This window comes from Pandoraea commovens, from assembly GCF_024704525.1.
In the GTDB taxonomy this organism is placed as follows: Bacteria; Pseudomonadota; Gammaproteobacteria; order Burkholderiales; family Burkholderiaceae; genus Pandoraea; species Pandoraea commovens.
This window is the reverse complement of the sequence record NZ_CP102780.1, coordinates 5,743,039-5,857,619: the sequence shown is the minus strand read 5'-3', so window position 1 is coordinate 5,857,619 and position 114,581 is coordinate 5,743,039. Positions and strand designations below refer to the sequence as shown.

Below are 114,581 nucleotides of genomic sequence, written 5' to 3'. Positions count from 1 at the left end.
TCATCGGCGGGCTGATCGTCGGCGTGGTCCAGCACAATCTGGATCTCGCGACCGCCGCCAAGAACTACACGCTGCTGACCATTGGTGACGGTCTCGTCGCGCAGATCCCGGCGCTGGTGATCTCGACGGCCGCCGGTGTGGTGGTGTCGCGTGTGGCCACCGACGAAGACGTCGGCCAGCAGGTCGTCTCGCAACTCTTCAACAACCCGCAGGTGCTGGGCATCACGGCCGCGATTCTGGGCTTGATGGGCCTGATCCCGGGCATGCCGCACTTCGCCTTCCTGCTGCTCGCGCTGGGTCTCGGCGCACTGGCCCGCTGGCAGTTCCGCAAGGCAGCTGCCGCCAAGGTGCAGGCAACGCGTCCGACGCCGGTCGCGGCGACCGCAGCGCCCGAAGTGGCGGAAGCGTCCTGGGACGACGTGGCGCTGGTCGATCCGCTGGGGCTGGAAGTCGGCTATCGCCTGATCCCGCTCGTCGACCGCAATCAGGACGGCGAACTGCTCAAGCGTATTAAGGGCATCCGCAAGAAGTTCGCGCAGGAGATCGGTTTCCTGGCGCCGGTGGTGCACATCCGCGACAACCTGGAACTGCGTCCGAATCAGTACCGCATCACGCTTAAGGGCGTGATCATCGGCGAAGGCGAAGCGTACCCGGGCCAACTGCTGGCCATCGATCCGGGGCAGGTCAGTGCACCGCTGCAAGGCACGCCGACGCGCGATCCGGCCTTCGGTCTGCCCGCCACGTGGATCGACGTCGGCCAGCGCGATCAGGCACAGGCGTACGGCTACACCGTGGTCGATGCCGGTACGGTCGTGGCGACCCACCTGAATCACCTGATTAACGCGCACGCCCACGAATTGCTGGGACGTCAGGAAGTGCAGCAGCTTATCGAGCGCATCGGCAAGGACGCGCCGAAGCTCATCGAAGACCTGGTGCCGAAGACCATCGCGCTCACCACGTTGCAGAAGGTGTTGCAGAACCTGCTCGAAGAGCAGGTGCCGATTCGCGACATGCGTACCATCATCGATACCATCGCCGAGCATGGCGCACGCGTGCAGGATCCGTACGACCTCACGGCGCTGGTGCGCCTGTCGCTGGGTCGCGCGATCACGCAGAGCGTGTTCCCGGGCAGTGGCGATCTGGAAGTCGTGGGGCTCGACGCCAATCTCGAACGAATTCTCACGCAGGCGTTGTCGGCCGGCGGCGGCACCGGTCTGGAGCCGGGCCTCGCCGATACGCTGTTGCGTGAAACCCAGGCAGCCGTGACGCGTCAGGAGCGTCAGGGTCTGCCGTCGGTATTGTTGGTTCAACATCCGCTGCGTTCGCTGCTCTCGCGCTTCCTGCGCCGCAGCCTGCCGCAGCTCAAGGTTTTGTCGTATGCGGAAGTGCCAGACACCCGTAACGTGAAAATGACGGCACTCATCGGAGGTCAAGCGTGAAGATTCGGAAATTCTTTGCGGGCACGTGCCGCGACGCACTGCGCCAGATTCGCGAGGAAATCGGACCCGACGCGGTCGTATTGTCCAATCGCTCGGTCGCCAACGGCGTCGAGATCGTGGCGTTGGCGGAAGAGGATCTGGACGCGCTCGCGGGTGGCGACATGCCGACGCATCGGCCGCGTCCCCGTCCTGCCGCACCGGCCCCGGCACCCGTGGCGAGTCCTGCCACCGCCGCGAACGACATCGCCGCGACCAGCGCCTTCGCGCAGTCGATGATGGGCGAGTTGCAAAGCATGCGCGGGTTGCTCGAAGAGCAGGTCGCAGGTCTTGTGTGGAACGACAAGCAACGTCGTTCCCCGGCACAGGGCGAGATTCTGCGCACGTTGCTCGCGGCGGGTTTCTCGGCGCAGCTCGGCCGGGCGTTGCTGGAGCATCTACCGGAAGGCAGCGACCGCGAGAACGGTCTGGACTGGGTGAAGAACGCGCTCAGGCGCAATCTGCCCATCATGCCGAACGAAGACGAATTGATGGATCGCGGCGGCGTGTATGCGCTCATGGGGCCGACTGGCGTGGGCAAGACCACGACCACGGCCAAGCTCGCGGCGCGTTGCGTGATGCGTCACGGCGCGGAGAAGCTCGCACTGCTTACGACCGACAGTTATCGTATCGGCGGCCATGAGCAGCTGCGCATCTACGGCAAGATTCTGGGCGTGACGGTGCATGCGGTGAAGGACGCGACGGATCTGCGTCTGGCGCTGACCGAACTGCGCAACAAGCACATGGTGCTGATCGACACGGTCGGCATGAGCCAGCGTGACCGCACGGTGCCGGAGCAGGTGGCGATGCTGTGCGGGGCGGAGACGCCGGTGCAGCGTCTGCTGTTGCTCAATGCCACGAGCCACGGCGACACGCTCAACGAAGTGGTGCACGCCTATCGCAGCGCGAGCGCCGAGGGCGGTGGCGACCTCGCCGGGTGTATTCTGACGAAACTCGACGAGACGACCAACCTGGGTTCGGTGCTCGACACGGTGATTCGTCACCGTCTGCCGGTGCATTACGTCTCGACGGGGCAGCGCGTACCGGAGAACCTGCACGTGGCGGACCGACAGTTCCTTATCGATACGGCGCTGTCTGCGCCGGTGACGGGTTCGCCGTTCGTGCCGTCCGAGGAAGATTTGCCGGCAGTGGTGCGCGGGGTCGATCCCAACTACAGCGGGCTGTTTGCGCCCGCACAACCTTCAGGCGAGGCCTGCTTTGGTTAAACTCGTACTCGATCAAGCTGAGGGGCTGCGCCGACTGGTGGCGCGCCATACCACGCGCATCGTCGCGGTGGTAGGAAGTGCGCCTGAAGCCGGTCAGACGAGTGTTGCGTTGAATCTGGCCAGCGCGCTGGCTCATCACGGTCAGGATGTCGTGCTGGCCGACGAGAGCGGCCATGCAGCGCCGGCGCTCGGTCTGCCGTTGCGAGGCGACATCCACGATGTGCTGGCGGGGCGCGTTTCGCCCGACGCGGTGCGTGTGCAAACGCGCGACAACGTGGTGCTGGTGCCGGTGGCGCATCGGCATCCCGAGCGCATCGATCCGCAGCGTGCGCTGCCGGTGCTGACCCTTGGCGAGCCGGACGTCGTGATCGTCGACTGCACGCACGCCGGTGGTGTGCTGAGTCCGTTGGCAGCGCATGCGCACGACGTGCTGGTGGTGCTCGGGTGTGAACCGGCGTCGATTACGGGCGCGTACTCGTGGATTAAGCAGGCGCATTACGAATATGCGCTGGCGCAGTTCCGGGTGTTGGTGAACCGGACGGAGGATATGGAGGCACGCGTCGTGTGCCGCAATCTGGCCACGACGGCGAGTCGTTATCTGGCGGTGTCGCTGGAGTTGGCCGGGCATGTGCCGTCGGACCGTCAGGTCATGCGGGCGCGGCAATTGACGCGCACTGTGGTCGATGCGTTTCCGATGGCGCCGGCGGCGGTGGCTTACCGTCAGTTGGCCGCGCAGGTGATGCATTGGCCGTTGGCCATTCGGGACACGGGACCGGCGGCGTTGGGTGCCGGGATCGGTCAGGTGGGCGATTGCGGCGGCGATCGCGGTGCCGAGATGACGCATGGCGTGGGCGCGGTGAGCGCGCACACGGCCTGAGCGTCACGGCACGCGTCGAGAGGAAGCGGAGGGAAACATGTATACCGCGCGCGGGAAGGTCGACACGAACGACACGCTGACCCAATACGCGCCGTTGGTGCGCCGCCTGGCGCTGCAATTGATGGCGAAGCTGCCGGCGAGCGTTGAATTGGAAGATCTGATTCAGGCTGGCATGCTGGGGCTGCTCGATGCGGCGAACCGGTATCAGGAGACGCAGGGCGCGCAGTTCGAAACGTACGCGAGCCAGCGCATTCGCGGGGCGATGCTTGACGAGTTGCGCGAGCTGGACTGGGCATCGCGTGGCATTCGCAAGACGGCGCGCGAGATCGAGAAAGCGGTGCAGCGACTGGAGCAGCGGCTGGGACGGGGTCCGTCCGAGAGCGAGATTGCGGGCGAGATGTCGATCGGGCTGACCGAGTATCAGCAGATGCTGCAGGACGTGCACGGCTGCCAGCTGATCTATTACGAAGATTTCGAATCGGCGGACGAAGAGCCGTTCATCGACCGCATTTGCGCGGACCCGGGTGCGGATCCGTTGACGATGCTGCTTGATGAAGGTTTGCGCGGCGGCGTGGTGGACGCCATCGATCGTCTGCCGGAGCGCGAGAAGTTGCTGATGAGTCTTTACTACGAGCAGGGTCTGAACCTGCGCGAAATCGGCGCCGTGCTCGAAGTCAGCGAGTCACGTGTGTGTCAGTTGCACAGCCAGGCGATCTCGCGCTTGCGCGCGACGCTGCGTGAGAAGGCTTGGACTTCGGCGAATTAAGGCGCTTTGTGTATTGAAAGGGTGCTCTCGACAGATTCGACGATCTGCTCGGGAGTCGCCATAGCGGCGGGGCCAAAATCCCCGCCCGCTAACCACTTCTCTCTCGGCGGTATCACGCCAACATCCCAAGACTTAAGCAGCTCAAGTTGCTTTTCCGTTAGCGGGTGCTCCCACATATATTTGTTCATCGAGGGAGCCACCAGTAATGGTTTTGACTTCACTTGCCACGCCCGGTACGTGGTTGTCAGCAGATTGTCGCAAATGCCGGATACCAGCTTCCCCAGGGTGTTGGCCGTCAACGGGGCGATGACGAAGAGATCCGCCCAGTTTCTCAGCGTGATGTGCAGGATCTGATCGCCGCGCTGGCGCCATGTATACCAATCGTCGTCATCGGTGTGAACGTCAGTCATTCGTCTTGCCGTGGCGAGATCGAAAAATGCTAGCGACGGCGTGGAGGCCACGACTTGGACGTCATACGTCAACGCTAGCAACTCGACGAGTTGGATCGTATCTTTCGCACCGATGCTGCCAGTCGTGCCCAGAAGGATTCGCCTTTGCATCACCTCGCCCTCCTGTTCTTATGAGCTTTGTACAAACCATACAGGCTGATCGACGCCCAGAAGCCTTCGATCAGCATCGAGGCTGGATTCGGGTGGTAGATCAGCGAGTAAACAATCATTAGCGATCCAGCCAGATTGAATGCCGAATATTTGTACGATGTCGTGCTGAGCGTCCCGTGCAGATTTAGAAAGTAGGCAATGACTACGGTCAGCGCACCCGCAATGCCAATGACGTCGGAGGCATTTATTGATGTCATGTCAGATGGGGGCCGCGATTTTCTTTTCGAACGGAGAAACTGACCCGGCCGTCAGTTGGATCGCATCGGTCCATCCACGCGAAGCGTGAATCGTGACGTTTGCGCTGTCCGATAGTTCGTTTTGAATGATCAGGTCACATCGAATGGGTTCTAACGACTCGAAAAAGTCGTCGACAATCGACCAACAGGCCTGTTCGAGTGTCATCGCGAGTCCTGCGTATCTGGAGAGGTATTCCTGAAACGAAAAGAACTCGACGAGTTGTCTGCGCGGGTGATATCTGAATTTCAGCCGAGCGACATTCTGTTCAGATGGATGAAGATGTTCATTCGTGCGAAATGCGGGTACATCGAAGGTGACTTCGTAGGCGCGCATACGGGCCTGTTGCCTAATGACGTTCGGAATGACGACGAATTCGTGATCAATGTTCATAGTGCCTCCGATCAAGTCCAATAGCGTTGAGGGATTGGCGAGTTTGCCCTCAACCGAGAGGTGTTGAACGGACGATATGGTGTGGATCGATTCGTGTTTGCCGTGGCACGCTTCGCCGGAGGGGGGCCTCGTGAGTCGTCGGGTCCGACCGCCGAAGCATGTTTTCGGACGGTGCCTAAGCTGGGGAACGAAGTTGGAGAGTGCCGCGTGTGCGGGTGCACAGCCAGGCGATCTTCGCGCTTGCGCGCAACGCTGCGTGAGAAGGCTTGGACTTCGGCGCGTTGAACGGTAGCAAGGCTCGAAAGAATCCCTCGAATGCATTTGGCTTCGAGGGATTTTCTATTGCCCGAGGATCCGTCGGCAGATTTTTCGGACAATGGCTGCTTGAATGAATGGTGCTGATTTTGCCACCATTCCGGAATGGACACGAATCACTACACTTACTACCTGGCTTGGTCGTCGGAAGATGGCGAGCATGTCGGTCGATGCGCAGAATTCCCCGCCTTATCCTGGCTGAGTGCAACCCCGGACGAGGCGCTGGAGGGTATTCGGAAGACGGTCTGCGAAGTCGTCGACGATATGCGGACGAACGGTGAAGCGGTCCCGGAAGCGCGCCAGAGTTAAGCCGTAACACTCCCCCCGCTAGAACGCGGGGTGGTGCGGCCGTCGGGGCCGTAGAGGGGAGTGTTGTTGCCCGGGCCGTAGAGGACGTTCAGGGCTTGCTGAGTGTACGTCAGGCGGGTGTTGATGAGCAGGCCGTTCGTGTCGTTCGCGCGCTTGGCCTCGGCGGCAGCCGCAAGCAGTGCCTTCCACGCCGTGTCGACCTTGGGATCGGCTGCTGCTGCTGCCGTCGCGCCTGCTTCGTCAGGCGAGTAGCCCAACGCTTTCAACTGCGCATCGCGCTCACGACCGAGAGCGGACAGTTCCGCCACGGCGCGCGTCTTGCGTTCGGTCAGATCCGGCAACGCGTCGAGCGTGCCGTTGACCAATGCCTGCTGTTCTTCCCCGAGCAATGTCGAAAACGTGCCGATAGCGGCCGTTTCAGCAGTCAGGGCGTTCAGCAGGGCATCGGTGGTCATGACTTCGATTGCGCAGAGAGCAAATCGCGTGCGGTCGAGATCAGACCGTCCGCAATCTTGGAGGTATCAATAGCCAACTGGCCGTTAGCGATCGCCGCCTTGATCTGCTCGACCTTCGCGACGTCGATGTCGGCCGTGCCGCTGGCTGCCAGTTTTTCCTGCAAGGCACGCATCTCCGACGACAAGGCGCTCGTGCTCACGCTGGCACCGCCAGTGCTTGCAGCAGGTGCCGCCGCAGCGTCGCTATTCACAGCGCCGGCCGTCGTCCGATCCGTCGTCGCCTTGCTCGCGCCGACACCAGTCAGCGGATTGGCGGGTGGTTCGATTTTCATGTGCTTTCCCCAGAAACCTGCCTGTGTAACGGCATTATCCGCCATAACTTTAGGCAAGTAACATCCTGTTACCAGTTCAAGTGCCCGGGTGATTTCAGCGAATACTTAACGTAAGTAAGCGGTTACTTCTGTCGCTTTCTTCCTATTTCTTACAGCGCAACTTCGACTTCGACGTTGCCATTTTTCCCTGACTTCACGGTGCCGCTGACGACTTGTCCGGCACGCGTGCGCACCTGCACGGGATCGCCTGCGCTGGCGCGTGAGAGCACCTGACCTTCCGTGCTCACTTCAAAACCCGAACCCCGCGAGACCACGCGCACGGTTTGTCCCTGCTGGACGGCAATCGCACTGCGCAGCAGGTCGGAGCGGATCGGCAGCCCCGAGGTAATCCGGTTCACGGCCACCGTGCCGACGATCTGACCGGCATCGGTCGCGACCGTGCGCGGCAACAGCGTGAGATCGCCCTGACGCGGCGACAGATCCGTCGGCCCGATGGTCTCGCCCGGATTGATCTGGCGTGCGGCGACGAAATACGTGGCGTTGATGCTCACGCGCGCTTGCAGATACAGCGTCCACGGACGCTCCCCCGCACACCGCACGCCCACACTGGTCGTGCCCCAAAGGCGCGCACCCGGCGGCAGGAACGGCTCAAGTGCCGCGCACGCAGGCATGCGGTCCGAGACCGATTCGCCCACGGTGATGTTGACCTGACCGGGCAAGCCGGTGGTCTGCTCACGCAGGAAGCGCTCGGCGGTTTGCCGGATCACCTGCGTGTTCTGGAATTGGGATGCCTGAGGTTGCGGCTGGGGTTGCACAGGCGCAGCCGTCGCAACCGGGGCCTGCTGCGTATAAACGGGCGCGTTCGCCGTGGCAGTCGCGGGACGCACCATGTTCGGCACGTTCGACGCGACACCGCCCGCAGCGGCGTTGTTGCCGGGGATGACGATGGCGCTCGGGCCGAGCGTATTGCCGAGGTTCTGGGCGGCAGGGTCGGTGGCGACGCCGGGGTTCGCACCCGTGGCAGCCTGCACGGACGTCACGAGTCCAGCCATGCTTACGGTCGCGAGCATCGCGGCCATCAAGCCACGTCGCACACTCGTAAGTATTTGAAAGTCCGGGGACATTTTTGCGGACGAGCGCTGGCCGGGCCGCTGCACGCCAAACGTGCGCGGGGCATTGGCGAATGGGTCGCCGAATTTGCCTGCCATGCTCACTCTCCTTGCTTGAACGGCTTTCGCGTTGCGAAGCCGACGACACCGGGCAGTGTCCCTGTGCCTGGGGGGCGAACCCCGCCCGATGCCGTCAGGAAGCCATTCTAGAGATGTCGCGTCACGGGGCATGGCTCGAAATGGCGGTCAATCTCCTTCCTATTCCTCCGATTGAATCCCGGGGGGTACGCATACGATGCGAAGCATGCCAAAAGGTCCCTATTTTTCCGGACCGGGCAGGGCACCCCGTCTGCGCACCGCGCGATGGCCGCCAGTCAGCGCAGCAAACGACTGAGCAGGCCCAGCAGCCAGAACGTGCAGCACGGGCAAGTTTCTTGAGCATTACCCAAGTACCCAGCATCAAGGCAAGCATCGGGCGAGACGAGATCATGGACAAACTGGACGCGGCATTGCGATTCTCCCAGCAGGCGCTGGCTATGCGCGCCTACCGTCAGGAGGTGATCTCGTCGAATATCGCCAACGCGGATACGCCGGGGTACAAGTCGCGCGACGTCGATTTCAATAACGCGTTGAATCAGGCCGTCGAGCGTGGCGCGCAGCAGCAGCTCGCTACCGAGTCGAGCGTATCGCTCTCGCGCACGTCCTCGCGCCACATCGCCGGTCGCGGTGTGACGACGGCACCGCCGATGGGCGGCCCGGAGCTGCTCTACCGCGTGCCGTATCAGCAAAGCGTCGACGGTAACACCGTCGAACTCGATGCCGAGCGTGTGAACTTCGCCGACAACGCCGTGCATTATCAGACGGGCCTCACGGTCCTGAGCAGCCAGATCAAGACGATGCTGGCCGCCATCACCAGTCAAGGGTAAGCGCCATGCCACTCATGAGCATCTTCGACGTTGCCGGTTCGGCCATGACTGCGCAGTCGCAGCGCATGAACGTGACGGCCAGCAACCTGGCCAACGCCGAATCGGTGACCGGCCCGGACGGTCAGCCGTACCGCGCCAAGCAGGTCGTGTTTCAGGTCAATCCGGTCACGGGCACCGATGTCGGCGGCGTGAAGGTCGCCGGTGTGGTGGAAGACCCATCGCCGCTCAAGACGGTGTACGACCCGAAGAACCCGGCTGCGAACGCACAGGGCTACGTCACCATGCCCAACGTGAATCCGGTGGAAGAGATGGTCAACATGATCTCCGCCTCCCGCTCGTACCAAGCCAACGTCGAAGCGCTCAACACCGCCAAGACACTCATGCTCAAAACCCTCACGGTCGGCCAGTAAGGGGCCGCGCGGAGACCAGAAGAAATGGCCAGCATCAATACGTCGAACGCCGCGAACTTTTCGCAGAACTTCCTCGACTCGATCAACGGCACTGCCAACAGCAGCAGCTCGAAGTCGTCGGCGGGCAGCGCAGACGATCTGCAAAACAGCTTCCTGAAGTTGCTCGTCGCTCAGATGAACAATCAGGACCCGCTCAATCCGATGGACAACTCGCAGGTCACGTCGCAGCTCGCGCAGATCAGCACGGTCTCGGGCATCACGCAGCTCAACACCACGCTGTCGTCGGTGACCTCGCAACTGAATTCGACCCAGAGCCTGCAAGCCGCGGCACTGGTCGGCAAGGGCGTGCTGATCCCGGGCACCAACATCGGTGTGGGCAGCACCAAGGCCGACGACGGCACCGTCACCAAGACGGCCACGCCGTTCGGCTTCGAACTGCCGAGCGACGCCGACACCGTCAAGATCGAGATCAAGGACAGCACCGGCAAGACGATCCGCACCGTCAACGCGGGCGCGCTCGACGCGGGCGTGCAAGCCCTGACGTGGGACGCCAAGGATGATTCGGGCACGGACGTGGCAGACGGCAAGTACACCCTGAGCGTGACGGCGACCGCCAACGGCAAGGCCGTGACGCCGACGCTGCTCTCGTACGCGCAGGTGCAAAGCGTTGTCGCCAGCACGACCGGTTCGCCGCTGCTCAACGTGGGTACGGGCTCGAACATCAAGCTCTCCGACGTTCGCGAAATTCTCTGATCCGTAGCTCTGATTCGTAAGCGCTTAACTCTTTTCGAACCGTATTCGTCGCGATACCCGTCGTCGACAACCGAATTTCAGGAGTAACACCATGGCCTTTTCGACCGGATTGAGCGGCCTGAACGCCGCCTCCAAGGACCTGGACGTCATCGGCAACAACGTTGCCAACGCGGCCACCGTCGGCTTCAAGCAGGGTCAGGCACAGTTCGCCGACATCTACGCCAACTCGCTGTTCGGCGCAGGCAACAACACCGTCGGTATCGGTACGCGTGTGGCCGCCATCGCGCAGCAGTTCACGCAGGGCGACATCACGGTCACGAACCGTCAGCTCGATCTGGCGATCTCCGGCAACGGCTTCTTCCGCGTGTCGAACAACGGCACCATCGCCTACACGCGTAACGGCCAGTTCTCGCTCGACAAGAACGGTTACATCGTCGACTCGAACGGCGATCACCTGACCGGCTATCTGGCAGGCCCGAACGGCATCATCAACAGCGTCTCGCCGGTCGATCTGCAGATCCCGACGGGCGATCTGGCCCCGACGGCCTCCAAGAAGATCACGGGTCAGTTCAACCTCGACTCGCGCAGCGCCGTGAACACCACGCCGTTCTCGATCACCGACCCGAACTCGTACACCAACGCCACGTCGCTCAAGGTCTACGACTCGCTGGGCAATTCGCACGACGTCAACCTGTACTTCAAGAAGACGAGCGTCGATGCCACGACCAACAATGCCACGTGGACCGTATACGCTTCGGTCGACGGCACGACGCAAGTCGGCGCTGGCCCGATCGGCACGCTGACGTTCAACTCGTCGGGCAGCCTCGTCTCGCAAACGGATTCGACCGGCGCGGCCGTGACCGGTCCGATCACGCTGCCGACGATCACCTACGGCAACGGCGCGGCGCAGGGCAACCTCACGCTGAACCTGACCGGCACCACGCAGTTTGGTAACAGCTACACGCCGAACACGCTGACGCAAGACGGTTATTCGTCGGGTCGTCTGACCGGCTTCACGTTCAACGCGGACGGCACCATCGTCGGTACGTACTCGAACACGCAATCGATGGTGCTCGGCCAGGTCGCACTCGCGAACTTCAACAACGTGAACGGCCTGATCCCGCTGGGTAACAACCTCTGGTCGGAATCGGCAGCTTCGGGCATCCCCATCGTCGGCGTGCCGGGCGGTACGAACCTCGGCAAGCTGCAAGCCGGTGCCGTCGAAGCGTCGAACGTCGACCTGACGGCCGAACTGGTCCACATGATCACCGCGCAACGCAACTATCAGGCGAACGCGCAGACGATCAAGACGGAAGACCAGTTGATGCAAACGATGGTCAACCTGTAAGACACGGAGCGGCGCGTATGCGTAACTTGCAGGAGGGGCGTCGATGGATCGTCTGATCTATATCGCCATGACCGGCGCAAAGCAGGCGATGGAGCAGCAGTCGACCACCGCCAACAATCTGGCGAACGTCTCGACGCCGGGCTTTCGTGCCCAGCTCTCGGCGTTTCGTCAGGCGCCGGTGCGCGGGGCCGACGGTTCGACCGGCACGCGCACGTTCGTGACGACGTCCACGCCGGGCACCGACTTCACGCCCGGCGCCATGCAGCAGACGGGCCGTGCGCTCGACGTGGCCATTCAGGGGCAGGGCTGGCTGGCGGTGCGCGACGCGCAGGGCCGCGAAGCCTACACCCGTGGCGGCAACCTCGAAATGACGGCCGACGGCCAGATCACGTTGCATGGCCTGCCGGTCATGACCGACGCCGGTCCGGCCGCCGTGCCGCCGGGCGCTGCCGTGACCGTGGGCACCGACGGCACGATCTCGGCATTGGGGCAGGGCGATCCGCCTAACTCCATCGCCGTGATGGGCCAGTTGAAGCTGGTCAACCCGCCCGAGGGCAACCTCGTGCGTGGTGACGACGGACTGTTCCGCATGGGCAATAACGCACCGGCGCAGGTCGATCCGAATGTCGTGGTGGTCGCAGGCTCGATCGAGACCAGCAACGTCAATCCGGTCAGCGGTCTGGTGAACATGATTTCGCAGTCGCGGGCCTTCGAGATGCAGATGAAGATGCTGCAGACGGCCGACACCAACGAACAATCCGCCAACCAGTTGCTGAACTTCAGCTAACGGACGGCCAGTCGCCAGACGACGCCAGCCACCGTACACGGGGAGAAACATCAAATGATCCGTTCGCTCTACATCGCTGCCACCGGCATGAACGCCCAGCAGACGAACATGGACGTGATTTCGAACAACCTCGCCAACACCAGCACGAACGGCTTCAAGAAAGGCCGCGCGGTGTTCGAGGATCTGCTGTATCAGACGATCCGCCAGCCGGGTGCTCAGTCGTCGCAGCAGACGCTGCTGCCCTCGGGCCTGCAACTGGGCACGGGTGTGCGTCCGGCCGCGACCGAGCGCATCTTCACGCAGGGCAACCTGACGTCGACGGCGAACGCGAAGGACGTGGCCATCAACGGCGACGGCTTCTTCCAGGTGCTCATGCCGGACGGCACGACCGCCTACACGCGCGACGGCTCGTTCCAGGTCGATAACAACGGCCAGCTCGTGACGGCTTCGGGCTACCCGATCCAACCGGCGATCACGATCCCGGCCAACGCGCTGTCGCTGACCATCGCGCGCGACGGTACGGTCTCGGTCACGCAGCCGGGCAACACGGCCAACGTGCAGATCGGTACGTTCCAGCTCGCCACGTTCATCAACAACGCTGGCCTGCAAAGCATGGGTGAGAACCTGTACGCCGAGACGGCCGCCTCGGGCGCACCGAACGTCGCACAGCCGGGCACCAACGGCGCGGGCGTGCTCAACCAGAACTACGTCGAAACGTCGAACGTGAACGTGGTGGAAGAGCTCGTGAACATGATTTCGGCGCAGCGCGCCTATGAAATCAACTCGAAGGCCGTGACGGCATCGGATCAGATGCTGCAACGTCTGACGCAGATGTAATCGGGGCGACAGCCGCCGAACGTACTCAGCACTTAGGAAATGAACGTCGATATGTCCGCAAGCACGACCGCATCTCAACGCAAGCCACGCAGCGCGGGCCTCGCTCGGTTCCTCGCGCTCGCGGCTGCCGTGGCGTTGACCGGTCTGGCGGGCTGCGCCTACGTGCCGCAGGAGCCGGTCGTCACCGGACCGACGACCACGCGTCCGCCGCCTCCGCCCGTGTCTGCCGACCCGGAAGGTTCGATCTACCGTCCGCTGTACTCGAACCGGCCGCTCTTCGAAGATCGTCGTCCGCGCAACGTTGGTGACATTCTCACGATCGTCATCAACGAAAACACGGCGGCGAGCAAGAACTCCGCCGCGAACACCACGCGCGCGGGCAGTGGCAATCTGACGCTGAACCAGACGCCGGGCGTGATCGGCGGCGTGCTCAATAATCAGGCACTGGACGCAAGCGGCGCGAACAAGTTCGACGCCAAGGGCGCGGCCAACGCCAACAACGTGTTCTCGGGGCAGATCACCGTCACCGTGATGGACGTGCTCTCCAACGGCAACCTCGCGGTCGCTGGTGAGAAGCAGATCGCGATCAACCAGGGCACGGAGTACATCAAGTTTTCGGGCATCGTCAGCCCGCAGACCATTTCGGGCGCGAACACCGTGCCTTCGACGCAGGTGGCCGATGCGCGCATCGAATACCGTGGCAAGGGCTACATCAACGAAGCCGAAACCATGGGCTGGCTGCAGCGCTTCTTCCTTAACGTTTCGCCCTTCTGATGTCGATCATGTCGTTCCTGTCGCGCCGCGCGCCTAACACCGGCTCAACCGGCTCCTTCGGCCCCATCCGCCAACTTCGTCGCACCGCCTCCACGCTGGCTGTGGCTGTGGCTGCGGCGATGAGCGTCGCGGGCGGCGCTGTGCTGCTTGCGCCGGGCGTGGCCCACGCCGAGCGTCTCAAGGAACTGGCGTCGATTCAGGGTGTGCGCGACAACCAACTGATCGGCTACGGTCTCGTGGCCGGTCTCGACAACTCGGGCGACCAGACGACCCAGACGCCGTTCACCGTGCAGAGTATGACCAACATGCTCTCGCAGCTGGGCATCACGGTCGCACCGGGCACCAACATGCAGTTGAAGAACGTGGCCGCGGTGATGGTGACGGCCACGCTGCCGGCGTTCACGCGTCCCGGTCAGGCCATCGACGTGGTGGTCTCGTCGATGGGTAACGCCAAGAGTCTGCGCGGCGGCACGCTGCTGATGACCCCGCTCAAGGGGCCGGACGGTCAGGTCTACGCGCTGGCGCAGGGCAACCTGCTGATCGGCGGCGCGGGCGCGGCTGCCAACGGATCGAGCGTGACCATCAACCAACTGGCCTCGGGCCGGATTCCGAGCGGCGCCATCGTCGAGCGCGCCGTGCCGACCGCCATGGGCGGTCAGCCGGGCACCGTGCAGATGGAGTTGAACGCCACCGACTTCTCGACCGCGCAGCGCGTGGTCGACGCCGTGAACCGGCGCTTTGGCTACGGCACCGCCCAGGCGCTCGACGGTCGCGTGATTCTGCTGCGCACGCCGACCGACCCGTCCTCGCGCGTGCAATTCCTCGCGCAGCTCGAAAGCCTGGAAGTGCGCCCGGACAACACGGCCGCACGCGTCATCATCAACGCCCGTACGGGGTCGGTGGTGATGAACCAGAACGTGACGATCCAGCAATGCGCGGTCGCGCACGGCAACCTGTCGGTCGTCATCGACACGCAAAACAATGTGAGCCAACCGGCGCCGTTCTCGGGCGGTCAGACGGTCGTGGCCCCGAATTCGCAAATCTCCGTTCAACAGGAGAACAACGCGCTCAAGATGGTGAAAGCGGGCGCCAACCTCGCCGACGTCGTCAAGGCGCTGAACTCGCTGGGTGCGAGTCCGGCAGACCTGATGTCGATTCTGCAGGCCATGAAGGCCTCGGGCGCCCTGCGCGCCGACCTGGAGATCATCTGATATGGCCGACAGCAATCGTCTCACGGGGGCTGCGAGCGCCCCTCTGCCCGACCTGACGCAGCGCGCGTCCTACGAAATGCAGGGCCTCTCGGCATTGCGCGCCGCCGCCCATCAGCAAACGCCGCAGGCCACGCAGCAGGCGGCCAAGCAGTTCGAAGCCGTCTTCACGCAGATGATGGTCAAGAGCATGCGCGACGCCACCATGTCCGGCGGCCTGCTCGGCAGCGATCAGGAAAAGATGTTCAACGGCATGCTGGACGACCAGCTCGCCCAGCAACTGGCGTCCAACAAAGGCATCGGGCTGGCCGATCTTATGCTCAAGCAACTGGCCAAGACCGGCACCACGCTGCCGCCGGCGGCCATGGGCCGTCAGCAGCCGCTGGCCGGACGTGCGTATAACTCGGCAGACGCCATCGGTGTGGCCGACAACGCCCCGGCCGTCGCAGGCGAATTCGTCGACCGGATGGCCACGGCCGCCCAGAACGCCAGCGCCAACAGCGGCATTCCGGCGCGCTTCATGCTGAGTCAGGCGGCGCTCGAGTCGGGCTGGGGCAAGCGCGAGATCCGCCGGGCGGACGGCAGCACGAGCCACAACGTATTCGGCATCAAGGCGGGCAAGAACTGGAACGGCCCGACCGTGGAAGTGGCGACGACCGAGTACGTGAACGGCCAGCCGCGCAAGGTGATGGCTAAATTCCGTGCCTACGGCTCGTACGACGAGGCTTTCGCCGATTACGCCAAGCTGATTTCGAACAATCCGCGCTATTCGTCGGTGGTGGCGAGCGCCAACGACGCCGCGAGCTTTGCCAACAATCTGCAACGCGCCGGTTACGCGACCGACCCGCAGTACGCCAGCAAGCTCATGAAAGTGATGAAACACTTCACCTGACGTCACGGGATTCCTGAGATTCAAGCGAGTCCGGGCCTCAATTTTGTCGCCGGACTGCCGTAAACACATCGGTAACGGTGCGCGAGCGGGCTTTTCACCGCGGGGCGTGCCTCTAACTCAAGCCGCGAGATCATGAGCCTAATCAATACTGGCATGAGCGGGCTGAACGCCGCCCAGTTCGCCCTCAGCACCACCGGCAATAACGTCGCCAATGCGGGCACGGCCGGTTATAACCGTCAGATCGTCGACTATTCGCAGGCCGCCAGCCAGTATTCCGGCGCGGGCTACATCGGCACAGGCGTGCTGGTGAACGACGTCTCGCGCGTGTACAGCCAGTTCCTGTCGAACCAGACGAACCAGGCACAGACCCAGTACAGCCAGCTCAACACGTACTACCAGCAGATCTCGCAGATCAACAACGCGCTGGGCAGCTCGACGACCGGCCTGTCGGCCACCATGTCGCAGTTCTTCACGAACCTGCAGAACATCGTGTCCGCCCCGGCCAACTCGGCCACGCGCGCGACCGTCGTGTCGTCGGCGCAAACGCTGGCGAGCATGTTCCAGTCGCTCTCCGGCACGCTGTCGACGCTGCGTTCCAGCACGAATGCCAGCATTTCCCAGTCGACCGACCAGATCAACGTCTACGCCAAGCAGATCGCTCAACTGAACGACGCTATCGTGCAGGCGCAAGCCAATGGCGGCGGCGCTTCGCCGAACGACCTGCTCGACCAGCGCGATCAGGCAGTGGCCAACCTGAACGCCATCATCCAGACCAATGTGGTCAAGGCGCAGGACGGCACGTACAACGTCTACGTCGGTAACGGCCAGTCGCTCGTGACGGGCAACTCGGCTTACCAGCTCACGACCATGGCGTCGACCAACGACCCGTCGGAACTGACGATTGCCTACGTAACGCCCAACGGCACCAAGGTGCCGGTGCCGGAATCGTCGATCACGGGTGGCTCGCTCGCCGGTCTGCTGTCGTTCCGTAGCGGCGCGCTGACGCAAGCCCAGAATTCGCTCGGTCAGATCGCCCTGTCGCTCGCGGGCACGATGAACGCGCAGAACCAGCTCGGTCTGGACCTGTACGGCCAGCTCGGCGGCAATCTGTTCACGGTGCCGAACCCGACCATCGTCGCCAACACGAAGAACTCGAACGGCGCGGTGCTCAATTCGACGATTACCGACGCTTCGAAGATCACGGCCAGCGACTACAACGTCACGTTCGACGGCACGAACTACACGATGACCCGCTCGTCGGACGGCGCGAAGTGGACGGCCCCGGTGCCGGGCACCCCTGGCGCACCGCTGGCGTTCACGGACAGCAGCGGCAACGCGTTCAACGACGGTTTCAACGTCACCGTCGGCAACAACGTCGCGGGCGACAGCTTCACGATTCAGCCGACGCGCAATGCCGCTGGCAACATCGGCGTGGCGATCACCGACCCGGGCAAAATCGCCCTGGCCGCGCCGATCCTCGCGTCCACGCCGACGACCAACACCGGCTCGCTCAAGACCGATCAGGGGTCCGTCGACGCCAACTACCTGTCGAACGTGCTGACCGCGCCGGTCTCGTTCACGTTCAGCAAGAACGCCACGACTGGCGCGATCACGCTGGTCGCGCCGTCGCCGATGACCGTGACGGTCAACGGCACGACGACCACGTACGCGGCTGGCGACACCGTTCCGTACGACGCTACCAACGGCGCGAAGATCACGATGAACGGCATGACCGTGAACGTGAGCGGTACCCCGGCCGACGGCGACAAGCTGACGATCTCCCCGAATGCTGCGGGCGCGACGACGGACAACCGTAACGGCCTCGCACTCTCGGCGCTGCAGAACGACAAGACCAAGGTCGGCGGCAAGGACAGCTATGCGTCCGCTTACGCCAATCTGGTCTCGTACGTCGGTTCGACCACGAACACCTACAAGGCGACGAGCGCCGCGCAGCAAACGCTGCTCACGCAGGCGAAGAGCGCCCAGCAGTCCAATTCCGGCGTCAGCCTCGACGAAGAGGCCGCCAACCTGATCAAGTTCCAGCAGCTCTATCAGGCCAACTCAAAGGTCATCCAGACCGCGTCGCAGCTGTTCGACACGATTCTGCAGATGGTCAACTAAGGCTGAGGAGACGGAAAAATGCGCATCAGTACCAGCATGATTTTCGATCAGGGGTCGTCGGCCATGAGCCGTAACGTCTCCGATCTGCTCAACACGCAGGCGCAGCTCTCGTCGGGCAAGCGCGTGACCACGCCGAGCGACGATCCGCTCGCGTCGGCACAGGCCGTGGCCGTGTCGCAAGCCCAGGACATGAACAAGCAGTACGCGACGAACCGCGGTTCGGCGACGACGGCGCTTCAGCTCGAAGACCAGACGTTCGGCAGCATCGTCAACACGCTGCAGCACGTGATGTCGCAAGTGATCGCCGCGGGCAGCCCGTCGCTCAACGACAACGATCGCACGGCCATTGCCACCGATCTGCAATCGAGCTACCAGCAACTGCTCTCGCTGGCTAACACGACCGACGCGAACGGCCAGTACCTGTTCTCTGGCTTCATGGGCAGCTCGGCCGCTTACGTCGCCACGCCGACGGGTGCCAGCTACGCAGGCGACACCGGTCTTCGTTACGTGCAAGTGAGCAGCGGACGTCAGATTCCGATCAACGACATCGGCTCGAACATCTTCCAGGCGATTCAACCGGCCACGGCCAGCACGGTGATCAGCGGCAGCCTGACGAACACCGGCACGGCCACGTTCACGCCGGTCTCGACGACCGACGCGAGCAACGCGGCGGCCGATCACCAGTTCTCGATCAGCTTCGCCATCGACAACACGACCACGCCGCCGACGACGAACTACACGGTCAAGGATCTGACGGACACGACCGCGGCGGATGTGACGGGCGCGTACACGTCGGGCCAGCCGATCACGTTCGCAGGCAAGTCGGTGACGTTCACGGGCGCTCCGGCCACGGGCGATACCTACAACGTAAATCCTGCGGGCAAGTCCAGCACGAACGTGTTCGACAACCTGCAAGCGTTGATCAACACGCTCAAGACGCCGATCTCGGCACAAGGTCAGGCCGGTTCGGCTAACCTGAGCAACGCGCTGACCACGTTCAACCAGATGTTCAGCAACACCTACGACAACGTGACGACCGTGCGCACGACCGTGGGCTCGCGCATGAACGAGATCTCGACGCTCAACGACATCGGCAGCGCCAACGATCTCGCTTACACGTCGCAGATGCAGGATCTGCTGGACGTGGACATCATCTCGGCGACGAGCCAGTTCGCGCAGCAACAGGCCGCGCTGCAAGCCTCGCAGCAGACCTTCATCCAGACGCAGAAGCTCTCGCTGTTCAGCCTGCTCTGATCGCAGGACTGTTTGGCACCAAAGCAAATCAGGCCACCTTCGGGTGGCCTGATTTGCTTTGGGCGGCGGAGATTGTCGAGTGTCGACGCAGCCGAGGCGCTATGCCTTCGGCACGAACGCGGCCGTGGCGCGCATCATCATGTCGATGCCGATGGACACGAAGTGGTCCATCACCGGCGCGAGACGCGGCATCATCAGTTCGAGCACCACCAGACCGACACCGAGCGTGAGCGGAAAGCCCACGGCGAAGATGTTCAGTTGCGGCGCGGCACGGTTCAGAATACCGAGCGCAAGGTTACAGATCAGCAGCGCGGCGACGAGCGGCAGCGACAACATCAGTGCCAGCGTGAACAACTGCCCGCCGAGCATGGCGAGGTAATGCCAGCCCATGACCGAGATCGGCGTGCCGGAGATCGGTAGCACCGTGAAGCTTTGCACCAGCGTGGCGTACATCACCAGATGCCCGTTCGTCGCGAGAAAGACCAGCATGATCACGACGTTGAGCAGCATGCCGAGCACAGCGGTACTGCCGTCCGCATTGGGATTGAGCAGCGTGGCAAACGACAGGCCCATTTGCAGGCCGACGAAGTCGCCCGCCATGCTGACAGCGGAAAACACGAGCTGCATGCACCAGCCGAGCGCAGCACCGATCATCATTTGCTGCGCGAGAATCCAGAGACCTTCCCACGAGAACGGCGAGACCGACGGCGCAGGACCAATGACCGGTGCGAGCGTGAGCGCGACGATACCCGCCAGGCCGATCTTCACGGTGCCGGGCACGCGCGAGTCGCCGAAGATCGGCGCCGTCATGGACAGCGAGAGCAGGCGGACGAACGGGAACAGGAACGTCGCAATGACGCCCGAGAGCTGGTCGTAAGTGAAGCTGATCAAGGCTGGCCGATGCCCGATGCCCCGGCTTACCCGACGAGGCCGGGAATGCCGGTGAGCAACTGGCGCATGTAGTCGACCATCAGGTTGAGCATCCACGGACCTGCGACCACGAGCGTGATGAACACGGCGAGCAGCTTGGGGATGAACGACAGCGTCATTTCGTTGATCTGCGTGGCCGCCTGAAAAAGGCTCACGAGCAGACCGGAGACGAGGGCGACGATCAGCAGCGGTGCGGCGAGCAGCAGACAGACCTGCATGGCCTGATGGGCCAGCGCCATCACGGTTTCCGGAGTCATCTCGGTGGCCTCCCCGCTACGTCGTGAAGCTCTGGGCCAGCGAGCCCAGCAGCAGTTGCCAGCCGTCGACCACCACGAACAGCATCAGCTTGAACGGCAGTGAGACGGTGGACGGCGAGACCATCATCATCCCCATGGCCATCAGCACGCTGGCCACCACGAGGTCGATGATCAGGAACGGGATGAAGATCGTGAAGCCGATCTGGAAGGCCGTCTTCAGTTCGCTGGTGGCGAAGGCGGGCACGAGAATGCGCATCGGCACATCTTCCGGACCGTTCATCGGCGGCGTCTTGGCGAGTTTGGCGAACAGGGCGAGGTCCGCTTCACGCGTCTGCTTGAGCATGAACGAGTGAAACGGCTTCGCACCGGTGTCGATGGCCTGCTCGAAGCTGATCTTGTTCGCTGCGAACGGCTGGTAGGCGTTCGTGTAGACCTGATCGAACACGGGCGACATGACGAAGAAGGTCAGGAACAGCGCGAGGCCGATCAGGATCTGGTTCGGCGGCGAGGTCGTCACACCGATGGCATGACGCAGTAGCGAGAGCACGATGATGATGCGCGTGAAGGCCGTCATCATCAGCAACATCGCGGGCAGAAAGCCCAGCGACGTGAGCAGCAGCATCGTCTGCACGGACAGAGAGTACGTCTGTCCGCCGCCCGGTGCCGGTGTCGTGGTGAAGGCGGGCAGGGTGGCCTGCGCGAAAGCGGAGACGGGCAGGGTCAGCCCGATCAGGCAAAGCAGGCACGCGAGCAAGGCGAGTGCGAGACCCGGCTTCAGACCGGCCATCGGACGGGAAATACGCGCCGGGCCCGGTGCTTGTCCGGCCAGCAACACGCCGCGTGACATCAGGTGTCCTTTTTCATCGTTTCGCGCAGCTTTTGCGCAAAAGCTTGCGCGGCGCGGTTGGCTTGCGCACCCGGATGGGTGACGGCAGGGGCCGGTGATTCGGCGACATGGTCGGCAACGCGATCGGCGTCGATCACATGAAGGCTGCGGACCTGACCCGGTGCCACGCCGAGCACGACCCAGTCGCCAGCCACTTCCACGACGACCACGCGTTCGCGTTGTCCGACGGCCGCACTACCCACGATGCGCACGTTGCCGCCGCCAAGCGGGCGTTGCAGTCCGAAGCGCTTTGCGAGCCACGCCAGCCCGAAGAGCAGCGCCAGCACGAGCACGAGGCCGAAACCCGTTTGTACGATGCCCGCACCGCCGAGGCTCGGCACGGCCGCTGCTTGCGAAGCGGTGCCTTGTGCGTGAGCCATCGAGATGGGGAGGAGAGCCATGCCAGCGGTGGCTGTCATGGCAGCCGTTGCGGCCGGACCGGTCAGAAGGGAGCGCGGGCGTGCAAGCCGTTGCATGGCACTGGCGGCGCTTGCCGCAGCGCGCCCCACGGGCGTGCCGCGGACTTTCAAAGCAATCATCGGTTGAGCTTACGGATGCGTTCGGATGGCGTGATGATATCAGTCAGGCGGATGCCGAACTTGTCGTTCACGACCACCACTTCGCCCTGGGCGATTAGGCAACCGTTGACCAGCACGTCCATCGGCTCGCCGGCCATGCCGTCGAGTTCCACCACGGAACCCTGTGCGAGTTGCAGCAGGTTCTTGATGGCGATTTTGGTGCGGCCCAGCTCCACGGTCATCTGGACCGGGATGTCGAGGATCAGATCGATGTCGTTGTGCGCGGCACCGGCCGGATTGCCGGCGGTCGCGGCGAGCGGCTGGAACACGGGGGCTGCCGCAGGTTGCGGTGCAGCGGCCGCGGCAGGTGCCGGCTCCGAAGCGGTCTGCTCGGCCATGGCACTGGCCCACTCGTCCGCCATGGCCTGGGCGTCTTCACCGGGCGTTTGAGGGGTATCGCTCATCACTCGTTGTCCTTGCTGTAATCGCTGTGCGAATGGTTGATCATCTGGTTCACGCGCAGCGCGTATTGACCATTGAAGACGCCGTAATTGCAGTGCATCACGGGCACGCCGTCGACCTTGGCTTCGAGCACCTCAGGCACGTCGAGCGGGATCACGTCGCCCACGCGCATGTTGAGCAACTGCGAGAGCGTCATGTCGAATTGGGCGAGGTTCGTTACGATTTCCACATCGGCGGCCTGCACCTGCTGCGAGAGCAGACGCACCCAGCGCTTGTCGACTTCGAGCGTCTCGCCTTGCAGCGGGCTCGAGAGCTGGTCGCGCATCGGCTCGATCATCGAGTACGGCATGCAGATGTGGAATTCGCCGCCCACCGAGCCGAACTCGATGTCGAACGTGGTCGTGACGACGACTTCGTTAGGCGTGGCGACGTTGGCGAACTGCGTGTGCATTTCGGCGCGCACGTATTCGAACTCGACCGGGTACACCGGCTTCCACGACGCGCCGTAGTTCTCGAAGACGAGATCGAGCAGACGGGCGATGATGCGTTGCTCGGTCTGTGTGAAGTCGCGCCCTTCGACGCGCGTATGGAACCGGCCGTCGCCGCCGAACAGGTTGTCCACCACGAGGAACACGAGGTTCGGATCGAACACGAACAGCGCCGTGCCGCGCAGCGGCTTGATGTGGACCAGGTTGAGGTTGGTCGGGACAGGCAGGTTGCGAATGAACTCGCTGTACTTCTGCACGCGCACCGGGCTGACCGAAATTTCGGCGCTGCGGCGCATGAAGTTGAACAGCGCAATGCGGAACAGTCGCGAGAAGCGGTCGTTGATGATTTCGAGCGTGGGCATGCGCCCGCGCACGATGCGCTCTTGCGTCGCGATGTTGTATGGCCGAATGCCGGAATGATCTTCCGACTCCGACCGTTCATCCTGTTCGCCGGTGACACCCTTCAGAAGGGCATCGACTTCTTCCTGCGACAGGAACTCCTCATGCGCCATGAATCACTCACTGAATTACAAACGCGGTGAACAGGACGTCGCCCACGGCTTGCTGCGGCATGTTGGCTGCGAACGGCTGTGCGACCAACGCACGGATTTCGCTCGCCAGACGGCGTTTGCCGTCAATCGTTGCGAGATCCTGCGGCTGCTTCGACGACAGCAACAACAACACTCGGCTACGTACTTCGGGCATATGTTGCGTGATGCGGGCCTGCGTTTCGGCATCTGCCACCTTGAGCGAGAGGCCGATGTGCAGGTAACGCTCGCCGTCTTCGCCCGAGAGGTTCACCGTGAACGGATCCATGCCGACAAACACGGGCGGCGGCGGGGGCGGCGGTGCTTTGGCCGCTTCGCTGCGTCCTGTCAGCAAATACACGGCCGTTGCCGCGCCGGCCGCTGCCATGAGCGCTACCGCCACGATCAACAGAATCCATTTGCGCATGCCCCCTCCGGAGGGAGCCGCGGCTTGCGTCGGTGCGGGATTTGCCATGTATTCGCCTGCTATTGGGTAGTGATTGTCGGCCAACCCGCCTGGGGGTGATCGGCCGAAAAGAAGGGACAATCGCGTCTAACTCGCGTCTTTGTCTTAACGGCAGAAAAACCCGCTTGCTTTAGGGTACTTTGCCGCCACACTGCGGCGCCGCGTCACCCTGTCGCACCTATGGCGACGGCTGGCAGCCCGCGTGGCATGGCGTTTTGCGCCGACTTTCGCGCCGGTCATGCACCTATCGTGTGACCGGCGCCAGTCTCAGGAAAACTTACGCGAAGGTGTCCACAAAGCCGTTGCTGGCACGCACCGGGGCGTTCACGGTCGTGGCGATCGGGGCGTCGTCCGCCGTCTGGCCGAAGCCCGGCGTGCCGCGTCCGTTGCCATTGCCGCTACCGTTGCCGCCACCATTGCCGTTCGCACCCTGCTGCGCGAAGGCCTGTTGCTGCGAGCTGTCGCTGCTCACCGTCGCATTGCCGAGCGCGATGCCATTGTTGGCAAGGCTGTCGCGCAACTGCGGGAGCGCAGCCTGAACGGCGTCGCGCACGGCGGCGTGTTGCGAGACGAACATGGCCTGCGCCGAGTCGTTCGCTACGTTGAGCACCACGTGCAGCGGACCGAGATCGGGCGGGTTCAGGCTCAGTTGGGCCGTTTGTGCATGAGCACTCGAGAGCCACACGACTTGCTGCGAGAGCTGGTTGTTCCAGTCCTGCGTGCCAACGCGTGCGTTCAGCGCAAGGGCGGCAGGCAGGTTGGCCTGCGCTTGGAGCTGCGGCTGGGCGTCGACGGCCGGAGTGGCGCTTTGGGCCGCCTGCACGGCGGCTTGCGTCGCGGCGGTGGCGGCTTGCGAGGCGGCGTCGCGATTGCCCTGAGCCTGTGCCAGCGCGTCGGCCACCCGTTGTTGTGCCTGCGCATCGGTACCGGCGACCGACGTTGCGGCCTTTGCGTCCGTTGCCGCCGGTTGGGCGGTCGTTGCGGCGTGTGCGGTGGTGGCGTTCTTCGCCAGCGTGTCGAGCGAGATGCCGCCCGTCGGGCTGGTCGTCGATGCGGCGGGCGTGACGGTGCCCTTGACCGGCGCTGTGGTGGTGGCGGCCGTGCTCACTGGCTTGGCGTCGGCATCGGTGCCTGCCGGGGGCTGGCCTGTCAGTTGGGCGGCCCCTGCCGCTTGAATCGCGCCAGCGACGGCGGCCGTGATGGCAGCGCCGGTGCCCGGCTTGCCGTCGGTCGCCGTGGCGACTGCGTCGCCCGTCGGCGTTGCCGGGGCAGGTGCGGCCGTTTGCAGCGGTGCGTTGTTCATCGCAGCGAGGGCGACGGCCAGTGCCGCGGCCGGATCGCCCGGAGCGGCAGCCGTTTGCGTGTCGTCTTCCTCGTCCTTGCCATCATCGGCATTCGAGGATTTCGAAGGTTTGTTCGAAGCGTTCGCTTGACCGGTTTGGCCGGTCTGTCCCGACTGCGCCGTCTGGCCGGTTTGCCCGGACGACGCGTTGTCGGTCGACTTGGTGCTGTTCGACGAGTCGCTGGACGCATTCGTCTGCTTGGTCTGACCTGCCTGCGCGGCGTTGTTATTCGCGCTGCTGGCCGAGGGCTGGACGGTCTGACGCGTTTGCTGCGAGAGTACCGTGGAGAACGGCAACACGCTGGCATCGTCGCTGTTCGACGAACCGGCGCGGTTCACCGCTTGCCGGGCAGCGCCGGCGGCATCGGTCAGGAAGCTCAGAATCGACATAGTGGGCCCCTCAATTCCTTCAAATCGGTGATTCGGCACGACGGCGCAGGCTGCGCGCGGCGTACTCGTCGTTTTCTTTCTGCTCGCGACGCGCCACGCGCACAGCGGTGCGGGCTTCTTCGCGCGAGGCGAGCGTGCCGAAGGAGTTCAGGCGGCGTTGCTGTGCCTGCCATTCCCGGCGCGCGACGGTGAGACGCTCTTCCGCTTGCTGGAGCAGCATGGCCTGCTGCCCGATGGCGGTGTCGAGCGTATCGATGAATTGCTGGAAGTTGCGCCAGTCGCATCCCGCCATGCCCTGAATCGTTGCCGTCTGCATGCGCGTGCGGTACTCGTGACGATACTGACGCAGCGCTTCGAGCTGACGCTCGACTTCGGCGCGTTGCGTCTGACGCTCGCCAAGCAGGCGCGCAGCTTCGTCCACGTCCTTCTGGGCGAGTTCGATCAGCAACTTGAGGGGCAGGGTGGAATTCATGGCCGCCTCCAATTAGTGGAACAGTCCGCGCAACTGCTGCACGGCGTCCGGATAACTGGCCCGCTCGCGCATTCCCTGTTGCAGGAAGCCTTCGAGACGGGGATACAGCTCGATCGCCTGATCGAGCATCGGGTCGCTGCCCGGCGCGTACGCGCCCACGTTGATGAGGTCGCGGTTGCGCTGGTAGCGCGAAAGCATCTGCTTGAAGCGACGCACCGTATCGAACTGCGCATCGTCGATGAGTGCGGCCATCGCCCGGCTGATCGACTGTTCGATGTCGATGGCGGGGTAGTGACCCGATTCCGCGAGCTGACGCGAGAGCACGATGTGCCCGTCGAGAATGGCGCGGGCCGAGTCGGCGATGGGGTCCTGCTGATCGTCGCCTTCGGTCAGCACGGTGTAGAACGCGGTGATGGAGCCGCCGCCGTCCGGACCGTTACCGGCACGTTCGACCAGCGCGGGCAGCTTGGCGAACACCGAAGGCGGGTAGCCCTTCGTCGCAGGCGGCTCGCCGATGGCCAGTGCGATCTCGCGTTGCGCCATCGCGTAACGGGTCAGCGAATCCATGATCAGCAGCACGTCTTTGCCCTGATCGCGGAAGTACTCGGCCAGCGTCGTGGCATAGGCCGCGCCTTGCAGGCGCAGCAGCGGCGAGACGTCGGCGGGTGCGGCTACGACGACCGAGCGCGCCAGACCGTCCGGTCCGAGAATGTTCTCGATAAAGTCCTTCACTTCGCGTCCGCGCTCGCCGATCAGGCCGACGACGATCACTTCGGCCTGCGTGAAGCGGGCCATCATGCCGAGCAGCACGCTCTTGCCCACGCCTGAACCTGCGAAGAGACCCATGCGCTGGCCGCGTCCCACGGTGAGCAGCGAGTTGATGGCACGTACGCCGACATCCAGCACCGACTCGATGGGCGCACGGCCCAGCGGATTGATCGGCACCGACGCGAGCGAGGCGCTGTCGGTCATGCCGAGCGGGCCGAAGTCGTCCAGCGGGCGACCTGCGGCGTCGACCACACGGCCGAGCAGGGCTTCGCCCACCGGCAGGCGCTTGCCGTTGTGACGTTGCGAAGGGAGTGGGCCGTCGGCGGCGGGTTCCATCGGGAACACGCGCGCACCGGGCAGCAGCCCGGCGACTTCCGTTTGCGGCATGAGGAACAGGCGGTCGCCACCAAACCCGACGACTTCGGCTTCGGCCGTGGCGGGTTCGCGCGAGGCGTCGTGCACGGGCAACTCGATCAGGCAGCCCGCACCGACCGGCAACCGCAGACCGACGGCTTCGAGCACCAGACCGGCGGCGCGCGTGAGGCGACCGCAGCGGCGCGTCGGCTCGACGGCGTGTACGTGCGCGATGCGCTCACGCAACGTGTTCTGCCAGCGGCGCAGGTGTGCGTCGCGCGCGAGTTCGCGGGCGTTCAGCGCGTTGTGCGGTTGCTGTGTTGCGGCGGCCGACGTGTCGACGTCGGTCGCGGAAATTGCGTCGATAGAAGCGTCGTCGCTGGCTTGCGCGGCAGATTCGGCGTGGTCGTCAGCGTCGTGATCGTGATCGTCGGGCTGCAACGCACCGGCTTGCACCGTATGCGTGTCGATCTCATCCCACAAACGCACGGTCGGCGTGGTGCCATCGTTCGCCGGGGCGGGCGTGGACGGCGTCGCCTCGTCACGCAGATTCTCGGTGCTGGGCAGCACCGGCGCATGCGCGGAGAGTGGGGTGAGTTCGGCGTTCACCACGGCAGATCCTTGCCCAGTGCGGCCATGACGCGCTGCCAGCGGGTCGCGATGGTGGCGTCGACTTCGCCGCTCGCGGCTTCGGCCTTGCAGCCACCGCGTTCGATGGTGGGGTCGGGGCGCACGGTCCAGCCGGCGGCGCGGAGTTCTGCGCCGACGTGCGACTCGACGAGTTCGACGTCTTCCGGATTGAGCAGCAGACGCGGCGAGCCCGTCAGCGGATCGTTGGCCAGCAGGTCGCGCACGATCGGCAGCAGCGTTTCCGGACGAATCGTCAGCGTCTGGTGCAATGCCTGACGCGCGATGTCGAGCGCCAGTCCAAGCAACGGTTCGGCGACTTCGCGGTCAATGGCGTTCACGGCGTTGCCGAAGCCATGCGCGATATCTGCGAGTTGTGCGGCGCGCGTGTCGACTTCGTGCTTTCCGTCTGCCTGACCTGCGGCATAACCTTGCGCGTGACCGGCGGCATAGCCTTCGGCGTGTCCGGCGGCGCGCGCTTCTTCGCGCCACGCGGCGATCTGCTCGACGAGCGCTGGATCGTCCAGCGGGCTGGGCGGTTGCGGCGGCGGCGGGGCCGGGGGCGGCGGCGGGTCGAACGACGCCATCTCCCAGCGCTGCCAGGCAGAAAGGCGTTCCTTCGGGATGATGGTCGACATGCGCGCGGGCCCCGTTTCGTTACACGTACGCGTCGTCGCCGCGGCCGCCGATCATGATGGCGCCCTGATCGGCCAGGCGCCGCACGACTTGCAGCACCTTCTTCTGTTCAGCTTCGACTTCCGAGACACGGACCGGTCCGCGCGATTCCAGGTCTTCGCGCAACAGTTCGGCCGCGCGGGCCGACATGTTCTTGAAGAACTTCTCGCGCAGCTCCGCCGGCGCGCCCTTGAGCGCGATGATGAGCGACTCGGACTCGATTTCCTTGAGCAGCACCTGAATGCTGCGGTCTTCCACGTCGAGCAGGTTTTCGAACACGAACATCTCTTCGACGATCTTCGCCGCGAGGTCCGAGTCGTAGTTGCGCACGGCCTCGATGACCGATTCTTCGTGCACGCCGCCCAGATAGTTGAGGATTTCCGCAGCGGTACGCACGCCGCCCATCGGGCTGCGCTTGATGTTTTCGCTGCCCGAGAGCAGTTTGGTCAGCACGTCGTTCAGTTCGCGCAGCGCGGCGGGCTGAATGCCGTCGAGCGTGGCGATACGCAACACCACGTCGTTACGCAGACGTTCCGTGAAGAGCGCGAGGACTTCCGACGCCTGATCGCGGTCGAGGTGCACCAGAATCGTCGCAATGATCTGCGGGTGTTCGTGGCGGATCAGTTCGGCCACGGCCGTGGAGTCCATCCACTTCAGACCCTCGATGCCGCTCGTGTCGCCGCCCTGCAGAATGCGTTCGATCAGGCCCGCGGCCTTGTCGTTACCCAGCGCCTTGTTGAGCACCGAGCGAATGTATTCGGACGAATCGAGCGACAGCGCCGAGTGCTGTTCCGCTTCGAGCACGAAGTCCTGCAGCACGTCGGCGATCTGATCGCGCGTGACCTGTCGAAGCTGAGCCATCGCTGCGCCGAGCTTCTGCACTTCACGCGGCGCGAGGTACTTGAAGACCTCCGCCGCTTCATCTTCGCCCAGCGACATCAGGAGGATGGCGCTGCGTTGGAGTCCCTCAGCCGCGCTCATCGCCACCACCCACCCATGCTTTGACTACCGTTGCCACGATCTTCGGATCCTGTCGCGCCACCTGACGCGCGTACTGCAAGTTACGTTCGTAAGCGCTGAGTTCACCGCGCTTGCCGCCTTCGCCGTCTGCGCCTTCGCCTTCACCGCCGTCGGCGCCTGCTGCGCCGCCCGCACCGCCTGCGCCTGCCATCGTCGGTTCGGCCGGCGGCGGCGGGGTCAGGTGCTTGCGGATGGCCGGGCGAATCACGCCGAACCACAGATAGAGACCGATCAGACCGATCAGCACCCACTTGCCGACTTGCTTGGCCAGTTCGATGTTCTGACGCTGACGCCACCACGGCAGGTTCGCTTCCGGATCTTCTTCGACCGTGAACGCGCTGTTGACGATGTTGATCGTGTCGCCGCGCTGGCCGGAGAAGCCGATGGCTTCCTTCGACAGATTCTGGATCTGGTCGAGCTGCGCTTGCGTGAGCGCCACCATCGCGGGCTTGCCCTTGGCATCCGTGCCCGGACGGTAGTTCACGACAATCGCCGCCGACAGACGCTTGAGGCCGCCGGTCGCCTGCTGCACGTGACGAATCGTGCGGTCGACTTCGTAATTGGTCGTGGCGTCCTTGCGGTCGCTGCGCGGGCCTTGCGGAGCGCTGGCGGCGCTTGCCGGGTTGGCGCCTTGCTGGGCGAACTGCTGTTGTTGCTGCTGCTGCGTGATCGGCGCAGTGGCCTGACCCGGCGGCTGGTTCGACAGCGCGCCCGGCACACCACCGGCGGCGTTCGCGCCAATCTGCGAGGCTTCGCTGCTTTGCTGGCTGCGAACGGCTTGTTCGCCCGAGTTCGGCTTGTAGTTCTCCGACGTCTGCTCGACCTGATTGAAGTCGACGTCTGCCGTGACTTGCGCATGCACGTTGCCCGGCCCGACGATGGGGTTCAGGATCGCTTCGATGCGGCGTGCGTAGGACTGTTCGAGTTCGCGGACGTACTTGAGCTGGCTGGCGTCCAGACCCAGCGCGTTACCGCTTTGGGCGGAGAGCAGATTGCCGTTCTGGTCGAGCACCGTCACGTTCTTGACGGGCAGTTCCGGCACGCTCGACGCCACCATGTGCACGATGGCGCTCACTTGCGCGTCATCGAGTACGCGGCCCGGATAGAGCGTGACCAGCACCGAGGCGCTCGGCTTTTGCTGTTCGCGCACGAACACCGACGGCTTCGGGATTGCGAGGTGTACGCGAGCTGCAGAGACGGCGGAGAGCGATTCGACCGAGCGCGCGAGTTCGCCTTCGAGGGCGCGCTGGTAATTGACCTGTTCGGCGAACTGGCTGATACCGAACTTTTGGTTGTCCATTAGTTCGAAGCCGACCAGACCGCCCTTGGGCAAGCCTTGGGAGGCCAGACGCAGACGGACGTCGTGCACCTGTTCGGACGGCACCAGAATGGCCCCGCCGCCCTCGGCGAACTTGTACGGCACGTTCATCTGCTGGAGCGACGTGATGATGGCACCGCCGTCACGATCGCTCAGGTTGCTGTACAGCACCTTGTAATCGGGGGCACGGCTCCACAGGAAGACGGCGATCAGCAATGCGACGATGGCCGCGCCGCCGATGAGCAACGGCAGGCGCTCACGCGAGCGTAGCTGCGCGAGCAGGGGCGGCTTGGCGGCGACGTCAGCCGTCTGGGTGGCGGCGTTCATGCGCGGCTCCACGCCAGGGGCATTGTGATGACGGTCATCGCGGTGGAAGTGCTCACTAACATGCGACAGAATTCTCCGGGTACGCGTGGCATCGGGGCGCACATCCTCAAGTGGCTAAGGATTGGAAAGAAACCTGGTACAGGTGCGCACGATGCCGATGGTCCTGATTATTCGTTGGTGAATGTGGAATCGTTCTGAGGATTAGGCGGGTCTTTTCCCGTTAATTAAGCTATTGAGGGCTTGCCAAGGGGTGGTAAGCTCCGACGTGACTGATAAAAGGCAATCCGGTGTGGGCTGCGGATGTTTCGCGGGGTACCGGGGTTGTTGTATCGACGCATCGACATAAGCAAGGACAAGCAAAATGGCCATTCCGGGGATCGAATCGGTACTGCAGAAGCTGGGCGGCGTAGCGTCGCAGGCGGCGGGCTCGATCATGGGCACGTCCAGTGCTGGCGTGGGTTCTGCGTCGAAGTCGGGCGGTTTCGCGTCCGAGCTTGAGGCATCGCTCAAGCGCGTGTCGGCATCGCAGAACGGTGCCGAAGCGCAGGCCAAGGCTTTCGAAATGGGCGACCCGGGCGTAGCGCTGAACGACGTGATGGTCGACATGCAAAAAGCCAACATCGGCTTCCAGATGAGCCTGCAAGTGCGCAACAAGCTCGTTTCGGCCTACACAACTGTGATGAATATGCAGGTTTGATGGCTGGCTGAATGACTGCTGAAGGAGCCCCGTCTTTGACGGGGCTTTTTTGTTTCACGTTAGGGCCCGAAAGCCGATTTCATACCGGCTCGGCCTCGACCGTGTTTGGCATGATTCGCATCAGAAACTCGTGGAAGCGAGGTACGGTGAACGCGGCGTCCCCAAGTGGGGCGGTGTATAGCATGCCCTTGGTGACGAGATCGTTGCGAACGGGTTCGAGAAGCGCTGAAGGTAGCCCCATCGCCTTAGCGACGCGGCGTGAGTCGTGAGGCCCCTCACCGAGTTCTGCCATCGCACGCAAGTAGCTTCTCTCCGGCTGAGTCAGGCGTTCAAAACGAAATCCATAGAAGCCGTCGTCTAGCGCGGCGATGGCGGCATCCGAGACGTTATCGACATGATCGGGTGTAATCGGGCTCACGCTTGCCGCTCGCCACGTGAGCTTTCCCCACTGTTGCAGGAAGTATGGGTAAGCCCCCGACTGCTCGACGATGGCGTCAAGTGCGGCTGGCTGAATCGCGACACCCGCCTGAGCGGCAGGCTCGGTGATCGCATCTCGAGCGGCTTCCAGCGTAAGCGGTCCAAGGCGATGGACATCGAACATCCGCTCGGCGTAGGGCTTGGCGTCGCCAATGTGCTTGATCATTGGTGGAAGCCCTGCGCCGATAAGAATGACCGGCAACTGAAGCTGGGTGCATCGATGAAGGGCGTACAACAGCGAAGACAACTCGCGCTGCGGCATCCCTTGAAACTCGTCGATGAAGATTGCAAGCACCGTTTGCGCGGCGCGGGCTGCACGCCCCGCTTCAACCATCAATGCGCAAAGATCCAACTCCAGATCGCCACAGTCGGCCAGTCCGGGCTCCGGAGGGTAATCCATTCCGACTTCAATATCGCCGAACGATACTTTCAGTCCCGTCACGAAGCCCGCGAGTGCTCGCAGCCCTCGGGTGACGGCGTCTTCTGCGCTCCGCATTCTGTTCATGCGAAGCAAAGCGACGCGTAGCGCCGGAGCGAGTGAAGCGGGCAACGATTTGAATTCCGGCGCTTCGAGCCGAAGCGTAATCGAGTCACGTTGCTCGGCCTCGTATAGCAATCGTTCAAGCAAAACGGTCTTGCCAACGCCGCGAAGTCCGACTAGCAATTGACCATTGGCATGCCGCCCGATACGAAGGCGTTCGATACAAATTCGAACCTCCTCGCGGATGTCATCGCGACCGGTCAGGGCGGGTGGGGCTGCGCCAGCGCCGGGATTAAAGGGGCTTAAGATGCCGTCCATTGCGATGGGGTTCTAAAAAGAGGTAAGCAAAGCGTTGTGTTTGGCTGTAGCGCCATGGCACTCCAGACGATCGGGATCGCTCGTGATTGCCCTCGATCAGGTTTTGGTCGCTTCCTCAACCTCGTCGTTAGCAACCCACTTCGTATCGGGGGCATCCGCTTCGCGAACGGCTTCCTGAATCGCCTGCAAGACCCAGTTGTCATAGTCCGCGGCGCGTAACGCCGAAGGATTCGGGACCACGGAGAATTCGTTGATGCCCAGGGCGAGCAGGAAATCGGAGACGTCGCTCAACGTCGCAAAGGCTCTTGCGGCAGTCGATGTCGTATCCGCCAGCAGTCGAATCTCATCGTCGACGATGACTTCGATTCGCCAGAATTCCGCCTCTGATATCGCGAACACGCCGGATTTCTCTGCGGCAATCCAATCGAGAAATGCGTCGTGCGAAAGCGTCGGCATAGGCGGGGACATGAAATGTGAGGCGCAAGGCATTGCGCCGGACCGACGAGCGTCGGGAAAAGAGATGAGTTGCATAGTCTTCGGTCAAGAAAGCTGTCTGGAGAGACGGGCGTTCCGCGTGAACGTCCGAAGACTCATGCTATTGACCTGTGCAAACGACGAGACGGGCGTGTCGAATCCCGACGCGTCAGCAACGTCAAATACCTCGGAAAATCAAGCGAGTAGCACGCACTCGCATGGAGTGCAATTCGGAAGCTTCACGCCACACACGCATCAAGCGTGTATGGCGCGACCTAGCGCTTGCGGTGTCAGGCGGACGGGGGTGAGGCGGGGAGTCGTGGCGGGTTTTCGGCGGATGCGTCGGCCGGGACTTCCGGGGGCAGGATGCCCGGGGGGAGCGGGGGCGGTTTGCCGCCGCGTCCGGCTTCCAGCTTGTAGAGCCATGCCAGCAGCTCGGCGACTGCCTGATACAGCTGTGCGGGAATACGCTGATCGAGGTCGACCTGCATCAGCAGACTCACCAGCTCCGGCGACTCGTGCACGTACAGGCCATGCTCGCGTGCCGTGCGCACGATGGTCTCGGCCAGCAGGCCGTAACCCTTCGCGACGACACGCGGGGCGGAATCCTTTGCGCCGTAGGCGAGGGCGACCGCAGTGCGGCGTTCCGGTGGCAACGTCATGCCTCACCTCCGGTTTGCGGCGGGGTATCTGTCACGGATACGGGCAACGCTGCGACTTCAACATCGGCGGGTGACACGCTGGGCACCGTGGTATCCCCCTGCGCCGCGACCTCACCGGCTTCGTCCAACGCGCCGAACGACAACTGACTCGCGATCAGGCCGACGGCCGCCAGCCGGTGGCGCAGGTCTTCGCCTTCGTTCGACAGTACATCTGTCGACGCCGTCGAGTCGGTGAGCAGGCGTGCCTGCAACTGCTGACCCGATAAGCCCAGCGTGACGTCGATGGTGCCCAGTGACGGCAGCGTCAGACGCAAATGCGTATGCCACGTCGACGGCGCAGCGGCCTCGCCCGGCGCTTGCTGTCCGGGACGCTCTTCGACGCGCCACTCCATCGGCGCGCCGGGCCATGCCATACCGTTCCACTGAAACTGCGGATTGACCAGCATGTCGAGTTGCTGACGGACCAGCGTCACGCTCTCCGCTGGCGTATTCGCGACGGCCGCAATCGCACCCGCCGCACCGTGCTGTTGTGCGTTCGCCGACGTGCCACTTGCCGCCAGCGAGGCATCGCCGCCGTCATGTCCCGTCGGCAGCACGCTGCTTGTCGTATGCGCCACGCTTGCGGCGTGCGCAAGCGCAGTCGCCGTGTTCGGAAGATTCGCACTGGCGCGCAGTCCACCGTCGCTGGTATCGCCCTGAGCGGGGGGCGTGCCGTGCTGGCCGGGTGTGGGATTCGGCGTGGCCGACGGCAGGGACGGTGCCAGGGCGGACGGACTCAACGTCGGCCAGCCAGTGGCCAGCGCAGCCTCGCCGCCTGCCGGGCCGAGCAGGCGCGTCAGCGGCCCGGGCCCGGGCAACGTGGCATCCGCACCGGCCGCACGCAACTGCGCGGCAAGATTGGCGGACGCTGGCCAGCGCAACTGCGGCTCGGCCTGCAACTGCTCGAACGAGCGGCTGCCCGAGGCCCATTGCGACAGATGCGATTCATAGAAGAGGCCACTCGCCGACAACGCTTCCTTCAGCGCGGCAGCAACGAGCGGTGCCAGCGCCGGAGCGCCTGTGCCGGGTGCCGCAGGCCACACCGGCGCGCTCGCCTGTACGGGGCCGGGCGAGTCGGGGGCAAGACGCAGAATGGTATCGATGGTGCGCGCAGCGGCGGACAGCGTCGCCTGCTGAACCGGCGTGGGGACACGCGCGGCCGTTTGCGACGTTGCATTGCCCAGCGCGACGGCTGTGGGTGAGGTCTTGGTGGCGAGATCGCCGAGTGCGGAAGTGGCGTCGCCCGTCGGCTGTGAACCGGCGACGGCGTTGGGCGCGGTCGTCGAAGACACCCCCACGCCGAGTAATGTGTCGAGCCGCCGTGCGAGTGTCGTGGCCAGAACCGAGTCGAGACCGGCCATGCCTTACTCCGAAATGCGGGCGATGTGACGCGCGGCGCGCGTCAGGCGCCCAGGTTCAGGCCGTAGACTTCGTGCAGGGCACGTTGACGGCGCGTGCTGTTGATCATGGCGTCCAGGTGCGCCAGATGGGGCACCGCGAGATCGCGAATGGCAGCATCGTCGGCCAGAATGCGGCGGATGATGGCGTGCTTGCGCGTACGCTCGTCGTCGGACAACGGCAGATCGGCGTCGAGTTGCTTGATCGAGTCGACCTGTGCGCGATACTGCGTCTCGAGATCGATGAGGGCATCCCAGTCGCCATCGCGCGCCACACCGAGCATGCGCTCCGTGAGACCGGCAATACTTTCGTAGCAGTTCAGCAAAGTCGTGGCTTCATTCATAGCGCACTCCGGTGCCCGCCTGCGCGGCGGGGGCACCCGTGCCGGCAGCCGGGGCGATCGCTCGCCAGGCCGATGCAATTGTCTCGAGCAGGGTGTCGACTTCTTGAATCTTGGCTACGTTGTTCTCGAGGTTAGCTTCGAGAAGACGTCGCCCCATGTAGTCGTAGAGATCACGCAAATTGCGCGACAGTTCCCCGCCGACTTCCATATTCAAACCATCGCGCAGACCGCCGATGATCTCGATGGCTTTCGAGATGGCTTGCCCGCGCTCGACGATATGGCCAGCTTCGAAGTGAATGCGGGCTTTGGTGAGCGCAGCCTTGGCACCGTCGAACAGCATCACGATGAGCTGGTGCGGGCTCGCGGCGACGACGCCGGTTTCGAGCCCGACTTTGCGATACGCATTGGCGGCGTTCTGACCGTACATGACTCTTTGCCCCGCTTACTTCGAAGACGAGGAAGAAGAACCGCCGAGCACCTGCTTGAGGTAGTCGCTGGTGTTCTGGAGCTTAGCCATCGTCGCGTCGAGCGCCGTGAACTGCGCCAGATAACGGTTCTGCATCTGCGTCATCTGGTCTTGCCAGTCGGTTTCCTGCTGCTTGATCTGCTTGATCGACGTGTTCAGGTTGTTCGTCGCGCTTGTCACCGCGCCCTTGGCGCTCAGGAAGTCGCCGACCTGCGTGTTCAGCAGCGATGCGAAGCCCTGTGAGAAGCCGATGTTGCCGCGATTGCCCGTGGCCGTGCCCGACACCGTGACCTTGAGGCCGTCGATCGGGGTGCCTGCGGCGCCGGTAAGGGTCTGACCGCTACCGACTGCGGTGAAACCGCCGATGGTGCCGACGACGTCCAGCCCGGTCGTGGTGTTGTTGCCGTTGAACAGTTGGTTGTAGGCCGAGCCACCTGTGACGATCACTTTCGACGCCGAGCCGTAACGGTTCGACGTGATCGTCAGAATGCCGTTGTTCGACGCCACCGACACGCCCGACTGGGCAGTGGTGAACTTGCTGTTGCCGTTGATCGCGGACTGAATGGCCGAGGCCAGCTTGTCCTGCGTATAAGTGCCCGGCGGGATCAGCACGCTGGCGATGTTGCCATCGAGCGAGATCTGAAGTTCGTTGCTGCCAGCGGCAATCGTGGTCGTCGCACCCAGCGTGATCGCGCCGGTGGTGGTGCCTTGCGTGGCGGCCTGCGAAATGTTGATGCCGTACTGGCCCGGCTGCGTCGCGTTCGTCGAGCTGGTGAAGCTCACCAGACTGTCGGTCGTCTGACCGTTGGTCGCGAACAGCGAGGCGAGCGCGTTGAAGCCGTTCGTCGAGTTCATCGCCTTGTTCAAGGCGGTGGTGTCGACGGACAGCGTGCCGTCCTTGTTAAAGCCCACGCCAACCTGCGCGAGCGATGCGAGGCCCGTCGAGCCGACGCCCGGCAGCTTGCCGTTCAGAATCTGGGTCAGACGGTTCTGCACGAGCTGAACCGTCGAGTCGCCGATCAGCGGACCGTTGTTCGCGCCGTTACCGGCCGAGTCGAACGCGGTGAGTTTGCCGATCGTCGATTGCAGCGTGTTGTAAGCCGAGGCGAACGACTGCACGGCTTGCGTGACGGCCGCAGAGTTGCGGCTGGTCGTCACCGTGGTCGAGCCGACCTTCGTCAGATTGAGCGTGACGCCGGTGACCGATTTGGTCACAGTGTTCGTGGCGCTGGTAACCGCCAGACCGTTGATGGTCAGGTTAGCGTTTTGCGCGGCGCTCGTTTGCGTCAGGTTTTGCGTGCCGGTCGGATCGTTGGCGAGCAGGTTGGTGACCGTAGGGTCGCCGCCAGCGGCCACATCGACCTTCATGCTCATGTTCTGGCCCGTCGTCTTCGAGGTGAGCACGAGACGATAAGGCGTGCCGCTGCCGTCGTTGACGATCGTCGCTACGGCGTCGCCGTTCTGCGCGTTGATCGCGTCGCGAATGCCGGTCAGCGAGTTGTTGGTGCTGTCGATCGTGAGGTTGATCGGCGAGGAGCTGGCGTTGGCGGCGAAGCTCGCGCCGGAATATTTACCGTCGGTCAGCGTGCCGCCCGTGATCGTGCCAAGGGTGATCGTCACCTTGGTCGACGTGCCCGTGCCGATCGTACTCGTCTGGCTCGAAAAGCCCGATGTGGTCAGACTTTGCGCCTGAGCGAGCTGCGAGACGGCGATGGACCACTGGCTGACGTTGGCCGTCGAGTCGGCGGTGGCCGACAGGATCGTGTTGTCGCCGACTGCCGCTGCGACTTGCAGGAACTGCGAAGCGCTGGAGAGCGTGTTGAGTGAGGTCTGGAACGCAGACAACGCCGATTGCAGCTGGCCGATGGCGGAAAGCTTCGTGTTGTACGCCGCTTCCTGGTTTTGCAGCAGAGTGAGCTTGTTCGTGGCAGGCGTCATCAGACTCTTGACGAGTGCATTGACGTCCAGGCCTGACCCGATCCCTGGGGAGGAAATTGTGCCCGGTCCGTTAGAAGTTGCCATGATGTGCTCTCACTCCGTTGAATTGATCGTTGCTACCCGGACCGCCCAAAAATGCGATGGCCCGTAAAACACGCGGCGGCGGCACCGTTTCGCAGTGACGCCGCCGTCGACCCGGCGGACTCGCGCCCACCGGGTGTGTCAAGCACTACTCCGGTATTACTGGAGGAGCTTGAGCACTTGCTGCGGCAGCTGGTTAGCTTGCGACAGCATCGAGATACCCGCTTGTTGCAGGATCTGCGAGCGGGTCATGTTAGCCGTTTCCGCTGCGTAGTCCGTGTCCTGAACGCCCGAACGTGCCGAGGTCAGGTTTTGCGTCGTTGCCGACAGGTTGCTCACAGCCGACTGGAAGCGGTTTTGAATTGCGCCCAGCGTTGCGTTGAACGAGTCAGCCGTGCCGATGGCGGCGTCGATCTGAGCGACCAGCTTGGTAGCCGAGTCAACCGTCAGTGCGTTAGCCGTCGAGAGGCTGCCGCTCACTGCCGAGCTGCCTGCTGCCACGCCGATTTGCGTCAGCTTGGCGGCGGTGCCACCGACCGTGAAGTTCTGGCTCGAAACCAGGTTCAGCTTGCCGGTCGAGTCGACGAATGCCGTCACGCCGCTGCCGCTGGCGCTGATGGCGTCAGCCAGTTCGCCCACGGTCTTGAACGTGCCGGTGATCGACGTAGCCGTGGCCGAGCCAGCGGCTTGCAGCGTCAGGTCGGTGCCCGTCAGGGTCAGCGGCGACAGAGCCGTCTTCACGCCGGTCGACGAACCCGTACCCGTCGTAGCAGCCAGGGTGGCCGGGACGGTGACGCCGGTCAGGCCGGTCGTCGTCATGTTGATCGCAGCAGCGGTCGTGTTGGTGAAGTCGATTTCACCCGTCGTCGCGTTAGCGGCGGCGATGTTCGTGCCAGCGGCCGTGTTGATCGCGGCGGCCAGGTCGGCTGCCGTGTTGTACGTGCCGTTTGCGACTGCCGTGCCACCGACCGAGATCGAGTTGGCGGCGTCGAGCGTGATCGAACCGAACTTGGCAGCCGTCGTTGCCGTTGCCAGAGCAACGCCACCGATCGAGCCGGCGCCCATGTTCTGGCTCAGCGAGACCGAGATCGACTGGCCGGCGTTAGCGCCAACCTGGAAGTTCGCCGTGCCCATCGTGCCGTTGAGCACCGACAGACCGTTGAACTGCGTTTGTTGTGCCGTGCGGGTGATTTCCGACAGACGTTGCTGAACTTCCTGGTCGATAGCGGCGCGGTCCGAAGCCGAGTTCGTGGCGTTCGTTGCTTGCACTGCCAGCGTACGGATACGTTGCAGGTTGTCCGAGATCGACGACAGGCCGCCAGCAGCGGTCTGCACCAGCGAGATGCCGTCGTTGGCATTGCGCTGAGCTTGCGTCAGACCGTTGATCTGCGACGTCATACGGTCGGTAATGGCCAGACCGGCGGCATCGTCAGCGGCGCTGTTGATGCGCAGGCCCGACGACAGACGCGTGATCGACGTTTGCAGGCTGGATTGCGACGTGCTCAGGTTACGCTGGGCGATCGTCGAGAAGATGTTGGTATTGATGACAGATGACATTTAGCCACTCCTTTCCCAAAATTTTTTGGCTCCGGCTTAAGCGCCGTAACTTTGGCTCACCAGCCAATCGCCGAAAGCCGCCGTTGTAGGGGATATCGGACGGCCATTGGGAAAATTTAGGGTGGATTTGCAAAATGCTTTGCCAGCCCCCATCGACTTGCCAGGCCGATGTCGGAAAAACGCTAGTAAGCCAGTCTACAAAATTCCTCCACGATTGATCCGTCAAGGAAAGGGGCAATGTGCCGCCTATTCATGCCCTGTAAGGCTCGGAGAGGTGACGAGGCGCTGACCGCCGTCGGCGATTCCCGATGGCGCGGTCGGTAATTCTCAAGCGGCGGAAACCCCGCCCGGTGGATGAAAAAAATTTTCGCGTCGCCGTGAAAATTCCTCTAAGGGCCGCGCATCGACCGTCGAATGTGTCCCCGGAAATGCGCGTGGCCCGCGATTGCGGGCCACGAAGTGAGTACTTAGTTCTTAGGATTCCCGGCGGAATCTGGCAGGAAATGTGGTGACGCTGTTGCGCCCCTCGCCGTGATCAGGCGCAGACCGGCCCCATCTCCGCGCTGACCAGACCGTGTTGCATCACGTAATAGGTCAGCTCGGCGTTGTTATTCAGACGCATCTTCTCTAGCAGACGCGTGCGGTACACGCTCACGGTCTTGACCGAGAGCGACAGCGCGTTGGCGATGTCGGTGAGGCGCTTGCCCGAGCCGATCATGCACAGCGTCTGGTATTCACGGTCCGACAGACGTTCGTGCGGCGGCTGGTCGGCGTCCGGTCCGAGATAGTCGGCGAGCGTTTCGGCGACCATCGGACTCACGTATTTGCGGCCCGCGGCGACTTGTCGCACAGCCGAGACCAGTTGTTGGGCATTCGAGCGTTTGCTCAGGTAACCGGCGGCACCCGCCTTGAGCGCGCGTAGCGCGAACTGACCTTCGCCGTACATGCTGAAGATCATGATCGGCAGACGCGGGTGTTTGCGTCGCAGGGTCTTGAGAATCTCGAGACCGTTGGTGTCCGGCAGCGAGATATCTAGCAGGACGATGTCCCACTGGGCCGCGTCGGTCATCTCCAGCGCTTCTGCGCCGCAGTCGGCTTCGCCAATGACGGCGATACTCCCGCTATCGGAGAGCAATTGCCGGACGCCCTGGCGCACGATGGCGTGGTCGTCGACGATGAGCACTCTAAGCGTCATGATGCGTATCCGTGAAGAGCAAGCGATTCCGGGCCGTGCTGGCCGGTCGAGGCAGGCAGGATCTGATGCCAGGGAAGCCGTGCGCTGACGAGCGTCCCCGATCCTTGAACACTGCCGATACGTAGCGTGCCGCCGAGCGCCGTACAGCGCTCGCGCATGCCAACCAATCCGAAATGTCCCTGCTTGCGACGCGAGCCGCGGGCCAGCCCGCAACCGTCGTCGGAAATCGTGAGTTTGAGTGAACGGTGGCTGCCATCGAGCGCCACGACCACGCGCGTGGCGCGGGCATGACGGGCAACGTTGGTCAGCGCTTCCTGAGCGATGCGATACAACGCCAGCACCGCGTCGGGAGTGAGGTTCGCAACGCGCTCGCGCGTCACGTCGTCGCAGCGCCAGATGCACGTGAGACCGCTTTGCTCGCCAAAGCCGCGCAGCCATACGCGCAGCGAAGTGACGAGGCCCGCATCGAGCACGGGTGGGCGGTTGCGTCCGACGAGTTCGTCGGCCGCGTCTTGTGCAGCGTTCGCTACGTTCTGAATCTGGGTGCAGAAGGATTGCCACTCGGCGGCGTCTGCGGGCGCGCGCGTCGCGAGACGTGCGACGACCAGTTGCAATGCCGTGAGGTGAGCGCCGAGCCCGTCGTGCATCTCCTGCGCGAGTCGCGTGCGCTCGGCTTCGCGTGCCGCGTCGATCTTGCGTGCGACCGTCTGCGGCGACGTGGCGCGCGTGTGCAACGCGTCGTCAATCGACACGCGACGTCTCGCAGCCTGTGCGGCAGGATCGACGAGAAACGGCATGGAGGCAAATCCCTGAGAGAAAAAGTCCCGTGCCGCAACCCACGCGGCGAGACCCACATTCAATTTAACAAACTTTACATTTCGTCACAATTACACGCGGCGGGCACCCGCATGGTTGACAGCGATGCGTAACTATTTGATTTGGATCAAGAAGTTTTCGCTTGCTTGAGGGGATTTCTGCGAAGACCCTGAATATATCAGGGTTTGTCCTAGCGTATCCAGTCGAGCGTATGTTTCAAACGACATTCTCGGTCCAAAACAGTCGTAACGCCTGAATTTACGATGTTATTTCATACGATTGTTATTTTCTTTCAGCTGAGGGCGCGGGTATACCACGCGCCCCATCGGTGAACCGCCTCGGGTGGCGTTCCCTATGAGACGTTGCTTTCGGTCTCCGAATCTAAGGGGAGCGTCACGCTGACGATCAGTCCGATACCCTGCGCGCCCGGCGACAGCGTCACCGTGCCATGGCTGGCCGCCACGATTTCCTTCACGATGGCCAGCCCCAGACCCGTGCCGGGCTGACCCGGCGGCGCGTTACGGTAGAAACGTTCGAATACGCGCTGACGTGCCTCGGCCTGGATGCCGGGTCCATCGTCGATGACGCGCAGGCGGGCGGTGCTGTCCGGACAGTCGATCGCGACGGTCACACGTCCACCCTCGTGGATATAGCGGATCGCATTGTCGACAAGATTCATGACCATCGCATGAAACAGCTCGCCATTACCCGATACCCACACGTGCGCATCCAACGTCTCCAGCCCGAGATCGATGTTGCGTCGCTGCGCCAGCCCGACCAGTTCTTCCAGCACCCCGGCGGCCACCGTCACCAGATCCACCCGCGAACGTGAGAACGCCGGCGTGTCCGCCGCCTCGGCCTGCGAGAGCAGTAACAGCTTGTTCGTCAGATCGGCGAGGCCGCGACTGCTCGTCTGCATGGCGGCCAGCACATCGGCCAACGCGGCGCGGTCGTCGAGCTGCGCGGCGAACTGCAACTGCGTGTCGAGCAGCGTGAGCGGCGTACGCAACTGGTGGGCAGCATCGGCGACAAAGCGACGCTGTTGTTGCGCCTGTGCCGAGAGCCGCTGAATACACAGGTTGATGGCGTCGACGATGGGTCTCAGTTCTGTTTGCAGTTGTCCGGCGCGAATCGGCACCAGTTCCTGCGGTGAGCGTCCGGCCACTTCGTCCTTGAGCCGGATGAGCGGATGCAACTCGACCGTCAATCCGATGAGTACCAGCACGGCGGCTAAAGCGGCCATGGCGATCTGTCGGTGCAGCGAAGGCTTCCACAACTGCGCGAGCATCTCGTCACGTGCATGCATCGTCTCAGCGACCACGATGGCCACGCGATGCGGCTGGCCGGAGTCGTACATCGTACGCACGAAGTTGATCGCGCGCAGCGGCTCGCCGTTCACTGTGACGTTCGAATAAGTGGGCACTGTCTGCGGAAACAGCGGTGGATGCGGAAAGTCGGGCGGTCCGGCGAGCAGCTTTCCGTCTTCGGTGATCACCTGATAGAACACCCGGTCGCGCGCGGGCGACGCGAATAACTCCAGTGCTGAAGGCGGGACCGTTGCACGCAGCGCCCCGTCCACCCAAGTCAGCTCGCCCGCAATGACCTGCGCCGAGGTGAGCAATGCCCGGTCCTGCACGAGTTCGGCGGTGTCGTGTGCGCTGCGATAAGCCTGCCAGCCAGTCGCCACGATGTAGAGCGAGAGCGGCAGCATCAGCCACATCAGCAGCCGGACGCGCAGACTAAGCATCTTTCTCGCGCAGCAGATAGCCGAGACCGCGCAGGGTCATGATGGCCGCCCGGCTCGTTTCGAGCTTCTTGCGAAGCCGGTGGATGTAGATCTCGATGGCGTCGGCGCTGGGTTCGTCGTCCAGTCCGAACACGCCGTCGACCAGCGCGCTCTTCGCCACGGTCTTGCCCTGCTTGCGCATAAGGATTTCGAGCACGGCGTGCTCGCGCGACGGCAACGCAAGCGGTGCACCGGCAATCGTGAATTGCCGCGTGCCTGCGTGATAGCTCAGATCGGCGCACACGAGATCGGCGCTTTGCTCGGGGGCGTGGCGACGCGCCAGCGCCTTCACGCGAGCGATCAGTTCGCGCACTTCGAACGGCTTGACGAGATAGTCGTCGGCCCCGGCTCCGAGGCAATCGACCTTTTCGTCGACCGAGCCGCTGGCCGTCAGGATGATGACGGGTACGTTGTTGCGCCGCTCGCGCAGCCGCCGCAAGACGTGCTTGCCGCCGAGCTTGGGCAGCATCAGATCGAGCAGCACCACGTCGTACGTTTCCGTTTGCAGCAGACGGTCGGCGGCGTCGCCATCGCGTGCGGCGTCGACAGTGAAGTTGTCGTCGCGCAGCATGCGGGCGAGCCAGTGGGCCAGAGTCTCGTTATCTTCGATCAGCAGCAGTTTCATGACGGCGAATGCAGAATGCGACGGCGAGTGTGCCCGTGGAACGTGGGCGCGCCAACAGCGGGTAAACACCCATGAGCATTGGGCGAAAACCTGCAGGGGGCGAAAGCTTGATGAAAGCTTCGGTTTTCTACAATTTGCTCCAAGGCAGAGGATACGCATCAGAGGACCGCTGCCCGGGCCCAGTGACAGAGATATCACGACGGGCCGGCCGGCACCGCAATCGGTTCGGGCCATTATCCCTAAAAACGATGGAGACACCACAATGCGAGCAAGCCTTGGCGTGCGTGCGCCGAAAGCCTTCGTGAAACCCGTTCTGGCCGCCGTTTTCGGCGTGTCGCTGGCGCTGAGCGCCGCACCGGGTTTCGCTGCCGATAGCGGCAAGATCACGATCATGGTCGGCGGCATCACGAAGATGATCTACCTCCCGGCCAAGCTTGCCGAGCAGCTTGGTTATTTCAAGGACGAAGGGCTGAACGTCGAGCTGCTGTCGCAGCCGGCCGGTGTCGACGCCGAAAACGAATTGCTTGCCGGCGCCGTGCAGGCCGTGGTCGGCTTCTACGATCACTCGATCGATTTGCAGAGCAAGGGCAAGGAGATCCAGTCGATTGTCGTGTTCGGGCAGGTGCCGGGCGAAGTGGAACTGGTCAACGCCAAGAGCAAAGACACCATCAAGAGCATGGCCGACGTGAAGGGTAAAACCCTCGGCGTGACCGGCCTGGGTTCGTCGACGAACTTCCTTACGCAGTATCTGGCCGCCAAGCACGGTCTGACGTCGGCGCAGTACTCGGTGCTGCCGGTGGGCGCGGACAACACGTTCATCGCGGCCATCAAGCAAAACCGCATCGACGCCGGCATGACCACCGAGCCGACCGCGTCGCAACTGATCAAGACCGGCGACGCGGCCGTGCTCGTCGACATGCGCACGATGGAAGGCACCGTCGCTGCGCTGGGCGGCGCTTACCCGGCATCGAGCCTGTACGTGCAGCGCGCGTGGCTCGACAAGCACAAGCCGGAAGCTCAGAAGCTCGCCCGCGCCTTCGTGAAGACGCTCAAGTTCATCAACACGCACTCGGCGGCCGAGATCACCGAGAAGATGCCGAAGGACTACTACGGCAACAACAAGGCGCTGTACGTGCAGGCCTTGCAGAATTCGCTGCCGATGTACTCGCCGGACGGCCGCATGCCGAAGGACGGTCCGGAGACCGTGCTGAAGGTGCTCTCCGCGTTCAACCCGAACGTCAAGGGCAAGCACATCGATCTGTCGAAGACGTACACCAACGAGTTCGTCGATCAGGCCAAGTAAGCCGGTTTGAAACGACTCGCTGCACCGACTTGCATCGGTTGACCCTGTAGTACCGGCGCGCGGTCCCCACGACGCGCAGCCCTTACCCGTAAAACGCCAGGCCGCCCGCACCCGACCCATGTCCGGTGTGCGGACCGGTTCAGCCCTAGCAAACGCAATATCAGTGCTTAACACCGTTCCGACGTCATTCAGGAGCCGGGCATGACCCAGACCATTACCCCCACGGCACCGGCGCGCGCGGCAAGCGCCGTGTCACGCGACACGCCCGCCATCGAGTTCGACAATGTGTCGTGCCGCTTCATCTCGCCGGACGGCAAAGCCACCATCGCGCTGCGCAACTTCAGCATGTCGGTGGCGCGTGGCGAATTCGTCGCCATCGTCGGCCCGACCGGCTGCGGCAAGTCGACCACGCTGTCGATGATTACCGGCCTGCTGCGTCCGACCGCTGGCAGCGTGCGCGTGATGGGTCAGCCGGTCAACGGCATCGATCCGCGCATCGGCTTCGTCTTCCAGAACGACGCGGTTTTCCCGTGGCGCAGCGTGCGCGATAACGTTGCCGCCGGGCCGCTGTTTCGCGGTCAGTCGAAGGAAGCTGCTTATGCGCTGGCTGACGAATGGATCAAGCGCGTCGGGCTCGACAAGTTTGGTGGTCACTATCCGCACCAGCTCTCGGGCGGGATGCGCAAGCGTGTGGCGCTCGCGCAGACGTTCATCAACAACCCCGAAATCCTGTTGATGGACGAACCGTTCTCCGCGCTCGACATGCAAACGCGCACGCTCATGCAGGACGAGCTACTGCAACTGTGGTCGTCGACGTCGGGCTCGGTGGTGTTCGTCACGCACGATCTCGAAGAAGCGATTGCGCTGGCCGACCGGGTGTTCGTGCTCACGGCGCGCCCGGCGACGTTGAAGAACACGTACACGATCGATCTGCCGCGTCCGCGCGTGATGTCCGAGATCCGCTACGAACAGCGCTTCATCGACATCTCGCGCGAGATCTGGGCGGATCTGCGTGAAGAAGTGAAGATCGGTTAAGTGGCACGGACCGCACGGAGGATATGAACATGAGTGAACAAGTTATGCAGGCGGCGATGCCCGCCGGACTCGGCGACGCCGATCTGGCACGCGAAGAAGCTATCGCGCAACGCCGTATCAAACAACGTCGCGCGCTGGTGGTGTTTCTGCGCGTGGCGATTCTGGTGGTCGGGCTGGGCGGCTGGGAAGTGGCGGCGCGCATCGGCTGGATCGATCCGTTCTTCTTCTCGCAGCCGACGCTGATCGTTCAGCAGATTTACGACTGGTGCGTGGAAGGTACGTCGCAAGGGCCGCTGTGGACGCAGGTACTCGTCACGCTCGAAGAGACCGTGCTGGGCTTTCTGATCGGCGGTGTGGCGGGTGTGATCTGCGGCATCGTGCTCGGTCGCAACAAGCTGCTCTCGGATGTGTTCAGTCTCTACATCCAGATCGCCAACTCGATTCCGCGTGTGGTGCTCGGCTCGATCTTCGTGATCGCGTTCGGTCTGGGGATGGCGTCGAAGGTGGCGCTCGCCGTGGTGATGGTGTTCTTCGTCGTGTTCGCGAACGCGTTCCAAGGCGTACGTGAGGCCGACCGCTACATGATTGCGAATGCACAGATTCTCGGTGCGTCGCGCCGTCAGGTAACGATGTCGGTGGTGATTCCGTCGGCGCTGTCGTGGATTCTCGCGAGCTTGCACGTGAGCTTCGGCTTCGCCCTCGTGGGTGCGGTCGTCGGCGAATTCCTCGGGTCGAAGCAAGGCATCGGTCTGCTGATCTCGACTGCACAGGGTGCATTTAACGCCAGCGGTGTGTTCGCCGCGATGATCGTGCTGGCCGTGGTTGCGCTGGGCGCGGACTGGTTGCTGACGTCGCTGGAGAAACGGCTGTTGAAGTGGCGTCCGGCGGCGTTCTCTAACGAGTAATCTTCTCGTCCGACTCAAAAACAAAGCGGCGTCACTTTTGCAAGTGACGCCGCTTTTCCTTTGGAGACGCTGACGACAGCCGGGCGTCAGATCTTCAGCTTGGTGACCTTCGTGCCTTCGATGTTCAGGTTGGCCATAAGACCGGCGTTGGTCATCACGATCACTTCCACCGGCGAGGTCGCGGTGTTCAGGTCGACTGCACCGTTCGCGCCGATCTTCACGACGGCGACCGAGGCGTCGGCACCGGCCGTCCAGCCGTCCGTGCGCTGGAATTTGTCGAGGGCGTCCTGCGTCATGAACAGGAAGATGACGGCCTTCGATTGCGCACCGATCTGAAGACCGAACGACGCCGTCACCGTGTTGTAGTAACCCTGCGTCTTGCCGCCTACGCGCAGCGCGCCTTCGCCGTATTCTCCACCGACCACGAAGCCCGCTTGCAGCACCGACGGGAAGACGAGCACACCGCGCGCCTTGTTCACCAGTTCGCGCGAGCCCTTCACCGAGGCGTACATCTTGTCGAGCGCGCCATTCACCGAGGCGTCGATCGTCTGACGCTTGCTGGCGTTCGCAGCGGGCGAACTGTCGCTCTTATCGGATTGCGATGGCGTGGTTGTCGTGCAGCCTGCAAGCGCAAAGGCGGCAGCGGCGACAGCGACGGAAGTTTTCATCAGGAATTCGCGTTTTTGCATTTTTCTCCCTCCGGAAAGCGTGTGCCGTGCGCAAAGCGTAGCGGCGTGGATGTGGATTAAACGTCAGGCCGATGGGGACGCACCTTTCGGCACGGGGCCCCGCAGCATTGAAGCGGGTGATGAGGACGATCGTTTGGCATCCGACGGATGCCGATGGTGACAATTGACCGGCCAGAGAGCGTAGCGTGATGTCCGTTTCGCGGCGTGTTTTGCGGTGTCGCGAGGGCGGAAATCAATGCATCGGCGTGACGTCGATTATGCGGTCTCTGTCGGTATTGTCAAGAAAATCACGCGATAAGTTCCGCTAACGTGTTGCCATCTTTCGCTAACTTGTAGGCGTCCGCCTACGTACACTCGCGCATGTATTGCTCTTTGAGCGCTTTGCGCGGGTTTGTGCGTGTAGGAATGTCGACGCGATTGCCTGCGGGCGAATCGACGCGTTGATCGCGGGTGTACACCGGCTTGTCCGGTGTATTGGCGATCTTGTCGGCGAGCGACTTGCAGTAGTCGCGTTTGGTCGGCGCGGCAGCGGCGGAAGATGCCTCCTGTGCCGCGGCCTGATTGCGGGCGGCTTGCGAGCACTGCTCCGGCGGTAGCGCGCGGCCGACGCTATCGAAGCATACCGGCGTTTGCGCAAAGGCAAAGCCGCTCGCGCCGAGCAACAGGGATGCGGCAGTGATCTTCAGCAGGCGGTGGAACGATTGGGCGGACGACGGTGCGCCGTCAAACTCGGCAGTGCCAACGATTGTCGACGCACGGTGTGTGGCAGGGGAAGCGGCGCTCAGGAACATCGGGGACAGCGTGGCGGTGCGGCGTGGCATCGACATTCTCCTCAATGAATCCCGCTTGGGCAGCGGGTGCGCCTATTCTGGCACCGCCCCGGCCGGGTTGTCGATAGCCGCGACGCCCGGTCGCACTGTCGGCACCGACGGAGTGCTTGGCACTGCGGGCACGTCCGTGCGCAACTCCAGCCGATAACCCACGCCGTAGATCGAGCGCACGATCTCTTCGTCCGGCCGGATCGCCTGCAACTTGCGACGCAGATTCTTGATATGGCTGTCCACCGTGCGGTCGGCGACCACGCGGTGATCGTCGTACATCCGGTCGAGCAGATGCGCGCGCGGGAACGTCTTGTCGGGATGGCTCGCGAGTGTGGCGAGCAGTCGCAGCTCGACCGGCGTGAGCGGCAGTTCGTGCCCGTCGAGCTTCGCGTGATGACGCACCGCGTCAATCACGAGCGCGGGCATCGGCGGGGCGGCGGGCGTGGGCATTGCGGTGCCGGTGCTGGCCATCGCGCCGCCACGCACGCGTCGCAGGATCGCCTTGACGCGCGCGACCACTTCACGCGGACTGAAGGGCTTGCAGATGTAGTCGTCGGCACCGAGTTCGAGTCCGAGCAGGCGGTCGGTTTCCGCCGCGCGTGCGGTCAGCATCACGATAGGTACTTCGGAAATCTCGCGCACGGCGCGGCAGACTTCGAGGCCATCCATGCCCGGCAGCATCAGATCGAGAAGCACCAGACGCGGCTGCGTCACGCGTACAGCTGGCAGCACGTCGCGTCCGTCCGTCAGGATGCGACACGGCATGCCCGCCACGCGCAGATACTCGGCGAGCAGCGCGGCGAGTTTCGGTTCGTCTTCGACGATCAGAATCGGCGCGGCGTCCGAGAGCGCCATGCCGACGGGCGTCGAGACGACTGCCGAATGCGCTGGCGGCGTGGACGTGAGGGAGGAAAGGCTTGATGCGCTTTGCAGGGATGTCGACGAGTGCGTGTGCATAAAGGGCAGGCTCAACTCAGGGTCGTCAGGGCTTGGGTGCCAAAACAGCTGGCGGCCGCGCTCAACGCGCAGGCCGTCGATGTCGAAGCGCCGGTGGCGGCCGGGTTCTGACGCGGCAGGGTGATCGCCAGCGCCAGACCGCCCAGCGGCGAGTGTCGCGCGGCGATCTGACCGCCGTGCGCTTCGACAATATGTTTGCAAAGCGCGAGTCCGAGGCCCGCACCGCCGCTGCGCCGACTGCGCGACGCTTCCACCCGGAACAGACGCTCGAACAGGCGGGGCAGGGCGTCGTCCGGCACGCCGGGCGCGGAGTCTTCGATCTCCAGACGCAATTGTGTCTCGGTCGCCGACAGATAGACGCGCACTGCGCCGCCGCCGTCGGTATAGCGCAACGAATTCTCAAACAGGTTGCCGATGAGTTGCGTCAGACGGTGCAGGTCGCCGTCGACCGTGAGCGTGTCGTCCGGGAGGTGGACGTTCAGCGCAATGCCCTTGGCTTCGAACCAGTCGCCGAAGGCGGCGACCGATGTCGCGACGCGCTCGGTCATGTCCACCTGCGCGAACTCGTAGGTCAGCGCGCCCACATCGGAGAGCGACAGTTCGTACAGGTCGTCGATCAGCTTGGAGAGCAGGGAGATCTCGACACGCAGCGAGGCGAGCGCGTCCTGCGTGAGCGGGCGCACCCCGTCTTCCATCGCTTCGATTTCGCCGCGCAGGATCGACAGCGGCGTGCGCAGTTCATGGGAGATGTCGGCGAGCAGGTTGCGGCGCAGGCGGTCGTTCTGGGCCAGCGTGTCGGCCAGACGGTTCAGATCGACGGCGAGCCGCGCGAGTTCATCCGCCCCGGCGGTGGGCGCACGCACGCTGTAGTCGCCCATCGCCATGCGGTGCGTGGCTTCGAGCAGCGGTGTGACGGGCACGAGCAGACGTTGGGCGAGCCGCAGCGCGACAGCGCCGAGCAGGGCGACGCCGAGGATCGCCAGATACATCAGGTTGTCGCCGCGCAACCAGCTGTGCCCGCCCATAGCGGCACGCACGACGGCCGTCGTGGCCGCCATGGTGACCAGACCCGTCGCGAAGATCGCGAGGAACAGCTTGCGGGTGATGCCTGAGTTCATGCGCTTGGGTGTTCTGACGAAGTTAGCGGCTGAAGCTGACTGCTGCCTTATTGGCGACCGTGTCGACCGCGTGACGACCGGGCAAGCGAGTGCGGCCCTCCCGTGGTCGGCGCGCCATTCTCTCAGCTTCGGGACGCCGCGCGTCGTGCCTCCACAAATTTTCCTCTATTTGTGCGCAGTGGCTGCACGCGCGGTTCTTACTATCCATCACGAAGCTGGCCGCCGTGCTGCCTTCGTCTGGCGGGGGCCGTGCCGCTGCCCAACCGTTCACCACTTTCGAAAGACATCCGGATACGGCATCCGGGACCGGCGCGGGGGCGCCTCACCATGTCGAAACTGTCGATGCTACCGAGCGCGGCAACGCGCGTTCTGACCCGTACGCTGGCCTGGCTGGCGATGATCGCGAGCGCAAGTGTCGCGCTCAGCGGTTGTGTGGGGCCGCAGGTCACGGCAACGCCGATGGCGGTCATGCCGATGCCGCGCGTCGCGAACGTCCAGACCGGCGGTTCCATCTACCAGTCCACCACCGCGACGAACTGGTTCGAAACGCCGGTGGCGCACCGCATTGGCGACCTGCTGACGATTGCCGTCTCGGAGAACTCTACGGGCACCAGCAAATCGCAGAGCGACACGTCGCGCAACGCCAGCATGACGGCCAAGAGCGCCAAGGCGGACGGCGCCGATTCGGTGCTGGAGCGCTGGTTCAACATCGGCCAGCAGGCGAGCAGCTTCAAGGGCAACGGCACGAATACGTCGAGTTCCGCGATGACCGGCACGATCGCGGTGGCGATCGTGGAGGTGCTGCCCAATGGCGCATACGTGGTCGGCGGAGAAAAGCAGGTCATGCAGGGACGCAATATGGAAACGTTCCGCTTCACCGGCGTGGTCAACAAGTTCGATATCTCGCCCGCCAATGTGGTGGCGTCGAGCAAGGTCGGGCAGGCCAAGGTGGCGCGCGTGGACGACGGCCAGGTCGCCGATGGCAGCAACGGCGGCTGGTTGCAGACGATTCTCCTTGGCGTTTCACCGTTCTGATGAAGCGCCTCGCGAGGGTGCTGGCGCTGGCGGCGACGGCCAGCGCGACGCTTAACGGTTGTCTTTTCACCACGCCCGCGCCGATCCTCGCGGCGCAGGTCGCGGCGAGCGTCGTATCGACGGGGGTGGTGCTCTCGGACCAGTTGCCGTCCGTCTCGCCGCCCACGCAACCGGCGGCCCCCGAGCTGCTTTCGCGCAACATGTGCATCGAACTGGCCCCGGACGGCATTTCCGATTTGCTGCCTGCGATTCAGGGGCGTTTGCGGGCCTACGGGATCATCAGCACGATCTACAGTCCGGGCACCTGGCCGACGGGCTGCGTCGTGCTCAACTACACCGTGCGCCGTGCATGGCGTAATTCCTTGTGGGGCAACTCACCGAGCGAGTACCTCGCCTACGCGACGCTGACGCTGAGTCAGGACGGCTCAGTGATCAATACGGTGTATTTCGACGGACGGTCGTCGACGGTGGAATCGTGGTCGGCGTCGAATTCACGGATGGCGCAACTGGTGGACCGGCTGGTGGTGTTTTGAGTCGAGAGGGAGGGCGGGTAGAGCGGGGGGGCGTCCAACGGGGGAGGCAAACGGCAGATTGGTGCGCCCGACTGGAATCGAACCAGTGACCCTCGGCTTCGGAGGCCGAACAAGTGGGTGTTTATCGGCGTTGATCGACTCTTATGAAAATCACGCAAGCTACTGAAATAAAAGGTTTTGTTGTGGATTTTAAGATGGCTGTGAGTTGACTTGAGTTGATCGATTCGCTCAGAATCGGGTTACAAATGGGTTACAAGTGCTTTGTAACCCGGTTTCCGACTGGGGCGGATGGTGGCCAAAATCAACTTTACGGCGGCGCGCGTGGAACGGCATGATTGCCCCTCCGACAAGGTGCAGTCATTTCTCTGGGACTCCCGGGCACCAGGCTTGGGCCTGCGGGCTACGGCGGGCGGCGCTAAGACCTATGTCTTTCAGGGAAAGCTCCACGGCCGCACCCTAAGGCTCACCTTGGGGGATCATCGAAGCGTCACCATCGAGCAGGCGCAGGACGAGGCGCGGCGATTGCAGAGGCTGGTAACGGCGGGCGTCGATCCGCGCGTGGACAAGGCTGAGACCCTGGAGGCGAGAAAGCGGGAGCTTGAGCAGCGCCGCCAGATCGAGGAGCGCGGCACACTCATAGCCCGCGATGCTTGGAATACCTATATGGCCGAGCCTCACGAGCAATGGAGCGATCGCCATAGGCTCGATCATGAAAATGCTGCCGCACTTGGCGGGCAGGCGAAGAAGCGAGGAAAGGGACTCACGACGGCGGGGCCATTGACGCCGCTACTGGCCTTGCCGCTGGCTTCGATTGACGCCGCAGTGGTCCGGGAGTGGGTCCGCAAGGAGCGCGCCGCCCGTGAGACGGTCGCGGTGAACGCCTTCCGAAAATTCCGTACTTTCATCAATTGGTGCGCTAAATCGTCGCGGTACGCTGGTATTGCGAACCCCGACTGCTGCCGCGATGACTCGGTGATGAGCGCCGTCCCGAAGCAGCGCGCCAAGGAGCATGATTGCTTGCAGCGTGAGCAGTTGGTGCAGTGGTTCAACGCCGTCAGATCCATATCCAATCGGGTCATCTCCGCCTACCTTCAGGGATTGCTTATCACCGGCGCGCGCCGCGAGGAGCTGGCGGCGCTTCGCTGGGCTGACGTTGATTTTCAGTGGCGCAGCCTGCAATTGTCGGACAAGGTCGAGGAGGCTGGCCGGACGATCCCGCTCACTCCTTATCTGTCGAGCCTGCTGGCGGCGCTGCCACGTCGGAACGAATGGGTGTTCTCCAGCCCGTTGGCAGCCGACGGGAAGCTGACAGAGCCGAGAATTGCCCATACGAAGGCTTTGGCGGTAGCTGGCCTGCCCCACGTTTCCCTGCATGGTCTGCGTCGCTCCTTCGGGACGTTATCGGAATGGTGCGAGGTGCCGGTGGGCGTGGTTGCTCAGATCCAAGGGCACAAGCCCAGCGCACTGGCCGAAAAGCACTACCGCCGGCGTCCGCTCGACTTGCTCCGCATGTGGCATGACAAGGTGGAGGCGTGGATGCTGGAACAGGCAGACATTGAGTTCGACGCGGGCGTCGCCGACAAGCGGCCGCTACAAGCGGTGAAGTGAATGCAGGTGTCTCGTGTGAGCGCCGCCGCCCACCGCCTCGGCTTTGGTGGTGGTTTATGTCGCGTAGCGCGGCGAGCGTGCATGAAACGATGTAATACGCAAAAGGAACGTGATGAGCGATAGTGATTTCGACGCAGAGTGGACTTGGGCATTGATCGATTTCCGGAGCGAAGGGTATCCGGAAGACCTAGCGGGATTGCTGGAGTCGGATCGAGAGATTCCCGTGATGGTCCGCCGGTTTCTTGCGGACTATTTGACCGGCCGCACTGCCGTCGCGCTGCGGCGTGGAAAACGCAACGCGCAACTCCTCCCGAGGCACGCTCGAGAAATTGAGACGGCGCTTTTAGGACTCTATCGGGCTACGGAGTGGATTCTCATTAACATCGCGGGATTCGCCGACGAGCGGCAGCAGGAGGAAGGCGAGATTCGTAGTGTCGTCCAACGGGTACGAGCGGCAGGACTGCAGCGAATCGCATCCAAATACGACGTCTCGGTGAGTACTGTGAGGCAGCTACACAAGGCGAAGGAGGCTGTGGCTTGGGAGAGAGTGGACGCCGGGGAGCTAGAGCTAGCTATGATCGGGTCAAGGTGGGGTAACGCAGAGATTGAGGCAGCCGTGCGGAAGGTCATGCTTGCCAAGGCACGAGCAGTGCTCGATGACCCTGACTCGTTCGACCCTTTTTCGGAATAACGCGTTTATTCCGTCAAACCGTTTTTACTAAAACTCTCACGAGCACGAAACTGGCACCCAAGCGGATCAACGGTGATTCGCAAAATTTGGGAGTCAGTGACTATGACGGTTCACCAGGCGGCGGCAACTTCAGTGAGTTGCCCGTTCCTCACGACGGAGCAACTCGCCAGCGCGCTGCACCTGCGCCCGCAGAGCATTCGCAAGCGCTACATGGAAACCGGCAGTTATCACGGCGTGCGCCCGGTGAAACTGCCGAATCGCTTCCTCGCATGGCCGACGAATGCCGTTGAGCAACTGCTGAACGGGGGCCAGTGATGACACAAAAGAAAATGGGCGCCGGCCAGGGCGCCCACCTCAACTGCATCAATTCCGCTGCCGATCTTATCGTAACCGCTGCACGCGCGTCGAGCGAAATCGTTGTGCGTCGCCCTGACGGTGCGCTGGTCGTAGATAGCCGCACTATTGCCGACGAGTTCGGCCGTCGCCATGACAACGTGATGGCCACACTTCGCGACTTGATTCGGGATGGCACGATCAACGCCCTTGATTTCAAGGACGTTGAATATCGTGACGCGAAGGGGGAGCGCCGCCAGATGATCGAACTGAACGAGCGCGCCGCTCTGGTGGCGACGCCGTTCGTTGGCGGGCGGCGCTCGCGTGAGGGGCAGAAACGGATTGTCGCCGCATTCCTGCACTACCGCTCCATCGCGACGGGCACGAGCGCGCCGGATCTCACTAACCCCGGCGTGCTGCTGGGGCTGTTGGAGACCCACGCCCGCCTGTCGCTGCAACTCCAGCACCAGGTGATCGTGCTGGAACCCAAGGCACAGGCGCTCGATCGCTTGGAATGCGCTGACGGTGCGCTGTGCATCACGGACGCGGCCAAGAATCTGAAGGTGCCGCCACGAAAGTTGTTCGGATGGCTCTCCTGCAATCAGTGGATCTACCGCCGAGGGGCATCGTGGGTCGGCTATCAAGCCGCGATCGTGCGTGGGCTGCTGGAGCACCGGGTATCGGTGGTGCCGCGCAATGACGGCTCCGAAGTAGTTTCCACGCAGGTGAGGGTGACGCCCAAGGGGCTGGCCAAGCTCGCCGTCGAACTGGCGGCGCTCTCGTAATGAAAGCCCTCTTGACGCTCGTAAACCGCCGGCTGTATGCTCGGGCCGTCGCCGAAACAACGGCGAACGAGATTGGCGTCTCGAATAACACAGGCGGACAAGCCGCCGCAGTCGCGGCTATTTTTTCGTCCGTAGAGCCTTCGCGCGCCCAGTTCAATGGGCGGGCCTTGGCGGGGAGGGTTTCGGCCCTGCCGGTCCCTGTGTTCCGGTACGCCAACCCTGTCATGTGCCCGCCCACCCCGATTGGCGTCGGACGGCGGGCCTCCAACGCAAACACAGGAGGTCGCGTCATGCGCCTGCATCCGATCGCCCACACCGGGCAATCGCAATCCCCCATCGAAATCATCCGCGCAGCATTGCGCGCCGCTGCACTGGCTCATTCCGACCGGGATGCTCTCGACATCCTCGGCGACGCCATGCTTTCGCTGGCCGGTGCTCCCCCAATGGGGGAACACGCTTTTCCTGCAATTGCGGAAAAGTCCGTGGAGGTGCGTCATGGATAAGCTCCGTTGCCGCCCCGGTGATATGGCATTCATCAAGCGCTCGTGGAATCCGCTGCTCATCGGCAGCCTCGTGTTCGTGAAGTCGATGCGGCCCGATGGTCATTGGGCGGTGGTGTTGCTCGGCCAGCCCGCGCTCCTTCCCAGTGAAGACCACTCTGGCCATGTCATCACGACCCAAGTAATCGCGAAAGACAAGGATCTCGAACCGCTCCGCGGCGAAGTCGACATGTCGGACATTGCTTTCCAAAACTGTAAAACGGAGTTGTGCGATGCGTAACCCGACCGAAGCACTGGAGCGGGCCGAGCGTGAACTGCGCGCCGCAGCTCGCGCACTCCGCCAGGCTGAAGCAATGTTCACTGCTATTGGCACTGCGATCGACGCAGGCACGCCGGTCGCTGCCGGCAGCCTTGCTGATATCGGATTCGAGATCACCTGCACGTATAGCGAGCGCGCGGAATCCGAAGTCGAGTGGATCACGGAGGCTCGGCATGGCGCATAAACCTGACGCAATGGCGCGAGCCGAATCCGAACTCCGCGCGGCGGCCTCAGCGTTGCTTCACGTCGTCGCCTTGTTCGATGCAATTGCCGTGGGCGCAGGCATGGGCAAGCCCGTGATTGATGCTCAGTCGCTCGCAGAGATCGGGCGCGAACTGGCAATGACGTACTCAGAGCGCTTCACGAGCGAGGCTGAGTGGTTCGAGGAGGCCCGCCATGCGTGAGTGCGCCGGTCGCAACGCCCTCGACCCGCGCGGTTTCATCGTCGTCGCACCGGGCGGGATGGCGTACTTCCCGCCGGTGTCGATAGATGAGGCGCGGAGGGCCGTAGAGCGGCTCTCTCGCCCCAGCGAGACCGAGTGGGCGATCGTGCCCTTCACATTCTGGCTGCGGGAGTACTGGCCCTGTGGCTCGTTTGTGAAGGCTTACAACGCCGACGGCATTAGGCGTCGAAGGTTGAGCAACTCTGGCCGGGTGGGGAAGTCGGGCAGCGCGCCCCCTAAGGGAGGCGAATGAAGCGGCAACGCTCGCTTAGCGATCCGAACGGGAGACACATTCGCGTGTATCTCACTCTGATCAATAGCCCCGCGTGGCGGGTGCTGGGGCCGTCCGCTGTCAAGCTGTACCTCGACATGCGGGCGGCGCTCACCGGGACCAACAACGGCAATCTGAGCGCCGCCCTGTCCGACCTCAAGCACCGTGGCTGGGCATCGTCCGCAACGTTGGCAAAAGCTCTATTTGAGCTTCGCACGCTGGGATTCATCGCTGTCACCCGAGAGGGCGGGTTAAAGATGGGAACGCGCGTGTGCACGCTCTACCGATTCGTGGATCAGCCGGTGTTTGAGCAGCCGGCAGTCGGCGTGCTGGCCGCGCCTGCGACTCACGACTACCGGCTATTTGGTTCTGTGAAGGAGGCCGAGCAAGCACTCGCGACAGCCGTTGAGAGGCTGCGCGAGGAGGGCGGGAATAAGGTGACGTCAAAAATAAAATCCCCTGTTCAGAAATTGAAGCGTAACGCTTCAGAATCTGAAGCGAAAAGGCGATTTATCGCTTCAGTTTCTGAACACTGAGGCCCTCTATCGCTTCAGAAACTGAACAGGGGCGGAATTCGGTGGAAAGCCGCATGGATAAAGGGTTTGAGGGCGTTTTTTGGGTGATTTTTGGGCTGTTGTCTCCCTGTTCAGAAACTGAACACCTTTATATAACTGCCATACCTATGCGCAGAAAAGCACTGCTTTCAGGTGTGTTGGAGCACTGCAAAAGAGGGGGCAAACATGGTCGCGGTCAAATTTGCGCGAACCGGTACCGATCCGAATTCGGGCCTGTTCCGAAAACCGGAACCGTTCCGGAAATCGGAACTCGCGAGTGAGCGTTTGGATGCGGCTACGTGTCACACGTGACTTTCGCGGGACCGATGAACGTGTGCGCCGTTGGTGGAAACCTCGACCCCAGGTTGGATTCGAGACTTCCGCCAATGGCGGGAAACTCGTAACGGACGCTGACCGTTTCAGTAACGTTTCACTGCGCGGGAAAGTGCGATGGTGTGCGGAGGAGGGGAATCACCCCCTCTCATAAGGGTGAATCACCCCCGCACGAAATGCACCCCCGCAGCATATGCACTGGCCCATTCCATGCACGAGACTCTTTCGCGCGATGTGGGCGCTAGGCAAAGGATAGGAGCGATGGCAAAGCAGCGAGCACTGCCACAGGCGGGCGGCAGACACCCGATAGAAGACGGCCCATTTACGGCCTACATGCCACCGGCATCGGATTCCTTGATCCGTGCATGGCGGGCGGAGTTGATCGTGCTGATCGATCGATGTGCGCACGACATGGAGACAGACGAGGAGCGGATTGAGCAATTCATAGCGGCGGCGCTTCGTCAGCCCGACTACACGGTCTGGCTCGACTTGGTGCATTACCGCGAGTGGGCGGCGCTGATCGAGGCTCGCGAGGCAAGCGGAGGAAATCGATGAGGGCAATGGCGGACGTGTTCGTCCAAACGAAGATCGACGTGGCCGAATTCCTGGCCATGTGGGTGCAGGGGCTGCCAGATGACGGCAGGGCGGCGCTTGACGATAAGTTGAGGGCTGGGCATCACCTCGGTTTTCACGTCGTCACCACGGGCCCCGTAAGCGCGCATATCACGCTCACCGATCCGGCGGGCATCACACATATCGCGAATACGATCGTGGCGGACACAGCCCGGCGTTGAAGTGGTTGGCCAGCACCGTCGAGGAGACGGTAGGTTTTTCAGCGGACAACCTTGGAGCAAAGTAATCATGACAGAGAAAATCAGAACGGTGCGGCTGTATGGCACCTTGGGAGCGAAATACGGGCGCGTGCACCGGTTCGCGATCAGCAGTCCCAGCGAGGCATTCCGAGCGCTCGCAAGCCAGTGCAAGGGGTTTTATGAGGATCTTGCCGGCAGCCGTGCACGAGGCATCGGATATGCGGTGCTGGTGGGCAAGCGTCACCTGAGCTGCGACGAACTCGATATGCCGCCTGGCGCTGATGACATTCGCATTGCACCGGTGGTGCTGGGGGCGAAGCGCGGCGGCTTGTTCCAAGTCCTTTTGGGCGCGGCCATTGTCTCGGCGGCTTGGTTCCTCGGCCCATCTGGCGGGCTGGTCGGGACGTTCACCGCCGGTGGAGCAACGCAAGCGGCGGCCATGTTTGGTGCCGCCATGTTCCTCGGAGGCATAACGCAATTGCTTTCGCCGCAGCAGGCCGGTTTGTCTGTGAAGGACGGCCCCGACAACGGTGCGAACTACAACTTCAACGGCCCGGTGAACACTCAGGCTCAGGGCAACCCTGTGCCGATTGGATATGGCCGAATGCTCGTTGGTGGTGCGGTGATCTCTGCCGGCATTTACGCGGAAGACCAAGCCTGATCAGGGTGGGGGGGTAACAAAATCTTCAGGTCGTTTCCCTCCCGGCACGGGCGCGTAGTCATTTTTTCGCGCGCCCGCTTCAGAAATTCGGCTTTTTGATCCCTTCACTCAACCTGCCGACCATCTAGGTCGAACGCCATTAATACACTATGCCAAACCCAGGAAAACCCCGTGCTCTAAAACTGCTCAGTGGCAGCAGACGAGCGAACGACAGCGGTCCCGGTGTGGATCTGCCGCTTGTACAAGAATATCCAGCGCCGCCGGACTGGCTACCGAACGCGTTCGCAGCAAAGGAGTGGCATCGAGTGGTGCCGCTGCTCATGAACGTGGGGTTGCTTACCGAAGCCTCGCTTACGTCCCTCGGTCACATGTGCGCTGTGCATGGGCGGATCTTGCAGGAGTACGCCGCCGGAATGACGCCCACGGGTAGCCTACTCAGCATCTTGCGCAACTACCAGAACGATTTCGGCCTGACCGCCATGGGGCAACAGAAGATCGGGCCGCCTGGTGAAGCTAACGGCGGGAACAAATTTGCCAATAATGGGTGTAAACCCAAGCGGAAGTAACCGGCGGATCTCTGTGATTTGTTCGGGGAATCCCGAAAAAAAGCGGTGGGCTGACCATCTGCCTATCTGCGAGGATGGTTATGAAGGCGTTTGGGAGTGGCGCCGCACGTTATTCGGCTGGGTGCGCCGAACACCGCGTGAGCGCCGCCCTCCGATAGCTTCTGCGGTGGGCAGTTATGCGTTGCGCTGAGCACGGGGGAAGCAGTCGCGCGCGTGAAACTGCGGAGGGGTGCCTCGTATTGCAGGTAACGCTATTGCTCTCGATGGCGTGCCGGCGTGTGCATGAGTTCGTGGCCTCACCGTAGCGTATGGTGTGGTGTTTTACCACCCCGCGCCACGGGGTCCAGTTTCTGGAGGTCATCGTGGTCGGCGTGGGCATAATGGCTTTCTAGCGCCCGTGCGACGAAGCGAATACAGTCCAACTGCTGCGTCATCCACCTGCCGCGCAGGTGTGGATATCGCTACTTCATTGGCGGCTTCCCAACTTGAGCAAGCTTCTCGTTCAGAGCTTGGCGGCGTTCCTTTGCTCGCGCTGGTTGGACATAGTAAAAGTCGAAGAGATCCTCCAGTACGTCCAAATTCCATTCCGCCTCATGTGGCTCCACTGGCAGAATCTGACCAGAGTTGGTGTCCTTAAGTGGATGAGCGGCAAAATTACCGATGTTTCTTATTGCATCAATGTTTTCCGCGAGAGCAGACGGCAGACTCTTGGAGTCGATCGCCGCTTGGATTGCGGGGGCTAAATCCTTCTGGCCGTACCCATTTTCCCGCAATACAGATTGGAGACATCTACGACTCAGTGCGGCGGACGCTTTGGGGCTTATGGAAAGTATTGCGGATGCCTCCATGTAGTCCTCGGCGATATGCGCGGGTACCTCTACAGGGGCCGGTTGACGAGCACTTGCGGAACGAGGAAATGCAATGTACCTGCGGACGAACCGAGAGGTGTTTTTCGTGACGCTCCCTTCAAGCGTGATGATGGCTTCATTGCAGTTGGGACAAGTCATGTGCCCACATTGCCATACGCTTTTTCCGATCCGGTCGAAACGGTTGAGCATCTCATTGGTGAACGACGGATGAATTGACACAGTGCAGTGCGGACACTTCATTGCTAATCCCCGTATTGTCTAGTTTATTCCGATAGAGTGCCGTAAACCGTGAGCACCTTCAATTGAGATCGCGTAAGCGGGTCTTGGGTAGCACATTCAGAGGTTCTACCTCTTCGGATAAATCGGTTTGCCGTGCGAACGTTTGCGTCGATTCGACAATAGGAGAAGGATTTGATGGTCCAAATTCTTATATATGGCAGCAAACCACTATGACCGATACCGATTCTGGCGAGGAAATATCTCGCGACGAGCTATACGAGTTGGTGTGGTCAAAGCCGATGATGGAGGTGGCCAGTCGCTTTGGTGTTTCTTCAAGCTACATGGCACGGGTGTGCCGGCACCTCAATGTTCCCAGGCCGCCGCGTGGGTATTGGGCGAAAGTCTCGGCTGGAAAGTCAGTGGGAAAGATTCCTCCGCTGCCGACCTCCCAGCCCGGCCACCATCAATCTTGGTCGCGTGGCGCATTGGGTTTTCGCTCGCCAGAGTTGGATCCCACTGGCGTGGACGAGACCAATGCAGCGCCGCCGCCTAACAGACTTCGCTCATCGTCGCGCCACCCATTGCTTGACGGCGCACGAGAACTATTTTTGATCGGGCGAAAGTCTCGGTCGCTGGGGTATCTAAAGCCATCGAAAGTGATCCTTCCTGATATCACAGCGACTGAGGCCGGACTCGACACAGCTTTAAGTGTCGCGAACAAGCTATTCCTAGAGATGGAGCGGCGCGGCCATCGCGTTTCCATCGCACCGGACGCTCGCACATTTGAACGAGTCGGTACCGATCTGCGAGAGACTGCTCATCCCCACCCACTTTATGAGAACCTGTGGGTTCCGCGCCGTTGTACTGTTGTGTATGTTGGCACGCTGGCCATTGGCCTCTCGATTTTGGAAATGACGGAGGCCGCTGAGGCCAAGTATGTTAATGGCACCTTCATTCGACTCGACGCGTTGCGGGAAAATCCTACACACATCAAACAATTTAGTCGTCATTCGGAATGGGTCACTACGATCGACTATCCCACGGGAAGGATCTGCATCCACGCATATTGCCCGTACCAAACTGCTAATTGGAGCAGGCACTGGAGGGAGGAGAAAAGCGCGAGCCTCCTTGGTCGAATTCCCGCCATTGTTCAGGAAATCGAAGACTCTTCGGCGGAAATCGCTAGGCTTGTAGCAGAGGGCAATCGGCGGCAAGAGGAAGAAAGCCGGCAGTTTGATGAAAACTGGGCGCGTTGGGAGAGAGAAGCCGCAAACAAACGGGCCGCAGAGGCTGCGGAATGCAGTCGAAATGCGTTGCTCGGCATAATCGGTGCTTGGGACGAGGCGAGGCGCGTACAAGTTTTTTTCGCGGAGGTTGAGCGTCAACTTTCAACGTTGAGCCCGGAATCTCGTGAAACGATCGCGAAACAGTTGGAGCGCGCGAGAGAACTCGTAGGTAGCACTGATGCGCTCGCGCTATTCAGTACATGGGCGCCTCTCGGGGCATCGTAATCCAAATCTCCTTACCTCAAACCGGCGGCGCTCTTGTGTCGTTGCGAGGAAGGGCTATTGAAAAGGGGCGGAAATGGATCGTGAGTTTGACGAAGCTACCTACTATGCCGAGGAGGGCGACAAAGTCACTTCCCTCGCATCAGATGTCGTTGGCCTACTGAAGGGAATGAATGATGCGCAGAGCGATGTTCTAGCGCGCGCCGGCATCAAGCGACTGTCGCCGTGCGCGGATTTTATCGGCGACTTCGCGTATTACGTGTCGGTTCATGGTCTCCGCCTGGGAGTTCGTTTTGAACATGCTTGGAGTGGGCAGCCAGGGATGCAGCGATTGGTAGGTGTATTGTCCTTTGCGGCGATTGAAAAGAACGAATTCAAAGACGAGCCATATCTGCTGATGAGAGTTGAGTCGACGGGGATTGTCGCCATCCGTGAGCTGGATAATTGGCAGGAAATGGTTCCCGGCCACCAGCCAGATGTCGTTGTTTATCGGTATGCAAAGTCCTTGCTGCGATCTGTGCAGCGGCGACTCAGAGTCATTTCTTCAGACTGACCTGAGCGCGGTCCGCCGTTTTGGTCGCAGTGTCTGAATGCGTTGAAATAACACACCAATGGCACCGGCGTGCTGATCCCTTGTCTCTCTGCCTTACGACAAAGACTTCGTGGTACCGCTCCCATCAAGGTGGCAGACGGCCTCATGACAAGGGGGAGGTCCGCGGGCGGTGAAGTTAGGCAAATTCGCAACTATTGGGCAAAGTTTGCCAATCAATGCTACTGTGTATACGTACAGTTCGTCGGTCAAGCCTCGGGCTAGGGCGGTGTGGCCGTCTGCGGAAGCGCTAGCAACATTAGTTGTTGTACCCGTGTGGAAATATTTTTAGGTTATCGTGCTAGAATCCGCGCCGAACTCTCGGCGTTTGTCAACCAGCTACTTTTTGAGGAGGAAACGACATGTCAACTATCGCGTCCACCCTGCTCGAAAGGCATTGGGATGGAAACCTACCGATCAAACCAGAAGCTATTGCGCTAGCGATGGGCTTGAAAGTCACGGCTCAGTTTGGTCAGGAAGGCGGTTACAGCGGTTGCATCGAGAAGCAGCCGAACGGCGACGTTGTGATTGCATATGATTTGACAGAACCCCGTGTTCGTCAGCGTTTCACTATCGCGCACGAAATCGGGCACTTCGCCTTGGGCCATCTGACGGAAAACCGCATTCGATTCCGCGATACGGTCTCCAATTTTTCAACTGGTGCTTATGCACCGGAAGAAACCGCCGCTAATCGATTTGCTGCGGATCTTCTAATGCCAGCGCACGTGCTGCGTTACGTTGTTGTTGAACGTGGAGTTGATGACGTGGAACGATTGGCCAACGCTTTCGATGTGTCGCAAGTCGCGATGCGCTATCGCCTTCAAAACCTCGGCCTCATTTGATGGCCTCCGCCGACGGTAGCATTCCCAACGGGCAAGCCCCTTCCCAGGGGCTTGCGGATGCCTTTGGTGACGCTCTATCCGCTTCGAGCGAGAAGACGGATTCTGCTATTGGTGCAGATTTGTCGGCTGGCTACGTGCCGCCCAAAGTGCTCAGTGAAGACTCCCTCGGCTTGACGGAGCAACGACATAGGCATGGACTGCAGCAGAATATTTTTTCCTGCGCGATTACCGTGGCTGTCGTTCTTTACATTTCCGCGATCGTTTTTGCTGGATTTGTACTGCTGAAGTCGTCGCCTGGACAACTTGGTGCTGATTGGCACTCGTCGCTTTTAGCCGGCGCGTTCATCGTCCCGCCCACGGTAATGATGATCGTCTTGATTAGGGCTGTCTACGCAAGCGCTAATTCGAAAGATGCATCTGCGGACGACCTGCCGTCTATTTCTTTGGTAAAAGAGATTCTTGCCATCGTCAAGGACGCGGCAGCTACGGGCAAGTAGTCTCTAACCTCCGTAGTTCCCGCTATTCAAGCTGTTCAGTGCCTACAAGCCCCGATTCTCGCCCGCGATATGATGAATTCGCGAGGGCTGTCATATCATCCGCTGAAACGACAGGAGACCGATATGGAACCTTGCGCACTGTGCGAAAGCCTTCATGGAAAGCCGTTTGATACCCTTCCGCACACATCGCTCGCTCAACTGAGCCGTGGCGGAATCGGGGTGCCGCCAAACATCCAATGCAGTTTCGTTCGTTGGGAATGCAACGACTGTAAGCGCCACATGATTCAACGCTCGGAGGGGCATGACGGGCTCAATCGCTGGAGCATTGCCGACTTTCCTCAGAGCGTTGATTTCGAGGCACACGGATGCCACTTCTGGGCCGACGCGCGGCAACAACCGGATGGCCGGTTTAGAGGGGGGGTGCACGTCATAGGCATTGACGATACGCCTGTCTACCCGCCGCTCTATATCCCAGCTCCCACGACCAAAGAAGCTGTGGATGACGCTCAGGAAGATGGCGAGGCCTTCGGTTTCAGTATTGCGAAGAGCGGCCTAATGCGCATGCAGGCTCTCGCCCGGATAGGTGTGAAGTAGCCCCAATCTCGCCTAACGTCATCGAGGCGCTCGGCCTTGCGGCCTGAAACTCAACGCGCGGGTATGCACCCCATAAATTTCGTGTATCGCGGCTGCACTGTCGACATTCAGATCGCGGATGAGGCGACGATCTGGAGAATCTCTATCAGAGTTACGCCGTTTGATGGTGTCGAGCTGGTCGAGCCATTTGGCACCCGAGAACTCAAGCTTGCGAAAGGTGACTCGCTCGACTTGATCCAGGCGGCGCTCATCGATGAGATCCGTTTGGCGATTGACCATCGGCTGGTCGGATGTTGACGCCCTGGCAGCCTACCGAAAAGCGGTCACGGACAAAGATGCTTCGTTTGACCACAAGTTTGAATCGCCTAGGGTGGAGTGCGGCCGTACCAGCAAAGATTCGCTGCCGACACGATCGCCTTCAGCGAGGCGGCACGATTGGACGAAGTGGCGCGAACGCTGAACGCCTCCGGTTCTCTGTCCGCGCGCTGATCGAAATGGGTTACAAGCGGGTTACAACCTCGGGTTGGACGATTCGTAACTCTACTGCGAGTTGACGTAACCCACTGAAAAGATTGGTGCGCCCGACTGGAATCGAACCAGTGACCCTCGGCTTCGGAGGCCGATACTCTATCCCCTGAGCTACGGGCGCTGTGCTGACCACCGGGGGAGAAGGCGCGAACGCGCGTACCGGCAGGCAAAGAGGTAGAAGCATAGCGGTTTTGCCGCGTGACGTCCATGCCCCGTGCATTCTCTCGCCTCACAATGCGGCGATTCTCTGTCGGACGCCCATCCCGCGCGGATTTGACGTGTATGCAACACGCCCACACTTTGCGCACGAACTACGCGGAACACCGCTTTTGCTTTCGCGTAAGTTAGGGAAAATACGGGACTTTTGCGGCGTCTGCGCACTGCCTTGGCACGTCATCGGCTGAGGGTTTGTTGCTACAATGGTTCGTTATTTTGACTGGATGGTGCCCGCGGCCGATGCGAACTATCCAGTGTGATGCACTCGGTTTCCACAAAAACTATTGAGAGATCCCGCATGAGTGAAGCACATAACGAGCACGAGTCCCTGATTAAAACACCCAAGCAGCTCATCGCCGCAGTCATTGCCGGTTTTCTCGTCCCGATCGTCATCATCGTTTTGCTGGTCAATTACGTGGGCAACAACGCCCTGACCGGCGCCGGTAGTTCCGCCATGACGGAAAAAGCCATTGCCGAGCGCATTGCGCCCGTGGCGCACGTCGAGGTCAAAGACGCTAACGCTCCGCGCGTCTATCAAACCGGCGAACAACTCTATAAGGCCGTTTGCGCGGCCTGCCACGCATCCGGTGTGGCAGGTGCGCCGAAAGTCGGCTCGTCCGAAGACTGGGCCCCGCGCATCAAGCCAGGTTACGACGACATGCTCAAGATCGCGTTGGCCGGTAAAGGTGGCATGCCCGCGCGCGGGGGTACCAACCCCGACGACGTGACGGATTACGAAATCGGCCGCGCTATCGTCTATATGGCGAACGCGTCGGGCGGCAAGTTGCAGGAGCCCGCTGAGCCGGCGGCACCTGCATCGGGTGCCGCTGCAGCGTCGGGGGCTGCGGCGCCGGCCGCCGCTTCGGGCGCCGACGCGGGTTCGGCCGCAGCGGCCGCCGCCGCGATGGCGTCGCTCAAGACGGCCGCCCCGGCCGCCGCCAGCGCAGGCAGCAACCTCGACGCAGGCAAGAAGCTCTATGACACCGTGTGTATGGCGTGCCATGCCGCCGGGGTGATGAACGCACCGAAGTTCGGCGACAAGGCCGCATGGGCACCGCGTATCGCGACCGGCATCGAGACGCTGCACAACGCCGCGCTCAAGGGCCTGAACGCCATGCCGCCGAAGGGCGGGGCAGCCAACGCGTCGGACGACGACGTCAAGGCTGCCGTCGACTATATGGTGAGCGCGGCGAAGTAAGCGCTTCGCGCTGCGCACGTCACAACGAAAAATCCCCGCTTCGGCGGGGATTTTTGCTTCTACGTTCGCGTGAAGCCGATGTTTCAGACCCGCCGTGTTACACGCGGACAATCATCTGCGGGTCAAAGGCCGGATTTTCGACACGTCCCTCGAAGCAGTAACCGCGCGGATTGCACAACACCCGCGTGTGCCCGACGCGATAGTCGAACGAATCGTGCGTATGGCCGTGGATCCACAGTGCGGCGTCGGATTGCTCGATGAGCGAGGTGAGATCCGAAATGAATGCCGGATTGACGAGGGAGCCCGCAAAGCGCGGGTGAATGCTCTGTGGTGTCGGCGCGTGATGCGTGACGGCCACCGTCGGGCCATCGTGCGGCGCGGCGAAGGTGCGCGCGAGCCAGGCCACGTTCTCGCGACACAGCGCTGCACAGTCGTCCGGCGAAAAGAAGGGCAGATCGGACCACGGCGCGGCGGGATCGCCAACGCGAATGCGCGTGAAGTCGCGCACGAACTTCAGCGACTCTTCGACGGCCGCGTCGTGTTTGCCCTCGGCGTCGTAAAGCGCGAAGTCCGTCCACAACGTTGTGCCGACGAAACGCACACCGCCGATGACGACCGCGCCGCGTTCGAGCAGATGCACGTTGGTGCCAGTCGTCAGCCGTCGCAATTCGGCCAGCGTGCCGGCGAGCGTCGCGCCGTAAAACTCGTGATTACCGGGAACGTAGATGACGGGGCGCGGCAATTGCGTCGCCCATTCGATGGCTTGCGCCGGGCGGCTGATGTCACCGGCGAGGATGGTGACGTCGGCCTCGACGTCGGGGATGGCCAACGGCGCCACGGACAAATGCAGGTCGGACAGAATATGCAGTCTCACGCACCACGCTCCACAAAAACTGGGGATCGGCGCCGCACACGCGCGACCGCGACGCACGTCAAACCGCACGTCAAACATACGGCATGCCTGACAAAGCGCCTGACGAAGATGCGGAGGGTGTGGGCATTGGATCGAAATCGACGCAACTTGCGTATCGTTTCGCCCGTTTTTTACCGACTATCACCCGGCCCGCGCCGATGGTCAAGATGTCTTTGTCTTCGAAAGGATGCGCTCCTATAGTGAAACTTCACCTGACGAGAGGAGGCGTGCCTATGCGAAAAGTGATGGTTGCAGTCCTGCTTTGTATGACCGGTCTGGCGGGTGTGGTCGTGGCAACGAGCCCGGCTGCCGCATGTGACCAAACGTCTTCAGGTAGTGGCAAGTAGTAGCGGTAAGCATCGCGTTCCCGGCGTGCCTGCCGCCGCCGACAGCCTCGGTAAGGACGTCGTCGTATGTCGCCGTAATTCGCCATCCGGCCCGCAGTCTGGCCGTGTCCTGGTCCAGCCCCCGCTCGCGGGGGCTATTCGCTTGTGGAGGACGGGCGACGCTTGAGCGCTAAGCGCCCGAGGCAGACGGCGTCTTGTTCGCGCCACCGGCGAGCATCGCCTTGAGGCTGGCGAGCCGGTCCTTGGGCGACATGGGTGCGTCTTCGGGCGGCGGGGGCGGCGCTTCGTCCAGTTGCATTTCGGGCACAAAACGCGAGACTTCGCAGGTGTACGTCTCACGGGCGCGCTTGCGCTTCTTGCACCACGACAGTTGCAGCGTGCGCTGCGCCCGCGTGATGCCGACGTACATCAACCGGCGCTCCTCTTCGATCTTCTCGGCGGTGACTTCCTCGTCTTCGCGAATGTGCGGCAGGATGCCTTCTTCCACGCCGACGAGAAACACGTGCGGATACTCCAGCCCCTTCGACGCGTGCAGCGTCGACAGACGCACGGCGTCCGGATCGTCGCCATCGCGGCCTTCGAGCATCGACATCAGCGCGATGGTCTGCGTGAGTTCCATGAGGCTCTTGGCGTCGTCATCCTGATCTTCCAGCGAATCGAGACCTTCGGCGGTCGCCGACGTCTCGCTGCGCGTGCCCTTGCGCTTCATCCATTCGAGGAATTCGAGCACGGTGGTCCAGCGCGATTGCGCCTGACGCTCGTCGAACGTGTCGTACAGATACGCCTCGTAGTGAATGCCTTCCATAAGGTCGTCGATGACCTCGTTGGCCGGATCGCGGGCGGCCCGCGCTGCGATGCGCTGAATGAAATCGCAGAACGCGCGCAGCGGATCGAGCTGACGCGGTTGCAGGCGCGCTTCGACCGCGCCCATATAGACTGCTTCGAACAGCGACACCTTCGCCTGACCCGCAAAGCTGCCCAGCACTTCGAGCGTGGTGCTGCCCACGCCCCGGCGCGGTGTCGTCACGGCGCGGATGAACGCGGGATCGTCGTCGGGATTCGCGAGCAGTCGCAGATATGCGCAGAGATCCTTGATTTCCGCTTTATCGAAAAACGACTGACCACCCGAGAGCACATACGGAATGCGCTCGCGGCGCAGCACCTGCTCGAAGATGCGCGCCTGATGGTTGCCGCGATAAAGGATGGCGTAGTCGCGAAATTCCGCGCGTCGCTCGAACTTGTGCGCGGATAGGCGGAAGACGACCGACTCGGCTTCGTGCTCCTCGTCGTTCATCGCGGTGACGGTGATGGGATCGCCGAGACCGTGCTCACTCCAGAGCTTCTTCTCGAAGATTTTCGGATTTTTCGCGATGACGTTGTTCGCCGCCGTCAGGATGCGCGACGTCGAGCGGTAATTCTGTTCGAGCTTGATGACCTTGAGCGTCGGGAAGTCGACTTGCAGCTGCTTCAGGTTTTCCAGCGTCGCGCCGCGCCAGCCGTAGATTGCCTGATCGTCGTCGCCCACGGCGGTGAACGCCGCGCGCGGACCGGCGAGCAGCTTGAGCAGCAGGTACTGACACGTGTTGGTGTCCTGATACTCGTCGATGAGCAGATAGCGTAGCTTGTTCTGCCAGCGCTCGCGCACTTCTTCGTCGCGCTCGAAGAGTTCGGCGGGCAGGCGGATCAGATCGTCGAAGTCGACCGCCTGATAGGCCTGCAACGTCGCCATGTAATTGCGATAGACGACAGCCGCCTGATGCTCGTCGGCCGTCTCGGCGGCGGCAAGCGCCACTTCCGGTGTGACGAGGCCGTTCTTCCACAGGGAGATGGCGGTTTGCACGCCGCGAATCATCGCCTTGTCGGTCGTGCCGAGCTGTTCCTGAATCAGGCCGAAGCAGTCGTCGGCGTCGAGAATCGAGAACTGCGGTTTGAGGCCGACGTTTTCCGCTTCGCGCCGCAGGATCTGCACGCCCAGCGAGTGAAACGTGCAGATGGTGAGCTGATTGACGGGCACCTTGCGCCCGACCTTGCCCGGCGTGGTGAGCGTCTTGCCTTCGAGCTGCTTCGCCACCCGCTCGCGCATTTCGGCGGCCGCCTTATTCGTGAAGGTCACGGCGGCGATGTGCTTGGGTTCGAACCCCTTGGCTTCGATGAGCCATGCGATCTTCTGCGTGATGACGCGCGTCTTGCCGCTGCCCGCGCCGGCCAGCACGAGGCATGGGCCGTCGAAATAGTGCGTGGCTTCGTTCTGGGCAGGATTGAGCGGAAAGGACGACATGGTGTGAAGCGATGGGGACGAAGATTGAAAGCGCTGGCCGCGTGCGACATGCCTGATGGAGGTTCCGCGATTCGGTCGAAACGTCGGTCAAAACGGGCATGCGCCGGGTGGTGGGCAAGTCTATCACGCAGGATGCACGCCGCCGTGACACCGAGGGGTTGTCCCTAACGACGCGCGTGTGAAGGCCCGCGCAGGGCTGAGCGTGGGGGCCCGACTGTGGGGCCGGCGCGACGCGTGACCGCTGGCAGAAGGTGTCGCGCTGGCGTCGACGCCGACCGGGTGCCTATAATGAAAAACGTTGCCATCGTGGTGAGGTCGCCGTGCAATGTCCAACCTGTGGGACGAACAATGCGACGCGTGCACTGCACTGTGTGAAGTGCGGCGCAACACTCGCGGATGCCGAACCCGGATTCCTCCCGGATGACGGGCTGAGCGTGGCTGCCGTCGGGGCGATGCCCGAGATGCGCTCGCCTGCGGTGTCTGCCGAACCCGACGCCGCTGCGTCCGACATTCCTCCCTCTCTAAAGCCCACGCGTCGGGAACGTCGTGCGCGTGGCGAAGAGCCCAGCTGGCTCAACAGCGCGCTCGTCATCGGCACGGCGATATTCGCCGCCATCGCATTGCTCGGCATCTGGTGGAACCTGCGCGCGCCGTTTGTCGATCCGGTGCCGAAGCCGCCCGGCGGAATCGCCGTCACCCCTTTCAATTCCGGTAACGACGCGCCGCTGGCGTCGAGCCCCGTGGCTGGCGCGGCGAGCGAGGCGTCGGCTGCCCTGGCGCGTGCACAGGCGCTCGCTGCGGTGGATGCGGCGGCGTCCGGCGCGGCGGCCGAAATCGCAGCGACCACGGCCGGAGGAGGTACGCCATTGACCGCATCGGCGGCCACGGCGGCGCTGACGGCGGCTGCGACGTCGCCATCGACGTCGCCATCGACGGTGACCTCGAATAGTGCTCCGGATCCGATGATGCAATTGCTCAGCCGAAGGGCGGCAGGGGCTGGGCCCAGTGCGCCGCCCCGGACGGCGGCCAACTCCGATCTGCCAGCCCATTACGACAACGACGACATCGGCGCGATTGCCGCCGCGCAGCAAGCGCAAGGGCAGTCCGAGGTGGCCTCGGCTGCGGTGGCGTCTGCACCCACGGCGCAAACGGCGGCGGCGACGATTGCCGCAGCGCTCGCGCAATGTGACCGCTATCGCTGGTTCGAAGTGATTCCGAAGCAGCGCTGCATCTGGGCGGTGTGCAGTGGACGATGGGGACGGGATGGGTGTCCGGCGGGTACGAATCCGGGCGAATCGCGCTAAATCGACACTGAGCCGACATTGAATCGGCATTGAAATTGCGCCGAGCGCGTACGGCACGTCGAGCCGTTTTTGGCCCAAATTGACAGTCCCCGGCTTTCCCCGTAAAGTGCGCGAGCGTGGTCGGGAGAGCGCGCCGGGAAGCACATGCCGGCGCCGCCGAAGGGGTAATACCCACAAACTCTCAGGCATCAAGGACCGGCCGCGCCGAAGGCATCGCCTTCGATCTCTGGAGAGCGGTTGCGGCGTGCATGGCACGCGGGCAACCCACCGAAGGGGCCGGTCATCGAATGAACCGGGCAATCTCTCAGGTACCAAGGACAGAGGGGTCATCTCGCCAACTGGCATTGCGCCGGGCTAGTGCACAGGCACGCGCCCCGCGCGACAAGTGCCGGTCGTCGAGATGACCCCTTTTTGCATTTTCGGACGGCGAAATCGGCGAATGACACACGCGCCAGACGTCGTCCGGAATTCATGAACCTTGGAGCCTTACGGACAGACGCCCCGATGACCGAACTCAAACGTACTCCGCTCAACGAGACGCACCGCGCAGCCGGTGCCCGCATGGTCGATTTCGGCGGCTGGGACATGCCGGTGAACTACGGCTCCCAAATCGAAGAGCACAACGCCGTGCGTACCGACGCAGGCATGTTCGACGTCTCGCACATGTGCGTGGTCGACCTGCACGGCCCGAGCTGCCGCGAATTCCTGCGCTTCGCCGTCGCCAACAACGTCGACAAGCTTCAATCCCCGGGTAAGGCGCTCTACACCTGCATGCTCAATCCGAGCGGCGGCGTGATCGACGACCTCATCATCTATTTCATCGCCGAAGACTGGTTCCGCATCGTCGTGAACGCCGGTACTGCCGACAAGGATCTCGCGTGGATCGGTCAGCTCAACGCCCACGGCGATTACAGCCTGACGATCACCCCGCGTCGCGATCTGTCGATCGTGGCCGTGCAGGGTCCGAACGCGCGCGCCAAGGTGTGGCAGGCCGTGCCGGGCAGCCAGGCAGTCAGCGAAACCCTCAAGCCGTTCAACGCCGCGTTCGCCAAAGACACCGCCTTCGGCGAGCTGATGATCGCGCGCACCGGCTACACGGGTGAAGACGGCTTCGAAGTCGTCGTGAACTCGGATCACGTGGCGGCGCTGTGGAAGGCGCTGGTCGCCGCTGGCGTGCGCCCGGCCGGTCTTGGCGCGCGCGACACGCTGCGTCTGGAAGCGGGCATGAACCTCTACGGTCAGGACATGGACGACGACGTGTCGCCGCTCGACGCCGGTCTGGGCTGGACCGTCGAGAAGGAAAGCGACCGCACGTTCGTCGGCAAGGACTCGCTGATCTCGCGTGGCCAGACGTGGCGCTTCGCCGGTCTCGTGCTCGACGGCAAGGGCGGCGTGCTGCGCGCCCATCAGGTCGTGGTGACGGACGCGGGCGACGGTGAAATCACCAGCGGCACGTTCAGCCCGAGCCTCCAGCAATCGATCGCTTTTGCCCGCCTGCCGAAGGGCGTGCCGGACGGTGCCATCGTCCATGTGCAAATTCGTGACAAGCAATTGCCCGCACGTGTGGTCAAATTACCGTTCGTGCGTCACGGCAAGGCCGTGGTGGCCTGAGCAAGACTCCATTACGGCACGGCGACACGAAGTACCGAAAACCGAATACCCCAAACACTGAATCCCGGAGCGTCAACATGGCGAACATCCCCGATAACCTGAAGTACACCGAATCCGACGAATGGGCGCGTCTCGAAGCCGACGGCACCGTGACGGTCGGCATTACCGACTTCGCACAGGAATCCCTGGGCGACATCGTGTTCGTCGAGCTGCCGGATGTCGGCCGCACGGTGGCCGCTGACGAAGCCTCGACCGTGATCGAGTCGGTCAAGGCGGCTGCGGACGTCCACTCGCCGGTCAGCGGCGAGATCCTCGAAGTGAACGAAGAAGTGCCGGGCTCGCCCGACCTGATCAACGGCGACGCCTACGGCAACTGGCTGTTCCGCGTGAAGCCGTCGAACGTAGCTGAGCTGGACAAGCTGCTCGACGCTGGCGCCTACGCCAAGAAGATCGGCGCGTAATCTGCGACCGGTCTGACGACCGAGTCCGGTCGGTGGACGGCGCTGCGTGGCCTCGGCTCGCGCGGCGCTGTTCGCAAACCGTCTCTGCGTCGACGTGAATTACGCAATACCTCCTACGCCGTCACTTGCCGTGATCGAACGAGAGATTTGACCCATGAATGCTTTGACCGACCTGCAGGCCGCGCGCCGCTCGCTTGCCGAGCTTGAGCAGCGCGACAACTTCTCCGCGCGCCATATCGGCCCGGATACTCCCGAACAACAGGCCATGCTCTCCGAGCTTGGCTACGCCTCGCGCGCCGCGCTGATCGACGCCGTCGTGCCCGACTCGATCCGCCGCGACAGCGCGCGCTTCGCCACGTCGCTCGGCCAGTTCGCCGCACCGCAGACCGAAGCGCAGGCGCTGGCGCAACTGCGCGCGCTGGCCGACCAGAATCAGGTCTTCAAGTCGTTCATCGGTCAGGGCTACTTCAATACGCTCACGCCGGGCGTGATTCTGCGCAACGTGCTGGAAAACCCCGCCTGGTACACGGCCTACACGCCGTACCAGCCGGAAATCTCGCAGGGCCGCCTCGAAGCGCTGCTCAACTACCAGCAGATGATCATCGACATGACGGGGCTGGCGATTGCCAACGCGTCGATGCTCGACGAAGCGACCGCCGCCGCCGAGGCGATGACGCTGGTCAAGCGTACGGGCAAGTCGAAGTCGAACACGTTCTTCGTGGCCGACGACGTGCTGCCGCAAACCATCGAAGTCGTGCAGACGCGCGCCAAGCCGCTGGGCATCGAAGTGCAGGTCGGCCCGGTGGCCGCCGCCACCGAAATCGATGCTTTCGGCGTGCTGGTGCAATACCCGGGTGTGGGCGGCGACGTGCGCGACTACCGTGCGCTGGCCGACGCGATCCACGCCAAGGGCGGCATGCTGATCGCAGCGGCCGACCTGCTCTCGCTCACGCTGCTCACGCCGCCGGGCGAGTGGGGTGCTGACGTCGCTGTCGGTAACAGCCAGCGTTTCGGCGTGCCGATGGGCTTCGGCGGCCCGCACGCCGCCTATCTGGCGACGCGCGACGAACTCAAGCGCTCGATGCCGGGCCGTCTGGTCGGCGTGTCGGTCGATTCGCAGGGCAAGCCCGCATTGCGTCTGGCGCTGCAAACGCGCGAGCAGCACATCCGTCGCGAGAAGGCGACGTCGAACATTTGTACCGCGCAGGCGCTGCTCGCCATCATGGCCAGCATGTACGCCGCGTATCACGGCCCGCAGGGCCTGCGTGTGATCGCTGAGCGCGTGCACCGTCTGACGGCCACGCTGGCCGCCGGTCTCGCAACGCTGGGCGCGGCTCCGCGTAACGCGACGTTCTTCGACACGCTGACGGTGCCCGTCGCCGGCCGTGCGGACACCGTCCACACGGTGGCTGCGGCCCGCCGCTTCAACCTGCGTCGCGAAGACGCCGACACCGTGGGCATCTCGCTCGACGAGACCAGCACGCGCGCGGATGTGATCGCGCTGTGGGAAGTCGTCGCGGAAGGTCTGGGCAAGAGCGCAGTGTCGCTGGACTTCGACGCCATCGAAGCCACCGTCGCCAACGGTTTCCCGGCATCGCTCTCGCGTCAGAGCGCGTACCTCACGCACCCGGTGTTCAATCGCTATCACTCCGAGCACGAAATGCTGCGTTACCTGCGCAGCCTGTCGGACAAGGATCTCGCGCTCGATCGCACGATGATCCCGCTGGGCTCGTGCACGATGAAGCTCAACGCAACGTCTGAAATGCTGCCGGTGACGTGGCCGGAGTTCGGTCAGATTCACCCGTTCGCACCGACCGAGCAGACCGTCGGCTACCGCACGATGATCGACCAGCTGGAGCAGATGCTCGTCGCCGCGACCGGCTACGCTGCCGTCTCGCTGCAACCGAACGCCGGTTCGCAAGGCGAGTACGCGGGCCTGCTGATCATTCAGGCCTATCACGCGTCGCGCGGTGAAGCGCATCGCGACATCTGCCTGATTCCGGCGTCGGCCCACGGCACGAACCCGGCATCGGCTCAGATGGCGGGTATGCAGGTCGTGGTCGTCGCATGCGATGCGAACGGCAACGTCGATCTGGCCGATCTGCAAGCGAAGGCCGAGCAGCATCGCGACCGTCTGGCCGCGATCATGATGACGTATCCGTCCACGCACGGCGTGTTCGAAGCGGGTGCGCGTCAGATTTGCGAAATCGTGCACGCCAATGGCGGTCAGGTGTATGTCGACGGCGCCAACATGAACGCGATGGTCGGCCTGTGCGCACCGGGCGAATTTGGCGGCGACGTCTCGCACCTGAACCTGCACAAGACGTTCTGCATTCCGCACGGCGGTGGCGGCCCGGGCGTCGGTCCGGTGGCGGTGGGCGCGCATCTGGCGCAGTTTCTGCCGAACCAGCGCTCCACGGGCTATTCGCGCGATGCCGATGGCATCGGTGCGGTGTCGGCGGCACCCTACGGTTCGGCGTCGATTCTGCCGATCTCGTGGATGTACGTTGCCATGATGGGCGCACAAGGCCTGACGGCTGCGACCGAGACGGCCATCCTCAACGCCAACTACCTTGCCAAGAAGCTCGCGCCGCACTACCCGGTGCTGTACACGGGCCCGGGCGGTCTGGTGGCGCACGAGTGCATTCTGGATCTGCGTCCCCTCAAGGACACCAGCGGCATTAGCGTCGATGACGTGGCCAAGCGCCTGATGGACTTCGGCTTCCACGCCCCGACGATGAGCTTCCCGGTGCCGGGCACGCTGATGGTCGAGCCGACCGAGTCGGAATCGAAGCACGAACTGGATCGTTTCATCGAGGCGATGGTGACGATTCGCGAAGAAATTCGTGCGGTGGAAGAAGGCCGTGCCGATCGCGAAGACAACCCGCTCAAGCACGCGCCGCACACCGCCGATGTCGTGACCGCCGACGAATGGACGCACGCTTACGCGCGCAGTCAGGCGGCGTACCCGGTGAAGGCCCTGCGCGAGCGCAAGTACTGGCCGCCGGTCGGACGTGCCGATAACGTCTACGGCGACCGGAACCTGTTCTGCGCCTGCGTGCCGATGAGCGACTATGAGTAAAACGTCGCGATAATTCGACAAACGGGGGGCCGGCAGAAACATTGCTGGCCCCTTTTTGTCTCTATAGATGTAACGCGGATGCGTCAGATTAGCGGTATCCGTCGAGTCACAACTACGTTTCAGCACTTCAGGAAAGCCCCATGGCCGTTTCAGTTTTCGATTTGTTCAAGATCGGTATCGGACCGTCGAGTTCGCATACCGTCGGGCCAATGCGCGCGGCGCTGATGTTTGTTCAGGGTCTGGAGCGCGACGGCCTGCTGCCGCAAGTGGCGTCGGTGCGTGCCGAGTTGTACGGCTCGCTCGGCGCAACGGGCAAGGGTCACGGCACCGACAAGGGCGTGTTGCTCGGTTTCATGGGCGAAGCGCCCGACACGGTCGATCCGTCGACGATTGCCGCGCGTCTGGCCGCGATGCGCAAGGAAAAAGTGCTGTCGATTCTCGGCAAGCATGAGGTGCCGTTCGTCGAGAAGGAGCACATGGTGTTCTACCGTCGCGAGGCGATGGCGGAGCATCCGAACGGCATGAAATTCCATGCGTTCGACGGTTCGGGCAACAAGCTGCGCGAAGGGCGCTATCTGTCGGTCGGTGGCGGTTTCGTGGTGACGGCCGGTGCGTCGAACGCGCAGGTGCTCGCCGCGCATAACCAGTTGCCGTACCCGTTCCGAACGGGCAAGGAGTTGCTGGAGATGTGCCGCGCGAGCGGCAAGTCCATCGCTCAGCTGATGTGGGAGAACGAAAAGGTCTGGCATCACGGCGAGAACGCAGAAGAGGACATTCGTCGCGGCTTGCTCAACATCTGGAACGTAATGCAATCGTGCGTGACGCGCGGATGCGGCATCGGTAACGACGAGGCCGACGGCGAGTTGCCGGGGCCGCTGCATGTGCGACGTCGTGCACCGGAACTGTATCGTCAGTTGACGCAACGTGCGGAGCGCACGCTGTCCGATCCGCTGTCGGTGATGGACTGGGTGAACCTCTACGCGATCGCCGTCAACGAAGAGAACGCGGCGGGCGGTCGTGTGGTCACGGCGCCGACCAATGGTGCTGCGGGCATCATCCCGTCGGTGCTGCATTACTACGACCGCTTCGTGCACGGCGCGAACGAACAGGGCGTGATCGACTTCCTGCTCACGGCCGGGGCCATCGGCATTCTGTACAAGCTCAACGCGTCGATTTCAGGCGCGGAAGTGGGCTGTCAGGGCGAAGTCGGCGTGGCGTGTTCGATGGCGGCCGGTGCACTGGCCGCCGTGCTGGGCGGGACGGTCGAGCAAGTCGAGAACGCGGCCGAGATCGGCATGGAGCACAACCTGGGCCTGACGTGCGACCCGGTCGGCGGCCTCGTGCAGATTCCGTGCATCGAGCGCAACGCGATGGCCTCCGTGAAAGCGGTGAATGCCGCCCGCATGGCGCTGCGCGGCGACGGTGCGCACTACGTGTCGCTCGACTCCGTCATCAAGACGATGCGCGAGACCGGTGCCGATATGAAGACGAAGTACAAGGAAACGGCGCGCGGTGGACTGGCGGTGAATATCGTCGAGTGCTGACGCGTTCTGCGTAGCAACATCAAAGCCGCACGGTTTTCGCCGTGCGGCTTTTTTCTTTTTGTGGCCCGCACTGTCGGTTTCGCGAGCGCGGTTCGCGAAGTTCGGACACCTCCCAGACCTCTTTCGGGCGCTTGCCTAGAGAATAGCGGGCTTGACGTCTTTACTGCCACGCACGATATCGCGTTGCGCGGCAGTGACGTGACTGAGAGAGAGGGCACGGACAATGCGAAAGAAGCAAACAGGCGCATTCCTGATTTCGGCCGCGATTGCGGTCGCCATCCTGGGCGTACTGATCTCGTTCTGGGGCGTGAATTACGCGCGTCAGATGCGAATCGAGAGAGCCGAACGTATCGGCGAGGCGCTCAAGATTATCGGCGACAGAGTGCAGAGTTTCGTCGTCGAGCATCATCATGAGATCGATGCGTTGTTACGCGATGGGAAGAAGCAGCTCAAAGCCGGTGGAATGACATTCCAACGAGAGACGGATGCGCTTGGCAACGAATATGTCGGCAAACTCACGGCCGCTACGCTGATCAAGGCGACGAACGCGACCGGCATCGGTGAGCGTCCGCCGGGGAATGTCGGGGACTACGTCATTCGGGTCTATCTCGGATGCGACGGCAAGGGAAACAACTGCAACGTCGAAACCCTGACGTACATCGAGAAGCCGATTCCAAAACCTTATACGTCTGAGCCGGACATGGACGCGGCGGCGATTGCTGCGCGCAAGATCGGCATGTTAGGTGGCGTATCGCAGATGGGAGGGGGGCACGCGTTCCGATTTCTTGAGGCTAATGGACGCAACAGTACCGTTGAGAAGTTCGCGACGACGGGCGGCCTCGTGGCAATGCGAGGGGGTTACTCGACCGGTGCGGCGGACGCTTATCTTCGTCGCGACGGTTCGCGCGCAATGACCGGCGATCTGCAGATGGGCAAGCACGGCATCGTGGGCGCGGGAAAGATCGAGGGACAGTCCCTTGAGGTAATGAGTGCGACCGTGAAAGGCACGGTGAATATGGGCGGTGCCACGATAAGCGGCCCGCTGAATCTGACCGATCCGACCACCAAGAAGCGAAGCAATATCCTTGGGGCGGGAGACATTACGGGAGACGGAACGCTGACGATGAAGAGACTCGATGTCGCCAGTGCAAAGGTCGATGGTGCGCTGGGTGCGGAAAGCGTCGAGGTCTCAAAGGATCTGAAGGTCAGCGGCGATTTGCGAGCAGGCAAGGCAGTTGCGGACACGATCACGTCGAGGCAGGCCTTGAAGTCGGGATCAGGTGTGGTCGTGCTGGAACAGGAGTACCGCGTTGGTGGCGCTTGCAGTGGCGTCGGCGGCATCGACCGTTCTGCGTCCAACGGCATCGCGCTCGATGCCCGTGGGCGCGTGCTCTCATGTCAAAGCGGGTCCTGGCAATTGGCGAGTACGCCGAAAACCGTAACGGAAGTGCCGGATCCCATTATTCAGGTCATCCGAAAAAATGAGGCGATGTGGCTCTCCCTTTTTCGGCCGGCCCAGCATCAGGGGATGTCCCGTGTCTGGGGCGCGTTGGCCTGTGCGCTGGTCGACATGCCGCGCAGTAACATGACGTCCGCAACATTCCTTGCGGGCAGCGACCATGCGGGCAGTCCTGAGATTACGTTGATGTCCGACGGCTCGATATCGTTTTCCCGGACCGGAAATGGCGCCGCCGTTGCGTGCTTATCGCGATCGAAACATATAAAAGCGGAGGTGTACTCGATAATCAGTTCGAATGCATGGAATTACGTCAACATTCCACCGCGTGAACTGTACGCTAGCTATACCTCCGAGTTCCAGGACAAAGCCATCGCCATATTTGCGCGCCGTCAACAAGAGCACATCGTGATGGGCATCTGGAGCTACGAGTGGAAAAATTGCACCGGTAGCTATCGGGGCCGAATGAAAGGTGCGCTGGCATGCACAGTGACGGAGCGGAACTGGTGCTATTCGACATCCGGAGGTTCCAAACGGGCCTCTGTTGAGATGGATGCCGACGGAACACCCATCGTCGACTTTGGCAATACGTATGGCGAGGTGACCTGTGCATTTCCCACGAAGGCAGACGCATTAGCCGCAGGTTTCTCCGTTTGCAGTCACGGCGGCAACAACTGTGCATCCACGTGGTGAGCGCAGTCGGGTTCCCCACGTCATGCCTCTCTGCGTCGAAGCGCGCGACTCGCTACCGAATGCTCATCTGTCCGGCACATGAACGCCACCCGCATCGCCCTGCATGGCGACGGTGCGCGCGACCACTGTGCGGCATTTTTCTTTTTGGGTAATCGCTTCAGTTTTCGGACATCTCCGATGCCAAATTTCAGGGGTTCCCTGATTTTCGGGGGGCATGTCCGCTCGCAAAATGTCCGATTTTTTGACGACTTTGCTGCCACGCGCGATATGGCGCAATGCAGTTTCGTCAGAGGAGGGGCGATGCGGAAGAGACAATCGGGTGTCTTCTTGATTTCTGCGGCGGTGGCCGTCGCTGTCGTTGGGCTATTGATTTCGTTCTGGGGGATCAATCAATCGAGGCATATGCGTATCGAGAAAGCCGAGCGTGTGGGGGAGGCGTTAAAGGCGGTGGGTGGCCGGGTGGAGAGCTTTGTCGTAGCGCATCACCATGAAATCGACGCGCTTTTGAGGGACTCGAAACGAACCTTCGAAGTGAACGGCGTCACGTTCGTTCAGAAAAGCGATGCGTTAGGCCGTTTCGTCGGCAATCTGGATGCGACGACGCTCATCAAGGTGACCGGAGCAGTCGGTATGGGGACGACGCCGCCGGGTAACGTTGGAGAGTACGCTATTCGCGTGTATCCCGCGTGTGACGCGAAAGGCACCTGCAATGTCGAGACATTGACCTACATCAGTAAGCCCATGTTGAAACGCTACTCCGCGGAACCGGATATCGATGCAGCGGTCATTGCCGCACGCAAAATCGGTGCGTTGGGCGGCGTGTCTTCAGACGAGGGCAAGAAGGAATTCAGGTTCCTGGATTCTGGCGGAAGTACCGGTCGTGTATTCAACCCGGTTGGTGCGGCAGGACTGGTTGCCATCAGAGGGGGGTACGCCACAAGTGCCCAGAGCGTTTTCGTGCGACGCGATGGTTCCAAAATGAAAGGGCCGCTGGATTTTGAGGAACGTGACAAGAACGACAAAACGATTACCCGACATAACATCGTTGGTGTTGGCGAAGTTAAGGCGAACACCATTGTTGCGGACGGAAAAGTAAAAGCGAAGCAGATCGAGATCACGGGCAGTGCGAACATCAAAGGTGAACTCGACCTGAGCGATCAGGGCACGAATCACAGTATCGTTGGCGCGAAAGACATTACGGGTACGGGCACCCTTCAAGTCGGGCAGGCCAACGTAACCGGCACCGCTAACGTCGGGAGTCTGCATGCGTCGAAAGGTGCAACGCTGGGTGGGGCATTGAAGATGCAGGGCAAGAACATCGATGAGGCTGGCGACGTATCGGCCAAGAACTTGCTCACGGAGTCGTTTTCGGCGGAGTCCGGAGTCGTGCAGTTGAAGAAGGGCAAAATGGCTGGCACGACCTGTGACGTGTGGGGCCTGACGCGAGATGACGACGGCAAACTGCTTTCATGCCAACGGAGTTCGCCGGGCAGCAACTATTGGGTGTGGAAACTCGCCAGCACCCCGGGCAGCGTCAAGGAGGTGCCGAAGGAAATCATCAAGGAGATCGAAAAAGCAATTCTGGTCGACCAGCAGTGGAGGGTCTCGCGGTTTTCTCTTGCACCCAGCCGGGAGGGGGCGAAGCTTGGATCGGCATTGTATTTCTACGTTTCGTCTCGTCGAGACGCCAAAGTCCTGGCGTGCACGATCGTCAATGGAAACGGACAGGGCGCGGAGTTGCGGGCTGCGAAAGATCAGGGAAATTTTATTGTCACGCAGTCCCCGAGTGGACGTGAGCAATTGATCTGCCTGTCCAAGGGCTCCGGTACACCGAACGTGGGTGAAAATGCCTGGTATTGGTGGGGATGGCCGACCTTCGATGAGCATGGAGGCTATTTGGAAAGTGGACGCAAATCCACGAGGTGGAACTATACCCGGACCTACAGCACGATGCCGCCAATTCACGAGGCGTCGGTCAAACCGATTAGTGTGGTTGCCGACAAGGATGCGCGGAAGTTCAACGAGGAATTGCAGGTACTCTTTCGCACGTTTGGATTGGAGAGCACCCGATCTCAGCTGAACTACAGCATTGCGATGGTAACTACAACCGTCAACGGACGCTCCGACGGCAATTCATGGTGGCTTTTTTCGAGGCCTGCAAATATGGCTTCATGCAAGATCAGGGCAAATTTTAATGGAAGGCTCACCGGCGACGATGCTTCACTCACTTACGAACCGGGCGGCATCTGGTTCCATCGGCGTGCTGCCTACGGCGCAAATATCGTCCTGCAATGCGCAATAATGAGACAAGCTGACTGGCCGAGAGGTATGAGCGAATGCACTTTCTCAACTTGCCCGTTGCGTTGAATTGCCGCCTGCCGATTACCCTCCCCACCGCAAGTCCTTCCGCGCGTCACACCCTCGACATATTCCCCGGTTAATCTACCCGCCGATGTCTCCTTGCCTTGTCTTTGAGCCGCCCGGCGAATGCCGAGCGGCTTTTTTATTGCCCGCGCGCGGAGGGTGGTGACCTCAAAGGCGTCGGCGATTAGGAATAAACGTAAAGTGCAGCGACAAAGTCCCGAACTGCGCGAAATGTTGCGATTCTCCTGCCTCACACCCTGATTTCCCGGGGGACGACAGGCGGTTACGAAAGGAGACGCAATCGATGGAAAGTTGGCTCAATTCGGCGGTCGACGCGATTGGCGGGACGCTATCCGGCTACCCGCTGGTCATTGCCCTGCTTGGCGCGGGCTTGTATTTCACCTTGCGGTTCGGCGGCATTCAGATCCGCGCATTTGTGCATAGCGTCAGCTTGCTGCGCACTTCTGGCGGTACGTCTGGCATTTCCCCGTTTCAGGCCTTCGCGACCGGGCTCGCCAGCCGCGTCGGCACTGGCAATATCGCAGGTGTCGCGGTCGCGCTGACCATTGGCGGTCCGGGCGCTATTTTCTGGATGTGGATGACGGCGTTGCTGGGCATGGCCTCGGCGTTCGTCGAATCGACGCTCGCGCAAATCTTCAAAATTCCTCACCACGACAGCACGTTTCGCGGCGGACCGGCGTATTACATCCGGCTCGGACTCGGTTCGCACAAGTTCGCCGTCGTTTTCGCCGTGGTGTTGCTTTACACGTTCGGCTTTGCGCTGAACTCCGTGCAGTCCAATTCGATTGCGAATGCACTCGAAGCGGCATTCGGCTGGGAGCCGCAGTGGATCGGTATCTCGCTCGTGCTGCTGACCGCGCCGATCATCTATGGCGGGGTGCGGCGCGTGGCTCGCTTCGCACAATGGATCGTGCCGGTCATGGCCGTCTTGTATCTTGGTATGGCGGCGTACGTCTGTCTCGTGAACATCGATCAAATCCCCGGCATGATCGCCATGATCTGGCGTCATGCGTTCGGCCTTGAGCCAGCGGCGGGCGGCATTGTGGGATACGCTGTCGGTCAGGCGATGCTGATGGGCGTGAAGCGCGGCCTCTTCTCTAACGAGGCTGGCATGGGCAGTGCGCCCAACGCGGCGGCGGTGGCCACGACGAAGCATCCGGTGCAGCAGGGACTCATGCAGATGCTCGGCGTGTTTTTCGACACCATCGTCGTATGTTCGGCCACGGCATTCATGATTTTGCTTTCGGGGCAGTTCATCCCCGGCTCGGGACCGGAAGGCGCTGTGCTGACGCAACGCGCGCTGGGCGTGCACTTCGGCGACTGGGCAGTGATCTTCACCGGTATCACCGTATTTTTCCTCGCATATTCGAGCGTGCTCGGCAATTACGCGTTTGCCGAAGTGAATATGGACTTCCTGACGCAACGCGTGTGGCTCCTCAACATCTTCCGTGCCTTCGTTCTGCTCGCGGTCATGCTGGGTTCCGTCGCGAGCTTGCCGCTGGTGTGGAGCTTTGCCGATGTCGGCACGGCGTTGATGGCGTTCATCAACCTCGTCGCGATTGGCCTGTTGATACGTTACGCGCAGGCGGCGTGGTGCGACTATCAGACGCAACGCAAGGCGGGGGTTGCCGAACCCGTCTTCGCACGCGACGCATTGCCGCCCGAGTTGCGCGCGAAGTTGCCCGCGGATGTCTGGCCCGCGACGCGCGAGTCGAAGACCGCTGGCGATAAGGTGGCCGGTCGGCGCGGCGAAGATGCCGAGGATGCAATAACCCCGAACGCTGTCTGATCGAACGGCGCGGTCCGGAGCGCACCATCGTTCCAGACGCGTCAAAAAGCACAAGGGCCGGTGAGTCATCCTCACCGGCCCTTGCCGTTTTACTGCGGTGCCTTGCGCGCTAAGTGTCGACGCTCAGGCACGTCGATGGCTTACTTGCCGCTGACGGTTTCCAGCACGGTCCACTTGCCGTCCACGACCTTGTACAGCGTGATCGAGCCGTACTTCAGATCGCCCACGTTGTCGTAAGCCAGCTCACGCGTGGTTACGCCGGGCATGCTCGTCTTCGCCAGCGCCGGCAGGTACTTGGCCGGGTCCGTCGAGTTGGCCTTCTTCATGGCCGACATCATGGCCATTGCGCCATCGTAAGCGTACGGCGAGTACGTTTCCGGAGCAGCGCCGAACTTGGCCTTGTAGCGCGACTCGTAAGCGGCGCCACCGGGCATCTTGTCGAGCGGCAGACCGGCGAGCGAGACGACCGAACCGTTGGCGGCGTCACCGGCGATCTTCAGGAAGGCGTCCGACTTGACCATTTCGCCAGCCATCAGCGTGGCCTTGATACCGAGTTCGCGCATTTGCTTGGCGAGCGGGCCAGCTTGTGCGTCGGCACCGCCGTAGAACACCACGTCCGGGTTCGAGCGCTTCAGGTTCGTGAGAATGGCGCGGAAGTCCACGGCCTTGTCGTTGGCGAATTCGCGACGCACGATCTTGCCGCCGGCAGCCTTGGCGGCCTTTTCGAACTCGTCTGCGAGACCCTTACCGTAAGCGGTACGGTCATCCACGATGGCGATGTTCTTGAAGCCCAGCTTCTTGACAGCAAACGAGCCGACGACCGAACCCTGCTGGATGTCGGACGTCATCATGCGGAACGTCGTCTTGAAGCCCTGCTTGGTGTATTCCGGGGCCGTGGCCATGGCGATTTCAGGAATACCGGCCTGCGCGTAGATGCGCGACGCGGGAATGGTCGTGCCGGAGTTGAAGTGGCCGAGCATGCCCTTGATGCCGTTGTCGACCAGCTTCTGTGCAACGAGCGCGCCCTGACGCGGGTCGGCCGCATCGTCTTCGGATTGCAGCACGAACTTCACCGGCTTGCCTTCGATGGTCGGCTTGGTGGCGTTGTACTCGTCGATGGCCAGTTGAATGCCGTTCTGCATGTCCTTGCCGTAGTGGGCCTGTGCGCCCGTAAGCGGTGCGGCAAAACCAACCTTCACTTCCTGCGCCTGTTGCGCGTTAGCCGCGCCAAATGCGAGCAGCCCCGCGACTGCGACGGCGCTAGCCGTAAGCTTCGATTGCATCAACCCTCTCCTTGCATGTGTTTGTCGTGAGTGGCGTGTCTGCGGGATCGCCGCGGCACGCCTTTCTTGAAACGCCGTCAACATCGGGCCGGTTGACCCGTGGCGGCATCAATCGCAATCAAACGCAAAATGCGTCCGACGCGGCAGTATTGGATGGCTGCTCGCGTCGGTCAAGAGGGAGAAATTCCGATAGAAGGTGCTACCGCCTTATGGCGAAGGTTGCGCCACCGGAGCGTCGGTGCCACCGCCCATAACTTCGCCGGTCGATTTGCCTTCGCGAATGTCCTTCAGCATCGTTTCGGCGGCGGCGTAACGGGCCAGTACCTCGGCGCTCGGCGCACGATCCAGTCGGCTGACGACATACAGTGCCAGACCGCCCAGCGCGAAGCCCGGCACGATTTCGTACAGGTCGAACCAGCCGAATTGCTTCCAGATCAGGACGGTCGCCGCCCCGACCACGATGCCCGCCAGGGCCCCGTTACGCGTGACGCGCGGCCACAGCAGGGTAGCCAGTACCAGCGGACCGAAGGCCGCTCCGAAACCCGCCCAGGCATAGCTGACCATGCCCAGCACGCGGCTCTCCGGATCCATCGCGAGCAGCACGGCCACGACGGCCACGGCCAGCACCATGGCGCGACCGATCCACACGAGACGCTTCTGGCTCACCGGCCCGCGCGCAAAGGTCTTGTAGAGGTCTTCCGTGAGCGCGCTGGAGCACACCAGCAACTGGCACGACAGCGTGCTCATGACGGCTGCGAGAATCGCGGCCAGCAGTACGCCCGCAAGCCACGGCGTGAAGAGTTGCGTCGTGAGCGCCATGAAGATGGTTTCGGCGTTCGCCTGCACGCCCGCACCCAGCTCGGGACGCGCGCTATAGAACGCCAGACCGAAGAAGCCCACGGCCACCGCGCCCGCCAGGCACAGCACCATCCACGTCATGCAGATGCGACGCGCCTGCGGAATTGCCGCTGCCGAACGCGCGGCCATAAAGCGCACCAGAATGTGCGGCTGGCCGAAATAGCCGAGGCCCCACGCGAGCATCGAAATCACGCCGATGGGCGCGAGATCGCCGAACCAGTCGGTGTGTGCAGGATGCACGGCCGTGACTGCTGTGACCGCCGCGACCGGTCCGCCGTCGATGGTAATGACGGCAATCGGCGTGACGACGAGTGCTGCGAACATCAGCGAGGCCTGCACCGTGTCCGTCCAGCTCACAGCGAGGAAGCCGCCGATGAAGACGTAAGCGATGGTCGCGACCGCGCCGATCCACAGGGCGGTGTGATAGTCGAGTCCGAACATCGTCTCGAACAGACGTGCACCGGCCACCACGCCCGAGGCGCAATAGATCGTGAAGAACGTGAGAATCACGAGCGCCGTGACGATGCGCAATACGTGACTACGGTCGCCGAAGCGTTGCGTCAGGTATTCGGGCAGCGTCAGCGCGTTGCCGCAGACTTCCGTGTGTACCCGTAGCCGTGCCGCCACGAGACGCCAGTTGGCCCACGCGCCGATGGCCAGACCGATGGCGATCCAGACACCGGACAGGCCACCGACGTAGATTGCGCCGGGCAAGCCGAGCAGCAGCCAGCCGCTCATGTCGGAGGCGCCTGCGGACAGCGCGGTAACGAAGCTGCCGAGACGGCGTCCACCCAGAATGTAGTCCGAGAGGTTGTTGGTTGATCGGTAACCGAGCCAGCCGATCACCAGCATCAACAGCAAATAGACGGTGAACGAGACCGCCGTGGGATTCCAAAGGGACATGTTGCCTCCTTGTACGGCTCAGGAGCGCGCCGTGCCTGTCTTCCGGCATGACGAAAGGGGCAAACGCGTGCTGAAGACCGCAATGGCCGACGATACGTGTCGTCGGCACGGGTTAACCGCTCGAAGGCGGTGAGACGCGTTATATGTCGGGGGCGGGCGCGACGATACCCCGATTTCGCTCAAATTGCGCATGTACGCAATTAGCGGTGCGACGAAGGCGCAAGTGAAGTAACGATAGTGCGCAGGAATTACGGACGGTATTACAGAGGCTGCGGCGTGCGCTGGGAGCGGTCTTGTGCGAGACGTTTGAGGCGGGCGTTGCTGTGACGACGCATTCCGGATTCAGGGTGAAACCGGCGCGTTAGCGGGGAAATGACGGGATAACTGAAGGAAACGACACCGCCAGATTTAGGACGAATCCGGGAGGAGACGTCGCCAAATCCGGCGGGGTGACATCGATGGCTCGAAAGATCAGCCGATGGTCATGAGGTTGGCGTTACCGCCAGCGGCGGCCGTGTTGACCGACACCGAGCGTTCGCACAACAGACGTTCCAGCGCGTAGTCGTCGCCAGCCGCCAGTGCTTCGGGGGCGAGACCCTGCATCGACAGAATCGGACCGTTGCGCGTGGCGATGCGGCGGTTCAGGGCGCGCAACTCGTCGCTGTCACCTTCGAACAGCACCGCAGCCAGCGCCGCTTCGCTTGCGGCGTCTGCGCCGGCCGCCAGCACCGATGCACGTCCCTTGAGCGTCGCGGGCAACGCACCCACGAGTTCACGGGCGGCGGCGCTGTCGGTGAACACCGCGTTGTTACCCGTGGCCAGGACGGCCGCGAGTTGCGTGCGTGCACCGAGTGTCGTCGCCGCGACGCACAGCACCGGGCCACGCGGCTCCAGACCGTACGTGTTGCGCTCGCCGGTCGGTCCGGGCAGCACGGCGGTGGCGTCCAGTGCGGACGTCGCCAGATAACGGTCGACGCGATCGATGGCGGGGGCGCTGTCCGCTTGCTGACGGAGCCAGTCGCGGTAGTTCACGAGCGGTGAGAGCGCGGCTTCGTTGCGGTTCAGCTCCGGGGCGAGGGCGGCGGGACGCGTCGCCAGCAGTCGCGGCAGATACATCGGACCGCCCGCTTTCGGACCCGTCCCAGACAAACCTTCGCCGCCGAACGGTTGCACACCGACCACAGCACCGATCACGTTACGGTTCACATAGACGTTACCGACGTGCGCGCGCTCCGTCACATAAGCAATGGTCTCGTCGATCCGCGTGTGCACACCGAACGTCAGGCCGTAGCCCGTGCCGTTGATCTGGTCGAGCAGCTTGTCGAGTTGCGCGCGCTTGAAGCGAATCACGTGCAGCACCGGGCCGAAGACTTCGCGTTGCAGCGACTTCAGGTCGGTGAGCTCGATGAGCGTCGGCGGCACGAAGGTGCCGTGACGAGCGGCGTCCGGCAGCGTCAGTTGCTCGACCGGGAAGCCCTTGCCGCGCATCTGTTCGATGTGACGGGTGATGCCGTTCTGCGCTTCGGCGTCGATCACCGGGCCGACGTCGATGGACAGACGATCCGGGTTGCCGATGGCAAGCTCCTGCATCGCGCCCTTGAGCATGTGCAACGTCTTGTCGGCGATGTCGTCCTGCAAGCACAGCACGCGCAGGGCCGAGCAGCGCTGACCGGCCGAGTCGAAGGCCGAGGCGAGCACGTCGTACACGACCTGTTCGGGCAGCGCCGACGAGTCGACGATCATGGCGTTCTGACCGCCGGTCTCGGCGATCAGCGGGATCGGACGGCCATTGGCGTCCAGACGATCGGCCAGCGTGCGCGCGATGATGCGGGCGACTTCGGTCGAACCGGTGAACATCACGGCCTTGGTGCGGGCGTCGGCAACGAGCGCAGCACCGACGGTCTCGCCCGTGCCCGGCAGCAGTTGCAGTGCGCCGGAAGGCACACCGGCAGCTTGCATCAGACGCACGGCTTCGGCGGCGATGAGCGGGGTTTGCTCGGCCGGTTTGGCGATGACCGGGTTGCCGGCCGCCAGCGCTGCGGCGACCTGACCGACGAAGATGGCGAGCGGGAAGTTCCACGGGCTGATACACAGGACCGGGCCCAGCGGACGGTGCGTATCGTTCGAAAAGCCCTGACGGATCTGTGCGGCGTAGTAACGCAGGAAGTCGACGGCTTCACGAACTTCCGCAACCGCGTTCGGCAGCGACTTGCCCGCTTCACGCACGCACAGGCCCATGAGCGTAGGCATGTGGGCTTCGAGCAGATCGGCCGAGCGCATCAGGCAGTCGGCGCGTTCTTCGACCGGCGTGGCCTGCCAGATCGGGGCCGCCGCCACGGCGTGCGTGAGCGCGGCTTCCACGTCGGCGGACGTCGCTTCGATCACCTGACCCACGATGTCGCGAAGGTCTGCCGGGTTGCGTACGGCGCGCGGCGTGCCTGCGGTGCGTTCGCCGTCACCCAGCATGGGGGCGGCGCGCCACGGCGTGCCAGCACTGGCGAGCAGGGCCGACGACAATGAGGCCAGACGGTGTTCGTTCGAGAGATCGAAGCCCGACGAGTTGGCGCGCGACGTGCCGTACAGATCGCGCGGCAGCGGAATCTTGGCGTGCGGTGCGCCGAGCGGTTGCACCTTCTCGGCTTCGGTGATCGGGTCGGCGATCAGTTCGTCGACGCTGACGGTTTCGTCCGCAATACGGTTGACGAACGACGTGTTCGCGCCGTTTTCCAGCAGACGGCGTACGAGGTAAGCGAGCAGCGTTTCGTGCGTGCCGACCGGGGCGTACACGCGGCACGGTCGCGCCAGTTTGCCTGCGGCGATGGCCCCGACGACTTCCTCGTACAGCGGTTCACCCATGCCGTGCAGGCACTGGAACTCGTACTGGCCGGGGTAGTAGTTATTGCCCGCGAGGTGATAGATCGCCGACAGCGTGTACGCGTTGTGCGTGGCGAATTGCGGATAGATGGCATCCGGCACCGCGAGCAGCTTCTTCGCGCAGGCGAGGTACGAGACGTCCGTATAGATCTTGCGGGTGTAGACCGGATAGCCTTCGAGGCCGTCGACCTGCGCGCGCTTGATTTCGGTGTCCCAGTACGCGCCCTTGACCAGACGCACCATGATGCGGTGACGGCTGCGGCGCGCCAGATCGATGATGAAGTCGATCACGAACGGGCAGCGCTTCTGATACGCCTGCACCACGAAGCCGATGCCGTTCCAGCCAGCCAGTTCCGGATCGAAGCACAGCGCTTCGAGCAGATCGAGCGAGATTTCGAGGCGGTCGGCTTCTTCGGCGTCGATGTTCAGGCCGATGTCGTAGGAGCGGGCCAGCTTGGCCAGCGCCTGCACGCGCGGCAGCAGCTCGGTGACCGTGCGCTCGTGCTGGCTGCGCGAATAGCGCGGATGCAGGGCCGAGAGCTTGATCGAGATGCCCGGGCCTTCATAGATGCCGCGTCCGGCCGACGCCTTGCCGATGGCATGAATCGCCTGCTCGTAGCTGGCGTAGTAACGCTGCGCGTCTTCTTCCGTCGTCGCAGCTTCGCCGAGCATGTCGTACGAGTAGCGGAAGCCTTGGGCTTCGTACTTGCGGCTGTTGGCGAGGGCTTCGGAGATGGTTTCACCAGTGACGAACTGCTCGCCCATCAGACGCATGGCGATGTCGACGCCCTTGCGGATGAGCGGTTCGCCGCCGCGGCCGATCAGGCGCGTGAGGGCCTTGGTCAGACCCGCCTCGCTCGTCGTGGTGACGAGCTTGCCGGTGATCATCAGGCCCCAGGTCGCGGCGTTGACGAACATCGACGGCGAGTTGCCCATATGAGCGTGCCAGTCGCCCTTGCTGATCTTGTCGCGGATGAGCGCGTCGCGCGTGGCCTTGTCGGGAATGCGCAGCAGCGCCTCGGCCAGACACATCAGCGCCACGCCTTCCTGGCTCGACAGCGAGAATTCGTGGATCAGACCTTCGACGCCGCCGCCGGTGCTCTTGCCGCGCAGGGCGACGACGAGCTTGCGGGCGAGATCGGACGCGAGCGTGGCCGTGGCCGGTGCGAGCTTGGCCTGACCGACGAGCACGGGCACGCACTCGGGTTCCGGACGACGGTATGCAGCCGTGATGGCCGCACGCAGCACCGATTGCGGCTGCACGTTCTGCGCGAACTCCAGGAACGGGTGCGGCACGGTGTCGTCGCCGGCATGGCCGTCGATCACCTCGGTGCCCGACTGGGTTGCACCGCTTAGCTCGGGCGGCAGCGCGCCGCTTTCGATGCGCTCCAGATAGGCAAAGATCGCCTGTTTGATGAGCCAGTGGGGAGTGCGCTCGATTTGCTGGGCGGCCGTCTTGAGACGGGTGCGCAGGATATCGTCGACCTTGACGCCGAGAGTGGTATTAGCCATGAGAAGGGACCCTGATGACGCGAAAACGCAAAAATGCGTGACACCCATAGCGGGTGAATGGCGGCATCGTAACCGGGTTTCGAAAGAGGTGCAACCAGAGTCAAAATTAGGGTTGCACCCCGGTACTGCTCATGGGCTAACCAACGACGTTACTTGTGGTCGGTGCCGTAAGTCGTGCCCAGATACTCGGAGATCAGCTTGACCTGATCTTCGGGAATCGGTGCACCGTAGACTTTCACCATCTTGGTCACTTCGGCGTGCCAGAACGCGGACGGCATGGGCGGCTGCGAATTGATGTAGTCGATGGAGTGGCACATCGCGCACCATGCGCTGGCGGCCTGATGGCCTGCGAGCGTCGACGCCTTGAGTTGCGACGTTTCCTGAGGCAACTTGATGTCGAGTGCATGGGCGGGTGTGACGGCCGTCAGGCCGAAGACGCCGAACAAGCCGCAAAGGCCGGACAGCAGGGCGGTGCCGCGCATCAGTTTCGAGAAGTTCATGATCGTCCCCCGCCTTAAGCCGCGACTACGCGCACGGTTTCCACCCCGTTGCGCAGATAGCCCGCCGGATTCCACAGCGATTGCAGCGGTTGCGTGACCCCCGCGCGATTCGTCGCCCGAACTTTCAGAACATACTCGCCGGCTTGCGGCGGTGTGAACGACGCCGTCCATTCGCGGAAGGAGTACTTCGACAGCTCGTTGCCGAGTTTTGCGGCCTGCCATGTCTGGCCGCCGTCGGTTGAGAACTGCACGTCGCGAATGCCTTCGCCGCCGTCGAACGCAATGCCGCGCACGCGCATCGGTTTGCCCGCCGCCACTTGCTGGCCGTCGGTGTGACTGGTGACGAAGGAGCGCACGGTGAAGCGACCGATCGGTTTGGTCTTCTCGGGTGCTTTGCCCGGTTCGACACAGTTGCAGTCGTTGTCGGGAATGCGGTAGGCGGTAGCCATCCAGAAGCCGTCGAACACTTTGTCCACGACGTTGATGTCCGCCAGGTGCTTGACCCAGTACGTGCCGTAGTAGCCCGGCACGACGAGGCGCACCGGAAAGCCGTTGAGCATTGGCAGGTCTTTGCCGTTCATCGCGAATGCGACCATCACTTCGCCGTCCATCGCGTGATCGAGGTCGAGCGCTTTCACGAATTCGGGCGTCGCCGGGACGATCGGGCGGTCGAGGCCTTCGAACGTCACTTGTTTCGCGCTGGCGGAAACCCCCGCGCGCTCAAGAATGCGCTTAAGCGGAATGCCGCGCCAGCGCGCGTTGCCCATCGCACCGTTGGCGATCTGGCCGCCGCCCACGCGAGGCTCGAAGAAGCCCCGGCTGTTGCCCGAACACTGATGCACGGCCACCAGTTCGACCGGTGCGCCGAAATCCTTCTTGAGCGACGCCAGCGAGATGTCGAGCGGCTTCGCGACGCTGCCGCCGACGCGAATCCGATGCTTCGCCGGATCGATGTCGGTCGGAATGCCCGCGAGGTGATAGCGCACGAAGAAGGCGTCGTTCGGCGTGATCAGGCCGTCGTTGAACACTTCGAACGGTGTTTCCAACTGCGGCGGACGTGCGGTCAGCCGGATCAGCGGACGCTTCTGCGGATACGCGACAAGTTCGCGCTCGCCATTCGCGAACGGCAGCGTCACCGTCTGCGGTGCGGTGGTGGCGGCGAGCACATCGAGTGCGCGGCCCGCGAGGCTGGCCCCGACGCCGAGCGCACCGGCACGTCGCAAAAATCGACGGCGCGACACTTCAGCCACAGCGGACTCGGCCGGTGACTCGGAAAAGGCGTATTCGGGAGGAACGAGAGAGGATGCGGTTTGCGGCGCCGTAGGGGCGGCGCTCCGGTCGTGCGACTTCATCGGATGTCTCCTGTAGGGACTTCTTATCGTTCAAATGCAGTGCAGATGACGTGAACCGTTCGACGTGCAGCGTTCTTATGGCCGCATCGTCGGAGATTCTTCCGATGTTGTCAAATTTCCGGAACGCTATATACCGATTTATATTTCGAGAGGGTCGACTTCGAGATGCCAGCGAACAGGCGCTTTTAACGCGCGCAACTCGCTCATCCAGTGGGTGAGGAAGCGCTGGAGCGCGCCCCGGTGGGGGCTCTCGACCACGAGTTGCGCCCGGTCGGTGCCCGCGATGCGGACCATCGTCATGGGGACGGGGTCCCACAACGAGATGCGCGGGTCGTTCAGCGCCGGGGTGGCGGCGATTTCGCGGGCTTGCTTCAGGAACGCCATGGCGTCGTCGAGCTTGCGGGCTTCGGCGCGCAGGAGTGCCTGATGAGTGTACGGCGGCAAGAGTGCGACGCGGCGCTCTTCCAGTTGTTGCGCGGCAAAGCCCGCGTAGTCGTGGCGCATGAGCGACGCGAACAGCGGATGCGACGCGTAGCGTGTCTGAATCAGCACGTCGCCGGGGCCGTCGGCCCGCGCGGCGCGTCCGGCACGGCCCGCCACCTGCATGAGCTGGGCGAAGAGACGTTCGGCCGCCCGGAAGTCATGCGAGAAGAGGGCGCTGTCGGCGTTGACCACCCCCACCAGCGTGACGTTACGGAAATCGTGTCCTTTGGCCACCATCTGCGTGCCGATCAGGATGTCGACCTCGCCCGCATGCACCTGTGCGAACAGGGCTTGTGCGCTGCCTTTGCGACGCGTGCTGTCGGCGTCGATCCGCGCGAGCCGCGCGTCGGGGAAGTGTTCGGCGAGTGCTTCTTCGATCCGTTGCGTGCCGCGTCCGAGCGGCGCCAGATCGAGGTTGCCGCAATCGGGGCACGCATGCGGAATACGCGATTCTGCCCCGCAATGGTGGCAACGCAGGCGCCGCTCAGGCTTGTGCAGCACCATGTGCGCGCTGCATCGGCGGCAGTCGCTGATCCATCCGCAGGCATCGCAGTTGAGCACGGGCGCGTAACCGCGACGATTGAGGAACAGCAAGCTTTGCTCGCCCGCTTCCAGCCGCGCTCGGATGGCCGCGAGCAGTGGCTGCGACAGCCCTTCGTGGACGACACGCTGACGCTTGCGCTCGATCTCCATGTCGATGAGCGACACGCGCGGCAGCACGGCGTCGGGGGTGGCGCGCTCGGGCATGGCCAGACGCACGTAGCGGCCTTGCTCGGCACGGTTCCAACTGTCGAGCGACGGCGTGGCCGAGCCGAGCACCACAGGGATACGCAGGCGGTTTGCCCGCCAGATGGCAAGGTCGCGTGCGGAGTACCGAAGGCCTTCCTGCTGTTTGTAGGACGGATCGTGTTCTTCGTCGACGACGATCAGCCGCAGGTGGGGCAGCGAGGCCATCACCGCCAGACGCGTGCCGAGCACGATGCGCGCTTCGCCACGATGGGCGGCAAGCCAGTGCCGGGCGCGCTCGCCTTCGGCCAGTCCGCTGTGCAGGGTGACGAGCGTCTCGTCGGGGAAGCGCGCGCGGAACACGCCTTCGAGCTGCGGCGTCAGGTTGATTTCCGGGACGAGAACGAGCACCTGAGCATCGCGCACGTCCCGCGTATGCAACGCTTCGGCGACCGCGCGCAAATAGACTTCGGTCTTGCCGCTGCCGGTGACGCCGTAGAGCAGAAAGGGCGGGCAAGCGGGGGTGTCGGGTGCGTCGTCGGTGGCCGTCGTCTGGTCCAGACGCTGGGCGCCAGCGGCGATCAGGGCGTCGTGGATGGCACCGACTGCGTCCGCCTGTCCGACGGTAAGCGTCTTCGTTCCGAGCGGGCTGGCGCTGTCGGTGTCATCGTCCAGCACTTCGGCGAGGGCGGCGGGCGACGCGTCGCCGACGTCGGTAGCTTCGTCGTCCTCTGCATCCTCTGCATCCTCTGCATCCTCGATATCGCGCACCGTTTCATGGAACGGCACGGTCTCGACGACGACCCATCCGGCGGCAGCCCATTGTTTGAGCGCGTCCGCAGCCTTCGAACACAACGCCTTTGCTTCGTCGGCATCGAGCGTGCCCGCCTGCGCAAGCCCTTCGGCGAGCCGTCGCTGTGCGCGCAGTCGCGCCGGGACGTTCTCCATCAGCGTGGACAGCGCGCCGTCGGCGATGCGAAAACGTTGCACGCCGCGCTGCGCGAGCAGACGCGGCCAGCGCATCGGCGTGCGCAGATGGCCGGGGATCGCGGGCAGTGCGACTTCCCCGATACCGCGCTGGTAGTACCGCGACGCGAACTGCATCAGATCGCGCCAGTCATCACCGAGCGGCGGCAATTCGTGCCAAACAGACGTCACTTCTCGCAGCTTCGCAGGCGCAACTTCGCTGCGCTGCGTCAATTCCCAGACAACGCCCACAACCTGTCGTCGTCCGAACGGAACCTGCACCAGCTGACCGAGGCTCGCCGCCTGATCCAGACGGTAATCGAACAGCGTGATCAGCGGCGTATCGAGCGCAACGCGAGCGATGGCGGGCGTACCTGCACGGGGCGGGGCCGCCGGAGCAAGTGCATCGTCGTGCGATGCGTCACTCGGTTCGGAAAGGTCGTCGGTGCGGGTCAAACTTAAAGTGAATCCTGAGAAGTCTCGGTAAACCCCGGATTTGAGTCGGCTTTCCGGCGGCTTCGAAACGCTTGTGGATAACTATGTTGAGAACTGTGGGGATTATGGCTCGCCAGCCTCGCTGCGCGGCCCTCGCATCGCTTGGACCCCCGACTTTGCTTGAATCAAAATTGCTTTTTGATCAATAGCTTATGAATGACGTCGACGGTGCCTTATCGACGTCTCTCACTTGCGGCGGCGCAGCGAGAATTTGTGCATAAGTCTTCGGGACAACTCCGCAAATTGGAGGGGTTCTTCGACCGCTTATCCCTTGACTTTCCCCACTTGAAACGGCGGTTGGGTTTGCAGGGCGAAATGCCCCGCGAACCCGCGTCTTCGCTTGCGCGTATTTTTGATCACGCCGTCTGACGGATCTTCCGGCTATAGCTGTGTACCTCGTCCACAAGCGCCGCAACGTGCTCGGGGTTGGTGAATTGCGAGATGCCGTGTCCGAGGTTGAAGACATGGCCTGGTGCATTGCCGTACGCGTCGAGCAGTCGGCGCACCTCGGTGCGGATGGCGTCGGGCGCGGCAAACAGGGCGGTGGGGTCGAAATTGCCTTGCAGTGCACAACGCTCGCCCACACGACGACGGGCCGCCGCCAGATCGACAGTCCAGTCCAGACCAATGGCGTCCGGGCCGGTGTCGGCGATGGCTTCGAGCCACTGGCCGCCGCCCTTGGTGAAGACGATGTGCGGAATACGCACGCCGTTCCATTCGCGGTGCACGCCTTCGAGCGCCTTCTTCATATAGGCGAGCGAGAAGCGTTGATACAGGCCGTCGGCCAGCGCGCCACCCCAGGTGTCGAACACCATGATGGCCTGCGCGCCCGCTTCGATCTGAGCGTTGAGATAGGCGGCGACGGCGCGTGCGTTGGTCTCGAGGATGTGCGTCATCAGATCGGGACGTTCGTACATCATCGTCTTGACGGTGCGGAAGTCGGCGGAGCCTTGTCCTTCGACCATGTAGCACGCGAGGGTCCACGGGCTGCCCGAGAAGCCGATGAGCGGCACGCGGCCGTTCAGAGCGCGGCGGATTTCGCTGACCGCGTCGAACACGTAGCGCAGGCTGTCCAGATCCGGGGCCTGAAGGCCGCGCACGTCGTCTTCGGTGCGCAGCGGATGCGCGAAGCGCGGGCCTTCGCCCGCTTCGAACGACAGGCCGAGGCCCATGGCGTCGGGGATGGTGAGAATGTCCGAGAACAGGATCGCGGCGTCGAGCGGAAAGCGCTCAAGCGGCTGAAGCGTGACTTCGGTGGCGTAGGCAGGGTTCTTGGCCAGCGCCAGGAAGCTGCCGGCCTTGGCACGGGTCGCGTTGTATTCGGGCAGGTACCGGCCCGCCTGACGCATCAGCCAGATCGGCGTGTACTCGGTCGGCTGGCGCAGCAGGGCGCGCAGGAAAGTATCGTTTTGCAGAGCTTGGGACACGTCGCAGGGAGGGTCGGTTGGTTTTGGGCAAGCGGTCATTTTACTCGGGTATCCGGGGGCTGGTCGCGGGCCGGGCTGTTATGCCGCAGATAAGCGCTTGGGAGGGACGTGCGCTGTGGCGTCGATTTTTTTGCGCGGGTTGGCGGCGTCGCGTCCGAACCCGTAGTATGAGAGGCCCACGCGCCGCCACAGACGACGCGGGAAACTCGTGCGTCACAACGCCAGTAAAACAATACGGAGACAAGCATGACAGTCATGAAGACGGCCGCCCGCGCGGCTTTCATGGCAGGGGCGGCGCTCGCCGTCACCTTCGCCACCGGTATCGCCACTGCCACCCTCGCGCAGGCACAGTCCGCCACGCCCCAGCCTTCCGCCGTCCACTCCCGGCTCGACGACATCGTGAAGTCGGGCACCCTGCGCGCTTGCGCAACGGGCGACTACAAGCCCTATTCGTTCCGCCGCCCGGACGGCCAGTTCGAAGGCATCGACGTGGATCTGGTCGCCTCGCTGGCGAAGTCGCTCGGCGTGAAGCCGGTGATCGTTCCCACGACGTGGAAGGCACTGATGGACGACTTCACCGCCGGGAAGTGCGATATCGCCGTCGGTGGCATCTCGGTGACGCTCGATCGCGCCGCGCGCGCCTACTACAGCAAGGTGGTCATGATCGACGGGAAGTCGCCGATCGTTCGCTGCGCCGACGTGTCGAAGTACCAGACGCTCGCCGATCTGAATAAACCCAGCACGCGCGCCATCGCCAACCCCGGCGGCACCAACGAACGCTTCGCCCGTCAGTACCTCCCCAACGCCACCCTCACCATCTACCCGGATAACGTCACGATCTTCCAACAGATCGCCGACGGGAAAGCGGATGTCATGGTCACGGACTCCTCCGAGACGCTGCTCCAGCACAAGCTCAATCCTGCCTTATGCCCGGTCAATCCCGATAAGCCGCTTCAGTTTGGCGAGAAGGCCTACCTGCTGCCTCGCGGCGATGACGTCTTTAAACACTACGTCGATCAGTGGCTCAACCTCGCCCAGAAAACCGGTGAGTATCAAGCCGTTGTCGATAAGTGGCTGAAGTGAGGGGCTAACGCTGTCGGGTAAGGCCAACGCCTCACCCTCCGCACTCCGCAGCGACACCGAAACAAGGGGGGCGCTCCCCTCCGTTCCACTACCTTTAAGTCACTGCGGTGAGCGCCCCCCTTGTTCCGGCCTGCCTTGCCCAGGGCCCAGAAAACCCCTCGGTCTTCTGGTCCCTTCGCTTTTCCTCTTATCCCAACCACTCTCTTAGTCGCTGCGCGGCGTCGTGCATCACCATCCTCGCCTGCGGCACAAACGGCTGCAATCTCGCAAAACTGTGTGTGAGGCCCGCCGCTTCGATGATCTCCGCCCTTGCGCCCGTCCGTGCAACGAACCGCGCATATTCCACCGCCTCGTCATGCAACGGGTCATACTCCGCCGCAATCACCAAACTGTTCGGCAACGGATGACGTGGTGCCTCCGCCATCAAATTCACCCGGACATCGTCCTCCGCAGGTTCTACGTCACCCAGAAATTCCTTCCAGTACCAACGCATCTCGTCACGCGTTAATCCCACACCGTCCGCCAATCGCTCATAACTCGGCGTGTCGAACCGATACTGCACCACCGGGTAGATGAGCAATTGAGCACCGACCATTCCGGGATGCTTGTCGTTGAACCACGCTGCCGCCTGCGCCGCCAGATGACCGCCCGCACTGTCGCCCGCGACAGCCAGACGGTCAAGACTCACGCCTAGCCGCGCTCGCTGCTCCGCCGCCCAGGCAAGCGCTTCTCGCGCATCGTCGATGGGCGTCGGGAACGGGTGCTCCGGCGCCAGACGGTAGTCGACGCTCAACACCGCGACGTCCGCATCCTGCGCGAGCAAGGCCGCCACGGTGCCATGCGTGTCGACGTCGCCGACGACCCAGCCACCCCCGTGGAAGTACACGACCAGCGGGACGGTGCGACCCACAGGACGATACAGGCGCGCGCGCAGGTTGCGACCCGGCAAAGGAATGTCGAACGTCTCGCTGCGCAAACCCGCCGGTAACGGACGCAAGGCCTCGACCGCGACGGTCGCGAATTTGGCCCGGACTTCCTGCGGCGTCGGTGCGGGCGCGTTCTCAGGGGTGGGGTACTTACGCGCCATCAGGTCGTAGTAAGCGAGCAAATCGGCATCGATGGTCATGGCAGCAATAGGTTGGCGTTTTAGGAGGAGCGGAGGACGTCGGGATTTCTTGTTTTTCGGGACGTGGCGATGCGACATTGCGTCGGTCGCCGACCTGCTTTGGCTGACTCGGCTAACCACCGCCCTGCATCAGCCAACGTTGATGTTCGATCTTCACACAGCGGTCCATCACGACATCCAGCCCCGCCGCCAGCGCTACCGCAGCGGCTTCGTCGTTCTCGATGCCCAGCTGCATCCACAGACTTGTCGCACCAATGTCCACGGCTTCCTGCGCAATGGGCGGAATGTCCGCACTGCGCCGAAAGCAGTCGACCATCTGGATGCGCACGCCCTCGGCCCGCAAAGCGTCCGCCGCCTCGCTCAAGCTCGCGTAAACGGTTTCGCCCAGTATCGTTTCGCCCGAATCCGCCGCCTGCGGATTGACCGGCACGATCCGGTAGCCGTGCTGCTGCATATAGCGCGATGTGGTGAAACTCGGCCGGTCCGGCCGCGGCGACAATCCCACGACAGCGATCACCCGGTCTCGCGCCAGAATCTGCCCCAGTCGTTCAATGGTTTCCATTGCTCACTTTGTTGCCACGCACAAAGATTGAAAGTAGCACATCGCAACCGACGACGTGCAAGACGTGACACCTCGCGCAGGTAAGTCCGGGCAGGGCAATAGCGGATGATTGTCGGGCTTGAGTAGGTGAATTCCGAGATGTCGATGAGATGTCGGGGAGGTGACGCAGAGGTGACGACGAAATGCTTTATCCGGCGAGTTATTCAGGATGACGAACCAACACGAGCAATTTGTGTCTCTTCTGAAGTCCTTGCCGGATAAGGCTCTCAGGGGTGTCGCTGCGATGATGTAACGCTCAAGGTGTTACAACCTGAAACACTTTGTTACCCCTCCGTCCAAACCTTTCCACCACAATGCATCTCAACGCTGAAGTGCTTATCCCCCGGTAACACAGCAGCGCGACTGTATCGGCAAGAGGCGTCCCCCGGCGCGAATTGCAAGTGGTTCGATGCAGTGCTCCGAATCTGGTCTCCTCGCGCTAACCCCGTAGCGTGTGGTTTTGGCGGGCCCGTGTGTCCCGCCATTTTTTTTTGCCTGTTTCGTCCTACATCTTTCCTAAGACTTTCTCCGACGTTTCCCGACGTTTCCCGATATTCACCCGACGATTGTTTCGACATCCGATTTTTTTTTCGGAAATCGATTCGCGCCTGCATAAGACGTCGCCGCGTCAGCGCGACGCAGTCGCTCTGAGCCATGGCTTGAGCCAGCCCAGTCCCGCACGGGTTTCGCCTTGCGGGCGGTACTCGCACCCCACCCATCCCGCGTATCCCAATTCATCCAGCAACCGGAACAGGAACGGGTAGTTCACCTCTCCCGTGTCGGGTTCGTGCCGTGCAGGCACCCCGGCGACCTGCACATGGCCGATGTTGCCGATGTACTGACGCAGCTTCATCGCCAGATCGCCTTCGACGATCTGACAGTGGTAAGCGTCGAACTGGACTTTGAGATTGCCTGCGCCAACTTCCGAGCGGATGGCATGGGCCTGATCCTGACGCGTCAGGAAATAGCGCGGAAAGTCGCGCGGATTGATCGGTTCGATCATGACGGTGACGCCGTGCGCCGCCGCCTGCCCCGCCGCATACGCGAGGTTCTCGAGAAACGTGGCCCGGCAACGCTCGGGTGACTCGGTGGCATCGGGACAGCCTGCCATGACGTGCAACTGACGGCAGCCGAGCGCGTCGGCATAGTCGAGGGCGAGTTCAATGCCATCGCGAAACTGCGCTTCGCGTCCAGGCAGCGCTGCGAGGCCGCGCTCACCACTGGCCCAGTCACCTGCCGGCGCATTGAACAACACTTGCGTGAGGCCGGTGTCATTCAGACGGGTCCGGATTTCCTGCGCCGGATGCTCGTACGGAAACAGAAATTCGACGCCCCGGAAGCCATCGCTCGCCGCTTCGCGAAAACGGTCGAGAAACGGTACTTCCTGGTAGAGCAGGGTGAGGTTCGCAGCAAATCGCGGCATGGGAGTCTCCGTCGCCGACTTCCGGCGGGGCAGGGTGGGCGGATGACCCCCACGATATCACTGCCCGTCGATCTGGGGCGCCGCCACGCTGCGCAACTGGAAGCGTCCGTCGTTATTGAAGAGCCACGTCTCGACAGCACGCACACGCCCACTGCTGTCGACCAGCGCACGGCTCGGTGCCGGGAGCGGGCTCGCCCGTCGCAGGCTGGCGATGGCAATGCGCTCGGCCTCGTGATCGTCATTGCTGCGGTAGAGCGCCACGCCGGTCACGTTTCCATTGCGGTCCACCCAGTATTCGAGCGACACCACGGAGCGCAACATTGGCTGTGGATTGCCCGGTGTGATTTCGCGCGCGTTGACTTCAACGATGCGCCGGGCCGCCGCGATCTTGTATTGATCGAGACCCGTGAGCGGGGCCTGACCGAATGGAAAGTTCAGGATGAGCGGTTTCTTCGGTTCGAAGTCCGGGTTGGCACAGCCCGTCACCAGCAGAGCGCAGGCAACGGCGACGGACCCGCCGAGCACGGCGGTGCAAGCGATGCGGGCGGTACGCGGCAAATGCCCGCACCGGGAAAGTTGCGTATTCATGACTTGTCTCCCGCAACGATCGCGACACTGTTCTTGTTTTGACTACCGGTGCTGCACGAACGGCATCCGCGCCCGACGCAGGGCACGGGCGGGACACCGTCCGGGACTACCGGGACTACCGGGGTTACCCGGCGCGTGTGCCGAACGACCAGTTCGGCATCAGGGCGTTGGATGCCAGATTCTCGTCCTGCAATTTGCGCGCAGTCTCCACACCCGCGACGGGCAATCCCTTCGGGTCAAGCAGACCGATCTGCACCAGCACGCTCGCCTGATCCCAATATATGTGTTCGTGCTCCAGTTTGTCTCCCCGGAATCTCACTATGGCGACCAGCGGAATCTCGACCCGGCGTCCCGTCGGCTCGACCCCCGGCAGCATCCAGTCAACCGGCGTCGTGTGCGTGAAGCAAAACAGCAATTCGTCGACCAGTTGCGTCGCGCCGATGGTCCGTGAGATCGGAATCAATTGGGTATCGGGCGGATTGCTGTTGACGAAGTGATTTCGGTAGAAGTGCGCCAGTTGCTGGTGACCCACGCCGCCGGTCATCGTCGGAATGTGATTGACGTAAGGCTCTGGCACCATCGTCTTCATGAGCGGGTCGATCTCACGAATGGCGAACTCATACGCACAATGTGTTTCCCAAAGCGACGCGAAGTCGAAATGCGGTCCAACGACGTTGCGGATCGCGGCGATGGTGCGCTGGTGCGCAAGTTGCGTGGCCGAGCGGTTGAAGTGATCGCCGGGACGCGCGAACGCATGATCGGCGTCCGGATAGCTGTAGAGGGTGACGCTGGGATGCTTGCCGAGACGTTCGGTCAGCGCGTCGCGCACTTCTGCGGGCGCGTATTTGTCGAGTTCGGCGATATGCAATACGAGGGGCGGATGCTCGCCCGCGAGTTCTTCGACATGCTGCTCCAGCCCCACGCCGTAGTACCCGACCGCGACGTCCGCACTCGTTCGCGTCACGGACAGCGCGGCGAGCTTGCCCCCCAGGCAGTACCCGACCACACCCACGCCGCCGACGCATTCGGGCAGTGCCCGCAGCGCGTCGACGGTGGCACCCACGTCTTCCATCCCGAGATCGACGTCGAAGCTCTGGAACAACGCGAACGCGCGCTGCCAGTCACCGGACGAATACCCGAGCTCGATGCCCGGCTCGATGCGCCAGAACAGATCGGGGGCCAGCACGACATAACCCTCTTCGGCGTAACGATCGGCGAGTTCGCGGATATAGGCGTTCACCCCGAAGATTTCCTGACACAACACCAGTCCCGGACCCTTGCCTGCGCTAGAACCCTTGTTGTCGGGCGTCGCCAGATAGGCCTGAAAGGTTTTGCCGTCGCGTGACTTGATACTGATGAAGCGTCCTGCCATGTCGTTGTCCTCCGAAAGGTTTGCGGATAGCCATGCCGTGATCTGACCGACCGATTTTGAATCGGGACGCCGCATTCCGCAATCCAGGTGGGCGGCTTTCTAAAAGCGTGCAGAACTACAGGTATCGCGCCCGAGGGGGACAAAAGAAGGTCTACGACGATTGCGATGACCCAAACCGCGAAGCACAGCGGCACTTATCGAGCGTCTCGCCTCTAATGACCCGGTTCGTACAAGAGAGACATCTCCTGGACTGATGTCGTCCCGCTCACTGCCATTCACGGCGGGCGGCACGGCATTCGCGCATTCTCATTCGAAATCAAAGGACGTTGAAATTCCATGCCAAATCGCACCTACTTTCCGGCAAACGATATGACTCGCGCTGCATTTGTTCTGCCCGCGCTTTTCAAGACCATCGTCAAAAATGACCTGGCCGCGGACCTGTCCTGCGTCGCGCTGCGAGGTCGTACGAGATCGGACCCGCCGCCGTACTCCGCCGCCAACGCAGGCAGGGTGCTTCAGCATTTGCCTGCCTCCGGTCGACCCAAGCGGCCACTCATCGCCTCGGGTGCCGCAGAACTGGCGAGTGCCTTGCACGCTGTTACTCAGCCACGTACGCGGCATGCGGTGCCGCTGGCCGGCGATCTGATCTCGTCTCACGCGCTCAATGCGCTTCCCGTGTTGCACGACACCGTCCTAAATCCCATCGCTGCGACGTGTTTCGAGACCGGTGTTTCGCTGGCGATTCTGGATTCCCCGGGCGCAGTGGGCGATGTGCTGAACGACAAGGCGCGGGCGCTTCATCGGGTGCTTGCGTCGATATACAACGATGGGAAATTTTCCGACCTTGCGCTGGGACTTGCGGGACAAACGTACTCGTGGCGTCAATTGTTCGATAGCAAGATGCTCAAGAAAGTCGCTCCCGACGGCGATGAGATCGGCCGATGCGCTGCGATGGAGCTCAACGAAAGCTGGATGACCGGCGCGAAGCCATCGGGTTGGACGTGGGTCGAATCGGTCCTGCAACGCGACGGGAATGTGCCGGGTGACGGCCAATGGCGAAACACGCTGACTCAGATCTGGTTGCTGAGCAGTTTCGGCACGCTACTGTATGACCTCCTGACGGACGCCGACGCCGGTGCGCAAAACCGTCAATTCATCGCGCGCCTGATGGGAATGAACGAAGGCGCGGTTCAGACGCTGCACGACGAGATGATGCGCTCATTGCGGCACGCGGCATTCGACTCGCCCGAAACACGGGATCGATGGGAGCGTCGACCGATGGTCCGCGATGAAAACGGCGTCGATTTGACGACCGGCGCGAAGCGGGTCGACGGTCGCACGCACAACGCGGGGACGGGCCGTGTCTACGCGGCACCGAGCTTTGCGACGCAGGCGGGAAGTACGCGGCATGAAGCCCAGGTGCGGGCGATGGGACGCATGGCGATGGCGCGCGTTCATGAACCCATCCGGCAAATGGGACGCCCTGGGGTGCTGACCGACGATGGCTACGCACGTATGCCCGAACCGTTCAGGGCGCGCCTGATCCCGGCGCTGGCGTCGCATGAGCTTACACACGGCAATGCCATCAATCGATGGATCGTGATGGGTTCTTACGGTAGGCAGAGTCGCGACGCGGGCATGCCGGTGGCATGCGCGCACTCGGCCAGTGCGTTCGAAACGCTTTACGCGCTGACTTATCTGGAAGGTGAGTCACTGAGCGGCAAGCGAGATATGGTGGAAGCCGCCGCGTTGGGCATTGCGTCGTTCATGAACTTCGGCGGATACCACACGTTTGTCGAGGTGCTGCCGCTCAGTTTCGCACTTGCCGATGGCGAGACGTTTTCTGTCAACGTGAAAACGAATGCCCGTCAGCAGCTTTATGGACGTGTCGCAGCGGCAGTCGAAAGACTTTGTCCAGACATCCGCGAGACCTTTAGCGCCTACCGGAACGCGATGAACATCGCCGAGGGCCGTGAGGCATCCGGCGGCGGGCGTTCAGGCGGCAGGGACATGGAGGATCGGCTTGGGGCCGCGCACGGCGTGCCACCCGGCTATCGCCTCGCTGCTTAGCGGGTTGTCGTGCAGGTAGACGTGGCAACCGGGATGCAAACACGTCAGCGACGACGGGATGTCGTGAAAGTCATTGCCGGACAAGTGCACTTCTCGCAGATGCGGTGGCATGGCGGGCAACGACGTCAACCGATTGCCCGCCAGATTGACCGCTCTCAGGTGCGTCAGTCGATGAAAGTCTTGAGGTAACGCTGCCAGTCCGCATTGCCAGGCGTGCAGACGCACGAGATGCGGCATGCGCTCAGCGCACCCCTCGGGAAGCGCGTCGAGCGGGTTCGCCGAGATATTCAGTGCGCATAGTTCAGGCAGGCCACTATCGGGAAAGACCAGCGTCGTCACCGCATTGTTCGCGAGATTGATGCCGATAGCGCCTGCGGTAGCCGGGCCAGGAACGAAACCGGTCAGTCCGTTATTCCGGAAGTTGAGAAATTCCACTTTCGCAATATCCAACTGCGAAGCCGCTGCATCTGTTAGTCCGCTTGAGGAGAAGTCGCGCCAGGTCAGGTGCAGTCGGTGGGTCGGGCGCAACTCCAAAAACAGGGATGCTTCCCATCCGGTCGGATCGAGCATGGACGGTGCAGTCCCTTGCAGTTCGCGGGACGCGGCAACGTTGACGGCGTCGGAGAGTTGCCTGGCCATTGGGTGGGGAGCGTGGCCGGTCGTTTGGCTCGCAACGACGAGGGGACAGACATCGGAGAAAGGGGAAAGGGGCGAGGAGGTTGAAGTAGCCGAGGCGGCGGGGTCGATCAAGGACGATCTCCATTCGAGGTGAGCGGCCAAATATGACGCGTCGACAGAACGGAGTTGTCGTAAACGCCCTGAAGTTGCCGGGAAATGGGCGCATTGGGGCGCATTGCGGCGATCACGGCGCGTGATTTGGGGCACGGTTATGGCGGGTCGCACGCCACGGATTGGCCGCTCACGGAGCGATCGTGCATACTCGCAGCCGGACCGCGGATCGCGTTGTCATCACGACGGCGCCACACCGGACGCTTTTCGAACGCATTGGAGTGACCATGATTACCGTCTACCACAACCCGCGCTGCTCGAAGTCGCGCGAAGCGCTGGCTCTCGTCGAAGGCTCCCCGGCGGGCCACGACCTGCAAATCGTCGAGTATCTGAAGACGCCGCCGACGCTTGCCGATCTCAAGCGTCTGCATCAATTGCTGGGCGTGCCGGTGCGCGAGATGATTCGCAGCAACGAGACGGAATTCGCGGAACTGGGACTGGCCGATACGGCGCTGAGCGACGATGCACTGCTGGCTGCGGTGGCCAAGCATCCGAAGCTGTTGCAGCGGCCCATCGTCGTGAACGGCAACAAGGCGGTGATCGCACGGCCGCCGGAGCTGGTCAGCGGCGTGCTGTAAGCGCGGAGGAACTTTAGGGGCAGCAGGGCAGGGACTTGATGCCTGCCCTGTGCGCGCAAGGTTAGCGATGCACCGTGCTGTCCTTGCCGGGGCCGGTGGCCGGGGATTCTGCGTCGTTGGCGGATTCCGCCGATTCGGCTGCCTCGGCTTGCGCTGCGGCCTTCGCTGCGGCCGAACCGAACACCGGGGCGTCGGCATTGGCCGTCAGGCCCGCGCCACGCCAGCCGGGTAACTCGGCGAGCGTCTTCTGCTGCTCGCGCAGTTCCGCGAGCATGTTGCAGAAGAGCGCACCTTGCTCAAGCGCGTCGTCCAGCGCCACGTGCGTGTGCGGCAGCGGGTCGAGCCAGACCTGCGGCAGACGCGGCTTGATGCACTTGCGGTACGGCATGCCCGTCATCGCAAACGCGAGCGTCTTGATATCCAGCGCCGACCACGAGAACGGGCAACGGCCGACGAAGCGCATCATGTACCAGAACATGAACGTGAAGTCGAAGCCCGCCGGATAGGCCACGAAGACCGGCTTGCCGGGCAACTTCTCCACCCACTTCACGTAAGCCTTGAGCGCCTTGGCCGGGTCTTCCGGATCCACGCGACAGGCTGCCCACGCTTCCGGCTCGGTCTTCCACCACTTCATCGTGAGCGGGTGCCCCTTGGCGTCGGGCAGACATTCCAGGTTAGCGCTGAACGTGCCGATCAGTTCCTTATCGGCCGTATACGCAGCCGACGCAAAGCTCAACATCGAATGCGGACCCGGGATCGGGCCATCGGCCTCGACGTCGGTACTGACGAAAATCTCCTCGTCCACGGGAATGATGCGCGACGGGGTACGGGACATCGCCTCGCTCATGAAGCGCTCCGGGCGAGCACGGCATCGGCGACGTACGGGTTCGTCTGACGCTCCTGACCGAAGGTCGACACCGGGCCGTGACCCGGAATGAACGTGACGTCGTCGCCCAGCGGCCAGAGCTTGTCGCGAATCGAAGCGATCAGGTCGGCGTGGTTGCCGCGCGGAAAGTCGGTGCGCCCGATGGACCCGGCAAACAGCACGTCGCCCACGCTAGCCAACCGTTCGTCCTTCGAGAAGAACACCACGTGACCCGGCGTGTGGCCCGGGCAATGGAAGACGTCGAGCGTGACCTCGCCGAAGGTGACGGTGTCGCCGTCGCCCAGCCAGCGGTCGGGGGTGAACGGCTCCGGCTCCGGAAAGCCGAAGCGCGCGCTTTGCGCCTCAAGCTGGTCGATCCAGAACGCGTCGTCCGGATGCGGGCCTTCGATGGGCACGTCGTATTTGGCCGCCAGTGCGCCTGAGCCGCCACAGTGATCGAGGTGGCCGTGCGTCAGGAAAATCTTTTCGAGCGTCACACCCTGACGTTCGATCTCGCCCACGATCCGGTCGATGTCGCCGCCGGGATCGACCACGGCAGCGCGCTTCGTGGCGTCGCAGACGAGCAGGGTGCAGTTTTGCTGGAAGGGCGTGACAGGTATCAGAGTGACGTTCATTGGGCTATCGGGGACGCAATTTTTGTCTATTGTATTCGGCCACGCGTGTCGTCGCCCGCAGCCCTGTCCCGTTTGCCGCGCCCAATTCAAGGTAACGCATTGTAAACAAGTCTCAACGCGTAAGTGAACGCTCGCTGTTAGGTTGATTTTTGTGGCGTGTTAGACTTGCGGGCTATGCGAACACGCGACATGCTCACACGGTTCGCGGTCTGCTGCGCCCTCGCCCTGACGTTGACAGCCTGCACAACGCCGCTCGAACCTCCCAGCCAGACGGCTGCCGCCACTTCGGCGACAGGCGCGCGCGCCCGTGCGCGCGAAGCCAATTCACCCGTCGGGTCCAGTTTCGATTTGCAATGGCCGGGCCGATCCTATCGAAACGAGGGTCTCAACCCCGGCGATCCCGATGCTCCCGAGCGTGATGGCGAAGCGCGTCTGCGTGCCGACGCAGGCACCTTCTTCCAGTCGGGCACGGCATCGTGGTACGGCAAGAAGTTTCACGGTCGCCGCACCGCAACCGGCGAAGCGTTCGACATGAACGAACCGACCGCCGCACATCCGACATTGCCGCTGGGCAGCTTCGCGCTGGTGCGCAACATCGCCAATAACAAGACCGTCGTTGTGAAGATCAACGACCGCGGCCCGTACACCCGCAATCGCATCATCGATCTGTCCTACGGCGCGGCGAAGCAACTCGACTTCATTCGCGCCGGACATACCAAGGTCGAAATTCGCCGCCTCTCGCGCAGCGAAGTCGCAGCCCTCGGCCTCGACGACGCCAGCAGCGCGCAGAACAACACGCCGAGCACCCCGAGCAAAGTGCAGTAATTCCACCGGCTACCTCCCTCAATCCCGAACGTCATTCCGAATTCCTTTCGGACGTGTCTTAAAAAACGGGACATCTACTGCGCATTTATTGTGCAAACAACGCACATTGCGGGTGAAACACGCCGCATTCTTTCGATTTTCGGTGCATCCCATTGGCTGAACGCCTCGCACGAACGTGCGCGCATCGAATTGCGCACGACCGAATCGGCTAATTTTTTTCCGATTGCCGCATAAAAATGCCAGCGTTTGGGCGCAATCCGATGTTCCACGGGCGTCCCGGGAAGTTGCGTTGGCAACCGTTGTTCGCTGCCGGGGATGTGGGTAGACTGTGCCCCACGCGCAGGTGCACGCTTTGTGTGCATCCGAAAGAGGCCCGCCGAGACCCGGGCACGGCGCACCTATCAAGAAGCATTCCTGGAGGAGTTTTGATGTCGACGATGGGCAAATACGCCAAGCGCACCGTGCTGTGCGCGGTGGCCGCAACGTTGTTGGGGACGACCGGCGCGGCATTCGCGGCGGAGACGAAGTCGGTCGCAGTCGTGGCGATCGTGGAGCACCCGGCACTCGACGCCATCCGTGATGGCGCGCGCGACGAACTCAAGGCCGAAGGTTACGAAGTCGGCAAGAACCTCAAGTGGGAATACCAGAGCGCACAGGGCAACACGGGTACGGCAGCACAAATCGCCCGCAAGTTCGTGGGCGACAAGCCGGACGCGATCATCGGCATTGCAACGCCGACGGCTCAGGCCGTGGCCGCTGCCACCAAGTCGGTGCCGCTCGTCTACTCGGGCGTGACCGATCCGGTCGCTGCACAACTGGTCAAGAGCTGGGGTGCTTCGGGCACCAACGTGACCGGCGTGTCGGACAAGCTGCCGCTGGATAAGCAGATTGCGCTGATCAAGCGCGTCGTGCCGAACGCGAAGAAGGTCGGCATGGTGTACAACCCGGGCGAAGCCAATTCGGTCGTGGTCGTCAACGAACTGAAGAAGCTGCTGCCTGACGCTGGCCTGACGCTGGTCGAAGCCGCCGCACCGCGCACCGTCGACATCAGCTCGGCCGCGAACAGCCTGGTCGGTAAGGTCGACGTGATCTATACCAACACGGACAACAACGTCGTGTCGGCATACGAATCGCTGGTGAAGGTAGCCAACGACCGCAAGATCCCGCTGGTGGCTTCGGACACGGACAGCGTGAAGCGCGGCGCGATTGCGGCACTGGGCATTAACTACTATGACCTCGGTCGTCAGACGGGCAAGGTCGTGGGCCGTATCCTGAAGGGCGAAAAGCCGGGCACGATTGCCTCGCAGACCAGCACGAATCTGGAACTGTTCGTCAACACGGCCGCTGCCGAGAAGCAAGGGGTGAAGCTGTCGGACGATCTGGTGAAGGAAGCCAAGACGGTCATCAAGCAGTAAGCGACTCACCCGCGACTCACGCGCACCACGACGGTTATCCCGCTGTGGCGGTGTATGCGTGACACCGGTGCTGCGGGCTAACGCCCGTAGCATTGGCGAGCGACAGGGCGGCGTCCGGACACGATCTGTCCCCGCCGCTCTTTTCCTATCGAACGGGCGAGATGGCTCCCCCCGAAACGCGGTCGCACAACGACCGGCTATGACCTGAACTGGCCGACTCGGCCGTGCGGGCGCCGATGCCGAGACCCGGTATGGGCCGTCTTGCGCAGTGGAATTACGAACATGTCCTTTTTCTCGATGATGGGCGCTCTGGAGATCGGTCTGATCTTCAGCCTCGTGGCGCTCGGGGTGCTGATCTCCTTTCGCATCCTCAATTTCCCCGACCTGACCGTAGACGGCAGCTTTGCGCTTGGCGGCGCAACGGCGGCCATTCTGATCGCGGGCGGGGCCAATCCGTTTGTCGCAACGCTCGTCGCCATGGTGGCCGGCGCTTGCGCGGGCTTCATCACCGGCTGGCTGAACGTGCGCCTGAAGATCATGGATCTGCTTGCCAGTATTCTGATGATGATCGCGCTGTACTCGGTCAACCTGCGTGTGATGGGCGCGCCGAACGTGCCGCTGATCACCTCGCCGACGGTCTTCACGATGCTGCTGCCGGAGAACGCCCCGGACTGGCTGCCGGACTATGTGCTGCGTCCGCTGCTGCTGCTGGTAGTCGTGGTCGTGGTGAAGCTCGGTCTGGATTACTTCTTCTCGTCGCAGCAAGGTCTCGCGATGCGTTCGACCGGCGCGAACCCGCGCATGGCGCGTGCGCAGGGCGTGAACACCGGTCGCGAGATTCTGGCGGGCATGGCGCTGTCGAACTCCCTCGTGGCGCTGGCAGGCGCGCTGTTCGCGCAGTCGCAGGGCGGCGCTGACATCTCAATGGGGATCGGTACCATCGTGATCGGTCTGGCTGCCGTGATTATCGGTGAGACGATTCTGCCGGCGCGACGCCTCATCCTGACCACGCTGGCCGTGGTCGTCGGGGCCGTGCTGTACCGCTTCTTCATCGCACTCGCATTGAATAGCGATTTCATCGGTCTGAAGGCGCAGGACCTCAACCTGGTGACGGCCTTGCTCGTGGCGGTGGCACTCGTGCTGCCTGCGACGCGTCGCAAGCTGTTCCCGCGCAAGAACGGAGGTGCCTGATCATGCTGAGCGCAAAAGACCTCAAGATCACTTTCAACCCGGGCACGCCCATCGAAAATCGCGCGCTGCGCGGCATGTCGCTCGATATTCCGACGGGCCAGTTCGTCACCGTGATCGGCTCGAACGGTGCAGGCAAGTCGACTTTCCTGAACGCGATCAGCGGTGACCTGTCGGTGGATTCGGGCACGATTTCCATCGACGGCAGTGACGTCACAAAGAAGACCGCGTATCAGCGCGCGAATCAGGTGGCGCGTGTATTCCAGGATCCGATGGCAGGTACGTGCGAAGCGTTGACCATCGAGGAAAACATGGCGCTGGCGGTGAAGCGCGGCGAGCGTCGCGGCTTTCGCATCGCTCTGAACAAGGATCTGCGCGAGCGCTTCCGCGAAAAGCTCAGCCTGCTGAACCTGGGGCTGGAGAATCGCTTGTCGGACCGTATCGGGTTGCTCTCGGGTGGTCAGCGTCAGGCCGTGAGTCTGTTGATGGCGTCGCTGCAACCGTCGCGCATTCTGTTGCTCGACGAGCACACGGCTGCACTCGATCCGAAGACGGCATCGTTCGTGCTGGAACTGACGGCGCGCATCGTGCAGGAGAGCAAGCTCACGGCGATGATGGTCACGCACAGCATGCGTCAGGCCCTCGACTACGGCGAGCGGACCGTGATGCTGCATCAGGGCAAGGTCGTTCTCGATGTCTCGGGCGAAGAGCGCAAGGGACTGGACGTGCCGGATCTGCTGCAGATGTTCGAGCGCACGCGCGGCGAACAACTCGATGACGATGCGCTGTTGCTGAGTTGAACGGCGTTTGAGAAAGAGAGAAAACCCCCGGTCGAACCGGGGGTTTTT

Annotated in this window: 109 protein-coding genes, 1 tRNA gene and 2 riboswitches (1 of these 112 running past the window's edge); of the genes, 55 read left to right on the top strand and 55 right to left on the bottom strand. The window is 62.7% G+C overall.

The features are described 5' to 3' along the window. The 4 genes in view from flhA to NTU39_RS26370 are tightly spaced (at most 37 nt apart) and all read left to right on the top strand, a layout consistent with a single transcriptional unit that may run on beyond the window. On the top strand, nt 1-1,439 hold the 3' portion of the coding sequence (gene flhA / locus NTU39_RS26385) for a flagellar biosynthesis protein FlhA (RefSeq protein ID WP_150578067.1). The gene continues 667 nt to the left of window position 1, outside the view; only the last 1,439 of its 2,106 coding nucleotides appear in the window; its start codon lies beyond the left edge, outside the window; its stop codon occupies nt 1,437-1,439. Beyond that, a complete protein-coding gene (gene flhF / locus NTU39_RS26380) occupies nt 1,436-2,701 on the top strand; it encodes a flagellar biosynthesis GTPase FlhF (RefSeq protein WP_257958901.1) in 1,266 nt (421 codons plus the stop codon). Before flhA ends, flhF begins: the two co-directional genes overlap by 4 nt. Next, entirely contained in the window at nt 2,694-3,578 is an 885-nt protein-coding gene (locus tag NTU39_RS26375) for a MinD/ParA family ATP-binding protein (RefSeq protein ID WP_257958900.1), read from the top strand. The genes flhF and NTU39_RS26375 overlap by 8 nt, the downstream gene beginning before the upstream one ends. A 37-nt stretch (nt 3,579-3,615) precedes the next feature. Continuing rightward, nucleotides 3,616-4,344, top strand: coding sequence for an RNA polymerase sigma factor FliA (locus NTU39_RS26370; protein ID WP_150663677.1), 729 nt, complete (start codon nt 3,616-3,618; stop codon nt 4,342-4,344). On the opposite strand, the gene NTU39_RS26365 is transcribed toward NTU39_RS26370, so the two are convergent. The 6 genes from NTU39_RS26365 to flgA form a co-directional block, all read right to left on the bottom strand. After that, entirely contained in the window at nt 4,341-4,904 is a 564-nt protein-coding gene (locus tag NTU39_RS26365; RefSeq protein ID WP_257958899.1) for a flavoprotein, read from the bottom strand. The genes NTU39_RS26370 and NTU39_RS26365 overlap by 4 nt on opposite strands. Further along, nucleotides 4,904-5,161 (bottom strand): CBU_0592 family membrane protein, encoded by a 258-nt coding sequence (locus NTU39_RS27020; RefSeq protein ID WP_425495004.1) that lies wholly within the window; start codon nt 5,159-5,161, stop codon nt 4,904-4,906. The genes NTU39_RS26365 and NTU39_RS27020 overlap by 1 nt, the downstream gene beginning before the upstream one ends. Before the next feature lies 1 nt (nt 5,162). Continuing rightward, the gene (locus NTU39_RS26360; RefSeq protein WP_257958898.1) at nt 5,163-5,591 is read right to left on the bottom strand and encodes a hypothetical protein; all 429 of its coding nucleotides are present in this window, start codon (nt 5,589-5,591) and stop codon (nt 5,163-5,165) included. A 620-nt stretch (nt 5,592-6,211) separates the two neighbouring features. Continuing rightward, nucleotides 6,212-6,670, bottom strand: coding sequence for a flagella synthesis protein FlgN (locus tag NTU39_RS26350; RefSeq protein WP_150663674.1), 459 nt, complete (start codon nt 6,668-6,670; stop codon nt 6,212-6,214). Next, nucleotides 6,667-7,002 carry a flagellar biosynthesis anti-sigma factor FlgM gene (gene flgM, locus NTU39_RS26345; RefSeq protein ID WP_150663673.1) on the bottom strand — a complete coding sequence of 112 codons (336 nt, stop codon included), beginning with the start codon at nt 7,000-7,002 and terminating at the stop codon, nt 6,667-6,669. Before flgM ends, NTU39_RS26350 begins: the two co-directional genes overlap by 4 nt. 149 nt (nt 7,003-7,151) lie before the next feature. Then, nucleotides 7,152-8,210, bottom strand: a complete 1,059-nt coding sequence (flgA, locus tag NTU39_RS26340) for a flagellar basal body P-ring formation chaperone FlgA (RefSeq protein WP_174984479.1) — start codon at nt 8,208-8,210, stop codon at nt 7,152-7,154. 386 nt (nt 8,211-8,596) lie between these two features. On the opposite strand from flgA, the gene flgB reads away from it, so the two are divergent. The 11 genes from flgB to flgL all read left to right on the top strand — a co-directional run bounded on the left by flgB (nt 8,597) and on the right by flgL (nt 19,421). Beyond that, nucleotides 8,597-9,037: a flagellar basal body rod protein FlgB gene (gene flgB, locus NTU39_RS26335; RefSeq protein WP_150578058.1), complete on the top strand. Its 441-nt coding sequence runs from the start codon at nt 8,597-8,599 to the stop codon at nt 9,035-9,037. Between the two features lie 5 nt (nt 9,038-9,042). Then, nucleotides 9,043-9,447 carry a flagellar basal body rod protein FlgC gene (flgC, locus tag NTU39_RS26330; protein ID WP_039394038.1) on the top strand — a complete coding sequence of 135 codons (405 nt, stop codon included), beginning with the start codon at nt 9,043-9,045 and terminating at the stop codon, nt 9,445-9,447. Between the two features lie 24 nt (nt 9,448-9,471). Continuing rightward, nucleotides 9,472-10,200 carry a flagellar hook assembly protein FlgD gene (flgD, locus tag NTU39_RS26325; protein WP_150663671.1) on the top strand — a complete coding sequence of 243 codons (729 nt, stop codon included), beginning with the start codon at nt 9,472-9,474 and terminating at the stop codon, nt 10,198-10,200. A 91-nt stretch (nt 10,201-10,291) separates the two neighbouring features. Further along, the gene (flgE, locus tag NTU39_RS26320) at nt 10,292-11,548 is read left to right on the top strand and encodes a flagellar hook protein FlgE (RefSeq protein WP_150663670.1); all 1,257 of its coding nucleotides are present in this window, start codon (nt 10,292-10,294) and stop codon (nt 11,546-11,548) included. A 43-nt stretch (nt 11,549-11,591) separates the two neighbouring features. Further along, complete coding sequence (locus tag NTU39_RS26315) at nt 11,592-12,335, top strand: flagellar basal body rod protein FlgF (RefSeq protein WP_046290182.1); 744 nt, start codon at nt 11,592-11,594, stop codon at nt 12,333-12,335. 54 nt (nt 12,336-12,389) lie between these two features. After that, the gene (gene flgG, locus NTU39_RS26310) at nt 12,390-13,172 is read left to right on the top strand and encodes a flagellar basal-body rod protein FlgG (RefSeq protein ID WP_039394029.1); all 783 of its coding nucleotides are present in this window, start codon (nt 12,390-12,392) and stop codon (nt 13,170-13,172) included. 51 nt (nt 13,173-13,223) lie between these two features. Then, complete coding sequence (locus NTU39_RS26305; protein ID WP_217426147.1) at nt 13,224-13,946, top strand: flagellar basal body L-ring protein FlgH; 723 nt, start codon at nt 13,224-13,226, stop codon at nt 13,944-13,946. 119 nt (nt 13,947-14,065) lie between these two features. After that, nucleotides 14,066-15,157 (top strand): flagellar basal body P-ring protein FlgI, encoded by a 1,092-nt coding sequence (locus NTU39_RS26300; RefSeq protein ID WP_052253141.1) that lies wholly within the window; start codon nt 14,066-14,068, stop codon nt 15,155-15,157. A gap of 1 nt (nt 15,158) precedes the next feature. Continuing rightward, nucleotides 15,159-16,046: a flagellar assembly peptidoglycan hydrolase FlgJ gene (flgJ, locus tag NTU39_RS26295; protein ID WP_150663668.1), complete on the top strand. Its 888-nt coding sequence runs from the start codon at nt 15,159-15,161 to the stop codon at nt 16,044-16,046. A gap of 132 nt (nt 16,047-16,178) precedes the next feature. After that, on the top strand, nt 16,179-18,167 hold the full coding sequence (flgK, locus tag NTU39_RS26290; RefSeq protein ID WP_257958897.1) for a flagellar hook-associated protein FlgK: 1,989 nt from the start codon (nt 16,179-16,181) through the stop codon (nt 18,165-18,167). Nucleotides 18,168-18,185: 18 nt separating this feature from the next. Beyond that, on the top strand, nt 18,186-19,421 hold the full coding sequence (flgL, locus tag NTU39_RS26285) for a flagellar hook-associated protein FlgL (RefSeq protein WP_150663666.1): 1,236 nt from the start codon (nt 18,186-18,188) through the stop codon (nt 19,419-19,421). Between the two features lie 99 nt (nt 19,422-19,520). Here the strand turns inward: flgL and fliR are convergent, their stop codons facing one another. The 13 genes from fliR to fliF form a co-directional block, all read right to left on the bottom strand. After that, complete coding sequence (fliR, locus tag NTU39_RS26280) at nt 19,521-20,312, bottom strand: flagellar biosynthetic protein FliR (RefSeq protein ID WP_150663665.1); 792 nt, start codon at nt 20,310-20,312, stop codon at nt 19,521-19,523. 26 nt (nt 20,313-20,338) lie between these two features. Continuing rightward, a complete protein-coding gene (fliQ, locus tag NTU39_RS26275; protein ID WP_039394013.1) occupies nt 20,339-20,608 on the bottom strand; it encodes a flagellar biosynthesis protein FliQ in 270 nt (89 codons plus the stop codon). A gap of 16 nt (nt 20,609-20,624) precedes the next feature. Further along, complete coding sequence (gene fliP, locus NTU39_RS26270) at nt 20,625-21,395, bottom strand: flagellar type III secretion system pore protein FliP (RefSeq protein ID WP_150664171.1); 771 nt, start codon at nt 21,393-21,395, stop codon at nt 20,625-20,627. 59 nt (nt 21,396-21,454) lie between these two features. Beyond that, nucleotides 21,455-21,913: a flagellar biosynthetic protein FliO gene (fliO, locus tag NTU39_RS26265; RefSeq protein WP_174984471.1), complete on the bottom strand. Its 459-nt coding sequence runs from the start codon at nt 21,911-21,913 to the stop codon at nt 21,455-21,457. A 116-nt stretch (nt 21,914-22,029) separates the two neighbouring features. Further along, complete coding sequence (fliN, locus tag NTU39_RS26260; protein ID WP_150663663.1) at nt 22,030-22,476, bottom strand: flagellar motor switch protein FliN; 447 nt, start codon at nt 22,474-22,476, stop codon at nt 22,030-22,032. Then, the gene (fliM, locus tag NTU39_RS26255; RefSeq protein ID WP_039394002.1) at nt 22,476-23,474 is read right to left on the bottom strand and encodes a flagellar motor switch protein FliM; all 999 of its coding nucleotides are present in this window, start codon (nt 23,472-23,474) and stop codon (nt 22,476-22,478) included. The genes fliN and fliM overlap by 1 nt, the downstream gene beginning before the upstream one ends. A 7-nt stretch (nt 23,475-23,481) precedes the next feature. After that, nucleotides 23,482-23,916, bottom strand: a complete 435-nt coding sequence (gene fliL / locus NTU39_RS26250; protein ID WP_231965115.1) for a flagellar basal body-associated protein FliL — start codon at nt 23,914-23,916, stop codon at nt 23,482-23,484. A 316-nt stretch (nt 23,917-24,232) separates the two neighbouring features. Next, on the bottom strand, nt 24,233-25,687 hold the full coding sequence (locus tag NTU39_RS26245) for a flagellar hook-length control protein FliK (RefSeq protein WP_257958896.1): 1,455 nt from the start codon (nt 25,685-25,687) through the stop codon (nt 24,233-24,235). A 19-nt stretch (nt 25,688-25,706) separates the two neighbouring features. Then, nucleotides 25,707-26,159 (bottom strand): flagellar export protein FliJ, encoded by a 453-nt coding sequence (gene fliJ, locus NTU39_RS26240; RefSeq protein ID WP_039401735.1) that lies wholly within the window; start codon nt 26,157-26,159, stop codon nt 25,707-25,709. A gap of 12 nt (nt 26,160-26,171) precedes the next feature. Then, a complete protein-coding gene (gene fliI / locus NTU39_RS26235) occupies nt 26,172-27,548 on the bottom strand; it encodes a flagellar protein export ATPase FliI (RefSeq protein WP_267919856.1) in 1,377 nt (458 codons plus the stop codon). 338 nt (nt 27,549-27,886) lie between these two features. After that, on the bottom strand, nt 27,887-28,546 hold the full coding sequence (gene fliH / locus NTU39_RS26230; RefSeq protein WP_150663660.1) for a flagellar assembly protein FliH: 660 nt from the start codon (nt 28,544-28,546) through the stop codon (nt 27,887-27,889). 19 nt (nt 28,547-28,565) lie between these two features. Beyond that, nucleotides 28,566-29,564, bottom strand: a complete 999-nt coding sequence (gene fliG / locus NTU39_RS26225) for a flagellar motor switch protein FliG (protein WP_150663659.1) — start codon at nt 29,562-29,564, stop codon at nt 28,566-28,568. Further along, entirely contained in the window at nt 29,551-31,248 is a 1,698-nt protein-coding gene (gene fliF, locus NTU39_RS26220) for a flagellar basal-body MS-ring/collar protein FliF (protein ID WP_150663658.1), read from the bottom strand. Before fliF ends, fliG begins: the two co-directional genes overlap by 14 nt. Nucleotides 31,249-31,609: 361 nt before the next feature. Here fliF and fliE point away from each other — a divergent pair, with 361 nt between their 5' ends. After that, entirely contained in the window at nt 31,610-31,945 is a 336-nt protein-coding gene (gene fliE / locus NTU39_RS26215) for a flagellar hook-basal body complex protein FliE (protein WP_150663657.1), read from the top strand. A gap of 79 nt (nt 31,946-32,024) precedes the next feature. Here the strand turns inward: fliE and NTU39_RS26210 are convergent, their stop codons facing one another. The 12 genes from NTU39_RS26210 to NTU39_RS26155 all read right to left on the bottom strand — a co-directional run bounded on the left by NTU39_RS26210 (nt 32,025) and on the right by NTU39_RS26155 (nt 44,601). Continuing rightward, a complete protein-coding gene (locus NTU39_RS26210) occupies nt 32,025-33,221 on the bottom strand; it encodes an ATP-binding protein (protein WP_257958894.1) in 1,197 nt (398 codons plus the stop codon). A 96-nt stretch (nt 33,222-33,317) separates the two neighbouring features. Then, nucleotides 33,318-33,752 carry a hypothetical protein gene (locus tag NTU39_RS26205; protein ID WP_257958893.1) on the bottom strand — a complete coding sequence of 145 codons (435 nt, stop codon included), beginning with the start codon at nt 33,750-33,752 and terminating at the stop codon, nt 33,318-33,320. A 233-nt stretch (nt 33,753-33,985) separates the two neighbouring features. Continuing rightward, entirely contained in the window at nt 33,986-34,357 is a 372-nt protein-coding gene (locus NTU39_RS26200) for an EscU/YscU/HrcU family type III secretion system export apparatus switch protein (protein ID WP_150663654.1), read from the bottom strand. Next, nucleotides 34,354-35,757, bottom strand: a complete 1,404-nt coding sequence (fliK, locus tag NTU39_RS26195) for a flagellar hook-length control protein FliK (protein ID WP_257958892.1) — start codon at nt 35,755-35,757, stop codon at nt 34,354-34,356. The genes NTU39_RS26200 and fliK overlap by 4 nt, the downstream gene beginning before the upstream one ends. Nucleotides 35,758-35,798: 41 nt before the next feature. Continuing rightward, on the bottom strand, nt 35,799-36,137 hold the full coding sequence (locus tag NTU39_RS26190; RefSeq protein WP_150578041.1) for a flagellar protein FliT: 339 nt from the start codon (nt 36,135-36,137) through the stop codon (nt 35,799-35,801). Next, nucleotides 36,130-36,564 (bottom strand): flagellar export chaperone FliS, encoded by a 435-nt coding sequence (fliS, locus tag NTU39_RS26185; RefSeq protein WP_150663652.1) that lies wholly within the window; start codon nt 36,562-36,564, stop codon nt 36,130-36,132. The genes NTU39_RS26190 and fliS overlap by 8 nt, the downstream gene beginning before the upstream one ends. Nucleotides 36,565-36,579: 15 nt before the next feature. Continuing rightward, nucleotides 36,580-38,625, bottom strand: coding sequence for a flagellar filament capping protein FliD (gene fliD / locus NTU39_RS26180; RefSeq protein ID WP_150663651.1), 2,046 nt, complete (start codon nt 38,623-38,625; stop codon nt 36,580-36,582). Nucleotides 38,626-38,781: 156 nt separating this feature from the next. After that, nucleotides 38,782-40,179 carry a flagellin N-terminal helical domain-containing protein gene (locus tag NTU39_RS26175; RefSeq protein ID WP_150663650.1) on the bottom strand — a complete coding sequence of 466 codons (1,398 nt, stop codon included), beginning with the start codon at nt 40,177-40,179 and terminating at the stop codon, nt 38,782-38,784. A gap of 535 nt (nt 40,180-40,714) precedes the next feature. Next, nucleotides 40,715-41,374, bottom strand: coding sequence for a response regulator (locus NTU39_RS26170; protein ID WP_010807699.1), 660 nt, complete (start codon nt 41,372-41,374; stop codon nt 40,715-40,717). After that, nucleotides 41,371-42,171 carry a sensor histidine kinase gene (locus NTU39_RS26165; protein ID WP_257958891.1) on the bottom strand — a complete coding sequence of 267 codons (801 nt, stop codon included), beginning with the start codon at nt 42,169-42,171 and terminating at the stop codon, nt 41,371-41,373. Before NTU39_RS26165 ends, NTU39_RS26170 begins: the two co-directional genes overlap by 4 nt. Nucleotides 42,172-42,542: 371 nt before the next feature. After that, nucleotides 42,543-43,937 carry a sensor histidine kinase gene (locus tag NTU39_RS26160; protein ID WP_246184497.1) on the bottom strand — a complete coding sequence of 465 codons (1,395 nt, stop codon included), beginning with the start codon at nt 43,935-43,937 and terminating at the stop codon, nt 42,543-42,545. Next, nucleotides 43,930-44,601, bottom strand: coding sequence for a response regulator transcription factor (locus tag NTU39_RS26155; RefSeq protein ID WP_046290162.1), 672 nt, complete (start codon nt 44,599-44,601; stop codon nt 43,930-43,932). Before NTU39_RS26155 ends, NTU39_RS26160 begins: the two co-directional genes overlap by 8 nt. Before the next feature lie 262 nt (nt 44,602-44,863). On the opposite strand from NTU39_RS26155, the gene NTU39_RS26150 reads away from it, so the two are divergent. The 3 genes from NTU39_RS26150 to NTU39_RS26140 all read left to right on the top strand — a co-directional run bounded on the left by NTU39_RS26150 (nt 44,864) and on the right by NTU39_RS26140 (nt 47,844). Continuing rightward, nucleotides 44,864-45,904 carry an ABC transporter substrate-binding protein gene (locus tag NTU39_RS26150; RefSeq protein WP_373275341.1) on the top strand — a complete coding sequence of 347 codons (1,041 nt, stop codon included), beginning with the start codon at nt 44,864-44,866 and terminating at the stop codon, nt 45,902-45,904. A gap of 201 nt (nt 45,905-46,105) precedes the next feature. Next, nucleotides 46,106-46,939, top strand: coding sequence for an ABC transporter ATP-binding protein (locus tag NTU39_RS26145; protein WP_150663648.1), 834 nt, complete (start codon nt 46,106-46,108; stop codon nt 46,937-46,939). Between the two features lie 23 nt (nt 46,940-46,962). Beyond that, nucleotides 46,963-47,844, top strand: a complete 882-nt coding sequence (locus NTU39_RS26140) for an ABC transporter permease (RefSeq protein ID WP_052252378.1) — start codon at nt 46,963-46,965, stop codon at nt 47,842-47,844. Between the two features lie 86 nt (nt 47,845-47,930). Here the strand turns inward: NTU39_RS26140 and NTU39_RS26135 are convergent, their stop codons facing one another. The 4 genes from NTU39_RS26135 to NTU39_RS26120 form a co-directional block, all read right to left on the bottom strand. After that, complete coding sequence (locus tag NTU39_RS26135; RefSeq protein WP_150663647.1) at nt 47,931-48,533, bottom strand: BPSL1445 family SYLF domain-containing lipoprotein; 603 nt, start codon at nt 48,531-48,533, stop codon at nt 47,931-47,933. 344 nt (nt 48,534-48,877) lie between these two features. Continuing rightward, entirely contained in the window at nt 48,878-49,354 is a 477-nt protein-coding gene (locus NTU39_RS26130) for a hypothetical protein (RefSeq protein WP_150663646.1), read from the bottom strand. 42 nt (nt 49,355-49,396) lie between these two features. After that, nucleotides 49,397-50,209 carry a response regulator gene (locus NTU39_RS26125; protein ID WP_150664168.1) on the bottom strand — a complete coding sequence of 271 codons (813 nt, stop codon included), beginning with the start codon at nt 50,207-50,209 and terminating at the stop codon, nt 49,397-49,399. 113 nt (nt 50,210-50,322) lie between these two features. Then, on the bottom strand, nt 50,323-51,429 hold the full coding sequence (locus tag NTU39_RS26120) for an ATP-binding protein (RefSeq protein WP_150663645.1): 1,107 nt from the start codon (nt 51,427-51,429) through the stop codon (nt 50,323-50,325). 327 nt (nt 51,430-51,756) lie between these two features. Here NTU39_RS26120 and NTU39_RS26115 point away from each other — a divergent pair, with 327 nt between their 5' ends. From NTU39_RS26115 to NTU39_RS26045, 15 genes are all read left to right on the top strand, one after another. Continuing rightward, nucleotides 51,757-52,464, top strand: a complete 708-nt coding sequence (locus NTU39_RS26115) for a flagellar basal body L-ring protein FlgH (protein ID WP_257958890.1) — start codon at nt 51,757-51,759, stop codon at nt 52,462-52,464. Continuing rightward, entirely contained in the window at nt 52,464-52,997 is a 534-nt protein-coding gene (locus NTU39_RS26110) for a hypothetical protein (protein WP_150663643.1), read from the top strand. The genes NTU39_RS26115 and NTU39_RS26110 overlap by 1 nt, the downstream gene beginning before the upstream one ends. Before the next feature lie 291 nt (nt 52,998-53,288). Beyond that, nucleotides 53,289-54,605, top strand: a complete 1,317-nt coding sequence (locus NTU39_RS26105; protein ID WP_257960141.1) for a tyrosine-type recombinase/integrase — start codon at nt 53,289-53,291, stop codon at nt 54,603-54,605. 112 nt (nt 54,606-54,717) lie between these two features. Beyond that, nucleotides 54,718-55,296: a hypothetical protein gene (locus NTU39_RS26100; RefSeq protein WP_257958889.1), complete on the top strand. Its 579-nt coding sequence runs from the start codon at nt 54,718-54,720 to the stop codon at nt 55,294-55,296. A gap of 102 nt (nt 55,297-55,398) precedes the next feature. Continuing rightward, nucleotides 55,399-55,611, top strand: a complete 213-nt coding sequence (locus tag NTU39_RS26095; RefSeq protein WP_257958888.1) for a DNA-binding protein — start codon at nt 55,399-55,401, stop codon at nt 55,609-55,611. Nucleotides 55,612-55,625: 14 nt separating this feature from the next. Next, entirely contained in the window at nt 55,626-56,414 is a 789-nt protein-coding gene (locus NTU39_RS26090; RefSeq protein WP_257958887.1) for a phage antirepressor KilAC domain-containing protein, read from the top strand. Nucleotides 56,415-56,704: 290 nt separating this feature from the next. Further along, the gene (locus tag NTU39_RS26085) at nt 56,705-56,917 is read left to right on the top strand and encodes a hypothetical protein (protein WP_257958886.1); all 213 of its coding nucleotides are present in this window, start codon (nt 56,705-56,707) and stop codon (nt 56,915-56,917) included. Next, nucleotides 56,910-57,194, top strand: coding sequence for a hypothetical protein (locus tag NTU39_RS26080; protein WP_257958885.1), 285 nt, complete (start codon nt 56,910-56,912; stop codon nt 57,192-57,194). Before NTU39_RS26085 ends, NTU39_RS26080 begins: the two co-directional genes overlap by 8 nt. Further along, nucleotides 57,187-57,417, top strand: coding sequence for a hypothetical protein (locus NTU39_RS26075; RefSeq protein ID WP_257958884.1), 231 nt, complete (start codon nt 57,187-57,189; stop codon nt 57,415-57,417). The genes NTU39_RS26080 and NTU39_RS26075 overlap by 8 nt, the downstream gene beginning before the upstream one ends. Beyond that, the gene (locus NTU39_RS26070) at nt 57,407-57,637 is read left to right on the top strand and encodes a hypothetical protein (RefSeq protein WP_257958883.1); all 231 of its coding nucleotides are present in this window, start codon (nt 57,407-57,409) and stop codon (nt 57,635-57,637) included. Before NTU39_RS26075 ends, NTU39_RS26070 begins: the two co-directional genes overlap by 11 nt. A gap of 336 nt (nt 57,638-57,973) precedes the next feature. Next, on the top strand, nt 57,974-58,483 hold the full coding sequence (locus NTU39_RS26065; protein WP_257958882.1) for a hypothetical protein: 510 nt from the start codon (nt 57,974-57,976) through the stop codon (nt 58,481-58,483). Between the two features lie 612 nt (nt 58,484-59,095). Continuing rightward, nucleotides 59,096-59,389 (top strand): hypothetical protein, encoded by a 294-nt coding sequence (locus NTU39_RS26060; protein ID WP_257958881.1) that lies wholly within the window; start codon nt 59,096-59,098, stop codon nt 59,387-59,389. 5 nt (nt 59,390-59,394) lie between these two features. After that, nucleotides 59,395-59,628 carry a hypothetical protein gene (locus tag NTU39_RS26055; RefSeq protein WP_257958880.1) on the top strand — a complete coding sequence of 78 codons (234 nt, stop codon included), beginning with the start codon at nt 59,395-59,397 and terminating at the stop codon, nt 59,626-59,628. Between the two features lie 67 nt (nt 59,629-59,695). Next, complete coding sequence (locus NTU39_RS26050) at nt 59,696-60,307, top strand: tail assembly protein (protein ID WP_257958879.1); 612 nt, start codon at nt 59,696-59,698, stop codon at nt 60,305-60,307. Nucleotides 60,308-60,531: 224 nt separating this feature from the next. Next, a complete protein-coding gene (locus tag NTU39_RS26045) occupies nt 60,532-60,873 on the top strand; it encodes a hypothetical protein (protein WP_257958878.1) in 342 nt (113 codons plus the stop codon). Between the two features lie 461 nt (nt 60,874-61,334). On the opposite strand, the gene NTU39_RS26040 is transcribed toward NTU39_RS26045, so the two are convergent. Beyond that, nucleotides 61,335-61,961, bottom strand: coding sequence for a DUF4145 domain-containing protein (locus NTU39_RS26040; protein WP_257958876.1), 627 nt, complete (start codon nt 61,959-61,961; stop codon nt 61,335-61,337). Nucleotides 61,962-62,191: 230 nt separating this feature from the next. Between NTU39_RS26040 and NTU39_RS26035 the strand changes: the two genes are divergently transcribed. From NTU39_RS26035 to NTU39_RS26015, 5 genes are all read left to right on the top strand, one after another. Next, a complete protein-coding gene (locus tag NTU39_RS26035; RefSeq protein ID WP_257958875.1) occupies nt 62,192-63,472 on the top strand; it encodes an RWP-RK domain-containing protein in 1,281 nt (426 codons plus the stop codon). A 73-nt stretch (nt 63,473-63,545) separates the two neighbouring features. Continuing rightward, nucleotides 63,546-64,022 (top strand): hypothetical protein, encoded by a 477-nt coding sequence (locus NTU39_RS26030; protein WP_257958874.1) that lies wholly within the window; start codon nt 63,546-63,548, stop codon nt 64,020-64,022. Nucleotides 64,023-64,420: 398 nt separating this feature from the next. Next, nucleotides 64,421-64,900: an ImmA/IrrE family metallo-endopeptidase gene (locus tag NTU39_RS26025; protein ID WP_257958873.1), complete on the top strand. Its 480-nt coding sequence runs from the start codon at nt 64,421-64,423 to the stop codon at nt 64,898-64,900. Next, nucleotides 64,900-65,397: a hypothetical protein gene (locus tag NTU39_RS26020; RefSeq protein WP_257958872.1), complete on the top strand. Its 498-nt coding sequence runs from the start codon at nt 64,900-64,902 to the stop codon at nt 65,395-65,397. Before NTU39_RS26025 ends, NTU39_RS26020 begins: the two co-directional genes overlap by 1 nt. Before the next feature lie 123 nt (nt 65,398-65,520). Next, nucleotides 65,521-65,991, top strand: a complete 471-nt coding sequence (locus tag NTU39_RS26015; protein ID WP_257958871.1) for a hypothetical protein — start codon at nt 65,521-65,523, stop codon at nt 65,989-65,991. A gap of 18 nt (nt 65,992-66,009) precedes the next feature. Here the strand turns inward: NTU39_RS26015 and NTU39_RS26010 are convergent, their stop codons facing one another. Both NTU39_RS26010 and NTU39_RS26005 read right to left on the bottom strand, forming a co-directional pair. After that, entirely contained in the window at nt 66,010-66,270 is a 261-nt protein-coding gene (locus tag NTU39_RS26010) for a hypothetical protein (protein ID WP_257958870.1), read from the bottom strand. 294 nt (nt 66,271-66,564) lie between these two features. Further along, a tRNA-Arg gene (locus NTU39_RS26005) sits at nt 66,565-66,640 on the bottom strand. A gap of 393 nt (nt 66,641-67,033) precedes the next feature. Here NTU39_RS26005 and NTU39_RS26000 point away from each other — a divergent pair. Further along, nucleotides 67,034-67,933, top strand: coding sequence for a c-type cytochrome (locus NTU39_RS26000; RefSeq protein WP_150663642.1), 900 nt, complete (start codon nt 67,034-67,036; stop codon nt 67,931-67,933). A gap of 97 nt (nt 67,934-68,030) precedes the next feature. Here the strand turns inward: NTU39_RS26000 and NTU39_RS25995 are convergent, their stop codons facing one another. Together NTU39_RS25995 and NTU39_RS25990 are read right to left on the bottom strand one after the other, a co-directional pair. Beyond that, nucleotides 68,031-68,807, bottom strand: coding sequence for a metallophosphoesterase (locus NTU39_RS25995; RefSeq protein ID WP_257958869.1), 777 nt, complete (start codon nt 68,805-68,807; stop codon nt 68,031-68,033). 555 nt (nt 68,808-69,362) lie between these two features. After that, entirely contained in the window at nt 69,363-71,471 is a 2,109-nt protein-coding gene (locus NTU39_RS25990; protein ID WP_150663640.1) for a UvrD-helicase domain-containing protein, read from the bottom strand. Between the two features lie 320 nt (nt 71,472-71,791). On the opposite strand from NTU39_RS25990, the gene NTU39_RS25985 reads away from it, so the two are divergent. The 8 genes from NTU39_RS25985 to NTU39_RS25950 all read left to right on the top strand — a co-directional run bounded on the left by NTU39_RS25985 (nt 71,792) and on the right by NTU39_RS25950 (nt 85,796). Beyond that, a complete protein-coding gene (locus NTU39_RS25985; RefSeq protein ID WP_257958868.1) occupies nt 71,792-72,775 on the top strand; it encodes a zinc finger Ran-binding domain-containing protein in 984 nt (327 codons plus the stop codon). A 111-nt stretch (nt 72,776-72,886) separates the two neighbouring features. After that, nucleotides 72,887-72,983: riboswitch (glycine riboswitch) on the top strand. Between the two features lie 8 nt (nt 72,984-72,991). Beyond that, nucleotides 72,992-73,106, top strand: a riboswitch (glycine riboswitch). 173 nt (nt 73,107-73,279) lie between these two features. Beyond that, nucleotides 73,280-74,386 (top strand): glycine cleavage system aminomethyltransferase GcvT, encoded by a 1,107-nt coding sequence (gene gcvT / locus NTU39_RS25980; RefSeq protein WP_257958867.1) that lies wholly within the window; start codon nt 73,280-73,282, stop codon nt 74,384-74,386. A 77-nt stretch (nt 74,387-74,463) separates the two neighbouring features. Then, entirely contained in the window at nt 74,464-74,847 is a 384-nt protein-coding gene (gene gcvH, locus NTU39_RS25975) for a glycine cleavage system protein GcvH (RefSeq protein WP_039393944.1), read from the top strand. Nucleotides 74,848-75,001: 154 nt separating this feature from the next. Next, on the top strand, nt 75,002-77,929 hold the full coding sequence (gene gcvP / locus NTU39_RS25970) for an aminomethyl-transferring glycine dehydrogenase (RefSeq protein ID WP_150663637.1): 2,928 nt from the start codon (nt 75,002-75,004) through the stop codon (nt 77,927-77,929). A 140-nt stretch (nt 77,930-78,069) separates the two neighbouring features. Next, on the top strand, nt 78,070-79,473 hold the full coding sequence (locus NTU39_RS25965; RefSeq protein WP_150663636.1) for an L-serine ammonia-lyase: 1,404 nt from the start codon (nt 78,070-78,072) through the stop codon (nt 79,471-79,473). A gap of 223 nt (nt 79,474-79,696) precedes the next feature. Continuing rightward, on the top strand, nt 79,697-81,622 hold the full coding sequence (locus tag NTU39_RS25960) for a hypothetical protein (RefSeq protein ID WP_257958866.1): 1,926 nt from the start codon (nt 79,697-79,699) through the stop codon (nt 81,620-81,622). A 78-nt stretch (nt 81,623-81,700) separates the two neighbouring features. After that, nucleotides 81,701-83,989, top strand: a complete 2,289-nt coding sequence (locus tag NTU39_RS25955) for a bactofilin family protein (RefSeq protein ID WP_257958865.1) — start codon at nt 81,701-81,703, stop codon at nt 83,987-83,989. A 301-nt stretch (nt 83,990-84,290) separates the two neighbouring features. Then, a complete protein-coding gene (locus NTU39_RS25950) occupies nt 84,291-85,796 on the top strand; it encodes an alanine/glycine:cation symporter family protein (RefSeq protein ID WP_150663632.1) in 1,506 nt (501 codons plus the stop codon). A 140-nt stretch (nt 85,797-85,936) separates the two neighbouring features. On the opposite strand, the gene NTU39_RS25945 is transcribed toward NTU39_RS25950, so the two are convergent. The 7 genes from NTU39_RS25945 to hemE all read right to left on the bottom strand — a co-directional run bounded on the left by NTU39_RS25945 (nt 85,937) and on the right by hemE (nt 99,175). Then, the gene (locus NTU39_RS25945; protein WP_150663631.1) at nt 85,937-87,079 is read right to left on the bottom strand and encodes a branched-chain amino acid ABC transporter substrate-binding protein; all 1,143 of its coding nucleotides are present in this window, start codon (nt 87,077-87,079) and stop codon (nt 85,937-85,939) included. 207 nt (nt 87,080-87,286) lie between these two features. After that, entirely contained in the window at nt 87,287-88,840 is a 1,554-nt protein-coding gene (gene putP, locus NTU39_RS25940) for a sodium/proline symporter PutP (protein WP_150663630.1), read from the bottom strand. Between the two features lie 471 nt (nt 88,841-89,311). Then, a complete protein-coding gene (putA, locus tag NTU39_RS25935) occupies nt 89,312-93,226 on the bottom strand; it encodes a trifunctional transcriptional regulator/proline dehydrogenase/L-glutamate gamma-semialdehyde dehydrogenase (RefSeq protein ID WP_150663629.1) in 3,915 nt (1,304 codons plus the stop codon). A 149-nt stretch (nt 93,227-93,375) separates the two neighbouring features. Further along, nucleotides 93,376-93,726, bottom strand: coding sequence for a SorB family sulfite dehydrogenase c-type cytochrome subunit (gene sorB, locus NTU39_RS25930; protein ID WP_257958864.1), 351 nt, complete (start codon nt 93,724-93,726; stop codon nt 93,376-93,378). Nucleotides 93,727-93,740: 14 nt separating this feature from the next. Beyond that, nucleotides 93,741-95,078 carry a SorA family sulfite dehydrogenase catalytic subunit gene (sorA, locus tag NTU39_RS25925; RefSeq protein WP_246184495.1) on the bottom strand — a complete coding sequence of 446 codons (1,338 nt, stop codon included), beginning with the start codon at nt 95,076-95,078 and terminating at the stop codon, nt 93,741-93,743. Between the two features lie 138 nt (nt 95,079-95,216). After that, nucleotides 95,217-97,709, bottom strand: a complete 2,493-nt coding sequence (locus NTU39_RS25920; protein ID WP_257958863.1) for a primosomal protein N' — start codon at nt 97,707-97,709, stop codon at nt 95,217-95,219. Between the two features lie 395 nt (nt 97,710-98,104). Next, nucleotides 98,105-99,175, bottom strand: a complete 1,071-nt coding sequence (hemE, locus tag NTU39_RS25915) for a uroporphyrinogen decarboxylase (protein ID WP_281357711.1) — start codon at nt 99,173-99,175, stop codon at nt 98,105-98,107. A gap of 255 nt (nt 99,176-99,430) precedes the next feature. Here hemE and NTU39_RS25910 point away from each other — a divergent pair, with 255 nt between their 5' ends. Further along, on the top strand, nt 99,431-100,258 hold the full coding sequence (locus NTU39_RS25910) for a transporter substrate-binding domain-containing protein (protein WP_174984580.1): 828 nt from the start codon (nt 99,431-99,433) through the stop codon (nt 100,256-100,258). 187 nt (nt 100,259-100,445) lie between these two features. Here NTU39_RS25910 and NTU39_RS25905 read toward each other — a convergent pair whose 3' ends face one another. From NTU39_RS25905 to NTU39_RS25885, 5 genes are all read right to left on the bottom strand, one after another. Further along, on the bottom strand, nt 100,446-101,384 hold the full coding sequence (locus NTU39_RS25905; protein WP_150663625.1) for an alpha/beta hydrolase: 939 nt from the start codon (nt 101,382-101,384) through the stop codon (nt 100,446-100,448). A 112-nt stretch (nt 101,385-101,496) separates the two neighbouring features. Beyond that, a complete protein-coding gene (locus NTU39_RS25900) occupies nt 101,497-101,946 on the bottom strand; it encodes a CoA-binding protein (RefSeq protein WP_039393924.1) in 450 nt (149 codons plus the stop codon). A 667-nt stretch (nt 101,947-102,613) separates the two neighbouring features. Beyond that, nucleotides 102,614-103,408 (bottom strand): 2-oxo-tetronate isomerase, encoded by a 795-nt coding sequence (otnI, locus tag NTU39_RS25895; RefSeq protein WP_150663624.1) that lies wholly within the window; start codon nt 103,406-103,408, stop codon nt 102,614-102,616. A 57-nt stretch (nt 103,409-103,465) separates the two neighbouring features. Then, nucleotides 103,466-103,996, bottom strand: coding sequence for an energy transducer TonB family protein (locus NTU39_RS25890; RefSeq protein WP_150663623.1), 531 nt, complete (start codon nt 103,994-103,996; stop codon nt 103,466-103,468). 124 nt (nt 103,997-104,120) lie between these two features. Continuing rightward, on the bottom strand, nt 104,121-105,368 hold the full coding sequence (locus NTU39_RS25885; RefSeq protein ID WP_150663622.1) for a dienelactone hydrolase family protein: 1,248 nt from the start codon (nt 105,366-105,368) through the stop codon (nt 104,121-104,123). Nucleotides 105,369-105,956: 588 nt separating this feature from the next. Here NTU39_RS25885 and NTU39_RS25880 point away from each other — a divergent pair. After that, entirely contained in the window at nt 105,957-107,438 is a 1,482-nt protein-coding gene (locus NTU39_RS25880; protein ID WP_257958862.1) for a hypothetical protein, read from the top strand. Here NTU39_RS25880 and NTU39_RS25875 read toward each other — a convergent pair. Next, nucleotides 107,364-108,188, bottom strand: a complete 825-nt coding sequence (locus NTU39_RS25875; protein WP_257958861.1) for a leucine-rich repeat domain-containing protein — start codon at nt 108,186-108,188, stop codon at nt 107,364-107,366. The two genes, NTU39_RS25880 and NTU39_RS25875, sit on opposite strands and share 75 nt — an antisense overlap. Before the next feature lie 266 nt (nt 108,189-108,454). Between NTU39_RS25875 and arsC the strand changes: the two genes are divergently transcribed. Next, entirely contained in the window at nt 108,455-108,805 is a 351-nt protein-coding gene (gene arsC, locus NTU39_RS25870; protein ID WP_150662045.1) for an arsenate reductase (glutaredoxin), read from the top strand. A gap of 61 nt (nt 108,806-108,866) precedes the next feature. Here the strand turns inward: arsC and NTU39_RS25865 are convergent, their stop codons facing one another. Together NTU39_RS25865 and NTU39_RS25860 are read right to left on the bottom strand one after the other, a co-directional pair. After that, nucleotides 108,867-109,640 (bottom strand): 3'-5' exonuclease family protein, encoded by a 774-nt coding sequence (locus tag NTU39_RS25865; protein ID WP_257960140.1) that lies wholly within the window; start codon nt 109,638-109,640, stop codon nt 108,867-108,869. Between the two features lie 8 nt (nt 109,641-109,648). Then, the gene (locus NTU39_RS25860; protein ID WP_150663619.1) at nt 109,649-110,305 is read right to left on the bottom strand and encodes an MBL fold metallo-hydrolase; all 657 of its coding nucleotides are present in this window, start codon (nt 110,303-110,305) and stop codon (nt 109,649-109,651) included. 189 nt (nt 110,306-110,494) lie between these two features. Here NTU39_RS25860 and NTU39_RS25855 point away from each other — a divergent pair, with 189 nt between their 5' ends. From NTU39_RS25855 to NTU39_RS25840, 4 genes are all read left to right on the top strand, one after another. Further along, nucleotides 110,495-111,130 (top strand): septal ring lytic transglycosylase RlpA family protein, encoded by a 636-nt coding sequence (locus NTU39_RS25855; protein ID WP_150663618.1) that lies wholly within the window; start codon nt 110,495-110,497, stop codon nt 111,128-111,130. Nucleotides 111,131-111,558: 428 nt separating this feature from the next. After that, the gene (locus NTU39_RS25850) at nt 111,559-112,545 is read left to right on the top strand and encodes an ABC transporter substrate-binding protein (protein WP_150663617.1); all 987 of its coding nucleotides are present in this window, start codon (nt 111,559-111,561) and stop codon (nt 112,543-112,545) included. A 282-nt stretch (nt 112,546-112,827) separates the two neighbouring features. Next, nucleotides 112,828-113,736 carry an ABC transporter permease gene (locus NTU39_RS25845; RefSeq protein WP_257958860.1) on the top strand — a complete coding sequence of 303 codons (909 nt, stop codon included), beginning with the start codon at nt 112,828-112,830 and terminating at the stop codon, nt 113,734-113,736. A gap of 2 nt (nt 113,737-113,738) precedes the next feature. Next, nucleotides 113,739-114,533, top strand: a complete 795-nt coding sequence (locus NTU39_RS25840; RefSeq protein ID WP_150663615.1) for an ABC transporter ATP-binding protein — start codon at nt 113,739-113,741, stop codon at nt 114,531-114,533. Nucleotides 114,534-114,581: the final 48 nt, after the last annotated feature.

Bases quoted from the DNA above. Each gene is read 5' to 3' on its own strand.
- NTU39_RS26010 (WP_257958870.1), bottom strand. From the start codon at position 66,270: ATGGTCAATCGCCAAACGGATCTCATCGATGAGCGCCGCCTGGATCAA.
- NTU39_RS26205 (WP_257958893.1), bottom strand. From the start codon at position 33,752: ATGCAACTCATCTCTTTTCCCGACGCTCGTCGGTCCGGCGCAATGCCT.
- NTU39_RS27020 (WP_425495004.1), bottom strand. From the start codon at position 5,161: ATGACATCAATAAATGCCTCCGACGTCATTGGCATTGCGGGTGCGCTG.
- gcvT (WP_257958867.1), top strand. From the start codon at position 73,280: ATGACCGAACTCAAACGTACTCCGCTCAACGAGACGCACCGCGCAGCC.
- flgJ (WP_150663668.1), top strand. From the start codon at position 15,159: ATGGCCGACAGCAATCGTCTCACGGGGGCTGCGAGCGCCCCTCTGCCC.
- fliM (WP_039394002.1), bottom strand. From the start codon at position 23,474: ATGGCGCATGAGGAGTTCCTGTCGCAGGAAGAAGTCGATGCCCTTCTG.
- flgA (WP_174984479.1), bottom strand. From the start codon at position 8,210: ATGGCAGGCAAATTCGGCGACCCATTCGCCAATGCCCCGCGCACGTTT.
- fliE (WP_150663657.1), top strand. From the start codon at position 31,610: ATGGCCATTCCGGGGATCGAATCGGTACTGCAGAAGCTGGGCGGCGTA.
- NTU39_RS26085 (WP_257958886.1), top strand. From the start codon at position 56,705: ATGCGCCTGCATCCGATCGCCCACACCGGGCAATCGCAATCCCCCATC.
- NTU39_RS26035 (WP_257958875.1), top strand. From the start codon at position 62,192: ATGACCGATACCGATTCTGGCGAGGAAATATCTCGCGACGAGCTATAC.
- otnI (WP_150663624.1), bottom strand. From the start codon at position 103,408: ATGCCGCGATTTGCTGCGAACCTCACCCTGCTCTACCAGGAAGTACCG.
- NTU39_RS26015 (WP_257958871.1), top strand. From the start codon at position 65,521: ATGGAACCTTGCGCACTGTGCGAAAGCCTTCATGGAAAGCCGTTTGAT.
- fliG (WP_150663659.1), bottom strand. From the start codon at position 29,564: ATGAGCGCGGCTGAGGGACTCCAACGCAGCGCCATCCTCCTGATGTCG.
- fliN (WP_150663663.1), bottom strand. From the start codon at position 22,476: ATGAGCGATACCCCTCAAACGCCCGGTGAAGACGCCCAGGCCATGGCG.
- flgK (WP_257958897.1), top strand. From the start codon at position 16,179: ATGAGCCTAATCAATACTGGCATGAGCGGGCTGAACGCCGCCCAGTTC.
- fliJ (WP_039401735.1), bottom strand. From the start codon at position 26,159: ATGAATTCCACCCTGCCCCTCAAGTTGCTGATCGAACTCGCCCAGAAG.
- NTU39_RS26075 (WP_257958884.1), top strand. From the start codon at position 57,187: ATGCGTAACCCGACCGAAGCACTGGAGCGGGCCGAGCGTGAACTGCGC.
- arsC (WP_150662045.1), top strand. From the start codon at position 108,455: ATGATTACCGTCTACCACAACCCGCGCTGCTCGAAGTCGCGCGAAGCG.
- putA (WP_150663629.1), bottom strand. From the start codon at position 93,226: ATGGCTAATACCACTCTCGGCGTCAAGGTCGACGATATCCTGCGCACC.
- flgM (WP_150663673.1), bottom strand. From the start codon at position 7,002: ATGAAAATCGAACCACCCGCCAATCCGCTGACTGGTGTCGGCGCGAGC.
- NTU39_RS25990 (WP_150663640.1), bottom strand. From the start codon at position 71,471: ATGTCGTCCTTTCCGCTCAATCCTGCCCAGAACGAAGCCACGCACTAT.
- NTU39_RS26160 (WP_246184497.1), bottom strand. From the start codon at position 43,937: ATGCTTAGTCTGCGCGTCCGGCTGCTGATGTGGCTGATGCTGCCGCTC.
- NTU39_RS26100 (WP_257958889.1), top strand. From the start codon at position 54,718: ATGAGCGATAGTGATTTCGACGCAGAGTGGACTTGGGCATTGATCGAT.
- NTU39_RS26070 (WP_257958883.1), top strand. From the start codon at position 57,407: ATGGCGCATAAACCTGACGCAATGGCGCGAGCCGAATCCGAACTCCGC.
- NTU39_RS25855 (WP_150663618.1), top strand. From the start codon at position 110,495: ATGCTCACACGGTTCGCGGTCTGCTGCGCCCTCGCCCTGACGTTGACA.
- NTU39_RS25885 (WP_150663622.1), bottom strand. From the start codon at position 105,368: ATGGCAGGACGCTTCATCAGTATCAAGTCACGCGACGGCAAAACCTTT.
- NTU39_RS26300 (WP_052253141.1), top strand. From the start codon at position 14,066: ATGAGCGTCGCGGGCGGCGCTGTGCTGCTTGCGCCGGGCGTGGCCCAC.
- fliP (WP_150664171.1), bottom strand. From the start codon at position 21,395: ATGGCCGGTCTGAAGCCGGGTCTCGCACTCGCCTTGCTCGCGTGCCTG.
- NTU39_RS25905 (WP_150663625.1), bottom strand. From the start codon at position 101,384: ATGACCATCGATGCCGATTTGCTCGCTTACTACGACCTGATGGCGCGT.
- NTU39_RS26370 (WP_150663677.1), top strand. From the start codon at position 3,616: ATGTATACCGCGCGCGGGAAGGTCGACACGAACGACACGCTGACCCAA.
- NTU39_RS26305 (WP_217426147.1), top strand. From the start codon at position 13,224: ATGTCCGCAAGCACGACCGCATCTCAACGCAAGCCACGCAGCGCGGGC.
- fliO (WP_174984471.1), bottom strand. From the start codon at position 21,913: ATGACAGCCACCGCTGGCATGGCTCTCCTCCCCATCTCGATGGCTCAC.
- NTU39_RS25965 (WP_150663636.1), top strand. From the start codon at position 78,070: ATGGCCGTTTCAGTTTTCGATTTGTTCAAGATCGGTATCGGACCGTCG.
- NTU39_RS26245 (WP_257958896.1), bottom strand. From the start codon at position 25,687: ATGTCGATTCTGAGCTTCCTGACCGATGCCGCCGGCGCTGCCCGGCAA.
- NTU39_RS26030 (WP_257958874.1), top strand. From the start codon at position 63,546: ATGGATCGTGAGTTTGACGAAGCTACCTACTATGCCGAGGAGGGCGAC.
- NTU39_RS26080 (WP_257958885.1), top strand. From the start codon at position 56,910: ATGGATAAGCTCCGTTGCCGCCCCGGTGATATGGCATTCATCAAGCGC.
- NTU39_RS26365 (WP_257958899.1), bottom strand. From the start codon at position 4,904: ATGCAAAGGCGAATCCTTCTGGGCACGACTGGCAGCATCGGTGCGAAA.
- NTU39_RS25840 (WP_150663615.1), top strand. From the start codon at position 113,739: ATGCTGAGCGCAAAAGACCTCAAGATCACTTTCAACCCGGGCACGCCC.
- flgE (WP_150663670.1), top strand. From the start codon at position 10,292: ATGGCCTTTTCGACCGGATTGAGCGGCCTGAACGCCGCCTCCAAGGAC.
- flgL (WP_150663666.1), top strand. From the start codon at position 18,186: ATGCGCATCAGTACCAGCATGATTTTCGATCAGGGGTCGTCGGCCATG.
- NTU39_RS26200 (WP_150663654.1), bottom strand. From the start codon at position 34,357: ATGACGTTGCCACCGGAACGCCGCACTGCGGTCGCCCTCGCCTACGGC.
- putP (WP_150663630.1), bottom strand. From the start codon at position 88,840: ATGTCCCTTTGGAATCCCACGGCGGTCTCGTTCACCGTCTATTTGCTG.
- NTU39_RS26360 (WP_257958898.1), bottom strand. From the start codon at position 5,591: ATGAACATTGATCACGAATTCGTCGTCATTCCGAACGTCATTAGGCAA.
- NTU39_RS26135 (WP_150663647.1), bottom strand. From the start codon at position 48,533: ATGCAAAAACGCGAATTCCTGATGAAAACTTCCGTCGCTGTCGCCGCT.
- NTU39_RS26130 (WP_150663646.1), bottom strand. From the start codon at position 49,354: ATGCCACGCCGCACCGCCACGCTGTCCCCGATGTTCCTGAGCGCCGCT.
- gcvP (WP_150663637.1), top strand. From the start codon at position 75,002: ATGAATGCTTTGACCGACCTGCAGGCCGCGCGCCGCTCGCTTGCCGAG.
- NTU39_RS26000 (WP_150663642.1), top strand. From the start codon at position 67,034: ATGAGTGAAGCACATAACGAGCACGAGTCCCTGATTAAAACACCCAAG.
- fliF (WP_150663658.1), bottom strand. From the start codon at position 31,248: ATGAACGCCGCCACCCAGACGGCTGACGTCGCCGCCAAGCCGCCCCTG.
- NTU39_RS25950 (WP_150663632.1), top strand. From the start codon at position 84,291: ATGGAAAGTTGGCTCAATTCGGCGGTCGACGCGATTGGCGGGACGCTA.
- NTU39_RS25945 (WP_150663631.1), bottom strand. From the start codon at position 87,079: ATGCAATCGAAGCTTACGGCTAGCGCCGTCGCAGTCGCGGGGCTGCTC.
- NTU39_RS26350 (WP_150663674.1), bottom strand. From the start codon at position 6,670: ATGACCACCGATGCCCTGCTGAACGCCCTGACTGCTGAAACGGCCGCT.
- fliD (WP_150663651.1), bottom strand. From the start codon at position 38,625: ATGGCAACTTCTAACGGACCGGGCACAATTTCCTCCCCAGGGATCGGG.
- NTU39_RS26315 (WP_046290182.1), top strand. From the start codon at position 11,592: ATGGATCGTCTGATCTATATCGCCATGACCGGCGCAAAGCAGGCGATG.
- NTU39_RS26175 (WP_150663650.1), bottom strand. From the start codon at position 40,179: ATGTCATCTGTCATCAATACCAACATCTTCTCGACGATCGCCCAGCGT.
- NTU39_RS26125 (WP_150664168.1), bottom strand. From the start codon at position 50,209: ATGGCGCTCTCGGACGCCGCGCCGATTCTGATCGTCGAAGACGAACCG.
- NTU39_RS26095 (WP_257958888.1), top strand. From the start codon at position 55,399: ATGACGGTTCACCAGGCGGCGGCAACTTCAGTGAGTTGCCCGTTCCTC.
- gcvH (WP_039393944.1), top strand. From the start codon at position 74,464: ATGGCGAACATCCCCGATAACCTGAAGTACACCGAATCCGACGAATGG.
- fliK (WP_257958892.1), bottom strand. From the start codon at position 35,757: ATGGCCGGTCTCGACTCGGTTCTGGCCACGACACTCGCACGGCGGCTC.
- NTU39_RS26170 (WP_010807699.1), bottom strand. From the start codon at position 41,374: ATGACGCTTAGAGTGCTCATCGTCGACGACCACGCCATCGTGCGCCAG.
- NTU39_RS25955 (WP_257958865.1), top strand. From the start codon at position 81,701: ATGAACGCCACCCGCATCGCCCTGCATGGCGACGGTGCGCGCGACCAC.
- NTU39_RS26140 (WP_052252378.1), top strand. From the start codon at position 46,963: ATGAACATGAGTGAACAAGTTATGCAGGCGGCGATGCCCGCCGGACTC.
- NTU39_RS26165 (WP_257958891.1), bottom strand. From the start codon at position 42,171: ATGCCGTTTCTCGTCGATCCTGCCGCACAGGCTGCGAGACGTCGCGTG.
- NTU39_RS26155 (WP_046290162.1), bottom strand. From the start codon at position 44,601: ATGAAACTGCTGCTGATCGAAGATAACGAGACTCTGGCCCACTGGCTC.
- NTU39_RS25865 (WP_257960140.1), bottom strand. From the start codon at position 109,640: ATGTCCCGTACCCCGTCGCGCATCATTCCCGTGGACGAGGAGATTTTC.
- NTU39_RS26115 (WP_257958890.1), top strand. From the start codon at position 51,757: ATGTCGAAACTGTCGATGCTACCGAGCGCGGCAACGCGCGTTCTGACC.
- fliQ (WP_039394013.1), bottom strand. From the start codon at position 20,608: ATGACTCCGGAAACCGTGATGGCGCTGGCCCATCAGGCCATGCAGGTC.
- fliH (WP_150663660.1), bottom strand. From the start codon at position 28,546: ATGTCGACCATCATCCCGAAGGAACGCCTTTCTGCCTGGCAGCGCTGG.
- fliL (WP_231965115.1), bottom strand. From the start codon at position 23,916: ATGCGCAAATGGATTCTGTTGATCGTGGCGGTAGCGCTCATGGCAGCG.
- NTU39_RS25860 (WP_150663619.1), bottom strand. From the start codon at position 110,305: ATGAACGTCACTCTGATACCTGTCACGCCCTTCCAGCAAAACTGCACC.
- NTU39_RS26020 (WP_257958872.1), top strand. From the start codon at position 64,900: ATGGCCTCCGCCGACGGTAGCATTCCCAACGGGCAAGCCCCTTCCCAG.
- flgC (WP_039394038.1), top strand. From the start codon at position 9,043: ATGCCACTCATGAGCATCTTCGACGTTGCCGGTTCGGCCATGACTGCG.
- fliS (WP_150663652.1), bottom strand. From the start codon at position 36,564: ATGTACGGTCAGAACGCCGCCAATGCGTATCGCAAAGTCGGGCTCGAA.
- NTU39_RS26050 (WP_257958879.1), top strand. From the start codon at position 59,696: ATGACAGAGAAAATCAGAACGGTGCGGCTGTATGGCACCTTGGGAGCG.
- NTU39_RS25900 (WP_039393924.1), bottom strand. From the start codon at position 101,946: ATGGAAACCATTGAACGACTGGGGCAGATTCTGGCGCGAGACCGGGTG.
- NTU39_RS26210 (WP_257958894.1), bottom strand. From the start codon at position 33,221: ATGGACGGCATCTTAAGCCCCTTTAATCCCGGCGCTGGCGCAGCCCCA.
- NTU39_RS26145 (WP_150663648.1), top strand. From the start codon at position 46,106: ATGACCCAGACCATTACCCCCACGGCACCGGCGCGCGCGGCAAGCGCC.
- NTU39_RS26110 (WP_150663643.1), top strand. From the start codon at position 52,464: ATGAAGCGCCTCGCGAGGGTGCTGGCGCTGGCGGCGACGGCCAGCGCG.
- flgD (WP_150663671.1), top strand. From the start codon at position 9,472: ATGGCCAGCATCAATACGTCGAACGCCGCGAACTTTTCGCAGAACTTC.
- NTU39_RS26060 (WP_257958881.1), top strand. From the start codon at position 59,096: ATGGCAAAGCAGCGAGCACTGCCACAGGCGGGCGGCAGACACCCGATA.
- NTU39_RS26190 (WP_150578041.1), bottom strand. From the start codon at position 36,137: ATGAATGAAGCCACGACTTTGCTGAACTGCTACGAAAGTATTGCCGGT.
- NTU39_RS25960 (WP_257958866.1), top strand. From the start codon at position 79,697: ATGCGAAAGAAGCAAACAGGCGCATTCCTGATTTCGGCCGCGATTGCG.
- NTU39_RS26090 (WP_257958887.1), top strand. From the start codon at position 55,626: ATGGGCGCCGGCCAGGGCGCCCACCTCAACTGCATCAATTCCGCTGCC.
- NTU39_RS26120 (WP_150663645.1), bottom strand. From the start codon at position 51,429: ATGAACTCAGGCATCACCCGCAAGCTGTTCCTCGCGATCTTCGCGACG.
- sorB (WP_257958864.1), bottom strand. From the start codon at position 93,726: ATGAACTTCTCGAAACTGATGCGCGGCACCGCCCTGCTGTCCGGCCTT.
- NTU39_RS25890 (WP_150663623.1), bottom strand. From the start codon at position 103,996: ATGAATACGCAACTTTCCCGGTGCGGGCATTTGCCGCGTACCGCCCGC.
- NTU39_RS26025 (WP_257958873.1), top strand. From the start codon at position 64,421: ATGTCAACTATCGCGTCCACCCTGCTCGAAAGGCATTGGGATGGAAAC.
- NTU39_RS26150 (WP_373275341.1), top strand. From the start codon at position 44,864: ATGCGAGCAAGCCTTGGCGTGCGTGCGCCGAAAGCCTTCGTGAAACCC.
- NTU39_RS26055 (WP_257958880.1), top strand. From the start codon at position 59,395: ATGGCGGACGTGTTCGTCCAAACGAAGATCGACGTGGCCGAATTCCTG.
- sorA (WP_246184495.1), bottom strand. From the start codon at position 95,078: ATGAAGTCGCACGACCGGAGCGCCGCCCCTACGGCGCCGCAAACCGCA.
- NTU39_RS25910 (WP_174984580.1), top strand. From the start codon at position 99,431: ATGAAGACGGCCGCCCGCGCGGCTTTCATGGCAGGGGCGGCGCTCGCC.
- flgG (WP_039394029.1), top strand. From the start codon at position 12,390: ATGATCCGTTCGCTCTACATCGCTGCCACCGGCATGAACGCCCAGCAG.
- NTU39_RS25850 (WP_150663617.1), top strand. From the start codon at position 111,559: ATGTCGACGATGGGCAAATACGCCAAGCGCACCGTGCTGTGCGCGGTG.
- NTU39_RS25845 (WP_257958860.1), top strand. From the start codon at position 112,828: ATGTCCTTTTTCTCGATGATGGGCGCTCTGGAGATCGGTCTGATCTTC.